Origin of the sequence: Agathobacter sp. LCP21S3_B2 (assembly GCF_052118705.1) — a bacterium.
GTDB lineage: Bacteria > Bacillota > Clostridia > Lachnospirales > Lachnospiraceae > Roseburia.
In genome coordinates, this window is record NZ_JBQKGQ010000006.1 from 1 (window position 1) to 115,343 (window position 115,343).

Annotated in this window: 113 protein-coding genes, 1 tRNA gene, 1 pseudogene and 1 riboswitch (1 of these 116 running past the window's edge); of the genes and pseudogenes, 90 read left to right on the forward strand and 25 right to left on the reverse strand. The window is 42.1% G+C overall.

The features are described 5' to 3' along the window. Positions 1 to 181: 181 nt before the first annotated feature. On the forward strand, positions 182 to 1,042 hold the full coding sequence (locus tag ACTQ1L_RS05595) for a hypothetical protein (protein WP_441365882.1): 861 nt from the start codon (positions 182 to 184) through the stop codon (positions 1,040 to 1,042). A 102-nt stretch (positions 1,043 to 1,144) separates the two neighbouring features. After that, positions 1,145 to 1,216: transfer RNA gene (locus tag ACTQ1L_RS05600), tRNA-Lys, on the forward strand. Between the two features lie 78 nt (positions 1,217 to 1,294). Here the strand turns inward: ACTQ1L_RS05600 and ACTQ1L_RS05605 are convergent. The 8 genes from ACTQ1L_RS05605 to ACTQ1L_RS05640 form a co-directional block, all read right to left on the reverse strand. After that, positions 1,295 to 2,494 (reverse strand): tyrosine-type recombinase/integrase, encoded by a 1,200-nt coding sequence (locus ACTQ1L_RS05605; RefSeq protein ID WP_441365884.1) that lies wholly within the window; start codon positions 2,492 to 2,494, stop codon positions 1,295 to 1,297. Between the two features lie 369 nt (positions 2,495 to 2,863). Further along, positions 2,864 to 3,646, reverse strand: a complete 783-nt coding sequence (locus tag ACTQ1L_RS05610; RefSeq protein ID WP_441365885.1) for a hypothetical protein — start codon at positions 3,644 to 3,646, stop codon at positions 2,864 to 2,866. A gap of 78 nt (positions 3,647 to 3,724) precedes the next feature. Beyond that, complete coding sequence (locus ACTQ1L_RS05615) at positions 3,725 to 4,801, reverse strand: hypothetical protein (RefSeq protein ID WP_441365886.1); 1,077 nt, start codon at positions 4,799 to 4,801, stop codon at positions 3,725 to 3,727. A gap of 119 nt (positions 4,802 to 4,920) precedes the next feature. Further along, positions 4,921 to 5,418: a hypothetical protein gene (locus tag ACTQ1L_RS05620; RefSeq protein ID WP_441365888.1), complete on the reverse strand. Its 498-nt coding sequence runs from the start codon at positions 5,416 to 5,418 to the stop codon at positions 4,921 to 4,923. After that, positions 5,415 to 5,771 (reverse strand): hypothetical protein, encoded by a 357-nt coding sequence (locus tag ACTQ1L_RS05625; protein ID WP_441365889.1) that lies wholly within the window; start codon positions 5,769 to 5,771, stop codon positions 5,415 to 5,417. The genes ACTQ1L_RS05620 and ACTQ1L_RS05625 overlap by 4 nt, the downstream gene beginning before the upstream one ends. A gap of 37 nt (positions 5,772 to 5,808) precedes the next feature. Next, complete coding sequence (locus ACTQ1L_RS05630; RefSeq protein WP_441365890.1) at positions 5,809 to 6,240, reverse strand: hypothetical protein; 432 nt, start codon at positions 6,238 to 6,240, stop codon at positions 5,809 to 5,811. A 59-nt stretch (positions 6,241 to 6,299) separates the two neighbouring features. Further along, a complete protein-coding gene (locus tag ACTQ1L_RS05635) occupies positions 6,300 to 6,713 on the reverse strand; it encodes a hypothetical protein (protein WP_441365891.1) in 414 nt (137 codons plus the stop codon). A gap of 128 nt (positions 6,714 to 6,841) precedes the next feature. Continuing rightward, on the reverse strand, positions 6,842 to 7,552 hold the full coding sequence (locus ACTQ1L_RS05640) for an RNA polymerase sigma factor (RefSeq protein ID WP_441365892.1): 711 nt from the start codon (positions 7,550 to 7,552) through the stop codon (positions 6,842 to 6,844). Between the two features lie 233 nt (positions 7,553 to 7,785). Here ACTQ1L_RS05640 and ACTQ1L_RS05645 point away from each other — a divergent pair, with 233 nt between their 5' ends. Further along, positions 7,786 to 8,529, forward strand: coding sequence for a hypothetical protein (locus ACTQ1L_RS05645; protein WP_441365894.1), 744 nt, complete (start codon positions 7,786 to 7,788; stop codon positions 8,527 to 8,529). Between the two features lie 229 nt (positions 8,530 to 8,758). On the opposite strand, the gene ACTQ1L_RS05650 is transcribed toward ACTQ1L_RS05645, so the two are convergent. Then, positions 8,759 to 9,415, reverse strand: coding sequence for a hypothetical protein (locus tag ACTQ1L_RS05650; protein ID WP_441365896.1), 657 nt, complete (start codon positions 9,413 to 9,415; stop codon positions 8,759 to 8,761). 319 nt (positions 9,416 to 9,734) lie between these two features. Here ACTQ1L_RS05650 and bioB point away from each other — a divergent pair, with 319 nt between their 5' ends. The 5 genes from bioB to ACTQ1L_RS05675 all read left to right on the forward strand — a co-directional run bounded on the left by bioB (position 9,735) and on the right by ACTQ1L_RS05675 (position 17,246). Further along, positions 9,735 to 10,712 (forward strand): biotin synthase BioB, encoded by a 978-nt coding sequence (gene bioB / locus ACTQ1L_RS05655; RefSeq protein ID WP_441366062.1) that lies wholly within the window; start codon positions 9,735 to 9,737, stop codon positions 10,710 to 10,712. Between the two features lie 348 nt (positions 10,713 to 11,060). After that, a complete protein-coding gene (locus ACTQ1L_RS05660; RefSeq protein WP_441365897.1) occupies positions 11,061 to 12,617 on the forward strand; it encodes a diguanylate cyclase domain-containing protein in 1,557 nt (518 codons plus the stop codon). 8 nt (positions 12,618 to 12,625) lie between these two features. After that, the gene (locus tag ACTQ1L_RS05665; RefSeq protein ID WP_441365898.1) at positions 12,626 to 14,221 is read left to right on the forward strand and encodes a tetratricopeptide repeat-containing diguanylate cyclase; all 1,596 of its coding nucleotides are present in this window, start codon (positions 12,626 to 12,628) and stop codon (positions 14,219 to 14,221) included. A 17-nt stretch (positions 14,222 to 14,238) separates the two neighbouring features. After that, the gene (locus ACTQ1L_RS05670) at positions 14,239 to 16,092 is read left to right on the forward strand and encodes a fructose-1,6-bisphosphatase (protein WP_117994767.1); all 1,854 of its coding nucleotides are present in this window, start codon (positions 14,239 to 14,241) and stop codon (positions 16,090 to 16,092) included. Between the two features lie 122 nt (positions 16,093 to 16,214). Next, entirely contained in the window at positions 16,215 to 17,246 is a 1,032-nt protein-coding gene (locus ACTQ1L_RS05675) for an ATP-binding protein (RefSeq protein ID WP_118342281.1), read from the forward strand. 103 nt (positions 17,247 to 17,349) lie between these two features. On the opposite strand, the gene ACTQ1L_RS05680 is transcribed toward ACTQ1L_RS05675, so the two are convergent. Next, the gene (locus ACTQ1L_RS05680; RefSeq protein ID WP_441365900.1) at positions 17,350 to 17,760 is read right to left on the reverse strand and encodes an ATP-binding protein; all 411 of its coding nucleotides are present in this window, start codon (positions 17,758 to 17,760) and stop codon (positions 17,350 to 17,352) included. Between the two features lie 28 nt (positions 17,761 to 17,788). Here ACTQ1L_RS05680 and ACTQ1L_RS05685 point away from each other — a divergent pair. After that, positions 17,789 to 18,298, forward strand: a pseudogene (locus ACTQ1L_RS05685) (group II intron maturase-specific domain-containing protein); the annotation flags it as partial. Between the two features lie 99 nt (positions 18,299 to 18,397). On the opposite strand, the gene ACTQ1L_RS05690 reads toward ACTQ1L_RS05685, so the two are convergent. Then, positions 18,398 to 20,092, reverse strand: coding sequence for an AAA family ATPase (locus tag ACTQ1L_RS05690; RefSeq protein WP_441365902.1), 1,695 nt, complete (start codon positions 20,090 to 20,092; stop codon positions 18,398 to 18,400). A 463-nt stretch (positions 20,093 to 20,555) separates the two neighbouring features. On the opposite strand from ACTQ1L_RS05690, the gene ACTQ1L_RS05695 reads away from it, so the two are divergent. Continuing rightward, positions 20,556 to 20,825: a hypothetical protein gene (locus tag ACTQ1L_RS05695; protein WP_441365903.1), complete on the forward strand. Its 270-nt coding sequence runs from the start codon at positions 20,556 to 20,558 to the stop codon at positions 20,823 to 20,825. A gap of 58 nt (positions 20,826 to 20,883) precedes the next feature. Further along, positions 20,884 to 21,078 (forward strand): hypothetical protein, encoded by a 195-nt coding sequence (locus ACTQ1L_RS05700; RefSeq protein ID WP_022292626.1) that lies wholly within the window; start codon positions 20,884 to 20,886, stop codon positions 21,076 to 21,078. Positions 21,079 to 21,624: 546 nt separating this feature from the next. On the opposite strand, the gene ACTQ1L_RS05705 is transcribed toward ACTQ1L_RS05700, so the two are convergent. The 3 genes from ACTQ1L_RS05705 to ACTQ1L_RS05715 form a co-directional block, all read right to left on the reverse strand. Continuing rightward, positions 21,625 to 23,298: an AAA family ATPase gene (locus tag ACTQ1L_RS05705; RefSeq protein ID WP_441365906.1), complete on the reverse strand. Its 1,674-nt coding sequence runs from the start codon at positions 23,296 to 23,298 to the stop codon at positions 21,625 to 21,627. A 275-nt stretch (positions 23,299 to 23,573) separates the two neighbouring features. After that, positions 23,574 to 23,879, reverse strand: a complete 306-nt coding sequence (locus ACTQ1L_RS05710; protein WP_441365907.1) for a type II toxin-antitoxin system RelE/ParE family toxin — start codon at positions 23,877 to 23,879, stop codon at positions 23,574 to 23,576. Then, on the reverse strand, positions 23,876 to 24,148 hold the full coding sequence (locus ACTQ1L_RS05715; protein WP_441365909.1) for a type II toxin-antitoxin system prevent-host-death family antitoxin: 273 nt from the start codon (positions 24,146 to 24,148) through the stop codon (positions 23,876 to 23,878). Before ACTQ1L_RS05715 ends, ACTQ1L_RS05710 begins: the two co-directional genes overlap by 4 nt. A gap of 239 nt (positions 24,149 to 24,387) precedes the next feature. Here ACTQ1L_RS05715 and ACTQ1L_RS05720 point away from each other — a divergent pair, with 239 nt between their 5' ends. From ACTQ1L_RS05720 to ACTQ1L_RS05780, 13 genes are all read left to right on the forward strand, one after another. Then, positions 24,388 to 24,555 carry a hypothetical protein gene (locus tag ACTQ1L_RS05720; protein ID WP_441365910.1) on the forward strand — a complete coding sequence of 56 codons (168 nt, stop codon included), beginning with the start codon at positions 24,388 to 24,390 and terminating at the stop codon, positions 24,553 to 24,555. A gap of 129 nt (positions 24,556 to 24,684) precedes the next feature. Beyond that, entirely contained in the window at positions 24,685 to 25,062 is a 378-nt protein-coding gene (locus tag ACTQ1L_RS05725; protein WP_441365911.1) for an LPXTG cell wall anchor domain-containing protein, read from the forward strand. Positions 25,063 to 25,319: 257 nt separating this feature from the next. Then, positions 25,320 to 26,648: a replication-associated recombination protein A gene (locus tag ACTQ1L_RS05730; RefSeq protein ID WP_441365913.1), complete on the forward strand. Its 1,329-nt coding sequence runs from the start codon at positions 25,320 to 25,322 to the stop codon at positions 26,646 to 26,648. An 83-nt stretch (positions 26,649 to 26,731) separates the two neighbouring features. After that, complete coding sequence (locus tag ACTQ1L_RS05735) at positions 26,732 to 28,015, forward strand: aminotransferase class I/II-fold pyridoxal phosphate-dependent enzyme (RefSeq protein WP_441365914.1); 1,284 nt, start codon at positions 26,732 to 26,734, stop codon at positions 28,013 to 28,015. Positions 28,016 to 28,384: 369 nt separating this feature from the next. Beyond that, positions 28,385 to 28,558: a hypothetical protein gene (locus ACTQ1L_RS05740; RefSeq protein ID WP_308657363.1), complete on the forward strand. Its 174-nt coding sequence runs from the start codon at positions 28,385 to 28,387 to the stop codon at positions 28,556 to 28,558. A gap of 10 nt (positions 28,559 to 28,568) precedes the next feature. Further along, the gene (locus tag ACTQ1L_RS05745) at positions 28,569 to 29,663 is read left to right on the forward strand and encodes an ATPase, T2SS/T4P/T4SS family (RefSeq protein ID WP_441365916.1); all 1,095 of its coding nucleotides are present in this window, start codon (positions 28,569 to 28,571) and stop codon (positions 29,661 to 29,663) included. Then, positions 29,660 to 31,045, forward strand: coding sequence for a hypothetical protein (locus ACTQ1L_RS05750; RefSeq protein ID WP_321111935.1), 1,386 nt, complete (start codon positions 29,660 to 29,662; stop codon positions 31,043 to 31,045). Before ACTQ1L_RS05745 ends, ACTQ1L_RS05750 begins: the two co-directional genes overlap by 4 nt. A 10-nt stretch (positions 31,046 to 31,055) precedes the next feature. Then, complete coding sequence (locus tag ACTQ1L_RS05755; RefSeq protein WP_321111934.1) at positions 31,056 to 31,430, forward strand: hypothetical protein; 375 nt, start codon at positions 31,056 to 31,058, stop codon at positions 31,428 to 31,430. Positions 31,431 to 31,683: 253 nt separating this feature from the next. Then, positions 31,684 to 31,830, forward strand: coding sequence for a hypothetical protein (locus ACTQ1L_RS05760; protein ID WP_321111933.1), 147 nt, complete (start codon positions 31,684 to 31,686; stop codon positions 31,828 to 31,830). Between the two features lie 28 nt (positions 31,831 to 31,858). Next, positions 31,859 to 32,305, forward strand: a complete 447-nt coding sequence (locus ACTQ1L_RS05765) for a hypothetical protein (RefSeq protein WP_441365917.1) — start codon at positions 31,859 to 31,861, stop codon at positions 32,303 to 32,305. Between the two features lie 16 nt (positions 32,306 to 32,321). Then, on the forward strand, positions 32,322 to 32,717 hold the full coding sequence (locus ACTQ1L_RS05770; RefSeq protein WP_321111931.1) for a hypothetical protein: 396 nt from the start codon (positions 32,322 to 32,324) through the stop codon (positions 32,715 to 32,717). A 3-nt stretch (positions 32,718 to 32,720) separates the two neighbouring features. Next, positions 32,721 to 33,623, forward strand: a complete 903-nt coding sequence (locus tag ACTQ1L_RS05775) for a hypothetical protein (protein ID WP_441365919.1) — start codon at positions 32,721 to 32,723, stop codon at positions 33,621 to 33,623. A 478-nt stretch (positions 33,624 to 34,101) separates the two neighbouring features. Further along, positions 34,102 to 35,388: an InlB B-repeat-containing protein gene (locus ACTQ1L_RS05780; protein ID WP_441365921.1), complete on the forward strand. Its 1,287-nt coding sequence runs from the start codon at positions 34,102 to 34,104 to the stop codon at positions 35,386 to 35,388. Here ACTQ1L_RS05780 and ACTQ1L_RS05785 read toward each other — a convergent pair. Beyond that, the gene (locus ACTQ1L_RS05785; RefSeq protein WP_441365923.1) at positions 35,354 to 36,631 is read right to left on the reverse strand and encodes an HlyC/CorC family transporter; all 1,278 of its coding nucleotides are present in this window, start codon (positions 36,629 to 36,631) and stop codon (positions 35,354 to 35,356) included. The two genes, ACTQ1L_RS05780 and ACTQ1L_RS05785, sit on opposite strands and share 35 nt — an antisense overlap. 35 nt (positions 36,632 to 36,666) lie before the next feature. Further along, the gene (guaB, locus tag ACTQ1L_RS05790) at positions 36,667 to 38,124 is read right to left on the reverse strand and encodes an IMP dehydrogenase (protein WP_441365925.1); all 1,458 of its coding nucleotides are present in this window, start codon (positions 38,122 to 38,124) and stop codon (positions 36,667 to 36,669) included. A 283-nt stretch (positions 38,125 to 38,407) separates the two neighbouring features. On the opposite strand from guaB, the gene hisA reads away from it, so the two are divergent. The 5 genes from hisA (at position 38,408) to ltrA (ending at position 44,339) form a co-directional block, all read left to right on the forward strand. After that, a complete protein-coding gene (gene hisA, locus ACTQ1L_RS05795; protein ID WP_441365926.1) occupies positions 38,408 to 39,193 on the forward strand; it encodes a phosphoribosylformimino-5-aminoimidazole carboxamide ribotide isomerase in 786 nt (261 codons plus the stop codon). 1 nt (position 39,194) lies between these two features. Next, the gene (glnA, locus tag ACTQ1L_RS05800; RefSeq protein WP_441365928.1) at positions 39,195 to 40,526 is read left to right on the forward strand and encodes a type I glutamate--ammonia ligase; all 1,332 of its coding nucleotides are present in this window, start codon (positions 39,195 to 39,197) and stop codon (positions 40,524 to 40,526) included. 15 nt (positions 40,527 to 40,541) lie between these two features. Beyond that, positions 40,542 to 41,093, forward strand: a complete 552-nt coding sequence (locus ACTQ1L_RS05805; RefSeq protein ID WP_055062059.1) for an ANTAR domain-containing response regulator — start codon at positions 40,542 to 40,544, stop codon at positions 41,091 to 41,093. A gap of 154 nt (positions 41,094 to 41,247) precedes the next feature. Next, entirely contained in the window at positions 41,248 to 42,462 is a 1,215-nt protein-coding gene (locus ACTQ1L_RS05810; protein ID WP_441365930.1) for an LL-diaminopimelate aminotransferase, read from the forward strand. A 503-nt stretch (positions 42,463 to 42,965) separates the two neighbouring features. Continuing rightward, a complete protein-coding gene (gene ltrA, locus ACTQ1L_RS05815) occupies positions 42,966 to 44,339 on the forward strand; it encodes a group II intron reverse transcriptase/maturase (protein WP_441365931.1) in 1,374 nt (457 codons plus the stop codon). A gap of 160 nt (positions 44,340 to 44,499) precedes the next feature. Here the strand turns inward: ltrA and typA are convergent, their stop codons facing one another. Continuing rightward, positions 44,500 to 46,332 carry a translational GTPase TypA gene (gene typA, locus ACTQ1L_RS05820; RefSeq protein WP_441365933.1) on the reverse strand — a complete coding sequence of 611 codons (1,833 nt, stop codon included), beginning with the start codon at positions 46,330 to 46,332 and terminating at the stop codon, positions 44,500 to 44,502. A 210-nt stretch (positions 46,333 to 46,542) separates the two neighbouring features. Here typA and ACTQ1L_RS05825 point away from each other — a divergent pair, with 210 nt between their 5' ends. The 38 genes from ACTQ1L_RS05825 (at position 46,543) to ACTQ1L_RS06010 (ending at position 82,791) form a co-directional block, all read left to right on the forward strand. Then, positions 46,543 to 47,163 (forward strand): single-stranded DNA-binding protein, encoded by a 621-nt coding sequence (locus ACTQ1L_RS05825; RefSeq protein ID WP_321112093.1) that lies wholly within the window; start codon positions 46,543 to 46,545, stop codon positions 47,161 to 47,163. A gap of 183 nt (positions 47,164 to 47,346) precedes the next feature. Beyond that, positions 47,347 to 47,826 (forward strand): cob(I)yrinic acid a,c-diamide adenosyltransferase, encoded by a 480-nt coding sequence (locus tag ACTQ1L_RS05830; RefSeq protein ID WP_321112095.1) that lies wholly within the window; start codon positions 47,347 to 47,349, stop codon positions 47,824 to 47,826. A gap of 101 nt (positions 47,827 to 47,927) precedes the next feature. Beyond that, a riboswitch (Lysine riboswitch) is annotated at positions 47,928 to 48,100 on the forward strand. 126 nt (positions 48,101 to 48,226) lie between these two features. Continuing rightward, positions 48,227 to 49,117, forward strand: coding sequence for a 4-hydroxy-tetrahydrodipicolinate synthase (gene dapA, locus ACTQ1L_RS05835; protein ID WP_441365935.1), 891 nt, complete (start codon positions 48,227 to 48,229; stop codon positions 49,115 to 49,117). Between the two features lie 59 nt (positions 49,118 to 49,176). Next, positions 49,177 to 49,938 (forward strand): 4-hydroxy-tetrahydrodipicolinate reductase, encoded by a 762-nt coding sequence (gene dapB, locus ACTQ1L_RS05840; RefSeq protein WP_441365937.1) that lies wholly within the window; start codon positions 49,177 to 49,179, stop codon positions 49,936 to 49,938. A gap of 463 nt (positions 49,939 to 50,401) precedes the next feature. Further along, positions 50,402 to 51,349 carry a hydroxyethylthiazole kinase gene (locus ACTQ1L_RS05845; RefSeq protein WP_441365939.1) on the forward strand — a complete coding sequence of 316 codons (948 nt, stop codon included), beginning with the start codon at positions 50,402 to 50,404 and terminating at the stop codon, positions 51,347 to 51,349. Positions 51,350 to 51,432: 83 nt separating this feature from the next. Then, positions 51,433 to 52,083 carry a thiamine phosphate synthase gene (gene thiE, locus ACTQ1L_RS05850; RefSeq protein WP_441365941.1) on the forward strand — a complete coding sequence of 217 codons (651 nt, stop codon included), beginning with the start codon at positions 51,433 to 51,435 and terminating at the stop codon, positions 52,081 to 52,083. Between the two features lie 102 nt (positions 52,084 to 52,185). Then, complete coding sequence (gene thiD, locus ACTQ1L_RS05855) at positions 52,186 to 52,977, forward strand: bifunctional hydroxymethylpyrimidine kinase/phosphomethylpyrimidine kinase (protein ID WP_441365942.1); 792 nt, start codon at positions 52,186 to 52,188, stop codon at positions 52,975 to 52,977. A 140-nt stretch (positions 52,978 to 53,117) separates the two neighbouring features. After that, positions 53,118 to 54,428: a phosphomethylpyrimidine synthase ThiC gene (gene thiC / locus ACTQ1L_RS05860; protein ID WP_441365944.1), complete on the forward strand. Its 1,311-nt coding sequence runs from the start codon at positions 53,118 to 53,120 to the stop codon at positions 54,426 to 54,428. A gap of 159 nt (positions 54,429 to 54,587) precedes the next feature. After that, a complete protein-coding gene (gene thiW / locus ACTQ1L_RS05865; protein WP_154268963.1) occupies positions 54,588 to 55,118 on the forward strand; it encodes an energy coupling factor transporter S component ThiW in 531 nt (176 codons plus the stop codon). Positions 55,119 to 55,462: 344 nt separating this feature from the next. Then, the gene (locus ACTQ1L_RS05870; RefSeq protein ID WP_441365946.1) at positions 55,463 to 56,314 is read left to right on the forward strand and encodes a Rossmann-like and DUF2520 domain-containing protein; all 852 of its coding nucleotides are present in this window, start codon (positions 55,463 to 55,465) and stop codon (positions 56,312 to 56,314) included. A gap of 56 nt (positions 56,315 to 56,370) precedes the next feature. Then, positions 56,371 to 57,198, forward strand: coding sequence for a 3-methyl-2-oxobutanoate hydroxymethyltransferase (gene panB, locus ACTQ1L_RS05875; protein WP_055062160.1), 828 nt, complete (start codon positions 56,371 to 56,373; stop codon positions 57,196 to 57,198). A gap of 48 nt (positions 57,199 to 57,246) precedes the next feature. After that, a complete protein-coding gene (panC, locus tag ACTQ1L_RS05880) occupies positions 57,247 to 58,086 on the forward strand; it encodes a pantoate--beta-alanine ligase (RefSeq protein WP_321110223.1) in 840 nt (279 codons plus the stop codon). 36 nt (positions 58,087 to 58,122) lie between these two features. After that, positions 58,123 to 58,518, forward strand: coding sequence for an aspartate 1-decarboxylase (gene panD / locus ACTQ1L_RS05885; RefSeq protein WP_012743323.1), 396 nt, complete (start codon positions 58,123 to 58,125; stop codon positions 58,516 to 58,518). A gap of 80 nt (positions 58,519 to 58,598) precedes the next feature. Continuing rightward, positions 58,599 to 59,588, forward strand: coding sequence for an aldo/keto reductase (locus ACTQ1L_RS05890; protein ID WP_441365949.1), 990 nt, complete (start codon positions 58,599 to 58,601; stop codon positions 59,586 to 59,588). Between the two features lie 20 nt (positions 59,589 to 59,608). Beyond that, a complete protein-coding gene (locus ACTQ1L_RS05895; RefSeq protein ID WP_441365950.1) occupies positions 59,609 to 60,127 on the forward strand; it encodes a CRISPR-associated endonuclease Cas3'' in 519 nt (172 codons plus the stop codon). 143 nt (positions 60,128 to 60,270) lie between these two features. Further along, a complete protein-coding gene (locus ACTQ1L_RS05900) occupies positions 60,271 to 60,642 on the forward strand; it encodes a GntR family transcriptional regulator (RefSeq protein ID WP_441365952.1) in 372 nt (123 codons plus the stop codon). Positions 60,643 to 60,644: 2 nt separating this feature from the next. Continuing rightward, positions 60,645 to 61,511, forward strand: a complete 867-nt coding sequence (locus ACTQ1L_RS05905) for an ATP-binding cassette domain-containing protein (protein WP_441365954.1) — start codon at positions 60,645 to 60,647, stop codon at positions 61,509 to 61,511. Continuing rightward, positions 61,508 to 62,158: an ABC-2 transporter permease gene (locus ACTQ1L_RS05910; protein ID WP_441365956.1), complete on the forward strand. Its 651-nt coding sequence runs from the start codon at positions 61,508 to 61,510 to the stop codon at positions 62,156 to 62,158. Before ACTQ1L_RS05905 ends, ACTQ1L_RS05910 begins: the two co-directional genes overlap by 4 nt. A 23-nt stretch (positions 62,159 to 62,181) precedes the next feature. Then, positions 62,182 to 62,313, forward strand: a complete 132-nt coding sequence (locus ACTQ1L_RS05915) for a hypothetical protein (RefSeq protein ID WP_441365958.1) — start codon at positions 62,182 to 62,184, stop codon at positions 62,311 to 62,313. A gap of 72 nt (positions 62,314 to 62,385) precedes the next feature. Then, positions 62,386 to 62,898, forward strand: coding sequence for a hypothetical protein (locus ACTQ1L_RS05920; RefSeq protein ID WP_441365959.1), 513 nt, complete (start codon positions 62,386 to 62,388; stop codon positions 62,896 to 62,898). Positions 62,899 to 63,067: 169 nt separating this feature from the next. Beyond that, positions 63,068 to 64,000 carry an orotidine-5'-phosphate decarboxylase gene (gene pyrF, locus ACTQ1L_RS05925; protein WP_441365960.1) on the forward strand — a complete coding sequence of 311 codons (933 nt, stop codon included), beginning with the start codon at positions 63,068 to 63,070 and terminating at the stop codon, positions 63,998 to 64,000. 52 nt (positions 64,001 to 64,052) lie between these two features. Then, positions 64,053 to 64,913, forward strand: a complete 861-nt coding sequence (locus ACTQ1L_RS05930; RefSeq protein WP_055161603.1) for a dihydroorotate dehydrogenase electron transfer subunit — start codon at positions 64,053 to 64,055, stop codon at positions 64,911 to 64,913. Beyond that, the gene (locus ACTQ1L_RS05935; RefSeq protein WP_012743303.1) at positions 64,913 to 65,821 is read left to right on the forward strand and encodes a dihydroorotate dehydrogenase; all 909 of its coding nucleotides are present in this window, start codon (positions 64,913 to 64,915) and stop codon (positions 65,819 to 65,821) included. Before ACTQ1L_RS05930 ends, ACTQ1L_RS05935 begins: the two co-directional genes overlap by 1 nt. 29 nt (positions 65,822 to 65,850) lie before the next feature. Further along, entirely contained in the window at positions 65,851 to 67,416 is a 1,566-nt protein-coding gene (locus ACTQ1L_RS05940; protein WP_441365961.1) for a Na+/H+ antiporter NhaC family protein, read from the forward strand. 301 nt (positions 67,417 to 67,717) lie between these two features. Then, positions 67,718 to 68,653 (forward strand): cysteine synthase A, encoded by a 936-nt coding sequence (gene cysK / locus ACTQ1L_RS05945; RefSeq protein WP_015517336.1) that lies wholly within the window; start codon positions 67,718 to 67,720, stop codon positions 68,651 to 68,653. Between the two features lie 67 nt (positions 68,654 to 68,720). Beyond that, a complete protein-coding gene (locus ACTQ1L_RS05950) occupies positions 68,721 to 69,740 on the forward strand; it encodes a sulfate ABC transporter substrate-binding protein (RefSeq protein WP_321111962.1) in 1,020 nt (339 codons plus the stop codon). Beyond that, on the forward strand, positions 69,721 to 70,599 hold the full coding sequence (gene cysT, locus ACTQ1L_RS05955) for a sulfate ABC transporter permease subunit CysT (RefSeq protein WP_015517338.1): 879 nt from the start codon (positions 69,721 to 69,723) through the stop codon (positions 70,597 to 70,599). The genes ACTQ1L_RS05950 and cysT overlap by 20 nt, the downstream gene beginning before the upstream one ends. A gap of 55 nt (positions 70,600 to 70,654) precedes the next feature. Then, positions 70,655 to 71,509 carry a sulfate ABC transporter permease gene (locus tag ACTQ1L_RS05960; RefSeq protein WP_015517339.1) on the forward strand — a complete coding sequence of 285 codons (855 nt, stop codon included), beginning with the start codon at positions 70,655 to 70,657 and terminating at the stop codon, positions 71,507 to 71,509. A gap of 72 nt (positions 71,510 to 71,581) precedes the next feature. After that, positions 71,582 to 72,643 carry an ABC transporter ATP-binding protein gene (locus ACTQ1L_RS05965; RefSeq protein WP_441365965.1) on the forward strand — a complete coding sequence of 354 codons (1,062 nt, stop codon included), beginning with the start codon at positions 71,582 to 71,584 and terminating at the stop codon, positions 72,641 to 72,643. Between the two features lie 52 nt (positions 72,644 to 72,695). Further along, positions 72,696 to 74,402 carry an adenylyl-sulfate reductase subunit alpha gene (locus tag ACTQ1L_RS05970; RefSeq protein WP_306772586.1) on the forward strand — a complete coding sequence of 569 codons (1,707 nt, stop codon included), beginning with the start codon at positions 72,696 to 72,698 and terminating at the stop codon, positions 74,400 to 74,402. Beyond that, positions 74,386 to 74,700 (forward strand): 4Fe-4S dicluster domain-containing protein, encoded by a 315-nt coding sequence (locus ACTQ1L_RS05975; protein WP_118369462.1) that lies wholly within the window; start codon positions 74,386 to 74,388, stop codon positions 74,698 to 74,700. The genes ACTQ1L_RS05970 and ACTQ1L_RS05975 overlap by 17 nt, the downstream gene beginning before the upstream one ends. 20 nt (positions 74,701 to 74,720) lie before the next feature. Beyond that, positions 74,721 to 75,620, forward strand: coding sequence for a sulfate adenylyltransferase subunit CysD (cysD, locus tag ACTQ1L_RS05980; RefSeq protein ID WP_022292454.1), 900 nt, complete (start codon positions 74,721 to 74,723; stop codon positions 75,618 to 75,620). Between the two features lies 1 nt (position 75,621). Next, positions 75,622 to 77,262 carry a sulfate adenylyltransferase subunit 1 gene (locus ACTQ1L_RS05985; protein ID WP_441365967.1) on the forward strand — a complete coding sequence of 547 codons (1,641 nt, stop codon included), beginning with the start codon at positions 75,622 to 75,624 and terminating at the stop codon, positions 77,260 to 77,262. A 265-nt stretch (positions 77,263 to 77,527) separates the two neighbouring features. Next, entirely contained in the window at positions 77,528 to 78,208 is a 681-nt protein-coding gene (gene pyrE / locus ACTQ1L_RS05990) for an orotate phosphoribosyltransferase (RefSeq protein WP_306782744.1), read from the forward strand. Between the two features lie 11 nt (positions 78,209 to 78,219). Continuing rightward, the gene (locus tag ACTQ1L_RS05995) at positions 78,220 to 78,549 is read left to right on the forward strand and encodes a hypothetical protein (protein WP_321111966.1); all 330 of its coding nucleotides are present in this window, start codon (positions 78,220 to 78,222) and stop codon (positions 78,547 to 78,549) included. Positions 78,550 to 78,765: 216 nt separating this feature from the next. Then, positions 78,766 to 80,769 carry an aminopeptidase gene (locus ACTQ1L_RS06000; protein ID WP_441365969.1) on the forward strand — a complete coding sequence of 668 codons (2,004 nt, stop codon included), beginning with the start codon at positions 78,766 to 78,768 and terminating at the stop codon, positions 80,767 to 80,769. Positions 80,770 to 80,794: 25 nt separating this feature from the next. Next, entirely contained in the window at positions 80,795 to 81,307 is a 513-nt protein-coding gene (gene purE, locus ACTQ1L_RS06005; protein WP_055062031.1) for a 5-(carboxyamino)imidazole ribonucleotide mutase, read from the forward strand. Between the two features lie 29 nt (positions 81,308 to 81,336). Beyond that, positions 81,337 to 82,791: a tetratricopeptide repeat-containing diguanylate cyclase gene (locus ACTQ1L_RS06010; RefSeq protein ID WP_441365970.1), complete on the forward strand. Its 1,455-nt coding sequence runs from the start codon at positions 81,337 to 81,339 to the stop codon at positions 82,789 to 82,791. A gap of 186 nt (positions 82,792 to 82,977) precedes the next feature. On the opposite strand, the gene ACTQ1L_RS06015 is transcribed toward ACTQ1L_RS06010, so the two are convergent. Beyond that, entirely contained in the window at positions 82,978 to 83,766 is a 789-nt protein-coding gene (locus ACTQ1L_RS06015; RefSeq protein ID WP_441365971.1) for a DeoR/GlpR family DNA-binding transcription regulator, read from the reverse strand. A gap of 263 nt (positions 83,767 to 84,029) precedes the next feature. Here ACTQ1L_RS06015 and fsa point away from each other — a divergent pair, with 263 nt between their 5' ends. The 6 genes from fsa (at position 84,030) to ACTQ1L_RS06045 (ending at position 89,647) form a co-directional block, all read left to right on the forward strand. Next, complete coding sequence (gene fsa / locus ACTQ1L_RS06020) at positions 84,030 to 84,683, forward strand: fructose-6-phosphate aldolase (RefSeq protein ID WP_012743285.1); 654 nt, start codon at positions 84,030 to 84,032, stop codon at positions 84,681 to 84,683. 65 nt (positions 84,684 to 84,748) lie between these two features. Beyond that, positions 84,749 to 85,588, forward strand: a complete 840-nt coding sequence (locus ACTQ1L_RS06025; protein WP_055062028.1) for a transketolase — start codon at positions 84,749 to 84,751, stop codon at positions 85,586 to 85,588. After that, positions 85,576 to 86,514: a transketolase family protein gene (locus ACTQ1L_RS06030; RefSeq protein ID WP_441365973.1), complete on the forward strand. Its 939-nt coding sequence runs from the start codon at positions 85,576 to 85,578 to the stop codon at positions 86,512 to 86,514. Before ACTQ1L_RS06025 ends, ACTQ1L_RS06030 begins: the two co-directional genes overlap by 13 nt. 297 nt (positions 86,515 to 86,811) lie before the next feature. Then, complete coding sequence (locus tag ACTQ1L_RS06035; protein WP_441365975.1) at positions 86,812 to 88,350, forward strand: glycoside hydrolase family 43 protein; 1,539 nt, start codon at positions 86,812 to 86,814, stop codon at positions 88,348 to 88,350. Between the two features lie 81 nt (positions 88,351 to 88,431). Then, entirely contained in the window at positions 88,432 to 89,379 is a 948-nt protein-coding gene (locus ACTQ1L_RS06040) for a glycoside hydrolase family 43 protein (RefSeq protein WP_117481280.1), read from the forward strand. A 25-nt stretch (positions 89,380 to 89,404) separates the two neighbouring features. Then, positions 89,405 to 89,647, forward strand: coding sequence for a DUF6171 family protein (locus ACTQ1L_RS06045; protein ID WP_012743281.1), 243 nt, complete (start codon positions 89,405 to 89,407; stop codon positions 89,645 to 89,647). Between the two features lie 57 nt (positions 89,648 to 89,704). Here ACTQ1L_RS06045 and ACTQ1L_RS06050 read toward each other — a convergent pair whose 3' ends face one another. Next, the gene (locus tag ACTQ1L_RS06050; protein WP_441365978.1) at positions 89,705 to 90,640 is read right to left on the reverse strand and encodes an ArsR/SmtB family transcription factor; all 936 of its coding nucleotides are present in this window, start codon (positions 90,638 to 90,640) and stop codon (positions 89,705 to 89,707) included. Positions 90,641 to 91,049: 409 nt separating this feature from the next. On the opposite strand from ACTQ1L_RS06050, the gene ACTQ1L_RS06055 reads away from it, so the two are divergent. From ACTQ1L_RS06055 to araA, 7 genes are all read left to right on the forward strand, one after another. Further along, on the forward strand, positions 91,050 to 92,468 hold the full coding sequence (locus ACTQ1L_RS06055) for an ABC transporter substrate-binding protein (RefSeq protein WP_441365979.1): 1,419 nt from the start codon (positions 91,050 to 91,052) through the stop codon (positions 92,466 to 92,468). A 78-nt stretch (positions 92,469 to 92,546) separates the two neighbouring features. Beyond that, the gene (locus ACTQ1L_RS06060; RefSeq protein ID WP_441365981.1) at positions 92,547 to 93,443 is read left to right on the forward strand and encodes a carbohydrate ABC transporter permease; all 897 of its coding nucleotides are present in this window, start codon (positions 92,547 to 92,549) and stop codon (positions 93,441 to 93,443) included. A gap of 3 nt (positions 93,444 to 93,446) precedes the next feature. Then, on the forward strand, positions 93,447 to 94,328 hold the full coding sequence (locus ACTQ1L_RS06065) for a carbohydrate ABC transporter permease (protein ID WP_081021632.1): 882 nt from the start codon (positions 93,447 to 93,449) through the stop codon (positions 94,326 to 94,328). A 35-nt stretch (positions 94,329 to 94,363) separates the two neighbouring features. Further along, positions 94,364 to 95,884 carry an alpha-N-arabinofuranosidase gene (locus tag ACTQ1L_RS06070; RefSeq protein ID WP_441365983.1) on the forward strand — a complete coding sequence of 507 codons (1,521 nt, stop codon included), beginning with the start codon at positions 94,364 to 94,366 and terminating at the stop codon, positions 95,882 to 95,884. Positions 95,885 to 96,002: 118 nt separating this feature from the next. Next, positions 96,003 to 96,656: a YesL family protein gene (locus ACTQ1L_RS06075; protein WP_441365985.1), complete on the forward strand. Its 654-nt coding sequence runs from the start codon at positions 96,003 to 96,005 to the stop codon at positions 96,654 to 96,656. A 67-nt stretch (positions 96,657 to 96,723) separates the two neighbouring features. Then, positions 96,724 to 98,649, forward strand: coding sequence for a glycoside hydrolase family 127 protein (locus tag ACTQ1L_RS06080; RefSeq protein WP_441365986.1), 1,926 nt, complete (start codon positions 96,724 to 96,726; stop codon positions 98,647 to 98,649). Positions 98,650 to 98,816: 167 nt separating this feature from the next. Then, a complete protein-coding gene (gene araA, locus ACTQ1L_RS06085) occupies positions 98,817 to 100,313 on the forward strand; it encodes an L-arabinose isomerase (protein ID WP_117718554.1) in 1,497 nt (498 codons plus the stop codon). Positions 100,314 to 100,462: 149 nt separating this feature from the next. Here the strand turns inward: araA and ACTQ1L_RS06090 are convergent, their stop codons facing one another. Then, complete coding sequence (locus ACTQ1L_RS06090) at positions 100,463 to 102,472, reverse strand: beta-galactosidase (protein WP_441365988.1); 2,010 nt, start codon at positions 102,470 to 102,472, stop codon at positions 100,463 to 100,465. Positions 102,473 to 102,636: 164 nt separating this feature from the next. On the opposite strand from ACTQ1L_RS06090, the gene ACTQ1L_RS06095 reads away from it, so the two are divergent. After that, the gene (locus ACTQ1L_RS06095; protein ID WP_321112483.1) at positions 102,637 to 103,503 is read left to right on the forward strand and encodes an AraC family transcriptional regulator; all 867 of its coding nucleotides are present in this window, start codon (positions 102,637 to 102,639) and stop codon (positions 103,501 to 103,503) included. On the opposite strand, the gene ACTQ1L_RS06100 is transcribed toward ACTQ1L_RS06095, so the two are convergent. Genes ACTQ1L_RS06100 through ACTQ1L_RS06110 form a run of 3 tightly spaced genes read right to left on the reverse strand, consistent with a single transcriptional unit; the run spans position 103,460 to position 105,531 of the window. Continuing rightward, the gene (locus ACTQ1L_RS06100) at positions 103,460 to 104,137 is read right to left on the reverse strand and encodes a methylated-DNA--[protein]-cysteine S-methyltransferase (RefSeq protein ID WP_441365989.1); all 678 of its coding nucleotides are present in this window, start codon (positions 104,135 to 104,137) and stop codon (positions 103,460 to 103,462) included. The genes ACTQ1L_RS06095 and ACTQ1L_RS06100 overlap by 44 nt on opposite strands. A gap of 59 nt (positions 104,138 to 104,196) precedes the next feature. Next, positions 104,197 to 105,132, reverse strand: coding sequence for a PH domain-containing protein (locus ACTQ1L_RS06105; RefSeq protein ID WP_441365991.1), 936 nt, complete (start codon positions 105,130 to 105,132; stop codon positions 104,197 to 104,199). Positions 105,133 to 105,147: 15 nt separating this feature from the next. Continuing rightward, positions 105,148 to 105,531: a GntR family transcriptional regulator gene (locus ACTQ1L_RS06110; protein ID WP_441365993.1), complete on the reverse strand. Its 384-nt coding sequence runs from the start codon at positions 105,529 to 105,531 to the stop codon at positions 105,148 to 105,150. Positions 105,532 to 105,783: 252 nt separating this feature from the next. Here ACTQ1L_RS06110 and ACTQ1L_RS06115 point away from each other — a divergent pair, with 252 nt between their 5' ends. From ACTQ1L_RS06115 to ACTQ1L_RS06150, 8 genes are all read left to right on the forward strand, one after another. After that, positions 105,784 to 107,028, forward strand: coding sequence for an MYG1 family protein (locus tag ACTQ1L_RS06115; RefSeq protein ID WP_441365994.1), 1,245 nt, complete (start codon positions 105,784 to 105,786; stop codon positions 107,026 to 107,028). A gap of 283 nt (positions 107,029 to 107,311) precedes the next feature. Continuing rightward, positions 107,312 to 107,536: a GGDEF domain-containing protein gene (locus ACTQ1L_RS06120; RefSeq protein ID WP_321111516.1), complete on the forward strand. Its 225-nt coding sequence runs from the start codon at positions 107,312 to 107,314 to the stop codon at positions 107,534 to 107,536. Between the two features lie 36 nt (positions 107,537 to 107,572). Next, on the forward strand, positions 107,573 to 108,631 hold the full coding sequence (locus ACTQ1L_RS06125) for an iron-containing alcohol dehydrogenase family protein (protein WP_441365995.1): 1,059 nt from the start codon (positions 107,573 to 107,575) through the stop codon (positions 108,629 to 108,631). A gap of 4 nt (positions 108,632 to 108,635) precedes the next feature. Beyond that, the gene (tsaA, locus tag ACTQ1L_RS06130) at positions 108,636 to 109,355 is read left to right on the forward strand and encodes a tRNA (N6-threonylcarbamoyladenosine(37)-N6)-methyltransferase TrmO (RefSeq protein ID WP_441365998.1); all 720 of its coding nucleotides are present in this window, start codon (positions 108,636 to 108,638) and stop codon (positions 109,353 to 109,355) included. Between the two features lie 117 nt (positions 109,356 to 109,472). Then, positions 109,473 to 109,997: an adenine phosphoribosyltransferase gene (locus ACTQ1L_RS06135; RefSeq protein ID WP_012743258.1), complete on the forward strand. Its 525-nt coding sequence runs from the start codon at positions 109,473 to 109,475 to the stop codon at positions 109,995 to 109,997. 96 nt (positions 109,998 to 110,093) lie between these two features. After that, the gene (locus ACTQ1L_RS06140) at positions 110,094 to 111,155 is read left to right on the forward strand and encodes a stage V sporulation protein AD (protein WP_321111501.1); all 1,062 of its coding nucleotides are present in this window, start codon (positions 110,094 to 110,096) and stop codon (positions 111,153 to 111,155) included. A 91-nt stretch (positions 111,156 to 111,246) separates the two neighbouring features. After that, the gene (locus ACTQ1L_RS06145) at positions 111,247 to 111,603 is read left to right on the forward strand and encodes a SpoVA/SpoVAEb family sporulation membrane protein (protein WP_441365999.1); all 357 of its coding nucleotides are present in this window, start codon (positions 111,247 to 111,249) and stop codon (positions 111,601 to 111,603) included. A 73-nt stretch (positions 111,604 to 111,676) separates the two neighbouring features. Continuing rightward, positions 111,677 to 112,051: a hypothetical protein gene (locus ACTQ1L_RS06150; protein ID WP_441366001.1), complete on the forward strand. Its 375-nt coding sequence runs from the start codon at positions 111,677 to 111,679 to the stop codon at positions 112,049 to 112,051. 7 nt (positions 112,052 to 112,058) lie between these two features. On the opposite strand, the gene ACTQ1L_RS06155 is transcribed toward ACTQ1L_RS06150, so the two are convergent. Together ACTQ1L_RS06155 and ACTQ1L_RS06160 are read right to left on the reverse strand one after the other, a co-directional pair. Further along, positions 112,059 to 112,574, reverse strand: a complete 516-nt coding sequence (locus ACTQ1L_RS06155; RefSeq protein ID WP_441366003.1) for a phosphatase PAP2 family protein — start codon at positions 112,572 to 112,574, stop codon at positions 112,059 to 112,061. A 217-nt stretch (positions 112,575 to 112,791) separates the two neighbouring features. Further along, positions 112,792 to 113,667, reverse strand: a complete 876-nt coding sequence (locus tag ACTQ1L_RS06160; RefSeq protein WP_441366004.1) for an AraC family transcriptional regulator — start codon at positions 113,665 to 113,667, stop codon at positions 112,792 to 112,794. A 219-nt stretch (positions 113,668 to 113,886) separates the two neighbouring features. Here ACTQ1L_RS06160 and ACTQ1L_RS06165 point away from each other — a divergent pair, with 219 nt between their 5' ends. Then, positions 113,887 to 115,343 carry the 5' portion of a glycogen/starch/alpha-glucan phosphorylase gene (locus tag ACTQ1L_RS06165; RefSeq protein ID WP_441366006.1) on the forward strand. 799 nt of this gene lie beyond the right edge of the window, so only the first 1,457 of its 2,256 coding nucleotides appear in the window; it begins with the start codon at positions 113,887 to 113,889; the stop codon falls past the right edge of the window.

Sequence of the window (115,343 nt, forward strand, 5' to 3'; positions counted from 1 at the left end):
TCGAGTTTCTGAATTTACTGATGTAAGATTTATTTTTTCCATACGTCCATTATATCAGAAACAATCACAAATTCATACTATAAGTTGTGTTATTTAATAGCCAAAGTAATAATAAGCGTAAACTTTCTGTTATTTCAAATGACACTATTGATAGATGGTTTAATGAATAAGGGGGAATATAATGGATATTACAAGACAATATTTAGACGAAGTTGGAGCAAAGCATATTGTTGATACAGTAAAAACACTTATTAAAAATATTCATCCAACTGTCGATCTGAGTGACTATGCTACGACAAAACAATTAACAGATGCTATAAAAGCGATAGATTTAAGTGGATATATTACAAAAAAGCAATTATCTGACGCATTAGAAGGTGTTACAAGTGGCACTGGTGAAAAAGGAGAAAAGGGTGATACAGGTGTTGGAATTTCTTCTATTGCATTAGTCAACTATGAGCTTATCATTACGCTGACTGACGGAACAGTTCATAATCTTGGCAATGTGCGTGGAGAAAAAGGCGCAAAGGGCGATAAAGGCGAAAAAGGCGCAGATGGTATAAATGGTACTAATGGTACTAATGGTACAGATGGTGTATCACCTACTATTTCTATTACTGAGACAACTAATGGACATACAGTAGCTATTACAGACGTTAATGGCACACAGAGTTTTGATGTCCTTAATGGCAAGGATGGTAAAGATGGTGCTAGTGGCGGTTCAACAGATACACCTAGTCCAGTAGAAAAAGGTAAATCTGCTATTTCTGGTGACAGTAGCTTACAAATTGGCTTAGCTAACGAATGGGTTGGTTCATTTAAAACTGCAAGCGGTGATGCTGTATCAGATGTCACAGGTGTTTGGACAATATCAGATTGCTCATTTGAATCAGATATTACTAAAACAGTTAATGGTAACAACATTGTACTCCAAGTCGATAATAATAATGATATAGATGAAACATTTACATTGAATTTTGCTGATGCTGATAATAAATATGAACCTTCATCAATTGTAATTACTATCGCAGAAGGTTATTAATTGTAGTTGACAATCTAAATCTGATGGTGTACTATAATGACATAGCGCAGATAGTTAAGCGTAATAGAATCGGAAAAGTTAAGTGAGACTATTGATTTTCTTGGATATTAGCTCAGGTGGTAGAGCACTTGACTTTTAATCAAGTTGTCCGGGGTTCGAATCCCCGATGTCTCATTAATTTTTTTATAGTGGAAACGCTGATAAATCAAGCGTTTCCATTTTTTTTATTTTTCTCAAAAGTATAGAAGTTGTTTACTTTTGTTTACTTTTTGCGAGTAAACATCTTTCATCAAGTACTGTGGTAGCTATGCTTAGATCTGTACCTGTAAAATAATTTTTCTTTGCGACCTCTGGGGTATTGCCGAAAAGCTCGGAAGCCATAACAATATTTCCATTGGTTTTGTTTACAACATCCGTAATAGCGTTTCTACGGAAAGAGTGCGGACCTCTTATATTATCTTTCTGGATCTCAATTCCAAGCTTGTGACATATTTTCCTATATACAAGATATACGGCTCTGTTTGTTATAGCTCCATTATCTGTATCAGCTGGAAACAAATATTTGCTGTCTGGATAATATTTGTCATGCATGATCTTAAGCCTTGATAAAAAGTCTTTAAGATCTTTGGTCAGCGGAAAGAATCTTGTTTTATAATTCTTAGTATGATTGACTATAACAAAATCATTACCTGTTGTGAGCTGTTCCTTTGAAATACATATACAAGTATCAGTTATATCATCCCATGTAAGAGCAGGAAGTTCGCCTCGTCTTGCACCCATTAATATCTGCATTTCAAGAGCCCATACAGAACTGTATTTGGGGCGTGATCGTTCTTTTCGATGAAGTTCGTTAATAATAGCAGATACTTCTTGATCGGAATGTATGCGCTCCTCAATTGGTGTTTCAGCGATATACAGGTTTTTAAAGATATTAAAATCCATACGCTGATATAAGTTGTCAGAAATCCAATACTCGGAATAAGCCATATCAAAGACCGATTTCAAGATGCCTCGTAAGGATGCAAAAGCTTTTTTCTTGAGATCATATCTAGTAAGATTGTAAAGACATATCTGCTCAACATCTTTTTTGGTAATTTCGTCAATTGGTGTAGTCGCAAAATCCGTATTTGCAAAATAGCGTTTATAATCAGATCGTGCTTTTATTTGTGTATTTTGAGCACTTAAAAGCTTTTCTGGATCTTTAATAAACTGTAGCTTGCGTTCCTGCACAAGGTCAAAGATTTCCTCGAAAGTCTTTTTAACTTCTGGAATACATGACTCATGTAAATTGTAATGTTCAAAAAGAAACTTCTCTAGGTCGCTTTTTTTCTTTCGTGCAATCGGTTTTCTGCCTCTTATATTGGTTTCGTCAGCGATTGTTGTGTGCCATCTGTTATCTGACTCTGAATAAAAGATAGAATATGGATGCACCTGTTTTAGTATTTTGTTCATTAGCTTGTCCTCCGAAAGGGACATAGCATCTTCAAAAGAGATTATACCACGATTAATATAATATGAAAGCTGTTGAATATAATTTTTTTGATTGTTCAGAATAGATACCATCATAAGGATATCTATTTGAGTAGGATAGATTGTAATGATTTAGACTCGTCATATCGTTATTTCCTTTCATTAAAATTTTGTGATTTATATAAAAAGCTGTTTTACGCAGTAAATAAAACAGTTTGAAAGAGGGTAGATACAGCCGTATCAGTCAGTCGCACATAAGAGGATAAAATACATCCTCTAAGTGCTTTGTGACAGCCTAGACGCTAGGCGTTTTGCGAACAGAGGAATGTCTGATATCGGCTGTATATAGTGTTATACAAGTTGTATAAACTTATTTAGCATATTTTTATAAACGTTATATGCAATATTTTCAAAACCCATCATACGTAACAGGCATAGACTAGACTTATCGACGCTCTTGTACATTTCAACAGCGGTATATGTTGCATTAAGAGATTTAAAATCTTTATAGTATGCAATTTTTCTAACTTTGAATTTGAAGAGATATAATTGTTCATTATGATGGAGCCATATTCCGTACATTTCTGGAGGTTCTGATAAGTTGAAGTTCAAAGTAAATTCAACACCAGTGTGTTCTTTAACGGATTGAGTAATTTCTTTTTCATTTCGTCCGCGCATATAACATCCACGTGGTTGAACTGCTAAACTGTATTTTGTAGGTGAGTCTATGTAGAACTCGTCTACAGATAATGATTTTAGTTGTCTATCAGTCCTTCTGCCGATGTGATTACATTGTAAAGTACTATTATTATCCATGTTTATAATATATCCTCCTTGATGTGCTTTTGCAGGAACTCTTACCGCGAGATTACAGCTATTTGATATTGTACCTGAAAACTGTAAGTCGATAAGTTTAAATCCCAGATCTTGCAGATATTCTTTCCACTCTTTTAATGCTTTAAGAGTGGTATTTGTTGTCCAACCATAATTCGAAAGTTCAAATGTGTGGTTACGAAGTCCTATCACACAAATGAGCGTAGAATACAAGTATATATCTATTTCTATTTTGATAGAACCATTATATTGAGCTATTGCAGTGTAATTGCCATAACTGCGAGTATCTTTTACTTTCATAAGATTTTCGAAGTGTATCATTTGATAATACCTCGCTTTCTTTATAGTGGTGGAGTATATGCCCTCCACCATGGCTTTTTAATTGAATGGTATTTCTGAATCATTGTCTATTGAAGTAAAACCATCTTTTCCTGTTGCTCTCTTGACAAGATCATCATATGAAATCCATTCTGATGCAGGAATTTCATAACTGTGATATAGTCCATCATCAGTTTTCCAATGATATACATAACAGGTTATTCTCCGTAACAATTGATATTCACTATCAATATCACGATTACTGATAGTAACCATTTCTTGATATAGTTCATGGACTGTATAAATGGATGTAAGATGAACTTCTTCCCAAAGGCTGTATACGTTGCTGTATCTGGCATGAATAGGAGTCCTGTAGCCTTGTAATAATTGCAGTAAATATCCATATTTGAAGCTGTCTGTTTTGACCTCATCAAGAAACAGGATTTTTTGGGCTTCGTATGTATCTAGCAATGCGGTACAGCTGTTTGCATAGTCACTGCCGTAGTATATGTTTTCTGCACCATATTGTTCACATAGTTGAACATAAGAATAGCTTTTTCCACTGCCACTTGAGCCTATATGCCATACTACTTTGATTTTTCTAAGTGGTGGAGTATCTGCAAATCGCTTTGCAAAAAACTGTTTACGTATAATAGCTTCATATTGTCGAAAGACAATACTTTGAGACATGATTGTTTCTGGACGCATTCCTTGTTCAAGCATATTTTCAATCTGCTGTAACATTTCCGTTTTATCTGCGGAAATAAAGAACTTTGGGAGCTTGCCTTCCTCATAGAAACTCCCTTCAATCTGTGTTTCTGCTTTGTCTTTGAATTTGTCACCTTCTTTCAGCAGATATGCACGGCATTGCTGGGGACTACCTTTTACATCTGATTCAAGATGAGCATGAGCAAACTGTTTCTGGACGGCTGACCATCTTTTTTTCTTGCCTAACAAGACATAGATATGAAAATGTCTGCAAGTGCCTTCTTCTTCAACCATGCACCAGTAAATAAGATCGTTTTTATGAAATGTCTTATGTACCAGATCTATAATTTTATCTCTATCCAATCCATAATCTGACGGATTATTTTGCGTCAGCATGAAAGCCTTGGATTGCTTATCATAATCTGCCATGATAATAACCTCCTTTCCTGTTTATATATTTATATCTCAAATCACGGATATGACGATTTCGGAGATAATGAAAAACCTATAGCGGAGTTATTCCGCCATAGGCTTAGAGTGAGTAACTGTTAAAAATTAAACAGAGCTTTATTAACAGAGCAGATAATGACTATATCAGCTTCAAAGTCTACAATGTGGTGTATTGTGATTCCAGCCATTAAGTATGGATATAGCATATTGGCTTGACATCCCATGTTACTAAAAAGCACATTGGATACTGTCCTAAAATCAGTATTCATATTATCACGAATACTGTCTAAGACTATGCGTGTAACTCGTGTAGGGGTTTCCTTGGCTAAGCTGTAGCGAAAGAAGACTTCTTTTCCTATAACTTTCCATCCAGCAGGGCGGATGTTCTGATACGCTCCGATCTTTTTTATGGTCGAATAATTACCATTACTTAGGACATAATACAGATCATTTATCATTTCAATCTGTGAATAATTGATAGAGTCACTTATATTAGCTCTAAGCTGTTTTTGATAGTTTTCGTTACTCTTTCTGAGTTTTTCCTTAACCTCGTTAGTTACACCTGTTAAGATTTGTTCTAATTTTTTGTTTTTCATATTAGATTTTCCTCCTCAAAATATGTTCTAGGATTATTAATAATCCAAAAGTTTGTTCCGAAACCATAAATGGTTTTGTCTTTGTAGATTTTCAATCCCTCGATGTGTACGGCAACGAATGGCTCGCCAGAATAAAAGTCATTTTTCATTTTATCTGTTTCACAATTAGGGAACATTCCGTTTGCGGGAATGAAAACAGGAATTTCTCCCTGTCCAGCAGTTTTATTAGAATCAACTGCTATGTTAAGAACCAAATAACGTGGTGTCCTTTGATCTTTTTCAGTTGTTATCGCAAAATTGCTAACGAACTGAATATATTTAGACGCCAAAGGCGCAATTGATATATATTCCATTCTCATCCTTTCACGGGAGGCTTGAGCCTCCCCATTTTTATATTCTGATTAGTGGCTCTGATGGAGCAGTGGGCGATTTCATCTTAAAATCATCTGCCGTAAAATATAGTCCATGACCTCCATTATTAATGGTAATGCTTGGAAAACTAATCTGTATCTGATGATTATTCATCCGATCAAGTAATGATCTATATCGTCTGTAGATAAGCTCGTCATAGCATATTATTGTTACGGTAAGTCCTCCTGTTTGAGTTAGCACTCGTAAGCGAATAACAGGTGTTTTATTTCTTATAACACCTTTACTTGCTTTGAGTACTGGAAGATACTCGCTACCAGTTGACGAAAAAGCAGAGGTAGGAAATGTTAAGCTGTTAACAAATACTGGTGAATTTATTTTAGACTTCATTACCAATGCTTTAGACTCAATTGTCATTTCTGCAAGAAATGATGTATTTAATGGTGTATTCATTAATTCTCCTTTCAAAAGAGAGAAGAGGGGCAGTTCTCTCAATGTACGTTGTTTATAAGTTACAGATCAACCTCATCATCAAGGTCATCGTCATATGCCTCAATCGTTATGACGGATAGTTCTGTTGCGGTTGCAGTTATTCCCTGCTTTATCCGTCCGTCATTCAGTAAGGAATAATATTTTCCTTTAAAGGTTCCATTGAATGATACTTTTACGAGCATATCCGAATCAAGCGCCGATTGAACCTGCTTGACTGTATCAGCTACATCTAATGGTAGTTTTACTGTCTGGACTTCGCCAGACTTTGGAGCGATTACATCAATATTGTAACCGTCCAGTTCATTTGTTACTTTTTTTGTATCATGGTCTCTTTTGTATCTTTTTGATACATTTGATACTGTGAGATCAGCCTTCTTTGATCGGAAGACAGTCGTTTGATTGAGGATTATTCCTCTGGGTGATATCGTAGGCATTTCAAAAGCCCTCCCTTCAATACTTTTTTATGCCCCTCTATCTATTACATCTGTTTTTGAAAAAATGACGAAAAAATTTTAAAAAAAATAAAAAAAGGACACCACATTTTCTGTGGTGCCCGTAACATTTAGTTTCCTAATTTTTCCGCCAGCAATTTTAAGGCTTTTTTTCTTCGACTTGCAATTGTGGTTCTTGGACATTCCAGCTTTTTAGAAATTTCATTTTCATTATAATTTTTATAATAATATAATTCTATAATTTCTCTTTGTGCTGGCTTTAAATCCTTAATACACTCTTTAAGTTTAATCTTAAGTTCCTGTTCTTCCTGCATAGTTTCTTTCATAGTTATTATATCAAGAACATCTGGACTGGGTTCTGTTGGTGTGTTACATCTCATTTTAACAGGTTTCTTTTTTTCTTTTTTCTCAGATTTTCCATTGGTCTTGAAAACCTCATCACTATGCGCTGATGGAACGGTATATTTGAATGAAACCGATTCATCATTGGAAATTAATCTTTCTGTTGCATAAACTGTTATCGCGATAATTGCATCATAAGGTGATAAATCATGTATATCTTGTTTCTTATATGGATTTGTATACATTTTGGCTTTTCTTATGTCAAAGACCATGCGATGCTCTTTTTGTCCGTTGCCGTGAGAATGATACATGATGCTTCCATCTTCATATACAATAATATCAACCTCGGAATCTGAATGCTGGTCTATGATATTTAATCCGCTTTTCTGTAACTGTTGTGGTGTTAAAACCCTCCCTGTCTTCTTATTTCTTGTAATAGTACTTGTTAATTGGTTTACTAAAATTTCATATGTTAGCATATTGTTCTGCCTTAGCAGAACGGTACCGCTATTTATCTAGAATTACTGCATATCCTTTCTTTTTTATTTGGTGAGCTCATGTCCTTTGGACAATATTAATAATACTAGATATATAAGCTGACTTGATTTATGTTTAGCACGTATGCTAAACTTGAGTTATAAAGTCGACTGTTTTGTATGATAAATAGACTGATTTGTTATTGGTTTAAAGTAATAAAGGGAGGATATGTGCCATGCCAGATGTAATGAAAGCAAGAACATTTTCAATATCAGAAGATACATTCAATAATATAAATGAGATATGCAATGTATTTGACTTGACAAAGAGCACATTGTATAGAATTTCCATTTATAATGGAATCAAGAGAATAGGAAATGGTTATCAGCCAACAAGAGACCATCGGAATAAAAAGAAACTGAAAGTAAAAATGAATTTATCACAAGATACATGGGAATTACTTGATTGTATTATAAATAAGGTTAGATATACATGGATAGAATTTATTCCGATAGGAGAGCTTGTTAATATATTTATTGACATAGAGATTAAAGAATTTAAACAATACCAAAAATTAAGTGATGAATATAATCGAATACATGATAGCAACACTGTATATCTAAAACTTAATGTTCCATATAAATTGCATAGTCATATAAGTACAATAGAAAATATGATAGGTAGCGATGCTACTCAATTATGGAGATATTTCGCTTATAGAGGATTTCTGGATGAATACCTGTTTAAAGATATTGATTCAATATATACGGATGTAGATGTATTATATGAAATTAAAAAATTAGGATTATCAAGACAGAAAACTATGACTTTACTTAGATACTTAATTAAAAGCGGTAGAATAACATGGAATAATAAAAAAGGGATGCAAAATGGGAAATGGGATTTTGATAAATCCCGAAAATGGTTAGTGTTTATAAAGGGTTTGCTATATTTGGGCAAAAGGGAACCGCGAGGGTAATAGTACCCCTCGCGGAAAATGCGCCAGTGTGCTCGGACGCTACGCCATCCTGTGCTCGACAGCTCCACCTCCGTTACGCCTGTCTGCGTCAAGGATGCCTGCGTCTGTCCGCACTATGGGCGATATCCTGGAGCTATTATGCCTTTTATCATTTTGTTTTCACCTCCTAATATGTTGAATGGGAACCACGAGGGTTCCCATTATAATGAACGTAATTTAGTGTTATTGATTAGTCTATATGAATTACATAAGAGTCATCTTTCTCTTCTACATCGTATCCTTGCTTTTGAGCTTCTTTTATAATCTCATTTCCCATGTTGGCTGCGTACTCTTCCATTGTTCCGCAGAACTGAGTACCGTCAGGCAAGTAATCGCCTACGTGAAAGACCTTGCCGTAATCCGGGTCTCCCTCCTTCATATAAACTGCATATGATGGCTGGTCTCCTGCAGCTTTGCCATGATCATATGTCCAGCACCATCCTGCTGCTCCGTCTGCACCCTGCGACTGTGCATATAAACTCCATTGATGAACTGCATCCCATTTTCCATTGATGTCTGCCCACTTTGAATTTTCTATCTCGTACTCTTCTTTTAAGACTGTATTGCCATCTTCATCTGTTACCAGGTAGGCTCCAGTCTCTGCTCTTGGTGCATCTGCTTCGCTAGTGCTGCTGTCTTTGCTGTCTGTTGTTGCGGTAACAGGGGCGATGTAATCACTTGTTTCGGTGTTTGTGCTCTCTGTTGCAACTTCTGCAACAACCTCTGTATTAGACTCTGTTGCTGTAGCTTTTTCAGTTGATGGGGTAGTAGAGGCTTTATTGCCACAAGCTACGATAGATAAACCCATTGTTAAACATAAAAATGTAATTATTATTTTTCTTTTCATATGATAGTCTCCTTTATATAGATAAATTGTACCATACTCATATTAGTAATACAATTATTATAGTTACCAAAAAGATGTTTACTTTTGTTTACTTTTGAGATTTGAAGACGCTATATCCCTTGATTTTACGTGTATTCTTAGGGTTCGAATCCCCGATGTCTCATTAAGAAATCGAAAAATCTCTTGACGTTTTCCATTTTTTATCTTATCATTGTTAACCGAAGATGTGATAAAAGTTGACAATAATGCTATCTTAATTATACTTATTATAATGAGATATTACATGAGAGAAGAAACACAGGACACAAAGGAGATTAAAATGGATCCAATAACACTGGCACAGGAGATAATAGACGGAAGAAGAATAACAAGGGATGATGACCTATCATTTTTCCTTACATGTGATTTAGACGATCTGTGTAAGGGCGCGGATATGATCAGGGAAAAGTTCATTGGGGACAAGGTAGACCTGTGCTCCATCATAAACGGACGAAGCGGAAAATGTCCGGAGGACTGCAAGTATTGTGCGCAGTCAGCACATAATCATACAAATTGTGAGGTTTATGATTTTTTACCTGAGGAGAAAATACTTGAGGCCTGCAGGATGAATGAGAGAGAAGGTGTAGACCGCTTTTCTATAGTTACAGCGGGAAAAGCACTGACAGGTGAGGAGTTTGACAAGGCAATACATGCATATGAGACAATGAACAGAGAGTGTAAGATTGATTTATGTGCGTCAATGGGCTTTCTTTCAGCGGAGCAGCTTCACAGACTGCACGAGGCAGGTGTCAGCAGCTATCACCACAATATAGAGACCTCAAAGCGTAATTTCCCCAATATATGCACCACACACACCTATGATATGAAGATTGAGACGCTTAAAAAGGTGAAGGCAGAGGGAATGTATGCGTGCTCAGGCGGCATCATCGGAATGGGTGAAACCTGGGAGGACAGGCTGGATATGGCAGTAAGCCTTGCAGAGGTAGGAGTGGATTCCATTCCGCTTAATGCGCTTATGCCGATTGCTGGTACGCCGTTTGAGGGTCTTGAGCATATCAGTGAGCCTGATATACTGCGTACAGTGTCATTTTTCAGATATATAAATCCAGAGGCTGACATACGTCTCGGAGCCGGCAGGGCGCTGCTTACAAATGATGGGGAGCTTGCATTCAAGTCGGGAGCATCAGCTACAATCACAGGAAATATGCTTACGACAGTAGCTTGTGCCACAATCAGGAGTGACAAGGAAATGCTTGAGAGCATGGGCAGGGATGTGACACCTGAATACATGAAATAAAGGTAATTATTCAGAATATAAAATATGTCAAAGATGCGTAAATTAGTACAGCGAAAATTAAGTTGTTGATACATTGAGCGAGGATGCGGTTTCGAGAGTGCATGTCAAAAAACGCAGGCGTAGCGGGCTACGTCAAGGCTTTTTGGCATGTGCTATCGGAATCGCAGACCGGTCAATGTATCAATTACTTATTATTCGCTGTACTAGTATTAGTGTTGCGCATCTTTTTTAGTACAAACGACAGGATTGGTTGCGGGGTGAAAATTTTTATTATATAATGAAAACAAGTAATTTAAGTAATTTGTCCGGTACAGCATGGAACATGAATAGGCAATGCGGGGAAATAACATGGCTATAAGAACAGAGCAGATGAAAGAAATTCTGGACATCAGATTTGATGATCCGCAAAAAGAAAAGGAATTGTGTATGCAGATGCTTTCAGAAAGCAAGGACAGGTATACGGAAGCCTTTGGCAGGACATATCTGGGAGATGCATATCATACACTTGGACGGATTGATGAAGCCCTGTTCGAGCTTAGAAGAGGACTTGAGCTGTCAGAGGCAGAAGGATATGAGGATCTTTTGTTTATTTTGTACAATCTGATAGGAATCATATACATGTACCGTGATGATGAACAGAGTGCATTGGATTATTTCTTTAACGGTATTGAGCTGTCAGAGAAAATGAATGACAAGATGATGCAGGCAACGCTGTTGTCGAATATAGCTTATACATACAGGATAGCAGGAGCATACGATAAAGCGGAGAGGATGACAGACAGATTTTATCAGATGATATGTGAGACCGATGAAAATAAGTCAAATGTAGAGCTTGACAGAATAAGCTATGAGACAGATAAGATAGGACTTTATCTGTGCAGGAATGAACCGGATAAGGCGTGGGAGCTGATGCAGCTTAGCGAAATACAGGCTGATACAGGCGTAGAAAAATATATTAATTTTGCATTCTATTATGGAATAAAGGGTGATCATAAACAGTGTGCCATGTATATAGATACCGCGATGAGCATACTGAGTGAGGATGTTAACAGATATGAGAGCTTATTATATCAGTTTGAAATAATAAGGATAGCCATAGATGCAGGGCTTTATGAAAAGGCATTGCAGATATCAGAAATCTCTGAGGAGCTGATGGAAGAGAACATAAATATCGGAAAATGGGTAAAGCTCATGGGATACCGCATAGAGATATATGAAGCGCTTGGCTGTACGGATGAGCTTAGTGAAGCCTACAAAAGGTATTTTGAATATGATACCATATACGAGGAAGAGAAAAAACAGGCGGCAGTGACCAGAATCAGGCGAAAGATAGAGCTGATTTATGAAATTGACAGGAAAAAGCAGATAGAGCAAAGGCAGGCTGCACTTTTCGATAAGCGCAGCAATGATGAGCTGACAGGTCTGTACAACAGATGGGGCTTAAAGAACCGGATTAAACAGCTTTATAGCGAAAATGACAGTATGAATACCACACTTATGGTTGCCACTGCAGATGTCGATTTTTTCAAGGAGTATAATGATACATATGGACACATTGCCGGAGACCTGTGCTTAAAATGTGTGGCAGATATTTTGAGACAAAATATAGGCGATGAGGGTATTATTTGCAGATATGGCGGGGATGAATTCCTTTGTGTGATGAGCAATATATCGCAGGCACAGGCCGAGCAGCTTTTTTCTAAGATAAGTGCCGGGCTTGCCGATAAATATATAGAGAATAGCCAGTCAGGGGTTTCTGACAGGGTGACGATAAGCATTGGTGCGGTCATAGCGAAGCAGTCTGCAGCGATGGATTTTGAGACACTTATTCATGAGGCGGATATGGCACTTTATGAGGTAAAAAACAACTCAAAAAATGGATACCGGGTTAAGAGATTAGGTTAGGATATAGGATGGATAAGCGAAAAGAGATAAATAAATACAGGTTTGCAGATCCACAGAGGACCTATAATATATGCTGTGAGCTGCTTGAGCAGGGAAAACAGTCAGGAAATGACTATGATATTGCATATGCATATCTTTATATGGGAGATGCGGTTTTTGCCATGGGCAATGCAGATGAGGCATTAAAATACCTTATGATGGCGGAAAAGGTACAGAAGCAAAATGGCTTTGATGAGCAGAGGATGACTACGTACAATATAATAGGGGGTATTTACTCAAATATGGGCGATTTACAGCTTTCACTGGACTACTATCATGCTGCTATGGAGCTGGCAAGGAAATACAGCAATATTGAGCTTCAAGCCATGATTTACAATAATGTGGGAGTAGTGTTCACATATGCAGGTGATTATGTAAATGCCTCGGAATACTTTAAAAAGTCATATGAATTCTTAAATCAGGAAAATGATGGGGATAATGAATTATCATGCAGTAGGCTGAGTCTTTATCTGAATATATGTGAGGGACTGCAGAATAAAAAATGTTATGCTGAGGAAAAGGCTTATCTGGATGAAGTGATGAAAACCATAGATAAGGACACCCTCATACCATTTGAGAGGATTAGGGTGTCACACGTATATGGCATGCTGTATTATGAAACCGGTGAATATGAAAAAGCATTTGATATGTGTATGAAGGTAGTGGCTCTGTGTGAAAACAATATGAATGATATTGATTTATTTGACGATTATTGGGACATAGTAAAGCTGCTTATAAATATGGATAAAATCGAATATACATATGGAATACTTGAAGGCTTAAGCAATATGGCCGAAAAATCAGATATTGACAGAAAAAGAATTCAGGTCTGCAGGCTTCGCATACAGATATACGAAAAAACCGGTGAAAAGGAAAAATATGCGCAACAGCTTCGCAGATACTATCAGCTTAGGGAGCGAATTAATACTGAGAGAAACAACATAATAATCTCAGCCATAGACAATCGCTGCCGTTTAGAGGATGAACGCAAGAATAACAGACGACTGAACGAGGACAATCTGAAGCTCATGAGAGAGAGCGAGGTTGATGAGCTGACAGGTGTCTACAACAGGCTGGCATTCAGGCGTCGCTATGACAGAATGTATAGATATGCTTTGCGAAATGCTCATACGTATTGTATGGGAATATTCGATATAGACTTTTTTAAAGTATATAATGATTCATATGGGCATATCAGAGGTGACAAATGTCTAAAGCAGATTGCTGCGATATTAATGCATACATCTGACGGCGATTTCTGTGTGGCCAGATATGGCGGTGATGAGTTTGTATTTATGGCATATGATGTATCTGAAGAAAAGGTCAGGGATTTCTTGCACAGACTGATAGAAAATGTAAAAAATGCAGCCATTGAATTTGACTCAAAGCCGGATGGTACGGATAAGGTGACGATTTCCGCAGGTGCAGTTATACAGCAGCATGCAACAGAAGGCACCCGGCTTACAGATCTTTTAAAGCAGGCTGATAAAATGCTCTATGAGGTAAAACAGGCCGGCAAGGATGATTATAAAATAAGCGAATTAGTATATTTCACTGAAAAATAAGAGGTTACGGGGGAAATATGTACAACGATAAAGGCAATACAAAGTATCTGAAGCTGTTAAAGCAAAACTATTCATCAAGTCAGGATGTAATCAGGGAGATAGTCAATCTTTCTGCGATTATAAACCTGCCAAAGGGCACGGAGTTTTTCCTGAGTGATATACATGGCGAGTATGAGGCCTTTTTACATATCATGAACAATTGCTCAGGTGTGATAAAGGAAAAGGTGGATTTGATTTTCAAGGATACGATTTCTGATTATGACAGACAGGAGCTTTGCACGCTCATATACTATCCAAGAGAGAAAATGGCCCTGCTTGATGAACAGGGAAAGATAGACAGTGACTGGTATGCTATGACGTTAAATCAGCTTATACTTGTCGCGAAGCTGCTCTCATCAAAGTACACCAGGTCGAAGGTCAGAAAGGCTCTGCCTGAGGAATATGCGTACATCATCGATGAGCTTTTGCATGCGCAGGAGGATGAGGATGCAAACCAGGTCAGATATCACAAGCAGATATTAAAGACTATAATTGATTTGGAGGATGCGGATGAGTTTATAATCGCTTTGTCTGCACTGATTAAGAGGCTTGCTGTTGACCATCTGCACATTGTGGGAGATGTATTTGACAGAGGAGGAAGCGCGGATAAGATTCTCGATCTGCTTTATGATTATCACTCGCTTGATATCGAGTGGGGCAATCACGACATCCTCTGGATGGGTGCGGCATGTGGAAATGATGCATGTATATGTAATGTCATCCGCAACAATCTGAAATACAACAATGTGGAAATTCTTGAGAATGCCTACGGAATAAGCTTACGACAGCTAATGCTGTTTGGCATGAAAACATATGGTATAGAGGATGGAATTGAGGCTGCAAGGGCGGCCATCACAGTAATGCTTTTTAAGCTTGAGGGGCAGCTTATACTTGCACATCCCGAGTATGAGATGGGAAACAGGCTGATGCTTGACAAGCTGGACGAGCTGCAGGATGTAGGAGTGGACAGAAAGCGCTTTCCAACCGTTGATGATGAGAGACCCTACGCACTAAGTGACGAGGAGACTGTCATCATGAGAAAGCTGCACAGACAGTTTGTGACAGGACAGCGCCTGCACAAGCATGTCAGATTTTTGTATGATAAGGGCGGCATGTACAATGTATACAATGGCAACCTGCTCTATCATGGCTGTGTTCCGGTTGATAGCAACGGAGCCTTTGACAAGCTGTATATTGATGGTGAATTTTATCATGGAAGGGCGCTGCTTGACAAATGTGATGAGAAGGCAAGGGCTGCGTATGTGGACAATCCTTATAAGGATGATGTGGACTTTATGTGGTTTTTGTGGGGAGGAGAAAAATCACCGCTGTGCGGCAGAAGGCTTAAGACCTTTGAGATGGAATATGTTACAGACAAGAGCATGTGGGAAGAGCCTTCTAACCCATACTACAGCAGGTATTATGATAAGAGCTTCTGCTGTCAGATACTGCACGAGTTCGGGCTGTATGATGATGATGCGCATATCATAAATGGACATACACCGGTTCACGCAATAGAGGGAGAGAACCCTGTCAGGGCCAATGGCAAGCTGTTTGTGATAGATGGAGGCTTCTGCCGTGCGATGAACAAGAAAACCGGTATCGCCGGCTATACACTGATTTACAATTCACATGGTCTAAGGCTCAAGGCACACACGCCTTTTACATCGGTGGAGGATGCTCTGATAAATAATACTGACATAGAGACGTCATCAGAGGTCGAGGAAAATGATAAGAGACGTATGCTTGTGAAGGATACCGATATAGGAAAGAGGCTTATTGGAGAGATTGATGATCTGCACAAGCTTCTTGAGAACTACAGGAGGCTGTAGGAAACATGACCTTGACAAATAAGTTATAAAGAGTTATAAAAAGATTACGAAGTTATAAAGAACTATAAAGAGTTATAAAAATTAGCAAAAGTTATAAAGAATTATAAATCAGGAGCGCAGAAATGAAAAAAAATCCTTTTTCATTATCATTTGGCAAGGAACCGGTCAGTTTAATTAACCGTAATGTACAGTCATACGAGATAATTGATACCTTTGAAGATGAAAACCCTGCTTATCAGGTGTGTATGATTACAGGAGTCAGAGGCTCAGGGAAGACTGTAATGCTCACAGAAATCAATAAAACTTTTAGGGCAGAGGAAGACTGGATTGTTATCGATCTGAGCCCTGAACGAGATTTATTACAATCATTTGCTGCAAATCTGAGCAATTATCCGAGTTTGTCAGAGGTTTTTCGTGAAGCTAAAATAAATCTGTCATTCTTAGGGCTGGGCGTTGAAATAGAAGGTGTTTCTCCGATTACCGATTTAAATGTGGCAGTGACGAGGATGCTTGAAAAAATTAAAAAGAAGCATAAGAGAGTTCTTGTGACAATAGACGAGGCTGTATGTAATGATACAATGAAAGAGTTTGTCAGCCTGTTTCAGATATATATGAGACAGGATCTTCCGGTATTTTTGCTTATGACAGGTCTTTATGAGAATATTTATGAGCTTCAGAATGAAAAAACGCTCACATTTTTGTACAGGGCACCTAAAATTGAGCTTCGTCCGTTGAATATAGGCATGATAGCTGAAAAATACAAGTCTATTTTTGAATTGACGGATGAGGAAGCTACAGAGATGGCTAAAGAGACGAGGGGATATCCGTTTGCCTTCCAGGTACTGGGGTATCTTTGTTTTAAGCATAATACCGGATGGCATAATGTATTACCTGAATTCAGTCAGTATCTGGAGGAATATGTATACGAAAAGATATGGAGTGAGCTGTCAAAAGGTGATAAGGAATTGTTGGTTGCTATGGCAAAAACCAATGACACCAAAGTGGAAGCAATACGAAAGACTATAAAAAAGGCATCAAACAGTTTCAGTGTATACAGGAACAGGCTTATAAAAAAAGGCTTGATTATTTCACCGGAGTATGGACATTTGGAGTTTACACTCCCAAGGTTCAAAGAATTTGTGTTGTGTAGATAATTATTGCACTGTCGGGATGCTTGAGGCAGCGGGGATAGAGTCTAATAAGGTCAGGGTTGATGTGCAGGATGGAAGGCTTGTGATATCGCGGATTTAAGACATATTAAACGTTTAGTGTTATAGAGACACAAAATATATCATTTTCGGTTTTAACAGAGATAAAACCACTATTTCTATTTACACATTCTTTGACATTTTCAAGCCCATATCCGTGGATATCTCCGGCTTTTTTTACCGAAACCTGTGGAATAGGATTGGATATTTCATAAAGCAGCACATGATTTTTCTGGCGCAGCGTACATGAGATGGATGGTTTGTGACCTGCCGGAAAAGCATCGCAGGCTTCTATTGCGTTATCCATAGTGTTTCCAATGATTATGTACAGGTCAACAGGCGAAATGTTAAGGTCAGTATCCAGCCATAGATTAAAGTTTATGGAGATTCCCAGACTGCCTGCTTTATTAGAGCCATAGTTTAGGATACCGTCAACAATGGAATTACCGGTATCAATCATTTGGTCAAGGCTTGAAAACTTTTTCTTTAACATGACCAAGAGCAAAGTAGACAGACCGAGTGGATTAAAATATCTTGGCTTTGGATTCTATTTTGACTCAAGAGCACATCAATACAAGGCGAAGCCACATGCAAAATCAGTAGCAAAGTTCAAGAAGAGAATGAAAGAACTCACCTGTCGTAGTTGGGGCGTAAGCAACAGCTACAAAATAGAGAAATTGAATCAGCTTATCAGAGGATGGATTAACTACTTCAAGATAGGTAGTATGAAAACACTCTGCAAAGAACTTGATAGCAACATAAGATATAGACTGCGTATGTGCATTTGGAAACATTGGAAAACTCCACAGAATAGAGCGAAGAATTTAATGAAACTGGGTCTACCAAAGTGGGCAGCACGCCGCACAGCATATATCAATGGGTATGCTCGAGTTTGCCGTACGTGGGACATACATCAGGCAATAAGCAATGAGAGACTAACCTCATTTGGATTAGTCTCAATGTTAGATTACTACACCGAAAGGTGTGTTACTTGTTAAGTTGATTGAACCGCCGTGTACCGAACGGTACGCACGGTGGTGTGAGAGGTCGGAATTTCTCTATTAAGAGAAATTCCTCCTACTCGATTAATGAGTGCCTTATTCACTTACCACAACTTTACAATCCTTCTTAAAGCATGCAATTCCATATTTTATGAAATTGCGCATGCCATCCTGCTTCAGCTTATCCACATATGATTTTTCTTCAATCTGCTTCAGTGCCTCATCGCAGGCTGCATTCATATCGCCGTTTTCGGCATATTTAAGCTCTATCACGATGCCGGTTCTGTTGTTTGGAACTTCAACGAGGATATCGCTGTAGCCTGTGCCCGATTCGGTGTTTGACTTGATGAGCCAGCTTGCTTTGTAGCCCAGCAGACCGAGCAGGATTCCGTGGTAGAAATTTTCTTTTTTGTCTTTGGCAACTGCGGTATCCCTTATACTTATTGTATTCCAGAGATAATCGCCAAAAAGCTCTTCTATTTTTTCAGTATCCTTCTCCACAAATGCATTGCAGAATTGTTCAAGTGTCTTTCCGTCATTTGCAGTTGTATCGCTGAACCATTCGCGGATTTTTTTGATAAAAAGGTTTTTTATCTCACGGTTTGGTATTGATAAACGCACCTTGCCATCGTCAGTCACGCCCTGCTTGGTCAGGTAACCGGTGGTGAAGAGCACACTCCACAGGTTTGCGATGCTTTTGTCGATTTCATCATAGGTCAGCTCCTGGGATATTTCTTTCTCAATGTATTCGCCTGATATCAGACGCTCAATCTCATCCTTGGTCTGGACATCGGCCTTGTCAATGAAGCTTCTGACCAGAGCATTTCCGCTGGAATTTGACCAGAAGTCCTGTGGCTTTGCAGTAGGCTCAAATCTGAGCAGATCCACGTAATTTATCACGTCCCACGGACAGTATACATCGGCATTTCCAAAGTGGTATCCGTCGTACCATTCCTTGATTTCTGTGAAATGCGAATCCAGATTGTAGGCGGCTAGAAGCTCCTCAACCTCGCTGTCCGTGAATCCAAACTGCTCATCAAATCGTGCATCCATGATGGAGAGAACTTTAAAATTGTTTAATCCTGTAAATATGCTTTCCTTTGATATGCGAAGACAGCCTGTCAAAATAGCAAACTGTAAGTAATCGTTGGTCTTTAGCACCTGTCCGAACAAGCCTCGTATGAGAGAGACCATCTCATGGTAGTAGCCGTTCTGGTATGCCTTGTCGAGGGGCACATCGTACTCATCTATCAGGATGACCACCTTTTTGCCGTAATGCTTATATAAAAGCTGGGAAAGAAGCTTTAATGAAGCGGTAAAGGTATCCTTGTCAAAAATAAACTTTCCCTTTTCTATATGAAGTAATCCTTTGAACTGTTCTTTTTCCAAAACTGTTAATTTATCACTTTCTGCCAAAAAGGAGAATTTGCTGATTTCATTTCCTATAATTCTGGAGAATACCTGAAATGCCTCATCATATGATAAACCCTCGACATCCTTAAGTGAAATAAATATCACAGGATATTTGCCCATATACTCATCACAAAGAGATTTATTTTGTGAAATATATAATCCGTCAAACAGTGATTTGTCAGTGCCAATCTCGAAAAATGAGCGCAGCATGCTCATGCCAAGAGTCTTTCCAAAGCGCCTTGGACGGGTGAACAGCGTTACTTTACTCCAATTGTTTAAAGTCTGCTCGATAAGCATAGTTTTGTCTATATAATAAAATCCAGACCTTCGTATATCTTCAAAATTTTCAATTCCAACAGGCAGTTTTAATATTTCCATGCAAGCCTCCCCCAGTTAAAATATGTTCAATACATTCACATATAGTATAACTGATTTTTAGAGGAATTACAATTTCTATTGATTATCTAAAGTTTAGGGCATTTATGGTTATAATTATTTTGTTTGAAAAATACTGTGAGTTTGTCTATAATTGAGCTATAGATAATTTCAAGAGGTATAATACAATATGATAAAAATAGGTATTGAGGAGTTAAGTACAACGTTCACGGGGTTATTATTGAAATATGGTATTTGTCATGTTATTTTTATCTTAGAAATAAGTCTGCTAAATATGTTTCTACCATTCGTTTAAAAAAAAGTACCGCTCATTCTTAAGGGGTTGAAAACAATTTTTATCGGATAAGCAGTTTTCGGCTTGCCCAAATGGCTTGGACTTGTGATAGCCGGTCTTATGTTTTATTTGGTATTTTTTATAATACAGATTAAAGGCGCTGTGAGCAGCATGAAAGATGAAGTGTCAAGTGATGGCATAGCCGGAGCAAGAATATGCGGAGTCTTTATTTCTGCGATACTACTTGCATTTATTATTTGTGGTGTCTTTTCTGTATTTGCGTGTCTGGATATTGCACCATGCACGGAGCTTTGTGGTGTTTACAGGGCTATCGGTATCATAGTGTGGATTTTGGTGATTTTATGGACACTTCCGCCTGATACATGGTTAGCCAGATTTGCCACAAATAACTATAAGAGATATGAAGATAATTATGATTAAGAAAGAAAAACAGAGATTATTTTCTAATGAAAATTATCGGACAAAATAAGGAGGATAAATGAAAAAAATAGTTTCTAATTTGTCAGTAATGATTTTTGTCATAGGATGTGCAATAATGGAAATAACAACATGGTTTATTGATTCATACGTTATGTTTTATATAGGAATAATTATTGTTATAGTGGGAATTATTGGAATGATTATTCAAGGAAAGTTTAAGAAAGTAATTGAGTTTATTATAGAGTATTTTTAGAAAGTTTTGCTTTCAACATTCTGATAAGTGCATTGATATCACTTTTGGGAGTGTTTTGTGAATTTCTTCAAAAAAGGCTGATATAAATATATGTATGCATGGTTTTGAAATTATATTATTCCTGATTGGAGTAGATACATTTGTTTTTTTCAAAGAGGCAATGTACGATTACAAATCTTGGCTATATCAGTATATTGTTGCACTTTATTTTTAATTAGAACAAAAGAAATAATAAACAAAGAAACATTGAATCTGGAGAGGAATTTATAGATGGATAGAATGAAATTGTTAAAGCTACAGATAGTTATAGGAATAATTACTTCGTGCATAGGAATAGTAACGATAATGTATGGAGTGAATTTTTACAATCATCCGAGCAGAGGGAATATTGTGACATGTATTGCATTGCTGTTCTGCTGTATGTTATCAATAATAAGCTGCGTGTTAATTTTGATTAAGAATTATAAAAATAATAAATAACAATCCATTATTAAAAGCAGTTGAACAGGCGTAGAGTTAGTCTCTACGCCTGTTTTAATGAGTGTCTTATTCACTTACCACAACCTTACAATCCTTCTTAAAGCATGCAATTCCATATTTTATGAAATTGCGCATGCCATCCTGCTTCAGCTTATCCACATATGACTTTTCTTCAATCTGCTTCAGAGCTTCACTGCAGGCTGCGTCCATATCGCCGTTTTCGGCATATTTAAGCTCTATCACGATGCCGGTTCGGTTGTTTGGAACTTCAACGAGGATATCGCTGTAGCCTGTGCCCGATTCGGTGTTTGATTTGATGAGCCAGCTTGCTTTGTAGCCCAGCAGACCGAGCAGGATACCGTGGTAGAAATTTTCTTTTTTATCTTTAGCAACTGCGGTATCCCTTATGCTTATTGTATTCCAGAGATAATCGCCGAAAAGCTGCTCTATTTTTTCAGTATCCTTCTCCACAAATGCATTGCAGAATTGTTCAAGTGTCTTTCCGTCATTTGCAGTTGTATCGCTGAACCATTCGCGGATTTTTTTGATAAAAAGGTTTTTTATCTCACGGTTTGGTATTGATAAACGCACCTTGCCATCGTCAGTCACACCCTGCTTGGTCAGGTAACCGGTGGTGAAGAGCACACTCCACAGGTTTGCGATGCTTTTGTCGATTTCATCATAGGTCAGCTCCTGGGATATTTCTTTCTCAATGTATTCGCCTGCTATCAGACGCTCAATCTCATCCTTGGTCTGGACATCGGCCTTGTCAATGAAGCTTCTGACCAGAGCATTTCCGCTGGAATTTGACCAGAAGTCCTGTGGCTTTGCAGTAGGCTCAAATCTGAGCAGATCCACGTAATTTATCACGTCCCACGGACAGTATACATCGGCATTTCCAAAGTGGTATCCGTCGTACCATTCCTTGATTTCTGTGAAATGCGAATCCAGATTGTAGGCGGCTAGAAGCTCCTCAACCTCGCTGTCCGTGAATCCAAACTGCTCATCAAATCGTGCATCCATGATGGAGAGCACCTTAAAGTTATTTAATCCTGTAAATATGCTTTCCTTTGATATGCGAAGACAGCCTGTCAAAATAGCAAACTGTAAGTAATCGTTGGTCTTTAGTGCCTGTCCGAACAAGCCTCGTATGAGAGAGACCATCTCATGGTAGTAGCCGTTCTGGTATGCCTTGTCGAGGGGCACATCGTACTCATCTATCAGGATGACCACCTTTTTGCCGTAATGCTTATATAAAAGTCGGGAAAGAGTTTTCAGACTGTTTTCAATATTTTCTTCATTACCGGTAAGGATTTTCATGAAAGCTTCCCTGTCAACAGAGGTAAGAGCTTCACTTGAATTGAGAACATAATGTCGGTCTGCCTCATCTTTTATTATTTCGCTCAACATGGATTTTGCCTTTGCAAAGGTCAGACCTTCAACACCCTTTAGAGTAAGAAATATCACAGGATATTTGCCCATATGCTCATCACAAAGGGATTTATTTTGTGAAATATATAATCCGTCAAACAGTGATTTGTCCGTGCCAATCTCGAAAAATGAGCGCAGCATGCTCATGCCAAGAGTCTTTCCAAAGCGCCTTGGACGGGTGAACAGCGTTACTTCACTCCAATTATGTAAAGCCTGTTCGACAAGCTTTGTTTTGTCAATATAATAAAAATTATTACGGCGTATTTTTTCAAAATTATCAATTCCAACAGGCAGTTTTAATATTTCCATGCAAGCCTCCCAAGTTAAAATATGTTCGATGCATTCACATATAGTATAACTGATTTTTAGAGGAATTACAATTTCCAGTGGCTATATGTTTGTGTCAAGTAATTCGATAGTTAGTGTTCAGACGCAAGCTTGACACCGCGCTGTCAAGCTATGCGCCATTGTGTTAATTATTGAGTGATTACAGCCCCTGCCTCGTAGAGGCATTTTAAATGGGCTGTAATCGTTGCTGGCCACACTGTTAGGTGTGAACAGTAACATCCGATATTATGATATTTTCAATGAACAAATCGTCCATAATTTTGACGATCATCTATCACATAATCAATTTTGACACAATGTTCATCCTCATATATTTGAAAAATCATCCAGTAGTGTTTCCAGAGATGTATAACCTTGTATTTTGCAGGGATATATTTTAATTTATCAAAACCGGCATTTGGAGTAGTTTCCAAAATACAGATCCATTCATCAAAAGCATCTAATATTTTGCTCACAGTTTCGGAGCCGAATTCCATTGCACCTGAAATATAATTATTGAGTTCCTTTTTGGCATCCGGTGATATATCTACGTTATATTTCATTTGGTGTAAATCTCCCTTAATTCAGATAAAAAATCGCGGGCGGGAGTATCTTTTATTCCAGCCTGGCGTCTTTCTTCAATTTCAACAAGTTTTTCGCGTAATTCTAACTGTTTTTCCCTTTGGTCATACGTTTCAATATCCATTACAACCAGATCTCCTTCTCCGTTTTTGGTGAGAAAAATCGGTGAATGGGTTTCTTTTGCCAGATTAGATATATCGTTATAGTTCTGCCTTATAGCGGCAGACGGTTTTATAATTGTTGAAGACATAGCATATCCCCCTAGTAATATTTTGACGTTATTATATACATATATTACAATATAATGTGATGGATTTCAAATACTTAATTACAAATCGATATATGTGAAAAAACTTCTAAACTTTATTATAATATGTACAAGGCCACAGGCGTAGGATTAAATTTCTGCGCCTGTTTTTTTGCAGTTAAACTTTGCGCATAGCAAGCGCATGAATATCCTTTTTCACCTTGGTGTATGAGGGCACCGGAATGATAGTTGACGCAACAGCCCCGACAGTAAACGGACTTGAAAATAATAAGACTTACTGCGGTGATGTGAAATTTACAGTAACAGATGAGCAACTTGACAAAGTAACGGACACCATAGGTGAAGAGACAAAGACACTGGAAGCCGTTGACGGAGAATATACGTTATAGGCAGGAACACATAAGATTACAGCAACAGATAAAGCCGGTAATAAAACAGAAGTACCGTTCGGTGGTGCTTCGCTGGATACCAACAAGGAAGATCTTATCGCAGCAAAAGGTATATTTACACCGAAGCTTATGTGGTCTGATATTTCGAATCTTACATATTTTGATGCAGAATTTGATAAAGAAACAAACACACTCAAATTTGTTACTGACAGATTTTCAACATATGCTATTGCGTATACTGATAATGCGCTTGTCTCATGTGTTACACTTACACCGGACAGCAAGACACTTACGGGAAAAGGGGAAACAGTACAGCTTATAGCATCTGTAACACCGGACAATGCAGTTAATAAAAAGCATGATAATCAGAAGGTTATATCATCAAAGACCGGAGATACATCAGATGTGACACTTTGGACAACTGTTTTTGCGGCAGCACTTGCCGGAATAATTGGAATTTTTGCCGGAAGAAAAAAGAACAACAATAAAAGTGTCAATATCTTATGATGATATATATAGTAAAACTAAGGAGTTTAAGCAAGAATTTAGTCATTTTGTAGAAAAATAAATTTAGTGTTGTAAAGTGGTGCAAATTCATGTATCTTATTATAGGGAAATGAATTTTGCACCACTTTTTTATGCATAATTAGCACTTATAAAACACATAATTGCCGATTATATCAATGTAAAATGAATTTTTTGCTAAAAGAAATTGCAAAATGATATAACAGATATATCAAATATGCATTTCAGGCGGGGATGATATGGATTTATTTGATTACATGAGAGAACAGAATAAGGAAACAAGCGGTCCCTTAGCCTCAAGGATGCGTCCGACAACGCTTGATGAGGTGGTCGGGCAGCAGCACATAGTGGGAAAGGACAAGCTTTTGTATCGTGCGATTAAAGCAGATAAGCTCAGCTCCATCATCTTTTACGGGCCGCCAGGCACCGGAAAGACCACTCTGGCAAAGGTCATAGCCCACACTACCAGTGCTGAGTTTATGCAGATTAATGCAACATCTGCAGGCAAGAAGGACATGGAAGAGGTCGTGGAGCAGGCAAAGAATAATCAGGGCATGTATCAGAAGAAGACGATACTTTTTATCGACGAGATACACCGCTTCAACAAGGGGCAGCAGGATTATCTGCTTCCGTATGTGGAGGATGGCACCATTATTCTGATAGGAGCGACCACTGAGAATCCTTACTTTGAGGTAAACGGTGCTTTACTTTCGCGCTCAGTTATTTTTGAGCTTAAAAAGCTGTCAACGGATGATATAAAGGTACTTCTTAAGAGAGCACTGACTGACACAGAAAAGGGCATGGGTGCATACAATGCACAGATAGATGATGATGCGCTTGATTTTCTTGCAGACGTGTCAAACGGAGATGCGAGAGCAGCGCTCACAGCGATTGAGCTTGGTGTACTGACCACGGAAAGGTCAGACGACGGCATCATTCATATCACTATTGATGTGGCGAGCGAATGCATACAAAAAAGAGTTATCTCCTATGATAAGAAGGGCGATAACCATTACGATACCATCTCTGCTTTTATAAAGAGCATGCGTGGCTCAGACCCGGATGCAGCGGTCTATTATCTGGCGAGGATGCTGTATGCCGGTGAGGATGTGAAATTTATCGCAAGACGAATTATGATACTCGCATCGGAGGATATAGGCAATGCAGATCCGATGTCTATGGTTGTAGCGGCATCGGCGGCGGCAGAGGTCGAGCGCGTGGGAATGCCTGAGGCGCAGATTATTCTGTCGCAGGCTGTCACATACATGGCATGCGCGCCAAAGAGCAATGCATCATATAATGCGATATCGGCAGCGATGAGCTGCGTGAAGCAGACTAAGACACCGGCTGTTCCGGCACATCTGCAGGATGCCCATTACGGTGCGGCAGAAAAGCTCGGGCACGGAGTCGGGTACAAATATGCGCATGACTATCCAAACCATTATGTGAAGCAGCAGTATCTGCCGGATGGCCTTACAGACAGAGTGTTTTACAAGCCTACGGATATAGGCTATGAGGCAAAGATAAAAGCACACATGGATGAGCTTCACAGAGACTGTGATACATGAAAGTGCATAGATGAAGCTTGAATAATTGCAAATAGTTGATAATAACACAAATATTTAGAAAATCAGACCAGGAGGATCTTTAAATGAAAAAGTATACAGAAATGACAAAGGAAGAGTTAATGCAGGAAAAGACAGCACTTGAGGCTGAGTACGAGAAGATTAAGAATCTTGACTTAAGCCTTGACATGTCGCGTGGAAAGCCGGGAGCAGACCAGCTTGACCTCTCACTTCCTATGCTCGATGTCTTGAAATCAGACAGTGATATGAAGAGTGAATCAGGGCTTGATGTGAGAAACTATGCATGCCTTGACGGAATCCCGGAGGCAAAGGCACTTATCGCAGGCATGGTAGGAGCAAAGCCGGAGCAGGCTATTGTATATGGCAACTCAAGCCTTAATATCATGTATGATCAGGTTGCCCGTGCATTTATCTTTGGCCTTTGCGGCAACACACCATGGTGCAAGCTTGACAAGGTGAAGTTCCTCTGTCCTGTACCGGGCTATGACAGACATTTTGCAATCACTGAGGAGTTTGGAGTAGAGATGATCAACATTCCTATGACGGAGGATGGCCCTGACATGGATATGGTCGAGAAATATGTCAACAACGATGCTTCTGTAAAGGGAATCTGGTGTGTTCCGAAATACTCCAACCCACAGGGTGTTGTATACTCAGATGAGACTGTCGAGCGCTTTGCAAAATTAAAGCCGGCAGCAGATGATTTCAGAATCTTCTGGGACAATGCATACACAGTTCATCATCTCTATGACGATAATCAGGCAGAGATTCCAAATATCCTTGAGCTCTGCGAGAAAGAGGGCAATCCTGATATGGTATTTGAGTTCTGCTCTACAAGCAAAGTGACATTCCCGGGTGCCGGTGTGGCAGGTATCTGCACGTCTGAGAAAAACCGCGAGGATATCAAGAAGCGCCTTACTATACAGACAATCGGACACGACAAGATTAATCAGCTTCGTCATGCAAGATTCTTTAAGGATGCAGATAGTATCAAGGCTCATATGGCAAAGCATGCAGCTCTTATCAGACCTAAGTTCGAGCTGGTTGAGAATATCCTCACAGATGAAATTGCTTCAAGAGGCATCGGAACATGGATTAAGCCACTCGGTGGATATTTCTTCGGATTTGAGGCTCTTTCAGGCTGTGCGAAGGAAATCGTTGCAAAGTGCAAGGAGGCAGGTGTCACAATGACAGGTGCAGGCTCTCCTTTCCCTTACAAGAAGGATCCTGATGACTGCGTGATAAGAATTGCTCCGACATATCCATCACTTGATGAGCTGAAAAAGGCTGCTGAGGTGTTTGTTGTTGTCACACGTCTTGTCAGTGTAAACAAGCTGCTTGAGGCATAAAATCTCTGTTATGTCCTAACAGATAGGCGTATAATCAGCATATTTGTCCAAAATGAATATGTGATATATGTATAAAAAACAAATAAATATTTGTGCACATTTTTCGGGATTTGGTATTTACAAATCCCGATTTTTGTGTATGATATAAATATCTTTTTAAATTATGTCTTGCATATGTTTTATGCAGGTTTCTTTTTGTGGCATTTTCGGCCACTATTTTTTTCCCATTATTTATAAGTTAAATGTAATTGCAAGTTACACGTATTTATATTTTACATGTATTTATATGTTTAATATATTTATTTAAACATATTTGAGTTTGATTTTAAGAGATATTATATATTTTTTTGAAGAAAGGATTTGAATATTATGAAGGAAATTTTTCAGGAATATGGTGGAATACTCATCACAGTTGTCGCTATTTTAGCAATCATTGTTGTTATTACGGCGGTTATCGGAACTGACGCAAACAGTGTCATGGGAAAGGCCTTTAAGGACCTTATAACAAGCTTTTTTAAACAGGCACAGACACATATTAAGTAGGGGTGTGCTTATGGAGCTTGGAAAAGAATATTTTGGGCCACTGTGGAGCTTTGTGGCCAGCGATGAGATAACGGATATAGATTACAACGGCAAAGAAATATGGCTTACCAATATCTTTAATGAGCGATTCAGAGCCAATCAGCAGTTTGTTACACAGTATATGACGCCTGCATTTGTGGAGCAGTTTACACAGCGCATTGCCAATGTTGTGAGCAGACAGTTCAACAAGCGAAATCCGGAGCTTGAGGCCGAGACAAGCGAGCTTAGGGTAACGATACTTCATGAGTCGGTTGCAAAATCCGGCAGAAGCATAAGTATCAGAAAGACACCGCCGCTTATCAGACTTACAGCAGAATCTGCGATTGCGGAGAAGTTCTGTTCGGAGGAGCTTTTAGCTGTTTTGATTAACTGTGTCAGGACCAAGATGAATATCACCTTTTGTGGCATGCCGGGCATTGGAAAGACGGAGTGTGTGAAGTTTTTTTCTCAGTTTATTCCGGCAAATGAGCGTGTTATTACGATTGAGGATACGCTCGAGATACGCTATGCTGAGACAAATCCGGGCAAGGACTGCATAGAGATGAAGGTGAGTGAGGATGTATTTGGCTATTCTGAGGCTATCAAGTCATGTCTTAGAATGAATCCGAAGTGGATTATGCTATCGGAGGCTCGCTCAAAGGAGGTAAAATATCTGCTGCAGAGCTGGAGTACCGGTGTGCGTGGCATGACGACACTTCACACAGATGATGTGCGCAATATCCCGGACAGGATTCTCAATATGCTTGAAAGCCGTGTGGATGCTGAGAGAATGGAAAACGATATTTATCAGGCGCTTGATGTTGGGATATTGATACGTAAGAGGAGAAACGATGAGGGCGTTGTGTACAGATATATAGATCAGGTGTGTTTTTTCTACAGGGAAAATTGTATGAATCATGTTTTTATGCTTGTGTCGGATGGCAAGATAGTGGATCATGATATTCCAAAGGTCATACTGCGCAGATTCCTTAGAGAAGGTGTGGATAATCCGTTCAGTGAGGTTTTTGTCAATGAGATAAGGATGAATGAGGCTCTGTCAAAGGAAGCAAAGGAGGAGGCAGGATGAATTATATATTGATTGTGTTTCTCACATATGTTTTGCATCTGCTGCTTAAGCTGAACTGGATAAGTACGGCGGTAGTGCTTGTTTTTCTGATGATTACACAGTATTTTCATCGTAGGAAAAACACCGGCTTTAAAGCAGAGAGACAACGGTTTTTAGATGTTTCCCTGTATATTGACACACTGTTATATTCATTTCTGAAAGAGAAAAAGATTATACGTGCTTTTGAGGATGTTAAGAGTACTCTTGAGCCCGGAACGATGAGAGATGTTGTGAGTAAGGCAATTGAACACATGATGCTTACCTTTGACGAGACGCAGGTGTTTGTTGATGCAATGAAGATAATAGAGGATGAATACAAATGCAATCGTATAGTTAGTGTTCATGAGTTTATGGCGCATGCTGAATATTATGGAGGGGATATAGAAGAGTCAGCAAAGATTCTGCTTGAGGATAAGAGTGCGTGGGAGCGCAGAGTACTGCGCAATATTGAGGAACGTCAGAGGATGTTTAAGCAGATTATTTTGTCGGTTGTAATGTCCGTTATTATAAGTGGAATTATATTGTATCTGCCGATTTTAAACATGGATATCAGCAGCAATATCATTGTACAGATTCTTGCTGTTGTGCTTGTGATAATGGATGACATGATTATACTTTGGGGGCAGAAATTCCTGGAAACAGATTATCTGAGCATAGATTTGTTGCCGGATGATGAAAAGCATGCAAAGAAGCTTGAGGAGTATAGGAAATATAATCCGGCTAAGGAATTTAAGACATCTCTTTTAATGGCTGTTATTCCCGCAATAATTACAGGATATCTGTTATATAAAGGCAGGAGCTGGCCGGCTGTGGTGGCAATGGGCATAACACTTGTCATGTTAAATCAGCACCGTATAGGACACAGGCTCATGAAGAAAAATCTTATAGCGGAGGTAAAGAGTGCATTTCCCAAATGGCTTATGGACCTTGCATTGCTGATTCAGAGTGAAAATGTGCAGGTGGCAATTCAAAAGTCCAGAGAGCACGTTCCTGTTATTTTAAAGGATGAGGTGGAGCTGCTTGTGAACAGACTTGAGGTTGAGCCGGAAAGCTCAAGTCCATACCACCGTTTTCTTGACTGCCTCAAGCTTCCTGAGATAAATGCAGCGATGGGCATGCTGTATGCAGTTTCTATAGGAAACAGCGGAAGCTGTGGCAGTCAGATAGACGAGCTTATTACAAAAAATCTCGAGCTGCTTGATGTTTCAGATACTGCCAGATTAAAGGATAAGACTGCAGGAATGTACCTTTTGTTTCTTGCTCCGGTAATTACGGCGTCATTTAAGCTTATAGTGGATATGGCGGTTTTTCTGCTCAGCTTTCTGGCATACAAGGTGGGTTAGGAGGAGATTTATGAGTCAGATAATGAAAGCCTTTTTTGGGATTTTTTTGATAATGTTTATGACGGTTACATCATCTGGTATCTTGTCGGGGTTTATGACTGTTGTGGAGGCACAAAATCTTCATGCACAGATTATAAATGAACTGGAGGACAGTGATTTTAACAGAGAAGTTGCAAAGGGGTGTTTTAAGAATGCGTCAGATGTGGATGATACATTGGAGCTTACATTTTATATGCTTGACAATACCACAAAAACTGTGGCCGATGCTTCGCAGATACCTGATTCAAATCAGATAACAAAGGCGAGGGTTGAGCTGAAATTTGACTATATTGTCGCATTTTTCGGGATCAGGCAGAAGCATGTACTGAGTGGATATGCACTGTAGGAGTATTAGGAGTGTATCAAAACGGCTTTTGACAAAATACAGATGAATGGAGGAGGAAAAACCGATGGAACTGATAGTAGAAGAGTTCGGAGGAAGCATTATCATGCTTCTTGTTGGTGGAGGTGTTATAAGTACGCTTACATATATTGCGACACTGGTATAGGGAGATTAAGTATTATTTATCAGGTAGTTTAGTGTACATTTAAGCTGCATTAGATAAAAAAAGATAAAAAGATTTAAGGAGTGATATGAAATGAAGGAATTGTTCAGACAGTATGGCGGCATGCTGATTGCAGCAGCGGCGACAAGTACATTTATTGTGTTGATCGGAAGTATTCTTCTGGCGCAGGGAGGTATGCTTTCAAAGGTGATAGAGCTTTGGGGGAACAGTCCAATATAAGAGACATTTTATTATAGGGAGATTTTGAATGAAAGAAATAATGCAGACATATGGAGCTATGATAATTGCTGCTTTGATTGGAATAATTCTTTTATCCTCTTTTTCTATGGTGAAGAGGCATATTGGAGAGGCATTTGCTGTACAGGAGGTTTTGGCTGATGATATGGCAAACAGCAGCTATGATAAGTACAAAAATGTTGCTCTTCCGAAGCTCAGTTTACGTGATGATTTTTTTAATGCTTTAACTTCGTACAAAATAAGTGACCTATTGTATCCGACTTCAAATGCACAGAATCTGGCAGATATGCAGGCATTTGAAGTGTTTGACATGAACGGAGAGGTCAGTAACGCATGTATGTCAGAGGATGGAAGGGTATTAAAGTTTACTGAAAGTGGAATCTATACATTATACGTTAAGGTGACCTGCACAAACAAGATGACAGACTATTTAAAAGTCAGTATACCTGTCAATTAGGAGTGGAGGTGATAGATTGAAAAATACTGTGCTTGGCATAATAGGGTGTCTTATAGCAGTGTATACTGCAATGCTTTCGCTTAGTGTATACAACGTCTGCGTCAGGAGAAATCAGATGGAAAAAACGCTGTCATCTGTGCTTCAATGTGCTATGGAGAGCTATTATGAGCCCAATATGTATATTGTGGATAAGGAAACTGTTGACAATTATGAGGTAAAAAAAGCAATTATATCCGATTTGGAGGAACGTTTTACTGCAGATGGAGAGGTGGATGCTATGGTATATGTTTGTGATATGCAAAAGGGCATTATCTCAGCGGGGGTTGAGGAGGAATTTAATCTTCCGATAGGTATTACAAAGAAAATAAGCTGTAAAAAAATAATTCTGGCTGATCAGCCGATGGAGGAATAAAGCATGAAAATATTTAAGAATAAGAAAGTCGTAATAATCACAGCCACTGTACTTGTGGTTTTAGCTGTAGGAATTACAACGGCAATCTCTGTTGACAAAGGAACAACACGCTCAGGCAAGAAGGTAAAAACAGCAAAGATATCTTCGGAAATGAATGATGCTTCATCTGAAAGCGTATATGTGACAGAGCAGACAGAAGCAGGTGAACCGGTTGCTGCTGAAATGACTGATAGCAGTGAAAATGGAACTGAAGAGCCTCAAAATGTCTCAAGTGACCCTGCTGTCGCAGATGGACAGAATATTTCGGCAGACCAGGCTGCTACAGGAGGACAGAGCGCATCAGCTGCCGGGAATGCTGCAGGCAGTAAGAGTAATTCTGACAGCAAAACCGGAAAAACGCAATCTGCAGGTGGTAAGTCAAATTCAACAGACCAGTCACAGAAGCAGCCATCGCAGCAACCGGCACAGCAGCCCGCACAACAACCGGCACAGCAACCGGCGCAACAGCCTGCATCTCAGGTGCAGGAGCAGCCTAAACCACAAAAGGAACAGGTGCAGGCAGGGTGGCTGTACTATGGCAGCAAGGCAGGAAATGGAATGACAGGTGAGCAGAAGGCATATCTGGATTCGGTGATGAAGCAGTGGACAAATGGGGAATTATCTGACTCGGATGTTGAAGATATATTGCTACAGAAGATTGCTAATGAATGGGGACTGCCAGCTATGTCAGCAGGAGTTGATGGTAACCATAGATATATTTCCAAGTCTTTGAGTGAAGTGCCTAATGGTAATTGGATACTAGAGCAATTTAGCGGTATCTATGATTTTGAGGCAATATATACAAAGGGGGAATATGATGAATATGGGAATCTTATATATTATAGCTGGAGTGCAGGAATACTTTAGAAGGAAAATTTGGTTTAAAGAACAATATTTAATCATAGTTAAAATACTATTAGCTATAATAGTTTTCATGATTTGTTTATTTGGAAGCATGAATGGTGAGAGGGTGTATGTAAATGCAGATGAATGGAATAATCCGGTAGAGTATTATAATAAATATGGGAATAATGCGGTATTTAAAGCTGATGGTAAAACAAAAGGGGAAATTTATTTTTGCTCAGTTGGGAATACGTCTAATTCTGGCACAAAATATAAAACTTTAGGATACAAAATGAGTGTAAAGGATGAGAATGGAAATATTCTTCAAAATGTAAATTACAAATTTGGAGGATGCCAACTGAGATTTGTCAGTATGAAAAAGACTGTTGGACAAGAGTACAGGCTTTATTCAATAAGTTTATATAATATGAAAAAAAGCCTAAACTCTCAGACCTTTAAAAAATTTGATTCCGGCAAATGCACAATAACCTTAGATGCCTGTATGACACTCAAAGTAAATGGTGTTGACAAAGGTGGCATGAATGATAATGGTCAAACGTGGGGTAAGGTCTATGACACATATACCGGTATAGCGAATGCAGCAGGCTGGAGCAACAGTGCACTGAGCTCGTTGCATTCCTATTACGGTAAAACCGTAAGCGGATTGTTTCACCGTATAGAGGTCGAAAAATCAACAGGAATATCCGGTGTGTCGGGCGGTGGAAATTATTGTTATGGCACATTGGCCAAAATATCGGCAACTATTCAGAATGGATACTCGTTTCAAAATTGGAATAATGATGGCAATATGAACACCTCCACGTATTCATTCTGGGTAAATTCATCGGGGAAATATACTGCGTATGCACAGGCTCAGAGTGTTGAGGTGAAATTCTGGAAAAATGCCGGAGAGGATGGCAATGATTGTAAGACAATGACATATGTGTATGGAGGGGTAAATCAGTCATTTCCGACAGTGGATTGGAAACGAAAGGGCTATCATATGACTGGCTGGGCAAATATTCCTGATGCAGTTAATGCAGGGTATGAACAGGGATATGGCATTTCTGATAGCTGGATAATGGCAAGCATGCCTTCAAAGGATATATACGCTGTTTGGAATGAGAATCAGTACACAATTGAGTATGACACGGGTATCTCGGTAAAGGTGAAGTATTCGGATACTGTCAGACTTCCGGAACAGCATATGTGTATAGGCTGGCTGCCGGGCGAAAAATATCCTGATGTGAGATATTTGCCGGGAGAAGAGATAAAGGTTGCACAGCTTTGTGAATTGATGGGAATCGATTATGCTGACAATGCCGTGATACCGTTATACGCACTTTGGGAGCATGAACCTACGATACAGGCGAAGGATATGTTCTTTTCTGTTAAACAGGCGCATGATGGAATGATAACTGAAAATTTAATAGGCAGCATGATATCTGCCACAGATGTGGAGGATAGTGATATTGCATTTGGAAATAATCAGACAAACTATCTGATACTCAGAAATTTTGATGATAAACGTATCAAAGAGGTTGTTGATAAAGCTGTGATGGATATATTAATTGAGGCAAAGGATAGTTATGGTAATGTGACTCAAAAGACAATAACACTTACATTTAAAGATACGACAATTAAAGACAGCACAGAAAGCTTTGGCAAGATTCGCTTCATAAGCGAAAAGTATTATGGCAAGAATAAAGCAGGAGGTCTCATGGAGAACTCCCGCTGGTTAAACGATCCTGAATTTAATTCTCTTCTTCGGCAGGCTTTGGCAATTTGATATAGACCTTTTCGATTCGGTTTTTATCAACAGCCTCTATGCGGAGAAGGATATTGTCATCAGTGATGATTATTTCATTTTTTTCAGGCAGGTGGTCAAGCTTTTCAAGGCAGTAGCCACCGATTGTGTCATAGTCGTCTGATTCGAGGTGCAGACCAAGCTCATCGCTTACATCCTCGAGATTTGCAGAGCCAAGAACTATGTATTCGTAGTCATTTATTCTTGTGATATCATCCTGTTCGTCAGAGTCGTATTCATCACGAATCTCACCGACTATCTCCTCTAAGAGATCCTCAAGTGTGATGAGTCCGGCTGTGACACCATATTCATCTAAGACAATGGCAAGCGATATAGATGATTCGCGCATCTCGAGAAACAGATTCGCTGTATTCTTGTGCTCATATGTAAAGTAAGGCTCACGCATGATATTTCTGATGGAAAAATGCTCTTTATCCTCATCCTTAAGGAGCAGCAGATCCTTCATATTTACGATACCGATTACGTTGTCCGTGCTTTCGTCATACACAGGGAGTCTGGTGAATTTATCCTCTCTGAATAAGGAAATCAAATCATCATAAGTAGAATCAACATGGACAAACGTCATATCAATACGCGGAACCATGACCTCCTTGGCCTCGGCATCTCCAAAATCGAATACATTGTGAATCATATCACGCTCTTCATCCTCGATGATACCGTCCTCCTGTCCTACATCAACGATTGTACGAAGCTCCTCCTCGGTCATGACGCGCTTGGCATCGCTTTGTCTTATTCCAAAGAGGAAAATGACTCCGAGTGAAAGCTTGTTGATGATAAATATTACAGGTGTCAGCACTACCATGAGCACTGATATAAAGCCTGCGATTGAGAGTGAAATCTTGTCAGCATTTATGGTCGCAAGTGTCTTCGGAGAGACCTCTCCGAAGATCAGTATGAGGAATGTAAGTATTCCGGTTGCGACACCTGCTCCGACGCTGCCAAACAGCTTGATGGCAAGCGAGGTGGTGAGCGATGATGCTGAAAGATTTACGATGTTGTTGCCGATAAGGATGGCGGAGAGCATCTTTGGAGAGTTCTCAGTCACCTTGAGCACCTTTTTGGCTTTTGTGTTGCCAGCCTCAGCCAGGGTTCTCATACGTATTTTGTTTACGGTAGTAAGAGCGGTCTCCGAAGATGAAAAAAATGCGGAGAGTGCTAATAGTATTAATAAGAATATAATCTGCGATATGTCGTCAGCGTCCAAATATTTTACCTCGTGTTATGAATTAATAAATGTGTTTATTTATCGTCTGTGCTGTAGTTAGGAGCCTCTTTTGTGATATGGATATCATGAGGGTGGCTCTCCTTGAGAGAAGCAGCAGTAATCTTGACAAACTGTCCGTTCTCCTTAAGTTCTTCGATTGTCTTGCAACCGCAGTAGCCCATTCCTGAGCGGATACCACCAACAAGCTGGAATACTGTATCCTCAAGAGTTCCCTTGTAAGCTACACGACCCTCAACTCCTTCAGGAACGAGCTTCTTAGCGCCCTCCTGGAAGTAACGGTCCTTGCTTCCGTTTTCCATGGCAGCGATAGAACCCATGCCACGATATACCTTGTATTTTCTTCCCTGATAAAGCTCGAAAGTTCCCGGAGCCTCATCACAGCCTGCGAACATTGAGCCCATCATACATACGTTGGCACCGGCTGCGAGAGCCTTTGTCATATCACCTGAGTACTTGATACCACCATCTGCGATAACAGGAACTCCATACTCCTTAGCAACCTTGTAACAGTCCATGATAGCTGTAATCTGTGGGACACCGATACCGGCAACGACACGTGTGGTACAGATAGAACCAGGTCCGATACCAACCTTTACAGCATCTGCACCGGCCTCGATAAGAGCCTTGGCAGCAGCACCGGTTGCGATATTTCCGGCGATTATCTGAAGATCCGGATAAGCAGCCTTAATCTTCTTAACAGCCTCAAGTATATTCTTTGAATGTCCGTGAGCTGAGTCAACAACGATGACATCAACATGAGACTTAACAAGAGCATCAACACGCTCCATCATGTTGCCTGTGATACCTACTCCGGCACCGCAGAGGAGACGACCCTGATCATCCTTTGCTGAAAGAGGATACTTAATCTGCTTCTCGATATCCTTTATAGTGATAAGTCCCTTGAGGTTGTAGTCCTTGTCTACGATAGGGAGCTTTTCCTTTCTTGCCTTTGCAAGAATCTTCTTTGCTTCATCGAGGGTGATGCCCTCAGGAGCTGTAATGAGATTCTCAGAAGTCATAGACTCTGAAATCTTCTTTGTGAAATCTGTTTCAAACTTCAGATCACGGTTTGTGATGATGCCTACGAGCTTGCCGTCCTTTGTGATTGGCACACCTGATATCTTGAACTTGGCCATCAGGTTGTCTGCATCCTGCAATGTATGGTCTGGAGAAAGATAGAACGGATCGGTAATAACGCCGTTTTCAGAACGCTTTACCTTATCGACTTCGTCTGCCTGTGCCTCAATAGACATATTTTTGTGGATGATTCCGATACCACCCTGTCTGGCCATTGCGATAGCCATTTTTGATTCTGTGACTGTATCCATTGCAGCACTCATCATAGGAATATTAAGGACAATCTTCTTAGTAAGATGTGTCTGAAGCTCAATCATATTTGGTGTTACTTCAGAATATTGTGGAACTAAGAGAACGTCATCAAATGTAATTCCTTCGCCGATAATAGTACCCATTTTTAAATTCCTCTCTTTCTTATGTTATTATACTGGTATACTTTATATACTAATGTAATTTGTATGATGATAGCAAATTAAAGAGTGGGTGTCAAGCAGTTATAAGCCCGATATGAAATTATTATATTATTTATTAGTAAAACTAATGTAAGTCTTTTGCAAATAAAGTGAAAATTATGTTATATTTTATATTAAGTGGCTTTAAGGCAATGTTTGCATGTCACACTAAGGTGTGGACAGTAACGATTTTTGGGCCACAATAAACTAAACCAGGGAGAAAAATATGGAATTTCGACCATGCATCGACATTCACAATGGAAAAGTAAAGCAGATTGTCGGTGGTTCATTAAAAGACAGGGGCGATTTTGCCAATGAGAACTTCGTCTCAGAGCAGGACAGCCGGTTTTATGCAGATATGTATAGGAAATCCGGCATAAAAGGCGGTCATATCATTCTGCTCAATTCTGTGGACAGCGAGTATTATGAGGCTACAAAGGAACAGGCTGTTATGGCGCTTAAAGCGTATCCGCAGGGCTTACAGGTAGGCGGCGGCATCACCGCAGACAATGCGATGGAGTTTATAGATGCCGGTGCCGCAGCAGTTATAGTGACATCCTACGTATTTAAAGACGGCAGGATAAACTATAAAAATCTAAACAGGCTTAAAGACACTGTGGGCAGTGACAGGCTGGTGCTTGATTTGTCATGCCGAAAAAAGGACGGACAGTATTATATAGTAACTGACCGCTGGCAGAAATTCACGGATGAGGCCGTGACCACTGAGCTTTTGGATAAGCTATCTTCATACTGCTACGAGTTTCTGGTACATGCAGTGGATGTTGAGGGCAGGGTAAACGGCATTGAAAAGGAGCTTGTCGCCATGCTTGGCAGCTGGGGAAGGATACCAGTCACATATGCAGGCGGTGTGTCATCCTTTGACGATTTAAAATGCATCAGGCAGCTTGGACAGAACCATCTGAATGTGACAATAGGCAGTGCTCTTGATTTGTTTGGCGGTGCGATGGAGTACGATAAGGTTATAGCTTTTTGCAATAATAAGGAGATTTAAAATGGCAAAATACAGTAAGAATGATATTATCCGCATAGTGGATGAGGAGGATATTGAGTTTATCCGTTTACAGTTTACGGATATCTTTGGAACATTAAAAAATGTAGCAATTACAGCCAGCCAGCTTGAGAAAGCACTCGACAACAGGTGCATGTTCGACGGCTCGTCAATAGAGGGCTTTGTGAGGATAGAGGAGTCAGATATGTATCTGCACCCGGATCTTGACACTTTTATGATTTTTCCATGGAGACCACAGCAGGGCAAGGTCGCACGAATCATCTGTGATGTCTATATGGCAGATGGTACACCGTTTGAGGGAGATCCGCGCTATATATTAAAGAAACAGATTGAAAAGGCAAAGCAGATGGGATATATATTTAATGTAGGTCCGGAGTGTGAGTTTTTCCTTTTCCACCTGGACGAGAATGGACAGCCTACCACCATCTCGCATGAGAGAGCAGGGTACTTTGATTTAGGTCCAAATGACTTGGGAGAAAATGCCAGAAGAGACATGGTTCTAACTCTTGAGGATATGGATTTTGAGATAGAAGCATCACACCATGAGGTGGCACCTGCACAGCATGAGATTGATTTCAAGTATGAGGAGGCACTTCATACAGCCGACAATATCATGACCTTCAAGCTTGCTATAAAGACAATCGCAAAGCGGCACGGACTTTTTGCCAGCTTCATGCCAAAGCCAAAGCATGGTGTGAGCGGCTCGGGAATGCACATCAACATGTCACTCTCAAAGGACGGTGTCAATATATTTGACAATGAGGAGGATAAGCTTGGACTCAGCGAGGAGGCATACTACTTCATAGGCGGTATCATGAAGCATATGAAGGGCATGACGGTCATCACCAATCCGATTGTCAATTCATATAAGCGCTTTGTGCCGGGATATGAGGCACCGATTTACATTACCTGGTCAGCTACAAACAGAAGTCCGCTTATCAGAATCCCTGCAGCAAGAGGCGAGGGAAGGAGAGTGGAGCTTAGAAATCCTGACCCTTCAGCAAATCCATATCTGGTGCTGGCGCTGTGTTTGGCAGCAGGACTTGACGGCATAAAGAATAAGATACAGCCGGATGCAGAGCTTCGTGAGAATGTATTTGAGCTCACAGAACAGGATAAAAAGAGACTCGGAATTGAATCACTTCCTGCTGATTTACACGAGGCGGTTGAGTGCCTTAAGTCAGATGACTTTATCCGCGAGATACTCGGAGAGCACATCTACAACAAGTATATAGAGGCAAAAGAGGCAGAGTGGAACGATTACAGAACTGCGGTTACCAAATGGGAAATAGATGAATATCTGTACAAATTTTAAAGGATGTAACGAACCGTGAATAATATTGTTATAGCATTTCCTAAAAAGGAAGTAGCCAATTCAATCAAAAAAATATTAGCGCAGAGCGGTTATACAGTCACGGCGGTTGCAAATACAGGAGCTTCAGCACTTTCGAGCATGAACGGACTGAATATGGGAATCATCATATGCGGCTACAGATTTTCAGACATGATGTACAGTGAGATATACGAGTATATGCCTAAGGAGTTTCAGATGCTTCTCATAGCGTCGGCAGCGGGTATCATGGAAAAGAATGTGGATAATCTGATGTCATTATCCATGCCACTCAAAGTGCATGAGCTTTTGCAGACTGTCGAGATGATGGATTACACGATAACGCGCCGCAGGAAAAAGCTCAGGCAAAGGCCTAAGGTACGTTCAAAGGAGGATCAGGAGATGCTAAGCAGTGCAAAGGCTGTACTGATGGAACGAAATGGATTTTCAGAGGAGGAAGCACACCGGTATATCCAGAAGCGAAGCATGGATAACGGCACCGGTCTTGTGGAAACAGCACAGATGATACTAAGCCTTATGACTGATGTGTAGGGCTGTTGATGTCAAAGGTTTGAACAGCTATGAAAAAATATAATTGCAGGCAGCATAATATTTTATGAAAGAAATAATGATAAAAAATATATTTACACTTGCATGGTAAAGTGATAAATTAGACTTATTGTAAAGTAACAAAGGAGAGATAAACATGTTTCAGATTAATGATAACTTTCAGAAATTACCGGGAAGCTACCTTTTCAGCACAATAGCTAAAAAGGTTGCAGCTTATCAGGAGGCAAATCCGGATAAAGAGATAATAAGGCTTGGAATCGGCGATGTAACACAGCCGCTTGCACCTGCTATCATCGATGCACTGCACAAGGCAGTTGATGAGATGGGAAATGCAGCTACATTCCACGGATACGCACCTGACCTCGGATATGAGTTCCTCAGAAAAGCAATTTCAGACAACGACTACAAGGCAAGAGGATGCGATATCTCAGCAGATGAGATTTTTGTTTCAGACGGAGCAAAGAGTGATTCAGCCAACATCCAGGAGCTTTTCTCAGCAAACAGCCGCATAGCTGTTACAGATCCTGTTTACCCTGTATATGTTGATTCCAATGTCATGGCAGGAAGAACAGGCACATATGATGCTCAGACAGAGACCTGGAGCAATGTAATCTATATGCCTTCAACAGCAGATAACGGCTTCGTTCCGGAGCTTCCAAAGGAAGTACCGAATATGATTTATCTGTGTCTGCCAAACAACCCAACAGGAACAACTCTCAAAAAGGAGCAGTTACAGGTATGGGTTGATTATGCAAACAAGAATGGTTCAGTCATCATCTTTGATGCAGCCTACGAGGCATATATCAGCGAAGCAGATGTGCCACATTCAATCTATGAGTGTAACGGTGCAAAGACATGTGCCATCGAGCTTAGAAGCTTCTCAAAGAACGCCGGCTTTACAGGCGTGCGTCTTGGCTTCACAGTAGTACCTAAGGAGCTTAAGTGTGGTGATGTATCACTTCATGCTATGTGGGCACGCCGTCACGGAACCAAGTTCAACGGTGCACCATACATCGTGCAGAGAGCAGGCGAGGCAGTTTACTCAGATGCCGGAAAAGCACAGCTTAAGGATCAGGTAGCATACTACATGAACAATGCAAAGACAATAAAGACAGGTCTTGCAGAGGCAGGCTTTACAGTATACGGCGGAGTAAATGCACCATACATCTGGCTCAAGACACCGGATCAGATGACATCATGGGAGTTCTTCGATTACCTGCTTGAGAATGCCAACGTGGTAGGTACACCTGGCTCAGGCTTTGGACCAAGCGGAGAGGGCTACTTCAGACTGACTGCTTTCGGAAACTATGAGAACACAGTAAAGGCACTTGAGAGAATCAAGGCACTGTAAAAATAAATCGCGTCAAATAAAAATACCGTCAGGGAGATGTTCCCTGACGGTATTTTTTGTCTTGTGCGCCTAGCGGTGCACGTTTCTAACGGGTTAAAGTCCCGAATCCGCCCGGTAGTGGGAAGGATATAGCCGAAAGCAATGGTGTCCATCGTGAGATGGAATCTGAAGGAAGCTGGATGTGAGGAATATACTAACTCACGGGCAAATCTCTGGTCTGACGAACAGAAATCTCATATGAGGTCATGCATGTGGGTAAGGCAGCAAGCCATGTTGAAGCCCGATAACTACACGGAATCATGCATGATAAATGAGGCAGATGGATGGAGAGGAAGAAACGTGTGGTACCTAGGGAGGTCTGTGCGGTATGCCTTGAAAGAGGTAACCATTGCATAAAGCAATGCTGAACGCACAGAAGTCAGCAGAGGTCATAGTAGCCGAGAGGTGAAGGACCGAATCAGTAGGAGTCTTGAGTATGACCGAGAAAGGAGGAATGACCGTCTATGGCAGAAAACATTGAAAACAATGGCTGTTCGCAAAGAGATAATGCGGAACATGAAGGGTATGTGAAAGCGTCTAGGTCATTCAATCGGATATGGAAAGAAAGAGACAGTGCACAGCCGAGACTTTTGGAAACGATACTGTATAAAGACAACTTTAACAGAGCGTATAAGAGAGTTAAGGCAAACAAAGGAGCGCCGGGAATTGATGGCATGACCATTGAAGAGGCTCTTCCATATCTAAAGGAACATCAACAAGAGATAACTGACCGCATTTATCGTGGAAAGTATACTCCGTCTCCAGTAAGACGAGTTGAAATTCCCAAACCAGATGGTGGTGTGCGAAAGCTTGGCATACCAACAGTGATAGACCGTACACTTCAACAGGCAATAACCCAACAGTTAGTGCCAATCTATGAACCGCTGTTTGCAGATGGTAGCTATGGCTATCGTCCGAACAGAAGTGCAAAAGATGCAATACTTAAGGTTAAGGAGTATGCAGAACAAGGCTATACATTCGCTGTAGTCCTTGACTTGTCAAAGTACTTCGATACTCTTAATCACGAAATTCTCATCAATCTTCTCCGAAAGAATGTAAAAGATGAACGTGTAGTACAGTTGATAAAGCGCTATCTGAAAAGCGGTGTAATGGAAAACGGAGTGGTAATTGACACAGAGGAAGGCTCACCACAAGGTGGAAATCTATCACCATTGCTGGCAAACATCTACCTCAATGAGTTCGACCAGGAATACCTGAAAAGAGGTGTTCCATGCATAAGATATGCAGATGACATCGTGCTTCTTGCAAAGAGCAAGCGAGCATCAGAGAGACTCTTGGAAAGCAGTACAAAATATCTTGAGGAGAGGCTGAAACTTACAGTCAACCGAGAAAAGAGCCGTACAGTCAGCGTGTTTGCAATCCGAAATTTTAAATTCCTTGGCTTTGCATTGGGAAGGAACGGAAAAGGCATATATGTCCGAGTTCATCCGAAGTCATGGAAGAAGTTTAAGTCCAGACTGAAGGAGTTATCTTCCCGTAAGCGATGTCAGTCAATCAAGCCAAGCCTTGGGAAAATCAAAGTATATGCAAGAGGATGGCTTAACTACTACGGAATTGCAAGCATGAATAACAACATAGATGACATCAACGGATGGCTCTATCACAGAATACGCATGTGCATATGGAAACAGTGGAAGAAACCAAGGACGAGGGTACGTAACCTTATCAAGATGGGAGTACCCAAAGACTTGGCAATGCAAGCGGGTAATACCCGACGGGGACATTGGTTCGCAACGCATACAGTTGCAGTAAACATGGCAATGACAAAAGAAAGACTGATAAACAGCGGCTTTTATGATTTAGCCACAGCCTATTAGTCAGTGCACGTCAACTATTGAAAGCGCCGTATACCGAACGGTACGTACGGTGCTGTGAGAGGACGGCGGTTAGCCACCGCCTCCTACTCGATTGAAATTTACTTAAAGTGTAATTACTGTATACTTTTCAGCAACAAAAACTTTATGTGAAAAGCATGATTTAGTTCTTCTTGAAACCGGCTCTCTTACGAAGAGTAGGGTCAAGAATCTTCTTTCTGATTCGAAGGCTCTCAGGTGTTACCTCAAGAAGCTCATCTGTATCAATAAAGTCGATAGCCTGCTCAAGGCTTAATACTCTAGGTGGTACGAGTGTGAGTGCCTCATCTGCTGATGAAGAACGTGTATTTGTAAGATGCTTCTTCTTACATACGTTGAGCTCGATGTCCTCGGCCTTTGAACACTGTCCGATAACCATTCCTGAGTAAACCTTAGCGCCCGGTCCGATAAAGAGTGTTCCTCTCTCCTGTGCAGAGAAGAGTCCGTATGTTACAGCCTCACCTGACTCAAAGGCAATGAGTGAACCTGTTGCACGGTATGCAATCTCACCCTTGTATGGCTCGTAGCCGTCAAACATGGTGTTTAAGATTCCGTTACCCTTTGTATCGGTCATGAACTCACCACGGTATCCGATAAGTCCACGTGCAGGGATATGGAATTCAAGTCTGGTGTAGCCTCCGGCGATAGAACCCATATTTCTAAGCTCACCCTTGCGCTGCTGAAGCTTTGAGATGACAGCTCCTGTAAACTCGTCAGGCACATCGATGTAAGCAAGCTCCATTGGCTCAAGCTTCTTGCCATTCTCATCATACTTGTAGAGCACCTCTGCCTTACTTACAGCAAACTCATAGCCCTCACGGCGCATGTTCTCGATAAGTACTGAAAGGTGAAGCTCTCCACGTCCGGAAACCTTGAAGGAATCAGGTGAGTCAGTATCCTCGACACGCAGTGAAACATCTGTGTTGAGCTCGCGAAGGAGTCTGTCACGGATGTGACGGCTAGTGACAAATTTACCTTCCTGTCCTGCAAGAGGGCTGTTGTTTACGATGAAGTTCATAGAGATTGTAGGCTCTGAAATCTTCTGGAAAGGAATAGCCTCCGGTGCTTCCGGTGAGCAGATTGTATCTCCTATGTGGATATCTGCGATACCTGAGATTGCTACAATCGAACCGATGTTAGCCTCGACTACATCTACCTTGTTGAGTCCGTCAAACTCGTAAAGTTTGCTGATACGGACCTTCTCAAGCTTGTCAGGGTCGTGGTGGTTTACAACGACAGCCTCCTGATTTACCTTGATTTTACCGTTATCCACTTTACCGATTCCGATACGTCCTACATACTCGTTGTAGTCGATTGTACTGATAAGAATCTGTGTGTTGGCATCCGGATCACCTGTTGGAGCAGGGATGTAGTTTACGATAGTCTCGAAGAGAGGAGTCATATCCTTTCTCTCGTCGTTTAAGTCCTTCATGGCATAGCCGTCTCTGGCTGATGCAAAAACGAATGGGCAGTCAAGCTGCTCCTCAGAAGCATCGAGATCCATGAAGAGCTCTAATACTTCATCGATGACCTCATTAGGACGTGCCTCCGGACGGTCAATCTTGTTGACGCAGACAATGATAGGCAGCTTGAGTGCAAGAGCCTTCATAACTACGAACTTGGTCTGTGGCATAACACCCTCGAAGGCATCAACCACGAGGATAACTCCGTTTACCATCTTAAGAACACGCTCTACCTCACCGCCGAAGTCAGCATGACCCGGAGTGTCGATGATGTTGATTTTGATGTCCTTATACTGAATAGCTGTGTTTTTGGAGAGGATTGTGATACCTCTTTCACGCTCGATGTCGTTTGAATCCATTACTCGATCCTGAACTTCCTGATTGTCACGGAACACACCGCTTTGCTTGAGAAGCTCATCTACAAGTGTTGTTTTACCATGATCAACGTGGGCAATAATTGCTATATTACGAATATCGTCTCTTGTTGTTTTCATATTTTCCTTCTTTCTTTAATAAATAAAGCTAAGTTTGCAACTAACTTATTCTATCATAATTTTTCCAATGTGCAAGTTTTCATTGAAAGATTTTAAAAAATTAAGTGAAATGTTATTGGATTTGTCGACATTATTTGAGAAAATATACTTTGTGGAAATGTTAAAAATAGCTGGAAAAACATTTTACAAAAGGAAGGGAGACAAAAATTCATGGCAGATAAAATGTTTGAAAACAACCAGGTATCAATAATTGGAGAAATCGTTTCGGATTTTCAGTTTAGTCACGAGGTGTATGGTGAGGGCTTCTATATGATGGAAGTTTCGGTCAGGAGACTTTCTGACTTCGTGGACTATATTCCGGTAATGGTGTCAGAGAGACTTATCAATGTGGAGGGTGACTACATAGGCAAAAGCGTTTACATAGGAGGTCAGTTCCGTTCATTCAACAGGCATGAGGAAAAGAAGAACAGGCTGGTACTTTCTGTCTTTGCAAGAGAGCTTGAGATATTGGACAGTGATTATGATGAGGATGCAGCCAATCAGATTTTCCTTGACGGCTATATCTGCAAGGAGGCCATATACAGGAAAACACCGCTTGGACGAGAAATTGCAGACCTGCTTGTGGCAGTGAACCGCTCATATGGCAAGTCAGACTATATTCCATGTATCTGCTGGGGAAGGAATGCCAGATTTGCGTCGACCTTTGAGGTGGGCACACATGTGCAGATATGGGGCAGAATCCAGAGCAGAGACTATGTGAAAAAGATCAGTGAGACACAGGTGGAGCAGCGCACAGCGTATGAGGTTTCCGTGAGCAAGATTGATGCATAGTATTTTTAATGGACAGTAACTACTGATTTGTGATTTTACCGAAAATTTGCAATAAATGTCAGATTGTGGTATTTTACTAGATATTATTGGTTAATGCTTGTAATTGTTGACGTTTACATCAGGTGTAAACTGTAATGGTTATATATCAGGCAGAAAAGCTATGTGTATGGAGGCATGATTATTATGGAAAACGGTGCAGTACAGATTTATTATGGTGAGGGACATGGCAAGACAAATGTCGCTATCGGAAGTGCAATATGTGCTGCCTGCGAGGGTAAAGAGGCTGTCATAATTCAGTTTTTAAAAGGAAAAAATGAACAGGAGTTTTTGAGCAGACTGGAGCCGGAGGTTAAATTTTTTAATTTTTCAAGAGCCGGGATACTGTTTGAACAGCTCGACGAAGAAAGTAAACAGGAAGAAATCATGAATATCAAGAATGGTTTTAATTTTGCAAAAAAAGTTATTTCTACCGGGGCTGGCATGGTTGTTGTGCTGGATGAGATACTGGGGCTTTTGGATTTGCACCTGATCTCAAAGACTGAGATTTCAGATATGCTTGCTGCAAAGCCGTCAGATGTGACGGTGATTATGACAGGCAGAGTGCTTGATGACGGAATCCGGGGAATGGCTGATGAGATTTATAATATAACGCCGGAAAAATAGTAAGGAAATATTGACCGGCAAGTTGACAATGCCATAGCTTGGTGATATGATTAGTGCATATGTGAGGCAGTTATATCATCTGCTGTATATGAATAATTTAATTAACAGATAGAGGTCGCGCGACTTATGAGTAGCTTTCCGGATGCCGCAGGGGCAGTTGATGGGAGATGAAAGGAATAGCGCCGAAGGGATTTATCATCTGCGGATATATCTCTGGGCATATGGCGAACAGCCCTATGACTGTCATCAGATTTGATGGGGGGCTATCGTGATTCATGAAGAATTGGGACCGGCTCTAAGGAGCCGGTTTTTTAGCGCTTAGAGGCAGACAGCGACATACCTATACGTTAAGAGAATCAAATATCGAATAATAAAGAAAAAACAAAAAGGAGATAAAATCATGGCAATTTTCAAAGGAGCAGGAGTAGCAATTGTTACACCTATGTACGATAACGAGGAGATTAATTACGACAAGCTCGAGGAGCTTATCAATATGCAGATTGACAATGGTACAGATGCTATTATCATTGCAGGCACCACAGGCGAGAGCCCATGTCTGTCAATGGAGGAGCATGCAAAGGTTATAAAGGCAGCCGTAGAGTTTACAAAGCACCGTGTACCTGTAGTAGCAGGAACAGGTTCTAACTGCACAAAGACAGCTATACAGCTTTCAAAGGAGGCTGAGGAGTTTGGCGCAGACGGACTGCTTGTTGTCACACCATACTACAACAAGGCTACACAGGCCGGTCTTGTGAGCCACTACTCACAGATTGCAGACAGCACAAAGTGTCCTATCATCGTATACAACGTACCTGGACGTACAGGCTGCAACGTGCTTCCGGAGACTATGGCAGAGCTCTTTAAGACAAAGGAAAATATCGTGGGACTCAAGGAGGCTACAGGAAACCTGGCACAGGCTTCAAAGACAATGTACCTGACAGACGGAAAGCTTGATATGTACTCAGGCGAGGATGGTCTCGTAGTACCTCTTATGTCTATCGGAGCAATCGGAGTAATCTCAGTATGGAGCAATGTAGCCCCTGCAAAGGTACACAATATGTGCGACAGCTTCTTCAAGGGCGATTTACAGACAGCCTTAGAGCTTCAGAGAGAGGCTCTTCCACTTGTGGATGCACTCTTCTCAGAGGTAAATCCTATCCCTGTAAAGAAGGCTATGAACCTGATGGGTATGAATGTTGGACCTCTCAGAAGCCCTATGTGCGAGATGGGTGAGGATAATGCAAGGAAGCTTGCTGAAGTCATGAAGGCTTATGGCTTAAAGCTTGCCTAGTACAGCACTTAAAAACTGTACAGGCAGATAAAGGATACAACGAGAAAGGATACGATAAAATGACAAAGGTAATTATGAATGGCTGCAACGGCAAAATGGGACAGACTATCACAGAAATCTGTAAGGCTGATGCGGATATCGAGATTGTAGCCGGTATTGATTTATATGATGGAATAGACAATGACTATCCTGTTTTTTCGAGCATAGACAAATGTGATGTGGACGCTGATGTGGTCATAGATTTTTCCAATGCCAAGGCTGTTGATGGAGTGCTGGACTATTGTGTGGGCAAGCAGATTCCGGTTGTTTTATGCACAACAGGTCTTAGTGATGAGCAGCTTGCAAAGGTTGAGGAGTGCTACAAGAAGGTGGCAGTGCTCAAGTCTGCAAACATGTCACTTGGCATAAATACTCTTATGGCTCTTCTTAAAAAGGCTGCACAGGTTTTTGCACCGGCAGGATTCGACATGGAGATTGTCGAGAAGCATCACAATTTAAAGCTTGATGCACCTTCAGGTACTGCGCTTGCGCTTGCTGATTCCATCAACGAGGCTATGGACAACGAGTATCACTATGTTTACGACCGCAGCCAGCGCAGAGAGAAGCGTGATCCTAAGGAAATTGGTATTTCTGCTGTCAGAGGAGGAAGCATCGTCGGTGAGCACGAGGTACTTTTCTGTGGACAGGATGAGGTGATTGAGTTTAAGCATACTGCTTACTCTAAGGCTGTTTTTGCGAAGGGTGCTGTTGAGGCTGCCAAGTTCCTTAATGGAAAGGGTGCCGGTCACTACGATATGGCGGATGTTATTGCAGCTAAGTAGATTTAGGCTGTTTATCATTGTGGCGATAGGTCGGGCGTAAGCCCCGGGCACCGGGGTGCACACGCACTCTCCCGGGGCGCTACGCTACGTGGCTAAGATTCTGTACGAATATGAGTACACTTGCGGATTTTTCTTGATTTATTGGGGAGTGCGTATTATATTAAATATAATGACTATTCAGAACCACTGAGAACAAAAAAAGCTGATGCGTCATGCTTGCATGTAAGCAGCAGATTTTCTTGTTTTGGATAGTTACATTGTTATTGGATTTAATTTTAAAACACAACAGGGGAGCTGGTATTTAGCCGGCTGAGAGTAGACTGGTAGTGTCTTGACCCATAACCTGATTTGGATAATGCCAACGTAGGATAATATCGCACGATTTTTAGGCGGATATACTCATTGGTGGTATATCCGCTTTTTGAATGTGTGGGTGATTATGAATAGCCGTAAAGAGATACAGATGAATAATTTTATAGAAAAGCTTAAGTTACGCAGTCCTTTGATTCACAACATCACAAATATGGTTACTATCAATGATGTGGCCAATATTGAGCTGGCATGTGGGGCTAGGCCTATTATGGCTATGGCACCGCAGGAGATGGATGAGGTCACGGGTATCTGCGATGGGCTGAACCTGAATATAGGCACTCCTTCTGAGGAGCGCTTTGAGGCGATGCGCATTGCTGCGAGGATGGCAGTGAAAAAGAACATTCCTATTGTGCTTGATATGGTTGGTGTGGGCGTGAGCCGCTTCAGGATGGATTTTGTGATGAGCCTGCTTGACGAGGTGCATGTGGATGTGATTAAGGGTAATTTGTCTGAGGTCAAGGCTGTTATGGAGCATGGAAGGTGTGATGGCGGCGTGGAAGTGACCGATACGGCAGATGAGTCTGATGCAAAGGCGCTTGCGTGCAGAGCGGCCCTGCGATATAGCTGCATCTGTGTGATTACAGGTGAGACCGATTATGTGGCAGAATTATGTGATGAAGTCGATTGCTATGACAATAATGAAAGAAGTCTGATGAGTACTGATGCGATGGGTACCGGTGTGATGGATAATTGTGTAGTGAATGTTGTTGCGTCGGATGCTGACGGACACACGTATAATTACAGAGTAGGAAGCATCACAGGAGGTCATCCGATGATGAAGCGCGTAACAGGCACCGGATGTATGCTTTCAGGGCTCATTTGTGCGTTTGCTGCGGCTGCTTGCGATGATAAATACGGTGCAGTCATGGCAGCACTTAGCTGCATGAAGAGTGCAGGCGGGCTTGCTGCCTCTGATATGGCAGAGTGCGGCAGAGGGACAAACAGCTGTCATTTTATTAAGCCAGGAAATGCTTCATACAGGGACAGGCTGATTGATGCAGTATATCATATATGCGATGGTGATTATGAACTGATGTGAATATCGCTGTATGACAGACAATTGGTATGCAGGTCATGAGTCTTATATTTGGAAAACAACAGGATAAGAGGTGAAAGGTATATATGAACAAAACTGATTTAAAGCTCTACGCTATAACAGACAGGCAGTGGCTGCACGGAGCTAGGCTTTCTGAACATGTGAAGCTTGCGATAGAGGGCGGAGCCACGATGATTCAGATCCGCGACAAGGATATTCTGAGTACGGATTCTGATGCAGGGCTTAAGGATGAGTATAATGAGGCTCTTGAGATAAAGAGAATCTGTCATGAGCACAATGTGCCACTCATCATCAACGATAACGTGCAGTTTGCAATTGATATAGATGCCGATGGAGTACATCTGGGACAGGATGATATGAATCCGGCGGAGGCCAGGAAGCTTCTTGGAACTGACAAGATAATAGGAGTCACGGCAAAGACCGTGGAGCAGGCAAAGAGGGCAGAAGCTGATGGCGCGGACTATCTGGGAAGTGGAGCTGTGTTTGGCTCTACCACAAAGCTCAATGCAAAGCCTATGACAAAGGAGCTTCTGCGTGAAATCACGGCGGCTGTCGATATACCGGTTGTTGCAATCGGAGGCATAAATGCAGACAATGCGGTCACGCTAAAGGGCACTGGGATTGCAGGAATTGCAGTGGTAGGAGCGATATTTGCAAGCGAGGATATAAAGGCTGCAGCCAAGGAACTCGCAGAAATATGCGACAAAATTCTGTAATCACAGTATGACAAACTGCTATAACTACAGTAATTAAACAATATTTTGAAGATACTGAACAGTCACGAGAAATCACAACATTCAGTAGAAAGGAGCGTAAATATGCATACAGCACTTACAATTGCGGGAAGCGATTCAAGCGGTGGCGCAGGTGTGCAGGCTGATTTAAAGACCATGCTTGCAAACGATGTGTTTGGCGAGAGTGTCATCACAGCACTCACGGCACAAAACACCATGGGAGTTGATGCGGTGATGAATGTACCGGCTGATTTTATCGAGGCACAGATGAAGGCTGTTTTTACGGATATTTTTCCGGATGCGGTGAAAATCGGTATGACATCATCGGTAGATACAATTGAGGCGATTGCCGTAGGACTTGTAAAATATAAGGCAAAAAACATAGTTCTGGACCCGGTGATGGTCGCTACAAGCGGAAGCAGGCTGCTTGAAGAAAATGCAGCAAACACTCTGATGGAGAAGCTTTTTCCACTGGCTGACATCATCACGCCAAATATCCCTGAGCTTGAGGTGATATCAGGCAGACAGATTGAAAGCACAGATGACATCATAGAGGCATCAAAGGCTATTTATGATAAATACGGCTGTCCGGTTTTGAGCAAGGGAGGCCATTTTACGGACACAGCATGTGTGTGCGACTATTTATGGGATGGTAAGCGAGTCATTACATTTGAGACAAAAAGAGTGGACAATCCCAACTCACACGGCACAGGCTGCACGCTTTCATCAGCGATAGCCAGCGGTCTGGCAAAGGGACAGTCGCTTGAGCAGGCTGTGGATAACGGCAAGAAATATGTTACAGCATGTTTAAAAGCCATGCTTGATCTGGGGCACGGCAGCGGTCCTATGAATCATGGAGCATTAATTTTGCAATAAATAATAGCAACTATTCAGATTCACTTAGAACAAAAAGCTGATGCGTCGTGCTTGCATATAAGTGGCAGATTTTTGTTCACAAGGAGGTCCGAATAATTACTAATTAATAAGACTAATAACAATAAGAACAGGAGAGTACAATGAGTAATTACACAACACAGATGGATGCCGCAAGAAAGGGCATCGTAACACCTGAAATTGAAAAGGTAGCAAAGAAAGAGAAGATGGATGTAGACAAGCTGATGGAGCTTGTTGCAAGCGGAAAGGTAGCTATTCCTGCAAACAAGCATCACAAGTCACTTGATGCAGAGGGTGTTGGAAGCATGCTTCGCACAAAAATCAATGTAAACCTCGGAGTCTCAAGAGACTGCAAGGACTATGATGTGGAGATGCAGAAGGTCATGAGCGCTGTAAAGCTTGGAGCGGAGGCTATCATGGATCTTTCAAGCCATGGTAACACACAGCCATTCAGACAGAAGCTCACAAGCGAATGTCCTGCAATGATAGGAACAGTGCCTGTTTATGACAGCGTAATCCATTATCAGCGTGATCTTGCGACACTTACAGCACAGGATTTTGTCGATGTAGTCAGACTCCATGCTGAGGATGGAGTAGACTTCGTCACACTTCACTGCGGAATCACAAGAAAAACCATAGACCAGATTAAAAAGCATAAGCGTAAGATGAATATTGTAAGCCGTGGAGGAAGCCTTGTCTTTGCATGGATGTGCATGACAGGAGAGGAAAATCCATTCTACGAGCACTATGATGAGATACTTGAAATCTGTGAGGAGCACGATGTGACAATCTCACTCGGAGATGCCTGCAGACCGGGATGCCTGGCAGATGCAACAGATGTATGCCAGATAGAGGAGCTTGTAAGACTTGGAGAGCTCACAAAGCGTGCATGGGATCACAACGTACAGGTCATGGTAGAGGGACCGGGACATGTGCCGCTTGATCAGGTAGCAGCAAACATGAAGGTACAGCAGTCAATCTGTATGGGAGCACCATTCTATGTACTTGGACCTCTCGTAACAGATATCGCACCGGGCTATGACCACATCACAGCAGCAATCGGTGGAGCTGTGGCAGCGATGAACGGCGCAGCCTTCCTGTGCTACGTGACACCTGCTGAGCATCTTGCTCTTCCAAATGTGGAGGATACAAAGCAGGGCATCATCGCCTCAAAGATTGCAGCTCATGCAGCCGACATCGCAAAGGGAATACCGGGAGCCAGAGATATAGATGATAAGATGGCAGATGCCAGACGTGCGCTCGACTGGGATGCACAGTTTGCATGTGCGCTTGATCCTGATACAGCTAAGGCTATCAGGGATGACCGTCTTCCGGAGGATGACCACAGCGAGGCATGCAGTATGTGCGGTAAGTTCTGTGCAGTGCGAAGCATGAACAAGGCACTTGCAGGAGAGTATATTGATATATTATAACTATTCAGTACAGAAAATGCGGTATTGCATATTTCGTAAGAAAACGTATATTATGTAGGAGCAAGCACCCATCAGCGCAGCTGATTCTAATGCGCTTGTGACTCGCAACTGTGAAGGTACAAAACAGTTACGATATACTTTAAGGTGAGGCAGTAAGTAATGGAAAGTAAAAAGAATATTAAAAAATCAACTATTTCAATCAGAAAGCTTGCCATGGCAGGAGTGCTTGTGGCAGTTGCCGTAGCAGGAAGCTTAATAAGCTTTCCTGTTGCCGGCAGCAAATGTGCACCCATACAGCACATGGTAAATATATGCGCAGCAGTATTTTTAGGACCAGTATGGGGTGTCGGTGTGGCATTTTGTGCGAGTGTCATCAGAAACCTGACAGGGCTTGGAAGCCTCATGGCATTCCCGGGAAGCATGGTAGGTGCACTGTGCTGTGGACTGATGTACAGATTCAGCAAAAAAATCATACCGACATGTGTCGCAGAGGCGCTAGGTACAGGCATACTAGGAGGTCTTGCAGCGTATCCGCTTGCAAAATATGTGATGCTCATTCAGCCGGAAGGCATGTTTATATACATAGTGCCATTCCTTATCTCTACAGTGGCCGGAAGCATAGTTGCAGCAATTGTCATGCTGATTCTTAAGAAAAATGGCGCACTGGCAGCATTTAAGGGGAATCTGTAGAGATAGTTTAAGACTAATTCAGAAACGTTATATTATAAAAGCCTTAATTGTTACTAAAAGTTAATCAATTTTGGATTGTTAAATAATAGTCAATGTGGTATAGTTTTCTTCGAACGGTATTCGAAGGAAACTGTATCATGGAGGATGTGTTGTCACCTTATGACAGAGCATATCCGGCAGACACAAGGAGCCTAAAGGCACATTGCTGCATCAGAATATGAAGCAGACAGCAAAGTGACAGGCGCGCACAGGATAAATCGACCGCTGCCATACGGCATATGGCGGAGATTATATCGGCTGCGATATAAGGAATGGTCTGACCGGCTTGGAAAGAAGGTGGTAGCATGAAAATAGGCATAATCGGCGCAGGCAGAGTGGGCTGTTCTATAGGTAAATACCTAAGGACAAAGGACATAGAGCTTGCAGGCTATTATGACGTGGATTCTGTGGCAGCTAAGGAGGCTGCGGAGTTTACAAGGACAGAGAGCTTTGATTCGCTAAAGCAACTGGCGGATCAATCACAGATTATATTTATCACCACACCGGATTCATTTATTATACCGGTTTGGGAACAATTAAAAGAGCTGTCTCTAAGGAATCAGATTATATGTCATTGCAGTGGCGCATTATCATCCGATTCATTTTCCGGAAGGGAGAGCATGAGTGTATCATGCTGTTCAATTCATCCAATGTTACCGTTCAGTAACAGATTTTCATCATATGAGCAATTAAATAAAGCATTTTTCACAGTGGAAGGGCAGGATGCTGCGGTTGAAGCAATATCCGGGCTGTTTTGTTCTATTGGAAATGAGGTATGTCGCATCGATGGTGCTAAAAAGGCAAAATACCATGCAGCGGCGAGCATTCTGAGCAATCAGGTGATTGCTGTTCTTGACATGGGTTACACTCTTTTGGAGGACTGCGGCTTTACAAGGGCTGAGGCGGTAAGAGCCACAGGTCAGCTTGTGATGCGCAATATCGAAAATGTACTTGAAGCAGGCTGTGACGGCGCACTGACCGGGCCAATCGAGAGAAACGATATTGAAACAGTGAAAAAACATATCGCATGTATGCAAAATGACGATAGTGACGATGTCAGCTTGTACAAAATGCTTGGTACAAAACTGGCAAATATTGCTGAAAAAAAGAATCATGATAAGGATTACACTCAGATGATGGAATTGCTAAGAGGCTGACAATACCGTGAATATTAAAAAAACGGATTGCTGCAGAAAGACAGAGGGATTGGACAATGAAAAATACAGTAGTAACTTTTAAACAGGCAAAGGAAAAGGGTGAGAAGCTCACGATGCTCACAGCATATGATTATTCTACAGCAAAGCTCATAGACGAGGCCGGAATCAATGCGATTTTAGTAGGAGATTCTCTCGGCATGGTGGTGCTTGGCTATGAGGATACACTTTCAGTGACTATGGAGGATATGATTCATCACAGCGCGGCTGTTTCAAGAGGAATAAAGGACACACTGCTTATTACAGATATGCCTTTTATGTCATATCAGACATCGGTTTATGATGCAGTGGTCAATGCAGGACGACTCGTGAAGGAAGGCCATGCGCAGGCTGTAAAGCTTGAGGGTGGCAGGGAGGTATGTCCACAGATAAAGGCTATCGTGGATGCGTCAATTCCGGTATGTGCACATTTAGGGCTTACACCACAGTCAGTAAACGCATTTGGCGGCTTCAAGGTGCAGGGCAAGGGTGAAGAGGCAGCACAGAAGCTCCTTGACGAGGCTCGCGCAGTCGAGGAGGCAGGAGCTTTTGCAGTGGTGCTCGAGTGTGTGCCAAAGGCACTTGCCAAAAAAATCACAGAGAGCATAAGCATACCGACAATCGGTATCGGAGCGGGAGCAGACTGTGACGGACAGGTGCTCGTATATCAGGATATGCTTGCCATGTATGCAAACATGAAACCGAAATTTGTAAAGCAGTTTGCACAGGTTGGAAAAGAGATGAATGAGGCATTCACAGCTTACAAAAAGGCTGTTGAGGAGGGAAGCTTCCCGGGTGAGGAGCATACCTTTAAGATGGATGAGACAATAATTGACAAACTGTATTAGTATAGAAAATTGTATCGAAAATAGTAACGAAGAATAAGGAGACATAAAATGTTAATATACGAACAAATTAAACAGGTAAGAGAAGCGGTAAAGGAATGGAAGAAGGAGGGGAAAAGTGTAGGCTTTGTACCTACAATGGGCTACCTCCACGAGGGACACAAGAGCTTAATTGATGCGGCAAGACGCGAAAATGACAAGGTTGTAGTGAGCATTTTTGTAAATCCAATGCAGTTTGGCCCTACAGAGGATTTAGACAGCTATCCACGCGATTTAAACAGGGATGCAAAGCTTTGCGAGGATGCAGGAGTTGACATTATTTTCCATCCTGAGGCTGAGGAGATGTATGCAGACGGCTTCTGCTCATATGTGGATATGAATGGCCTCACAACTGAGCTTTGTGGAAAAACAAGACCTATACATTTCAGAGGTGTGCAGACAGTTGTCCTGAAGCTGTTTCACATTGTGACACCTGACCGCGCATACTTTGGACAAAAGGATGCACAGCAGCTTGCAGTCATAAAGCGCATGGTAAAGGATTTAAATGTTGACACCGAAATCATCGGCTGCCCAATCATCCGTGAGGAGGATGGACTGGCAAAGAGCTCAAGAAACACATATCTGAGCGCAGATGAAAGACAGGCAGCGCTTGTACTTAGCAGAAGCTTAAAAATCGGAAAGCAGCTCGTAGAGGATGGCGAGAAGAGTGCAAAGGTGGTAAAAGATGCAATCACAGCAGAGATAAACAAGGAGCCGCTTGCAAGAATTGATTATGTAGATGTGGTTGATTTTGACACAATCACACCGGTTGACGAGATCAAGGGAACAACACTCGTGGCAATCGCTGTATATATCGGAAAGACAAGGCTGATTGATAATTTTATCGCGTAACCGGACAGAAACGATTATTGAAAAGAGGTACAAACAATGAATTATACAATGCTTAAAGGCAAAATACACAGAGCAGTGGTCAAGCAGGCTGACCTAAACTACGTGGGAAGCATCACTGTAGATACAAAGCTGCTTGAGGCAGCAGGCATCTTGGAGTATGAGATGGTCCAGATTGTCGATGTGGAAAACGGAAACAGATTCGAGACCTACACTATCGCAGGAGAGCCGGGATCAGGCATGATATGCTTAAACGGCGCAGCAGCCAGACAGGTTGCAGTCGGTGACCATGTCATACTCATGTGCTATGCGCAGATGACACCTGAGGAAGCAAAGGAGCATCATCCGAAGGTTGTGTTTGTGGATGATGAAAACAAGATAGCGCGTGTGACAAATTATGAGAAGCACGGAAAGCTGACGGAAGATTTTATTTAACAATAGAAAAATCAAGCCTGCTGTAGTATAATAATTTATTGGGTAAAACAAAATATCATGTATTTATGCGGGAGGTAAATATGTACACAGCAGACGAAAAGAGATATGACACAATGAGATATAACAGATGCGGCAGGAGCGGACTGAAGCTTCCTGTTGTATCGCTTGGCTTATGGCACAATTTCGGTGATTTTTCATCATATGACAACATGAAGCAGATGTGCTTCACAGCCTTTGACCACGGCATCACCCACTTTGACCTGGCAAACAACTATGGCCCTGAATACGGCAGCGCAGAGAAGCATTTCGGGCTTATCCTTAAGGAGCATCTGTCTGCATACCGCGACGAGCTCATCATCAGCTCAAAGGCAGGCTATGATATGTGGAAGGGTCCATACGGCAACTGGGGCAGCCGCAAGTATCTGATTGCAAGCCTTGATCAGAGTCTTAAGAGAATGGGACTCGACTATGTGGATATCTTCTATCATCACAGAATGGACCCTGAGACACCGCTTGAGGAGACAATGGGAGCACTCGACCAGATAGTAAGAAGCGGAAAAGCACTCTATGTCGGACTGTCAAATTATGATGGCGAGACAATGAAGAGAGCCTGCGAGATTCTTACTGATTTGAAATGTCCGTTTATCATCAACCAGAACTCATACAATATCTTCAACCGTACAATAGAGCAAAACGGCTTGAAGCAGGCAGCAAGAGAGTGCCAAAAGGGTATCATTTCCTTCAGTCCGCTCGCACAGGGCATGCTCACAGACCGTTATATAAACGGTATACCGGAGGATAGCCGTATAAAGACAGACGGCCGCTTTTTAAATCAGGAAAAGCTAGCTCCACACATCGAGCAGATTAAGAAGCTAAACGATATAGCTACAAAACGTGGTGAGACACTTGCACAGATGGCTCTTAAGTGGGTGGTAAAGGATAATGACGTGACAAGCGTGCTTGTCGGCGCTTCAAAGCCACAGCAGATTCTTGAAAACTTAAAGGTTATGGAGGGCACAGGCTTCTCTGAGGAAGAGCTTAGGATGATTGATGAGGTTGTGGGAGTGTAGAATTGAATCTGGTGATATAAATGGAATATATTGCGCATATAGAAGAAGAAAGAAAGCAAAGGCTTATTGATCATTTGGATGGAACTGCCAAATTAGCTGGAAAATTTGCAGAATCATTTGGAAAATATGAGTGGGGATATTGCATAGGTATGTTACATGATCTAGGTAAGTATTCCAAAGAATTTCAACATAGAATACAGTTTAATACGAATGACAGAGTAGACCATTCTACTGCTGGAATGAGATTATGTAATGAAAAAGGTGGATATTATTCTATATTACAATATGCTATTGCAGGACATCATTCTGGACTAATGGATTACTATAAGCTTGAAGAACGATATAGAAAATCAATATGTGATTATCAGGCATATAGGCATGAGGTAGAAATTCCGAAAATAAAAAGTGATCCTTTTGAGAGCTGTAAAACACAAAATCCTCATTTTTCAATGGGGAATTTACGGATTCGATCTTTTATAGTATGTTTACAGACAATCAATCAGAATAGGGAAATAGAAATGATACGCGCTTTCGGTTAGTCCGGGCGCGTATTTTTGTATGGTATAAAACACGTGTTGCACGTGAGTCGTAATAAATATGTAATTTAAAAACAATAAACAGTGTATAACAGTTGACAACAGTATAATGGTGTTATATACTGTTATATATGGAGGAACATAATATGCATATTATAATTAACAATTCATCCATGATCCCTTTGTATGAACAGATTATGGATCAGATTAAAGCTGCAATTGTAAGCGGAGAACTGGTTGAGAATACCGCTCTTCCATCGGTTAGAGTGCTGTCACGGGAACTTAAAATCAGTGCACTTACAGTGAAGAAAGCCTATGATTTTCTGGAAGAGGAAGGTTTTACCATTACGGTACATGGAAAGGGAACCTACGTGGCAGCTACCAATCAAGAACTGCTGAAAGAGGAACATCGTAAGGAGCTTGAGGCAAATCTGGAGCAGGCGGTGGAAAAGGGAAGAAGAAGTGGAATCAGTGATGAGGAAATCAGGGAATTATTTGAGATTATTATGGAGGAATAACTATGCTGAAAATTGATCATCTAGTCAAAAGATATGGAGCGTTCACTCTGGAATGTGACATGGAAATAAAGTCTGGATGTGTAACGGGACTGATTGGAAAAAACGGAGCCGGAAAGAGCACTGCTTTTAAGGCTGCACTTGGTTTGATCCGTACGGATGGTGGAAGCGTAAAAATTTTAGGAAAGCCAATTGAGCAGCTTACGGCAGCTGATCGCCAGGGAATTGGAGTAGTTATGGCCGATTCAGGCTTTAGCTCGTTTCTTTCGGTAAAAGATATCGCGATTATATTAGATAATATGTATGATAAGTTTGATAAGAGCGTATTTTTAGATGAATGTAGTCGTTCGGAACTGCCGTTTGATAAGAAAATCAAAGATTTTTCCACAGGAATGAAGGCAAAACTCAAGGTTCTGATTGCAATGAGCCATGAGGCATCCCTGTTGATTCTGGATGAGCCGACGGTGGGGCTGGATGTGGTGGCAAGAGATGAAATTCTTGATCTGCTGCGCAGATATATGGAGGAAGGGAACCGTTCTATTCTGATCAGCTCCCATATTTCATCTGATCTGGAGTCGCTGTGTGATGATCTCTATATGATCGATCATGGGAAGATTCTTCTGCACGAGGAGACGGATGTTCTTCTTAGCAGTTATGCGATGCTGAAGCTCAGCAAAGAACAGTACGAGAAGATAGATCGGCAATATCTGCTTCGGAGTAAGGAGGAGGCATATGGATATTCCTGTCTTACCAATGAGAAACAGTATTATGCAGAGAATTATCCGGATATTGTGATAGAAAAGGGCGGAATTGACGATTTGATCGTAATGATGGCAAATGGTGCGGAAATCAGGAAAGGAGCAATGAGATGAGAGGATTATTAGTAAAAGATTTACGGCAGATACTACAGCAAAAGAAATTTTTGGTGATTATGCTTTTGCTGGCATTCTTTCTGAATATGAACACGGACGGAAGCTTTGTGTTTGGGTATCTGACATTCGTAGGTGCCTTCCTGGTGCTGAACACTTTAAGTTACGATGAGTACGATAATACGTTGCCGTTTATATTTACACTTCCAGTGGAGCGTAAAACATATGCGATTGAAAAGTATGTGTTTGGGTTGCTGGTCTGCGGGACAGGCTGGTTGGTGGGACTTGTGGTTATGCTTGTTCAAAGTCTTTTTACAACGGGGGTGTCAGTGAGGGAAATTCTGATTGTCTGTCCGATTTTTATTCCACTCTTTATGCTGATGTTGTCCGTTATGATACCATTTCCGTTGATCTTTGGACGGGAAAAGGGAACTATTGTAATGATGGTTGTTATGAGTGCGTGTATCGCCATTGTATATTTATGTGATCGTTTTTTGGGTACACGTGGAATGTCTTTGGGTCAGTTGCTGGATTCCTTGTCGGGCATGAAGCTTGGAATGCTTGAACTTCTGGCCTTTGGTGTGGCACTGCTTGTGCTTGGCATATCCTGCAGTGCCAGCGTGGCCGCAATGAAAAATAAGGAATTGTAGCACGATTAACTTTTGAAAAAGTAATGTATAGCAATTATAATAAAAACGTAACTGATATGGAGTATGATGCCATCATCAAAACTGCATATGAGGAAAATCCACTTCCTGAAACTCCTGCTAAAAAGCGAGGTCGCAAGAAAAAAGCAAAGTATTAAATTTGAGCTGCAGACTGGACAATTACAAGGAATCAGACTGAAACTTACGAGGCTCTCAAGGTTTATATTCAAATGAATATGGATGGTCTAAAAGATGCCGTGATTAAAATGCTTGCCGGTGAAAGTGAGAAAATAAATACAGGCACATTTGAAAATGACATGACATCATTTGCCACAAAGGATGATGTGCTTACACTTTTAGTACATCTTGGCTACCTGACATATGATAGTGAGACGGAAGAGGTTTCAATTCCAAATCGAGAGGTGTCAAAGGAATATCTTAATGCAATTAGTACAATGGATTGGGATGAAGTATCAAAATCAATAAAAGCATCACAAAAATTGCTTGAGAGTTTGTGGAATATGAATGGTGCTGCGGTTGCTGACGGAATTGATAAGGCACATAATGAGATATCTATTTTACGGTATAATGATAAGAATGTTGATGGTGCCATTTCACAGTTAAAGTCGAGACAGTATGTGGAAGCCTTGAAGGATTATAAGGGTAATTTGCTTCTTGTTGGAATAAATTACGATAAAAAGACAAAAGAACATCTGTGTGAGATAGAAAAATGGAAGCTGTAAAGGTGAAATTAGCAGGGAGTATAGCAACAATTAATGCTATACTCCCTGCTATTATATTTTTGGTTGCAAGAATTTAGTTTATACTATAAAATATTTATAACTGTATGCAGATATTTAATAATCACAATAACTGTCTGTATAATAAAATACGCATAAAGAGGACGAAAGAATGATCAACAAATTAGTAGACAAAATCAAGAAAACAAACGCACCTATCGTAGTAGGGCTCGACCCGATGCTTTCATATGTGCCTGAGCACATTACAAAGAAGGCATTTGATGAGCTTGGAGAGACACCGGCCGGTGCAGCGGAGGCTATTTGGCAGTACAACAAGGCTATTGTGGATGCCACATATGACCTGATTCCGGCTGTAAAGCCACAGATTGCCATGTATGAGCAGTTTGGAGTGGAGGGCCTTAAGGCATTCCAGAAGACAGTGGATTACTGTCACAAGAAGGATCTCGTGGTTATCGGAGATGTAAAACGTGGAGATATCGGCTCAACATCGGCTGCATACGCCACAGGACATCTCGGAAAGGTACAGATCGGCAGCAAGATCTATTCTACCTTTGATGAGGATTTTGCCACTGTCAATCCATACCTTGGAACAGACGGTATCAAGCCATTCGTAGATGTATGCAAGGAGGAGAAGAAGGGTATCTTCATTCTTGTAAAGACATCTAATCCATCAAGTGGAGAGTTTCAGGACCGTATGATTGACGGACGCCCATTATATGAGTGGGTAGGTGAGAAGGTTGCAGAGTGGGGAGCTGACTGCATGGGTGATTCATACAGCTATGTAGGTGCGGTTGTCGGTGCAACATACCCTGAGCAGGGTAAGATTCTTCGTAAGGTAATGCCAAAGAGCTTCATCCTCGTACCGGGCTACGGCGCACAGGGAGGCAAGGGTGCAGACCTTGTTCATTTCTTCAATGAGGACGGACTTGGTGCAATTGTCAATTCATCACGTGGAATCATCTGCGCATACAAGCAGGATAAGTATAAGGATATGGGCATCACAGCAGAGAATTTTGCAGATGCATCACGCAAGGCTGTTGAGGATATGATTGAGGATATCTCAGGAGCACTTGCAAATCGTTAATAAGTTATTCAGAAAGCTTAAATATATTAACAAACGAAACCAGGGAGATAAAATGGCAGAGAAATTTGAGGAGATTGCAGTTGTAGTTGACCAGAGCTCACTCGGCAATGGCATCTACGACCTCACACTTAAGACAGACAAAATTGCAAAGGCAGCAAAGGCGGGACAGTTTGTATCGGTTTACTCAAACGACAAGAGTAAGCTGCTTCCGCGTCCGATAAGCCTTTGCGGCATAAACAGAGATGATGACACAATTCGTCTCGTGTACCGTGTGACAGGTGAAGGCACGGGAACAGAGGAGTTTTCAAAGCTTGTAAGGGGCGATAAGGTAAGGATTTTAGGACCTCTTGGAAACGGCTTTACAGTACAGCCGGGAAAGAAGGCATTTCTTATCGGAGGAGGAATCGGAGTGCCGCCTATGCTGCAGCTTGCCAAGGATATAAATGCAGGCATTGTGCAGACATCAGGTGAAGAAAAAAATTCGGGACAGGCAGCAATGGAAGGTGCAGAAATTAAAACAGCAGTATGCGATATGAACATCGTCATGGGCTATCGCGATGAGAATACCTTCCTGCTCGATGAGTTTAAGGAACAGGCAGCTTCCTTTGTAGCTACAGAGGACGGCAGTGTCGGCACAAAGGGCAATGTCATTGATGCAATAAAGGAGAATGCTCTTGAGGCAGACGTGATTTATGCATGTGGACCTATGCCTATGCTTCGTGCACTCAAGGCTTACGCTGCAGAGCATGATATGGACTGCTTTATATCAATGGAGGAGCGCATGGCATGTGGAATCGGTGCATGCCTTGCGTGCGTATGCAAAACAAAGGACAAGGATGCCCACAGCAATGTAAACAACAAGCGTATATGCAAAGAGGGACCTGTTTTTGATGCGAAGGAGGTGGAGCTGTAATGAGTAATATGTCAGTAAATGTGGCCGGTGTTGAGTGGAAAAATCCTGTTACAGTTGCATCCGGCACATTCGGCTCCGGTGCAGAGTACAGCGAGTTTGTTGATTTAAACAGACTTGGTGCAGTCACTACAAAGGGTGTTGCGAATAAGCCGTGGGAGGGTAATCCTACACCGAGAGTAGCAGAGGTGTACGGCGGCATGCTCAATGCAGTCGGACTTCAAAATCCCGGCATCGAGCTTTTCTGCAAGAGGGATATTCCTTTTTTAAAGCAGTTTGATACAAGGATTGTGGTAAATGTCTGCGGTCATTCGCTTGACGAGTATCTTGATGTGGTAAAGCGTCTTGCGGATGAGCCTATTGATATGATGGAAATAAATATCTCATGCCCTAATGTTAAGGAGGGCGGAATTGCCTTCGGAACAGATCCAAAGGGTGTTGAGACAATCACAAGCGAGATTAAAAAATATGCAAAGCAGCCTGTTATCATGAAGCTTTCTCCAAATGTCACAAGTATTGCAGAGATAGCAAGGGCGGCAGAGGCCGGTGGAGCTGATGCGGTTTCGCTCATCAATACAATTACAGGTATGAAGATTGATATAAACAGAAGAAGCTTTGTGTTAGCAAACAAGACAGGCGGCATGAGCGGTCCGGCGGTTCATCCGGTTGCAGTGCGCATGGTTTACGAGACAGCACATGCAGTCAATATTCCGATTATCGGAATGGGCGGTATCACAAATGCTGCCGATGCTATAGAGATGATACTTGCCGGAGCTACGGCTGTTTCAGTCGGCACAGCAAACTTTGTAAATCCAAAGACCACAGAGCAGATAGTGGATGGCATCGCAGAGTATATGGACAGGTATGGAGTAAAGGATATTTCAGAGCTTGTCGGCGCGGTTGACAGATAGAGCATAAGGGATAGACGGAGGAGAAAATAATGATTCTGGCAGCAGAATACGTGCCTTCTATGTATGCCACAGTCTGGGCACTTGTTCCACCTGTTGTGGCTATAGTTCTGGCACTTATCACAAAAGAGGTCTACAGCTCATTATTCGTTGGAATAGTGATTGGCGGACTGTTTTATGGAAATGCATTTCAGCCGGGTTTTTCGGCTGAGAGAACAGTGCTTCACATATTCGAGGACGGACTTGTTGGAGTGCTATCGGATTCGTACAATGTGGGAATATTGATATTTTTAGTCGTGCTTGGTGTTATGGTGAGCATGATGAACAAGGCAGGCGGCTCGGCGGCCTTTGGAGAGTGGGCGAGTGAGCACATAAAGACAAGGATTGGTGCCCAGCTTTCAGCTATAATGCTTGGAGTACTCATATTTATAGATGATTACTTCAACTGTCTGACAGTAGGAAGTGTGATGCGCCCTGTCACCGACAAGCATCAGGTTTCAAGAGCAAAGCTTGCATATCTGATAGATGCCACAGCAGCGCCTGTATGCATCATTGCACCTATATCATCGTGGGCAGCCGCGGTTACCGGCTTTGTAAAGGGAGAGGATGGCTTTTCTGTTTTCATAAAGGCCATTCCATACAATTACTATGCACTCTTTACTATTATCGCTATGGTGACACTTGTTGTTTTACAGGTAGATTTCGGTCCGATGGCAAAGCATGAAGCCAATGCCCAAAAGGGTGATTTGTTTACCACAGGAGACAGGCCGTATGCGGAGGCAAAGCAGGATGTTATAAAGGGCAAGGGGAAGGTTATAGACCTTGTATTTCCTGTTCTTGTGCTCATAATAAGCTGCATCATCGGAATGATATACACAGGAGGCTTTTTTGACGGAACAGGCTTCGTTGATGCGTTTGCAGGCAGCGATGCTTCAATCGGTCTTATGCTTGGAAGCTTTTTTGCGTTGATAATCACCATATGCTTTTACTCAATCAGAAGGGTACTAAGCTTTACGGATTGCTGTAATTCAATCCCTGAGGGCTTTAAGGCGATGGTACCTGCAATACTTATACTGACCTTTGCATGGACACTAAAGACCATGACAGAGAGCCTTGGCGCCAAGGAATTTGTCGCAGGCTTAGTGGGAGGAGTATCGGGACCACTGCTTGGACTGTTCCCGGCAATCATATTCCTGGTGGGAGCCTTCCTTGCCTTTGCAACAGGAACCTCATGGGGCACCTTCGGTATACTCATACCGATAGTAGTAAATATCTTCTCGGGAACAAACCATACGATGATGATTATCTCAATCTCAGCGTGCATGGCAGGTGCAGTATGCGGAGACCACTGCTCACCGATATCTGATACCACCATCATGGCATCGGCAGGAGCTCAGTGCAACCACATGAATCATGTATCCACACAGCTTCCGTACGCTGTGCTTGTGGCAGCCATATCATGCCTGACCTACATCATAGCAGGCTTTGTCAGAAATCCGGTAGTACCGTTTATAATAGGAGTGTTTATCCTGATTGGAACATTTGTCGGAATCAAGTATATCACTAGAACCGATAAAGCAAATGAACAGGCAGAGTAGCCAAAATGAGTTCTATTTTTCACAGACCTTGTGTCTGCGAATGATAGAACTCTTTTTTAATAGTAAATTCTATATCGGCGTGTCTTCTCATGCTGCGCAGTCGTCTATCTGCTATCAATAAAATTTATAGCCCGCTAACAAATATTAATAACCCTAATTACATTTACAAAAATATCAATTAGTGGTAACATATCAATAACTTAGAAATCATATTTGATTGGTAGGAAATCCTGACCATACAAACTAAGCTCAAACTCATAACATACTCAAAACAAACATTAACAAAAAAGAGGTAATATCAATGGCAAAAATTGCAAAGCAGCTCACTGAGCTGATAGGTCACACTCCGCTTCTGGAGCTGACCAATTATGAAAAAGCCCTTGGGCTTGAAGCAAAAATCATAGCAAAGCTGGAGTATTTCAATCCACTTGGAAGTGTAAAGGACAGGGTGGCGGCAGCTATGATAGAACAGGGCATAAAGGATGGAAAGATAAATCAGGACACAATAATCATAGAGCCGACAAGTGGCAATACCGGAATCGGACTTGCATTTGTGGCAGCCTCAAAGGGACTTCACCTGATACTTATCATGCCTGATACCATGAGCGTTGAGAGAAGAAAAATCGTCACAGCGCTTGGTGCAGAGATAAAGCTCACACCGGGGCGTGAGGGCATGAAGGGTGCAATTGATGAGGCGCAGAGACTTAAAGAGCATTATGGCAATGCCTTTATTCCACAGCAGTTTGAGAATCAGGCCAATCCGGATATCCACAGAGCTACAACCGCTCAGGAAATCTGGGAGGATACAGATGGAAAGGTAGATATCTTTGTATCATCTGTCGGAACAGGCGGCACCTGTACAGGCACCGGGCTTGGATTAAGAGACCATAATCCTGATGTAAGGATAGTAGCTGTTGAACCAAAGAGCTCACCGGTACTCTCAGGCGGAAGACCGGGGCCTCACAAGATACAGGGAATCGGTGCAGGCTTTATTCCAAAGGTCATGCGCATGGATATAGTGGATGAGGTGATTCCGGTGGAGAATGAGGCCGCTTTTGACAAGGCAAGAGAGGTTGCAAAGAGCGACGGACTTCTCGTTGGCATATCCTCAGGAGCAGCAATATATGCGGCAACAGAGCTTGCGAAAAGACCTGAGAACAAGGGAAAGAATATCGTGGTGCTGCTTCCGGATACAGGAGAAAGATACCTGTCCACACCGCTTTTTACAGTAAACTAATGGCATATAAACTGACGGCATAAGCTTGCTTTGCCGGAAACTGTAACATGAAAAATGAGAAACATACATGAGAAACATACATAAATATACGGCAGCCCTGCTGTCGACAGTGATGATTCTGTCGCTTCTTCTGACAGGCTGCTCAGGCAGGAAGGATGACGGCACAGTCACCATAACCAATGTGTCGTATGATCCGACACGAGAGTTTTACGAGAAATACAACAAAATATTCGAGTCTTACTATGAGAGCGAGCACGGCAAAAAGATAAATGTGATTCAGTCACATGGCGGCTCGGGAGCACAGGCGCGCTCGGTTGTGGAGGGCTGTAATGCAGATGTTGTCACACTGGCACTTGAGCATGACATAGACCTGATACAAAATACCGGCTTAATTGATAAGGGCTGGATTGATGAGTTTTCTGACAGCTCGGCACCATACACATCAACAATCGTTTTACTTGTAAGAAAGAGCAATCCAAAGCATATAAGTGACTGGGATGACCTGGTGAAAAAGAATGTGGATGTGATTACGCCTGATCCAAAGAGTAGTGGCGGAGCCTGCTGGAATTTTCTTGCGGCGCTAAGCTATGCGAAGACAAATTATGACAGCCTGAAGGAACAGAAATCGTTTATGAAGAAGCTGTATGAAAATGTCACAATTATGGATTCGGGTGCGAGAGGCTCAACAACCACATTTGTGGAAAACGGTCAGGGAGATGTGCTCATAGCGTGGGAAAACGAGGCACTTACGACCATGGATTCATATCCGGGCAAGTATGAGATAGTGAATCCGTCAGTCAGCATCTTAGCGCAGCCCTCTGTTGCTATTGTGGATGACAATGCAAAGAGCAACGGAACACAAGAGGTAAGCAAAGAATACCTACAGTATCTATACAGTGATGAGGCACAGCAGCTGATTGGCGAAAGCGGCTACAGACCAACCAATCAGGATATATTAAACCGGTTTTCCGACAAGTTTGATTTAAATATCAGGCTTTGGAGCATAGAGGATTACGGCGGATGGAATGAAGCCTACAAGACATATTTTGATGATGGAGCAATGTTCGATGAAATATACGGCAACTGATAAAACAGCAAAAGAGAAAACTAAATCAAAGAACATAAAGACCAGAGTCATACCGGGCTACCATCTTTCGCTTGGAATAGTGGTCACGATGCTTTCAGTCATCGTTCTCATTCCGTTAGCATCAGTGCTTGTGTATTCGCTAAAGATATCGCCGGGCGATTTTGTGGCACTTATCATGAAGGAGAATGTGAGGAATGCCTTTATCACAAGCATCACCTCATCATTTATCGCAGCAATCGTAAATGTGGTATTTGGACTCATCGTGGCATGGACGCTTGTAAAGTACGATTTTCCCGGGAAATGGCTGCTTGACGGACTTATAGAGCTTCCGTTTGCACTGCCGACAGCGGTTGCGGGCATCACGCTCTCAAAGCTGTACTCAGGCACAGGCTTTTTTGGTAAGGGTCTTGGCAAGCTTGGAATAGATGTAGCTTACACACAGGCAGGAATAGTTGTGGCACTTGTTTTTGTAGGCATTCCCTTCGTAATAAGAGCTGTACAGCCGGTGCTTGAAAAGATGGATAATACATATGAGGAGGCCGCTTATATGCTTGGCGCCACACCCTCTAAGACATTTTTTAAGGTAATACTTCCGGAGCTTCGCCCGGCACTCTTAACAGGCTTTGGTCTTGCCTTTGCCAGAGGCATAGGAGAGTATGGAAGCGTCATCTACATATCAGGCAACAGCGCCAGACATAGGACTCAGGTGGTATCATACGTCATCATGCAGAAGCTTAGCTATATAGATTATGCTAGCGCGACTGCCATAGCACTTGTGATGCTTGTCATATCATTTTTACTGCTGCTATTTGTAAACATAGTGCAGGTTAAACAGTCACAGCGCACTAATTTGTTGTAGAAGGCTGCATATAAATTAAATGCGATGCACACAAACAGGAAAGGAGCACAATGCGATGACCGAACAGGTAAAGCTTGAAAGAAGAAAAAAGATTACAAAGATAATACTCGTCACTGTCACGGTGCTCTTCATATTTGTCATGCTTGTAGTTCCGCTTTTTTCTGTGATGGCAAGTGCCTTAAAGGAGGGGCTTGGATTCTATCTGAAAGCTATCTCCACAAGCTACGTGCTTTCAGCACTCAAGGTGACTTTGATAGCAACAGTTTTTGCGGTAGTTATAAACACCTTCTTTGGAATATGGACAGCGTGGCTGTTGACCAGGTTTTCGTTTAAAGGAAAGCAAGTGCTTGCAACACTTATTGATATACCGTTTTCTATTTCTCCGGTCATCGTAGGACTTGCGTATCTTATGACCTTCGGACGGCTTGGGTGGTTTTATCCGGTTATCAGATGGTTCAATGAGATATTCGGCACGAATGTGAGAATCACCTTTGCAATACCGGGAGTTGTGCTTGCTACGATATTTGTCACGTTTCCGTATGTGTCAAGGGAAATCATACCGGTGCTCAATGCAGAGGGAAAGGATGAGGAAGAAGCCGCAGCGCTGATGGGAGCATCCGGCTTTACGATATTTCGGAAAATAACACTTCCGCAGATGAAGTGGAGCCTGATTTATGGAATCATACTCTGTACGGCGAGAGCCCTCGGTGAGTTCGGTGCGGTAAATGCGCTCTCGAAGACAAGAGGCGAGACATTTACACTGCCGCTTGAGATTGATGCCTTGTATATGTCTGGCACAGACAGCTCGATAACATCGGCATTTGCTGTATCGTCGATACTGTTAATTATTGCATTAATCATTCTTTTTGCAAGAAATATAGTTGAGCATAAATTTAAGAAATTACACTGAGATATATTTGGAAAATATGATTTACACTAATAAAATCTGCTGCATGGGAAAAGCAGGAAGGAGATAACGTATATGTACGTTGAGATGAAAAATATATACAAAAAATACGGGGACTTCCTGGCATCCGATAATGTGAGCTTTGGAGTGGAAAAGGGAAAGCTTGTGGCGCTGCTTGGTCCGTCCGGCAGTGGCAAGACAACACTTCTTCGTATGATAGCAGGTCTTGAGACGCCAAATTCAGGTGACATATATATAGATGGAAAGCGAGTGAATGATATTCCGGCCTCGAAGAGAGGCATAGGCTTTGTGTTTCAGAACTATGCGCTGTTTAGATACATGACAATATACGACAATGTGGCATTTGGGCTGGAGCTTCAGAAGATGCCGAAAAAGCTCATAAAGGAGCGTGTTACAAAGCTTCTTGAGATGACAGGCTTGTCAGGGCTTGAAAAGAGATATCCGAATCAGCTTTCCGGAGGACAGCGTCAGAGAGTGGCATTTGCAAGGGCGCTGGCGCCGAATCCACAGGTGCTTTTACTGGATGAGCCATTTGCCGCGATAGATGCAAAGGTGCGAGGTGAGCTTCGTACCTGGCTGAAGGAGCTGGTCGAAAAGCTTGGAATCACAAGCATTTTCGTCACACATGACCAGGATGAGGCTGTTGAGGTGGCAGATGAAATCATTATCACAAACCACGGCACGATAGAGCAGATGGGTACACCTCTTGAGATATACAAGTCGCCTGATACACCTTTTGTGGCGCAGTTTATAGGACACACCACAGTCGTTGAAAACTATGACAGGCTAAAGGGTTTTGACAGGATAGAAAATGCCGAAAAGGCGGTAATCAGACCTGAGTTTATCAAGATATCAAAGAGTGGCAACTTAGACCGCTATCAGTCAGCGGCAGAGGAGGGCATCGTTACAGATGTGGTATTCAGAGGAAACAGGATGGATATCACAGTCAGCATAAACGGCATCGAGGTGGTCGGCGAGCGCTCACTTGAAAAGGACCTGATAGCAGTCGGCGAGAAAGTACATGTGCTGATTTACAGGCTGTATATATTTGATGAAGAGAAAACATACCTGATGGAAAACAGCGAGATGCAGGAGCAGGATGTATTCTACATTTAGATACAAGAATAGTCTAAAGCCTGTGATTGAAAGAGGAAGCAGAGGGAGATATATGAAGATAGAAAACAAAAAAATCCTACACACGGACATCCTCATAATAGGAGGTGGCACGGCGGGCTGTTATGCAGCGCTCACCATCCGTGAGAAATCGGATTATTCGATTATAATTGCAGAGAAAGCGAACATAAAGCGAAGCGGATGCCTTGCAGCAGGTGTCAATGCGATAAATGCATACATAGTAAAGGGCAGAAAGCCTGAGGACTATGTAGACTACGCAAAAAAGGATGCTGACGGCATAGTAAGGGAAGACTTACTCATGACTATGTCAGAGGGCTTAAACCGTGTGACGGACAAGATGGAAAAGCTTGGACTTGTCATATTAAAGGATGAAAACGGTGAGTATGTAGCCAGAGGAAACCGTAATATCAAGATAAACGGCGAGAACATGAAGCCGCTTTTGGCAGAAGCTGTATCAAAGCTTACGGACTGTACAGTGATAAACAGAATCAATATCACGGACTATATAGTTGAGAACAACACCATAAAGGGTGCATACGGATTTTCAATCGAGGATGCGACAGCCTATGAAATCAGGGCTAAAAAGGTACTCTGTGCTACAGGCGGAGCGGCCGGTTTATACAGACCAAATAATCCGGGCTTTTCAAGGCACAAGATGTGGTATCCGCCGTTTAATACAGGCGCAGGATATGCGATGGGCATAAGAAGCGGAGCTGAGATGACCACCTTTGAGATGAGATTTATCGCACTCAGATGCAAGGACACAATCGCACCGACAGGAACAATTGCACAGGGAGTCGGGGCAAAGCAGGTCAATTCACTTGGAGAGGTTTACGAGACAAAATACGGCCTCACCACATCAGAGCGTGTATACGGAACGGTCATGGAAAATCTCGAGGGAAGAGGTCCTTGCTACTTAAGGACAGAGGGCATCTCTCCACAGCAGGATGAGTCATTAAGAAAGGCATATCTCAACATGGCACCAAGCCAGACACTCAAGTGGGTGGAGGCAGGTAAGAATCCAAGTGAGCAGAATGTGGAGATAGAGGGCACCGAGCCGTATATCGTAGGTGGGCACACAGCGAGCGGCTACTGGGTAAATACCGAGCGTGAGACTACAATCCACGGACTTTATGCCGCTGGAGATGTGGCAGGAGGATGTCCACAGAAATACGTTACAGGAGCCATGGTAGAGGGGGAAATCGCTGCGATAGATATGGTTTCAAAGCTAGATGCAGATACCTCCGATGGAAGTCCTGACACATCGGCATTTGATGAGAAAAAGGCGCTTGACGCAAAAGCTTCAGAGTACGACCATTTCCTCACTGAAAGGTCTCAGATGTTTACAACAGAGGCTATCGAGGAAGCCATGCAGAAGGTCATGGACAACTACGCAGGCGGTATTTCCACACATTATCAGTTCAACGGCAAGCAGCTTGCCCTGGCAAAGGAAAAGATAAATCATCTGATAGAGCTGACCGGTGATTTATATGCATCGGATATGCATGAGCTTATGTTCATATATGAGCTTAAGGAGAGGCTTACGGTATGTCTTTCGGTCATAGCACATCTTGGTGCGAGAAAGGAGACCAGATGGCACAGCTTTGCCGAGAATCTGGATTATCCCGACAAGAGTGATGACTGGATGAAATACGTCAATTCCAGATACGAAAACGGGCAGCTTCATATGATTTACAGAGAGCTTGTCGGAAGGGAGGCGCGTTATGAGCATAATGATTGATAAAGCAAAGTGTAAGGGCTGTGGCATGTGTACAAGTGTATGCCCCGGAAGCCTGATATATCAGGACTCAGAGCAAAAAGCCTTTATCAAATATCCTAAGGACTGCTGGGGCTGTGCCTCATGCATCAAGGAATGCCATTTTGGCGCTATTGCTCTTTATCTTGGAGCAGACATAGGAGGCATGGGAAGTCTCATGACAGTAAAAAGCACACCGGACACGCTGACCTGGGATATCAAAAAGCGCGACGGAAGCAAGGAAGAGATTCTTATCAACAAGAAGGAATCCAATAAATATTAAAGAAAAGGATGGTAACAGACATGGGTGAATTATCACATCTTGACGAACTCGAAGCAGAGGCAATATACATAATACGTGAAGTAGCCGCAGAGTGCGAGAAGCCGGTTATGTTGTACTCAATTGGAAAGGACAGCTCGGTAATGCTTCATCTTGCAATGAAGGCATTTTATCCGGAGAAGCCGCCATTTCCGTTTTTACATGTAAATACAACTTGGAAATTCCATGAGATGATAGAATTCAGAGATCGCATTGCTAAGGAAAAGGGCATCGAGATGCTTGAATATATAAATCAGGATGGCGTAAAGCAGGGCATCAATCCATTTGACCACGGCTCAGCATACACAGATATCATGAAGACACAGGCGCTCAAGCAGGCGCTCGACAAATACGGCTTTACGGCGGCGTTTGGCGGCGGCCGAAGAGACGAGGAGAAATCAAGAGCCAAGGAGCGAATCTTCTCCTTCAGAAATGAAAACCATGCATGGGATCCAAAGAACCAGCGCCCGGAGATGTGGAAGCTCTACAACTCCAGAATCAAAAAGGGCCAGGAGGTGCGAGTTTTCCCACTGTCAAACTGGACAGAGAAGGATATCTGGCAGTATATAAAGAGAGAGAATATCGAGATTCCTTCACTTTACTTTGCAAAGGAAAGACCTGTTGTATACAGAGACGGCAACATCATCATGGTAGATGACGACAGAATGAAGCTTCGTCCGGGTGAGAAAATCCAGATGAAGAGTGTACGTTTCAGAACTCTCGGCTGCTATCCACTGACAGGTGGTGTGGAGTCGACAGCGGATACACTTGATGAGATTATTGATGAGACACTCAGTGCTGTTTCCTCAGAGAGAACCACCCGTGTCATAGACAACGAGGCGGCAGGCAGCATGGAAAGAAGAAAGAGGGAGGGATATTTCTAAAATGAGCGGATTACTTAAATTTATTACATGCGGAAGCGTGGACGACGGAAAATCAACTCTGATCGGACATATATTATACGATTCAAAGCTGCTCTATGCAGATCAGGAAAAGGCATTGGAGCTTGACAGTAAGGTCGGAAGCCGTGGCGGCGCCATCGACTATTCACTCCTCCTCGACGGACTGATGGCAGAGAGAGAGCAGGGAATCACAATCGATGTGGCTTATCGTTACTTCACAACAGATAAGAGAAGCTTTATCGTGGCAGATACACCGGGCCATGAGGAGTACACAAGAAACATGGCTGTAGGTGCATCTTTTGCAGACCTTGCGGTAATTTTAATAGATGCAAAGCAGGGCGTATTGGTTCAGACAAGAAGACACGCAAGAATCTGCGCGCTCATGGGAATCAACTACTTTGTATTTGCTGTAAACAAGATGGATCTTGTAGGCTACGACGAGAAGCGCTTCGATGAAATCACAAAGCAGATTGTTGAGCTTACAAAGGAGCTTGAACTCAAAAATGTAGTAATCATTCCTGTTTCTGCAACAGAGGGTGACAATGTCACAACAAAGTCTGAGAATATCCCATGGTACAAGGGACCGGCTCTTTTATCATACCTTGAGGATGTTGACATAAAGGATGAGAACGAGGAAGAGGGCTTTTACATGCCTGTACAGAGAGTCTGCCGTCCTGACCACACCTTCCGTGGCTTCCAGGGCCAGATAGAGGCCGGAGAGGTAAAGGTGGGCGATGAAATTACCACACTGCCAAGCAATGAGACAGCCCATGTAAAGAGCATCCATGTGGGTGATAAGCTAAGCGATAGTGCATTTACAGGCCAGCCGGTTACAATCCAGCTCGACAGAGAGGTGGACGTATCAAGAGGCTGCGTGCTCACAATCGGTTCAGGAGCAAAGGTTGCTTCATCTATCACAGCTACAATACTCTGGATGGATGACGATGAGCTCTTTAAGGGAAAGAATTTCTTCTTCAAGCTTGGTACCAAGTCAATACCGGGCATCGTAACAGAGATAGAGCATACCATCGATGTGAACACGGGTGAGGAAAAGCCTGCCGATAAGCTCAAAAAGAACGAGATAGCAGTTGTAAAGATTGCATTCTCGGACAAGATAGTCTGCGATAAGTTCAAAAATCACAAGACACTCGGTGAGTTTATCTTAATCGACCGTGTGACCGATATGACATCTGCCTGTGGTGTGGTTGAAGAGGTACACACAGAGGAAAGCGGCCTCTATGAGGGCAGAGTAGACAGAAACGTAAGAGCTGCAATCAAGGGTCAGAAGGCAATCACCGCCGTATTCGTAGACGGAGTGGATGGTGTAAACCGTGGCTTTGTGGAGGATGTCGAGAAAGCCTTAAATATAGACGGACGCCATACTTATCTCTATGCACCAAAGGAGGGTGAGGACTTCGTAAATGTAGTCAAGCACCTAAGCCATGCAGGAATACTTGTACTTCTGCTCATCAGCCAAAAGCAGGAGAAGGAGCTTGAAGCTGACAAAGTTGAGTTCACAAAGGACTGGAACAAAAACGGCAGAGATGTGGACAAGGCTGCGGAGTTTATCAAAAAGCAGTCAGTATATGACGGTGTGATCGTAAACACAAGTGAGTATATCTAATAAAAAGGGTACTTGATTTCTCAAGTACCCTCATGTATAATCTACTTAGAAAGTGAATCGGATATGACTCCGATTTGCCCTCAGTTAAGGCTGTGAAATAGCATTCACTTTAGGCGGTGGGATGCTATTTTTTTTGTCTTTATGGTTATCTATGTAAGATAGAGCCGCAAAAACAACTAATATTTCCACGTTGAAAAGCACGCCCCAATGTGGTAAAATTGACAAAGATAATTTAAAGAAAAACACACAGGAGGATTAACATACAATGGAAAGCTATAAGAGCGAATTTATAGACTTTATGGTGGAGAGTGACGTGCTGAAATTTGGTGATTTCACATTAAAGAGCGGCCGTAAATCACCATTTTTCATGAATGCGGGAGCATATGTGACAGGCTCACAGCTTAAGAGACTCGGAGAGTACTACGCAAAGGCAATCCATGCAAACTACGGTGATGACTTTGATGTATTATTCGGACCTGCATACAAGGGAATTCCGCTTGCAGTGGTAACAGCCATCGCATACCATGAGCTCTATGGCAAAGAGGTGCGCTACTGCTCAGACAGAAAAGAGGCAAAGGATCACGGTGCAGACAAGGGAGGTTTCCTTGGAAGCAAGCTTAAGGATGGCGACAGAGTAGTCATGATAGAGGATGTCACCACATCAGGCAAATCAATGGAGGAGACAGTACCAAAGGTAAGAGAGGCTGCTGATGTCACAATCGTAGGCCTTATGGTGAGCCTTAACAGAATGGAAGTCGGACAGGGCGGCAAAGTGAGTGCGCTTGACGAAATCCATGAGAAGTACGGCTTTGAGGGCAAGGCAATCGTCACAATGGCAGAGGTCACAGAGTATCTCTACAACAGAGAGCATGATGGCAGAGTAGTCATTGATGACACAATCAAAGCAGCAATAGACGAGTACTATAAGCAGTACGGCTGCAAATAGGAGAATATAAATTGCATAGCAGAAGAAAACGTAACAGGTATAAGTTTACGGAAAAGAAGCAATCTAAGAAGGGGATAGCTGCACTTGTTGTGGCTATCCTCATAGAGATTATATATATAGTTTTTTTGAATACAGCAATCAGAACAAATGGCGGATTATCCATGTATTTTGGAAGCGTCGGAATACTGATGTTAGGCGCATCAATAGCCGATTTTGTATTTGCTGTCAGCAGCCTTTTTGATGAAAAAGCATTCATGACATTTCCGAGGTTAGCAGTGTTTTTTGCGCTTATCACAGTGATTAGCTGGGGTGGAACGTATGTTGTCGGCTTTATAATTTAGCGCATTTGTAACTATTCAGTACAGAAATATGCGGTACCGCATATTTCGTAAGAAAACGTATATTATGTAGGAGCAAGCGCCCATCAGCGCAGCTGATTCTAATGTGCTTGCGGCTCGCAACTGTGAAGGTACTGAACAGTTACGTGCATTATATCAATAGTGCGATAAAACTGTCATGAACATTTGAATTATAAAATAGAAAGATTATAGGGATATATGAGTTATAAAGAGATTTATGAGCTCTCCAATGAGCTTTACGCAGAGCGATTAGAGCTTGTGGAGGAGCGTATAGAGCAGATCGTCAGAGAACCTGCGACAGAGCCGGCTTTTGCAGATTATTTCAGAAGTGCGGCAAAGTGCATCAACACTATTAAGAACCATAGTGCAGATAAGGAATTTAACGATTTATTCTATTCACAGTTTGATAAAGAAAATTACGAGAAAAGCTATGCCAACCCGGCATATGCCGTAAAGGTGCTCGGAGATGAGTATGGTCAGCTTTTATCGGCTGTATATGCAAAAATTGCCGGAAGCATCACGCATATCTTTCAGGGAGATATAAAATATCTCTGCATTTATGCAGAGCTTATTGTAGAGCTTTACAATTATTTTGAGAATGCCAATGAGCTGAGTCCTGATGAGATAAGGGGATGTATATATTCGTTCATGCATGATTATGAGGAGATTTTTGCAGAGGATGACAACGGAGCACTTCTTGACCCGGCATATGATTACTATACAGAGCTTGTAAATGAGGCAGATTTGTCAAATGATGATTATCTGTATTCCTACGGACTGTATGTCGGAGAGAATGAGCGCGCCGGCAGAGCACATCTGGCTTCATTTTCAGATGAAGAGATACAGGCCATGGCAGATACCTATACGGAAGGATACCGCATTGGCTTTATTATCTGCAACAAGGATATCTCAAAGAAGTCGGTGGTTCAGGTGATTTATCCGCTTGGCTTTGAGCGTATGATAAGAGCAGCATTAAAGAATTTTGAGAAAATGGGCATGAAGCCTGCCATGAGACCATTTTCCACATCGGTCAATAAGCAGTTTGACTATGACCACAAGGAGGATATGGCACTGTGGCTTGACAAGGCATATGTGGAGTATCGTCTTGAGTGCATGCACAATGCACTTGAGAGAATGAAGGATGTAGCATGCAAATGTGGAGGACCGGCTGTCATAGAGATATTTGGAGAGGAGCCGTTTGCTCCGGTTTCAAAGAAGGAGGCTGCGCACTTTAATGATGAGCAGCAGAAGCTTGTAGTCCATATGACAGGTGTGCGCTCACAGTATATGAACAGCTATATCCACAGCGAGGACAGAAGCTTTACGATTATTGCCTATCCGTGTGCTGCAATCGGACCTGATTATAAGGAGATTTTTACGGAGACTGTAAAGATTAATACTCTTGATTATGCACTCTACAGGGATATGCAGCAGAAAATCATAGATGTGCTTGATACGGCAGACAGGGTGCATATCGTCGGTACAAACGGCAACAGGACAGATTTGTATGTCAAGATTCATGAGCTTAAGGAGCCTTCAAAGGAGACAGCCTTTGAAAACTGTGTGGCTGATGTAAATATCCCTGTCGGAGAGGTGTTTACTTCACCGGTGTTAGAGGGCACAAACGGCAAGCTGCATGTCAGTCAGGTATATCTCAATGAGCTTAATTTCCTTAATCTGGAAATCGACTTTAAGGATGGCATGATTGATAAATATACATGCACCAATTTTGAGGAGGAGGAAGAAAACAGAAAGTATATATCAGACAATGTGCTTTTCCATCACGACACACTGCCTATGGGTGAGTTTGCCATAGGCACCAATACTACAGCCTACCGTATGGCGAGAGTATACGATATCGCGGCAAAGATGCCTATTCTCATCGCAGAGAAGACAGGACCGCACTTTGCAGTGGGTGATACCTGCTACACATATGATGAGGACAATATGACATATAACCCTGACGGAAAGGCAATCATTGCCAGGGACAATTCAGTTTCCATCCGCAGAAAAGAGGATATATCAAAGGCATATTTCAACTGTCACACGGATATCACAATACCGTATGATGAGCTTGGAGCCATCACAGTTATTCGACACGATGGCTCAACATGTGATATAATAAGAGATGGCAGATTTGTGCTTGAGGGCGTAGAAGAGTTGAACAAACCGCTCGATACGCTTGATGCAGAAAGCAAATAATTATTAGACATATAAGGAGGATAAAATGGCAAAAGTTGGAATAGTTATGGGCAGTGACTCAGATTTAAAGGTGATGAGTAAGGCAGCAGATATGCTTGAGGAGCTCGGCATAGAGTATGAGCTTACCATTATCTCGGCGCACCGTGAGCCGGATGAGCTTATTGAGTGGACAAGAGGCGCTTGTGATAGAGATGTAAAGGTAATAATAGCAGGAGCGGGAATGGCGGCAGCCCTTCCGGGCATGTGTGCAGCGCTTTTTGCCCTTCCTGTTATCGGAGTACCGCTTTCAGGAAAGAATCTGGATGGAATGGATGCAGTGTTCTCAATCATGCAGATGCCACCTGGAGTGCCTGTTGCCACAGTTGCAATTGACGGTGCGAAAAATGCAGCAATCCTTGCAGCAAAGATACTTGCAGCAGGTGATGATGCTATTCTTGAGAAAATCAAAAAGTATACAGCAGATATGAAGGCTCAGGTTGTAGCAAAGGATGCGAAACTGAAACAGGTTGGATATAAGCAGTATCTTGCTGAGAAATAGATTGTATTGTCATCTATAGGAGGGTTTTTATGGGTATATTGCAAAAGGCAGACAGATGTATGGATGAGGCAGTAGCCTTATTTGGCGAGAATAAGCTTTTTTTGGCAGAGAAGAAGGCACAGGAGACAGCCAATCTTTATAAGAGCTGTGGCGCATATGAGCAGATGGCAAAGACTGTCAATTTTATGGGAGTAATATATGCATCCATTGGAGATGTAAGCATGTCGATTGACTGCTACTTAGAGGCTATGGATGTAGCTGTGGAGCAGGGCTCAACTGAGATAATCATGCTTGTAAACAATAATATCGGCTCACTTTATATGGAGCTTGGATTGTATGAGAAGGCTGTCAGATATTTTAACGAAGCACTGGAGCTGTGCAAGCCACCGCTGCATGGAGAGAGGGATAACTATTATCAGGAGCTTCTCATGCTTCATCTGAATCTGTGCATATCATACACAGGAATTAATGAGTTTGAAAAGGCAGAAAAGCATCTTTCTGACGCGATACTCTTTAATGAGATAGCTGGCAGCGCTAAAAACAGATTTCTGATAGACATGTCACAGGCACATTTGCTATGGAAAATGGGAAATGAGGATGAGGTCAGAGATCATGTGGAAGAGCTGGTTGAGGGTGCGATAAACAATATCAATTCTGCCGATTATGTGCTTGAGATACTAAGCCTTTGCAATTTGTTTATGAATATGGGGGAGTTCGATGCATGGAAAAAGGTTATTGTGGAGTATGAAAGATTTGCCAATGATACGCAAAATCTGTTTTTCCAGAAGACCTGTGTCAAGATGTGGATGAAATATGAGAGCGCCATGGGTGATACAGAGGCGTACAACAAGCTGTGCGTATATTACGCAAATCTCCACTCTATGCAGGTGAAGGAGCAGATAAAGCGTCTTGGTGATATAATCGACCTTAAGCTTCAGATTCAGGAGACTGAGTATGAGCGCCGTAAGGCAGTCAGACTCAACTACACAGATATGATTACAGGCATGGGCAATAAGTTCAAGATGCGAAACGATTTTGAAAAGCTTGTGAGCAAAAATCAGGATTCAGATGGTGCAGGAATCACGTTTGGAGTAGTAGATATAGATTTCTTCAAGTCATTTAACAGAAACAGTGTCAGAGTCACCGGTGAAGCAGTGCTAAAAGAAGTGTCATCCATAATAAATGAGAGCATCAAAGATAAGGGAATGGGGTATCATTTCTATGGTGATGAATTCTACATAATCCTGCAGGAAACGGATGAGGATATCATTAAAAATATAGCCGAGCATATAAGACTTGAGCTTGCCAAAAAACAGATACTTCATGAGAGCTCTAAGGTGGATGAGTATCTGACTGTATCACAGGCATATGTTATCGCCCCGGATGTAAAGGTGCCGGATGAGTTTTCTAGGCTGTTTAAGATGGTGGATGAAGTGCTCAATGATGTGAAGGAAAAGGGCAGAAATGCATATAAGATAGTCTGATGCATTAAGCGTATAAGACAACTATAAAATGACACGCAGCCGTAAAACGTTGCGTGTCATTTTTGATGGATCTATATATACAGTTATAGTTATATTTGTACTTATGCTTATATTTATATTTATATTTGTACTTGTACTTAATAGTTATATTTGTACTTATACTTTTATATGGCTATATTGTCTCATTTATATTCCGGATATAACAATATCAGTGCCTGCCTTCTCATATATATCTGCTGTCTCAGGTGAGATACCGGAGTCGGTGATTACCATATTGATGTCATCAAGCGATGCATAGCTTGATATGGATGTGGTATCAAACTTGGTGTGGTCTACAAGAGCCACAGTTTTAGCGGAGGCCTTGATACACATGCGCTTCAAATCAGCCTCGTATATACTGAAATCAGTCAGTCCGTCTTCTACAGAGAAGCCTCTTGCTGACACGAACGCGATATCTGTGTGTATCTTTTTGAGTAAATCAGCGCCAAGCAGTCCTTCTATGGAAGCGGATGCACTGGTTACGATACCGCCTGTCAGGATGACTGTGACACCGGGGATATCCTTTAGCTCTAAAGCCAGATTGATGCCATTGGTGATGACGGTCAGCTCTGTAAAGCCTGAAAGCTTCATGCCGAGAGTGTAGGCTGTGGAGCTGGCATCAAGGAAGATACACATATGGTCGCCCACGAGCTTTATCGCCTCGTTTGCAATCTCCTCCTTGGCCTCCTTGTTTTCCAGAGCGCGGTCATGGAACAGATAGGCCCTCGAGGTTAAATCAGTCATGTCATGGGTTTTATCCTTGTAGATAGCACCGCCGTGAGTCTTTGTCAGAAGCTTTTCCTTATCCATCTGGTTTAAATCTGTTCTTATAGTAGTGGTCGATACACCAAGCAGTTCGCTGAGCTCATTGGTGGTGGCCTTGCGATTTTCTTTTAAATAATCGAGAATCTTTTGTTGTCTTTCTAATTGCAGCATAGATTTTCCTCTTTCTTTTGATTTCTGTTGTATTTTTACGTACATATTTCTATCACAAAGCATTGCATAAATATATAATAACTCAAATAAGTAAATAAAGCCAGTATTTTCAATTATTTATGTTTGCTTTTGTTTGGCGATATTTAATTACACTTATTTTTACTTTTATTTGCTTTTACTATTGCATTTATGCTTTTGAAGTGTTATATTTATATCATCAAATAAAAGCAAACGCAAATCATATAAGATGGAGGTATTATTAAATGAAGTTTTTCGTAGATACAGCAAATGTCGAGGACATTAAGAAAGCAAACGATATGGGAGTCATCTGTGGAGTTACAACAAACCCTTCACTCATCGCAAAAGAGGGCAGAGACTTCAATGAGGTAATTAAAGAAATCACATCTATCGTTGACGGACCGATAAGCGGAGAGGTAAAAGCCACAACAGTTGATGCAGAGGGCATGATAAAAGAAGGACGTGAAATCGCAGCTATCCATCCAAACATGGTAGTTAAGATTCCTATGACAGTTGAGGGACTTAAGGCTGTCAAGGTGCTTTCATCAGAGGGCATCAAGACAAACGTTACTCTTATTTTTTCAGCAAATCAGGCAATTCTTGCTGCAAATGCAGGTGCTACATATGTTTCACCTTTCCTTGGCAGACTTGATGATATCAGCCAGCCGGGCATTGAGCTGATCAGACAGATTTCAGAGATTTTTGATATCTATGGATATGATACAGAGATTATTGCAGCTTCAATCAGAAACCCGATTCATGTCACAGACTGTGCACTTGCAGGAGCTGATATCGCAACAATTCCTTACAAGGTTATCGAGCAGATGACAAAGCACCCACTTACAGATCAGGGAATCGAGAAGTTCCAGGCTGATTACAGAGCCGTATTTGGGGATTAGATATTATAAACCAAAGACAGGTATAAATATTTTATTTTATGTCATAGATTTAACAGGAGAACAAAATGAACAAATTAGAGCTTCAGATTACAGCAAATGAAGTCAGGAAGGGTATCGTCACGGCTGTGCATTCTGCAAAGGCGGGACATCCGGGCGGCTCACTTTCTGCAGCAGATATATTTACATATCTGTATTTTGAGGAGATGAACATTGATCCAAAGAATCCTAAAAAGCCGGATAGAGACCGTTTTGTGCTTTCAAAGGGACACACTGCTCCGGGACTTTACTCTACACTTGCGCAGAGAGGCTATTTTCCGGTTGAGGATTTAAAGACACTCAGACATCTGGGATCATATTTACAGGGACATCCTGACATGAAGCATATCCCGGGTGTGGATATGTCGAGCGGTTCGCTCGGACAGGGCATTTCTGCGGCAGTGGGCATGGCACTTTCTGCAAAGCTTACAAATGATGATTACAGAGTATATACACTTCTCGGCGATGGCGAGATTCAGGAGGGACAGGTCTGGGAGGCTGCCATGTTTGCGGGCTTCAGAAAGCTTGATAACCTTGTTGTTATAGTTGATAACAACGGACTTCAGATTGATGGACCAGTGGATCAGGTGTGCTCACCATATCCTATTGGTGAGAAATTCAAGGCATTTAATTTCCATGTGATTGATCTGAAGGATGGAAATGACATGGATCAGATTGCTGACGCATTTAAAGAGGCAAGAAATACAAAGGGTATGCCGACGGCAATTATAGCACATACCGTAAAGGGCAAGGGTGTTTCATTTATGGAAAATCAGGTCGGCTGGCATGGCAAGGCTCCTAATGATGAGGAGTATGCAGTTGCCATGGAGGATCTGAGAAAGGAAGGTGAAGCATTATGTCAGAAGTAAAGAAAATCGCCACACGTGTCAGCTACGGAAATGCACTTGTAGAGCTTGCAAAGGAGCACGATGACGTATATGTTCTTGATGCTGACCTTGCGGCTGCCACACAGACAGCCATTTTCAAAAAGGAATTTCCGGATCGTCACATAGACTGTGGTATCGCAGAGTGCAATATGATGGGTATCGCTGCAGGAATCGCAGCAACGGGAAAGGTGCCTTTTGCCAGTTCATTTGCCATGTTTGCGGCAGGTCGTGCGTTTGAGCAGGTGAGAAACTCTATTGGATATCCTCATCTCAATGTGAAAATCGGTGCGACACACGCAGGTATTTCGGTAGGAGAGGATGGAGCTACCCACCAGTGCAACGAGGATATTGCACTCATGAGAGCAATTCCAGGCATGGTTGTAATAAACCCAAGTGATGATATAGAGGCAAAAGCCGCCGTAAAGGCAGCTTATGAGCATGAGGGCCCTGTATACATGAGGTTTGGCCGTCTTGCAACACCGATAATAAATGACAATGCAGAGTATAAATTTGAAATCGGAAAGGGTGTTACACTCCGTGAGGGAACGGATGTAGCTATCATAGCTACCGGTTTGTGCGTGGCAGAGTCACTTGCGGCGGCAGAAAAGCTTGCAGCAGATGGCGTAAATGCAAAGGTAATAAATATACATACCATCAAGCCTCTGGATGAGGAGCTTATTGTAGCCGCAGCAAAGGAATGCGGCAGGGTGGTTACTGTGGAGGAGCACTCTGTAATAGGAGGACTTGGAGCCGCGGTATGTGAGACACTTTCGCGCAAGGCTCCAACACCGGTAAAGACAATAGGCATACAGGACTGCTTTGGTGAGTCAGGTCCTGCTGTATCTTTGCTTAAGAAATACGGATTGGATGCAGAGGGCATTTATGCATCAGTGAAGGATTTTTTATAAGTATTTAAAATAGTTTGGTTTTATGATTTTTCATATTTTCCCTAATATAATAATAAACTAATAAAAGAAAGGACAACCGTATCCCGGCTGTCCTTTCTTCTACTTTGTATACATATAAAAACTTTAATGTTTTAATTAGTGTAAAATAATTTAATAAAATTTAAAATATATATTGTGTTATAGGTTTTTATCTGATATATTAAAGCTATAAATGCTGGGCGAGCGTAACTATTAATTTGATACATATATATGTATCAGCTTAAATGAAACATGTGATTTATTCACAGGGAGGAAATCATGATAAGGAATGGAAAGAAGAAGGCCATTTCGTGTGCACTCGTCGCAGCTATGTCGGTAGGGCTTGTGGCGTGTGGAACAACAAGCTATGACTTTAAGGTCAGCTACGATGGAATAAAAACAGGGGATGTTTCATCGAAAGTATCGGTTCATGATCCGTCAATACTTAAGGCGGATGGTGAATACTATATCTTTGGTTCCCATATGTCTGCAGCAAAAAGCAGTGACCTGTTAAACTGGGAAAAGGTTGCTGATGGATACTCAAAGAAAAATCCTGTATACGGACAGATATATGATGTGGCAGATGAAGCCTTTGCGTATTCTGGAAGCAAGAACTCATTGATAAAGACGGATGATAAACAGGTGCATGTGTGGGCACCGGATGTAATCTACAATGAGACAACAGGACTTTACTACATGTATTATTGTACGACATCCACATGGAATGCATCAAATCTGTGCTATGGCACATCAACAACACCTGAGGGACCGTATGAATGGCAGGGGGCTTTGATATACTCAGGCTTCAACAGAAAGACGATTTCAGGTACAGATGTGCTTGACTATGTGGATGAGGACTATGCTTACAAGAACTATATCAAGGGGGCGCAGTACAATTATGAGGACTATCCGAATGCGATAGATCCGACTGTGTTTTATGATGCGGATGGCAGAATGTGGATGGTATATGGTTCATGGAGCGGCGGAATATTTTTGTTGGAAATTGACAAGACAACAGGACTTGTTATCCATCCTGAAGCAGATAAAGCAAACAATGTGGATCCGTATTATGGAAAGCGTCTTTTGGGAGGCGGCCATATTTCGATTGAGGGACCGTATATCATGTATGATGAGGCAAGCGGTTATTATTATCTGTTTGTGTCGTATGGCGCTCTGACAAGCAATGGAGGCTATCAGGTCAGAGTGTTCCGCTCAAAGACAGTCGATGGTGAATATGTGGATATGAATGGCAAATATCCTGAAAAAAGTGCACAACACCAGAATTTCGGACTGAAGCTCACAGGCAACTATAAGCTTCCGAGTCTTGAAAAAGCATATATGGCAACGGGGCATAATTCGGCCTTTGTGGATGATGACGGCAGGATGTATCTGGTTTATCATACCAGATTTAACGACAATGGAGAGGGTCATTCACCGAGAGTACATCAGATGCTTGTGAATGAGGATGGCTGGCCATGTGAGCTGCCTTATCAGACACAGGGGGAGACTGTTAATAAGGACGGCTACGACACAGATGATATTATCGGACGATACTATGTTATAAACCAGGGAACGGCAATAGATTCAAAAATTGCAAATCCGGTGATTCTTTATCTTGAAAAAAACGGAAAGGTAAAGGGAGAAAAGTCAGAGGGTACCTGGGAATGCAAGGATGGCTCATACTATATGAATATCACTATAGACGGTAAAAAATACTCCGGTGTGTTCTGTCAAATGAAGGATGAGGCCGGAAGTGATGTGATGACTTTTTCAGCCGTTGGTGAAAATAAGAGTGTCTGGGGCGTGAAATATTTATAGTTACGTTTCAAATTAGGCAGATATGTAAATAGTTAGATAGTTAGACAGATAATAACAATATTAGAATAGACGGAGAAAAATATGGATAATACATTAAAATATAATAAACCATGGATACTGCAGAGAGCAGATCCATATGTATACAGACATACAGACGGAGCATATTACTTTACAGCGTCAGTGCCAGAGTACGACAGGATTGTACTTAGAAAATCAGATACGCTTGCTGGACTTGAGACAGCGGATGAGACTGAAATCTGGCACAAGCATGAGAGTGGACCGCAGAGCATACATATATGGGCACCGGAGCTTCATTATCTGTTTGGAAAATGGTATATCTACTATGCAGGCGGTGATAAGGATGATATCTGGGCAATAAGGCCGTATGTATTGGAATGTCAGGGGGATGACCCGGTTAATGATAACTGGATTGAGAAAGGCAAGATGCAAAGAGCAGACGGGGATGAGTTTTCGTTTGAAGCATTTTCACTTGATGCAACAGTTTTTGAAGTAAATAATGTGTGGTACTATATCTGGGCAGAAAAGGTCGGAGTGGGAAAGCAGATTTCAAATCTGTATATAGCACGCATGAAAAACGGATACACACTTGATACTGTACAGGTGCTTTTGACCACACCTGATTATGATTGGGAAAGGTACGGCTTCTGGGTGAATGAGGGCCCGGCAGTTTTAAAACGAAATGGCAAGGTATTTGTTACATTTTCAGCCAGTGATACGGGAATACATTATTGTGTTGGACTTTTGACTGCAGATGAAAGCTCAGACCTGCTTGACCCGCGTTCGTGGGAAAAGGATCGTTATCCGGTGCTTCGCTCTGATGAGGCAGCAGGAGTTTACGGACCCGGACACAATTCGTTTACCGTAGATGAAAACGGTGATGACATAATGGTATACCATGCAAGAACGGAGACTGAAATTGTGGGAAATCCACTGTATAATCCAAATCGTCATGCAATGCTCATGCGGTTTGGATGGAAGGATGGACGTCCTGTGTTTTCGTATAACTGATAAGGCAAAAGAAAGGGGACATCACATGGAACTGATATGTAAGAAGTGTCTGCTTAGAGAAATGGCAGAGGCCGACGCAGCAATGATAAAAAAATATGTTGATGCGATAAAGGGCGAAGACAGAGTGCCGGAAAAAGAGTATGAGGCAAGGCTTGCAGTGTGCAAGGCGTGTGACAGGCTTAATGCCGGAACTTGTAATGCATGCGGCTGTTATGTGGAGCTTAGGGCACTTACAGGTGTTTCGCACTGTCCTCATAAAAAGTGGTAGTACAAATAAAATAATAACAAAATGACTGCGGTTTTGATTTCCGCAGTCATTTTATTATTATTTAGTGGTTTTTTCAGCGTCAAGAGGGGCATAATTGATGGATACAACAATGTCCTGATCGTAGTTACCGAAGCTTTTTCCGAATATTGTGAGTCCACCGATATGGGCAGAATCCTCCTCGACAGCTATGCGGAAGCGGATGGTGCTTGTGTAGTCAAGATTTAGCTCAGAGGTTGTGACATCTGATATCTTAAGACCATCTATGAAGGTGCCTTTATGATTTATGACCAAAAGCTTGAGGAGACCGTATTGATTCCAGTTTTGAGGCCACCATTCAGGGGTGAACATTCCACGTACATCTCCATAGTCACCGGGAGAGGTCCAGGTGCCAACCAGGGTGTCATTGATATAAAAGCTTATATCACTTGGCCAGTTGTTATCAATACCGGGAGCTTCGGAGCTTATCTCGGCAGAGAGTGAAAGCTGGGTGATCTTCTGATTACGTGGAATGAGGTTTGGAATCACGTACTCCACATATCCCTTTGTGAACCACATAATGTCAGCATTGAAGCGGTCAGGGTGGTCAAAGTAACGCACGTCATCGAGCTCTCCTATCACAAATAAGGATGTAGCCATGCCACAGGTTGGACAGACGTTGTGAGATGAGAACTGCCCTACCTTTATGGAGGTGTTGTATACGTTGCTTAAGTCTATTGGCTTTTCGATTTCTACTAATATACGATCCTGAATCAGTGAACACAGCTTCTGGTTGCCGTGACCGGATGAATCGTTTGAGGTGGAGATAAGTCCGCACTCCTCAAGCTTTTTTATATGTCCGGTTAAAGCTCCATTGCTGATGTTTAGCTCGTTTGCAAGCTGATTCATGCTCATCTGGTTATTCTCGAGCAGAATTTTTAAAATCTGGATACGAATATCAGAGCCGAGAGCTTTAAACAGTTCGAGACCGTCATCTAATGATGTGATATGTATCATATATAGATTCTCCTAAAATATTTTATAAAATTAAAAATGAAATTCTTGTGTGTAAAACATATAATAATTATAAAAATATGCTACTATGTTGTCAATAAATTATTGTATATAGTTTTGGAATTTATTTACATTAACTTTAAATTAAATGTATTGTGCAATATGTATAGCTTAGATACGTTTAGAGAAGAAAAAAACATAAAAATTTAGACATTATTAAACAATGTTTAAAATAGTTTAAAATAATCTAAAATAAATATTGACATTGCAGCTACTCTCATGTATATTATGTACATAAACAAAACACATTAACGACCTGTTTTAGTCAAATAGCAATAAGCCCAGCATGAGATTAGGGCAGGAAGTTAATACAACTTATCAATTCAATTTCATTTTAACAGGAGGAAGGAAAATGAAAAAGAAATTAGTTAGTGCACTGATGTGTGCAACAATGGCAGTAACAATGCTTGCCGGCTGTGGAAGCGGCAGCAAAAACGGAACAGAAGCAGCAGATGGGGGAACAGAAGCTGCTGAGTCAGAGGTAGTGACAAACACTTACGGAGATTCAAAGGGAACACACCTTGAGATGTGGACATTCGTTGAACTCCATGCACAGCACTACGGCACAATGGTAGAGCAGTGGAATAAGGATCATCCGGACAAGACAATCGAGATTACATGTACTACATATCCATATGGCGATATGCATACAAAGCTTCTTACATCACTTGAGGCCGGTACAGGAGCTCCTGATATCTGTGATGTTGAGGTTGGACAGTTCCCTAACGTAGTTGCAGGTCAGGATAAATGGTTAGTACCACTTGATGATTATACAAAGGATTACATGAGCACAATGGTTCCTGCCAGAATGGAGACATATCAGGGTTCTGATGGACATTACTACGGAGCACCTTATCATGTAGGCGCCACAGTTATGTACTACAACGTAAAGGCTATGGGAGATGCAATGGGTCTTTCACAGGCTGATGTCATCGCAAAGATTGATGGAGTAAAGACCTGGGATGATTACGAGGCACTTGGAACAGAGTATGTTGAGGCAGCAGGTGAGAAGGGTACAAAATACTGGACATCTGTTGATACAGCCGGAACAGACTGGTTATGGCTTGCAATGGCTGAGTACGGAGAGGACTGGACAGGAGGATTTGACGGAAAGGCAAATGTACAGCTTGATTCAGTTAAGAAAATGCTCACAATGCAGCAGAAATGGTTAAAGAGTGATCTTGCAGAGGTATCACCTGACGGACATGTTGACCTTGAGGCTGGTTTCCAGAACATCATGGATCACAACATCGTTTCATTCCCTAAGGCAATGTGGTATATGAGCCGTTTCACAAACTATATGCCTGATGAGAAGGGTAACTGGTACATCGCAAAATGTCCTACATTCGAGGAAGGACAGAAGTGCTCAGTAGGTATCGGTGGAACAGGTACAGTTGTTACACAGCAGTCTAAGGCAAAAGAACTTGCAGCAGAATTCCTTTGCTGGGCTAAGATGTCTGAGGTTGGTGAGCAGAATATCTGGGATACACTTGGATTTGATGTATGTAACACAGCTTGCTGGACAAATGATACATTTGCTCACAATGATGAAAACCAGTACAATCAGTTCTTCATCAATTATCCATACGATGTGCTCAATTCTATCGGAATGGACAATATTGGCAAGATTTCTGTAGTTAAAATTAGTCCTACAATTAATGAGAATGTATGTAATACAACTCTCAATGAGGTACTTGAGGATCCTGATTACAGCGTGGATGACGCATTACAGGAGCTGCAGGAGGCAGTAGATATGGAGCAGGAAGAGTAATTTTATAGCTCTTAAAAGGGGAGGTACTGGAGGTTTGGTCTCCGGCCTCCCTTTATTAATAAGAAAGAGGTGCGTAAATTGAAGATTAAAAAATTCTTGTATTCACAAAAGGTTGCGCCATATGTATTTGTTATACCATTTATATTAAGCTTTGCAATATTCTGGATTTACCCTCTCTGCTCATCTGTATTTATGAGCTTTGAGAAGATTACACCACTTGAAACAGGCTTTGTGGGTATAGATAATTATAAGAAGCTGTTGTCGGATACAGTGTTCCATACAGCGATAAAAAACAGTGCAACATATATGTTCTGGACACTTGTATTACTGATTCCGTTCCCAATGCTTTTTGCAGTGCTTATGGACAGTAATCTTGTAAAGGCAAAGGGTGTATGGAAAGCAGTGCTTTATATGCCGGCTCTTACATCTGTAGTTATTTCAGGTACTCTGTTTCGTCTGATGTTCACAGAGTACAGCACAGGACAGATGAACAAAATTGTAATGGCACTCGGCATGGAGCCTTTTAAATGGTTGAAGGTCGGCTGGACAGGAATGGCAGCACTTTTGGTTTTGGCCTGCTGGAGATGGACCGGTGTAAATATGCTCTATTTCCTTTCAGGACTAAAGTCAATTGATACTTCATTGTATGAAGCGGCTGAGATTGATGGAGCAAACGGCTGGCAGAAATTCCGTTACGTGACATTACCTTTACTCAGACCGACAACAATCTATGTTTTGACAATATCAATCTATGCAGGACTTGCGATGTTCCTTGAGTCATATATGCTGTGGGCGGGCAACAATTCGCCAAAGAACATAGGACTCACCATTGTAGGATATCTGTATAAGCGTGGTATTGAGAAAAATGACATGGGATATGCATGTGCGGTTGGTATGGTGCTTTTGGTTATAGCACTTGCAATTAATATAATACAGCTTGTATGTAACGGAACATTTAAACGCGAGGAGGACTAAAAAATGGCAGATAAAAAGAAAAAAGTGCGTTCTGTCAAAGACACACCAAGACATAAGGTTGGCGTTGTTTTAGGCACAGGATTCTTCGTAATACTTTGTGCGATAATAGTATTTCCGGTCTTTGCAGGTCTTTTAGCATCGTTTAGACCGGGCAAGGAGCTTATCAGAAGAGGTCTTTCAATTGATCTTGATTTCTCAACGATGAGCCTTGATAATTATACTTATCTGTTTTCAGGCAATGCAGACAGCCAGAAGTATTTTATGTGGTATAAGAACTCTCTTATTATTACAATTGTATCGGTGGTGCTTACACTTCTCATCTGCTACTTTGTAGCTTATGGACTGACAATGTACAATTACAGGCTGAAGAACTTCCTGTTCTTTTTGGTAATTGCAACAATGATGGTACCGTTTGAGATACTTATGCTTCCTCTTTACAAAGAGATTATTGCAATCGGACTTATTGATTCATATGTTGGTGTTATTATAACGGGACTCTGCTCGGCATCGACCATATTTTTCTTCAAGCAGTATCTGTCAGGTCTGCCTAAGGATCTTTTGGATGCGGCAAGAATTGACGGTGCTACAGAGTACGGTATTGCAACAAAAATAATACTCCCACTCACAAAGCCGGCATTTGCTTCTATGGGTATATTGTCAGCGATGGGTGTATGGAATGCAATCCTTTGGCCATTGCTTGTGCTTAAAGGCGCAGAGAAGTTTACACTTCCTATCGGACTTAACACTCTTCTCACACCATACGGAAACAACTATGATGTACTTATTGCAGGCTCAATGTTTGGTATTTTACCGATATTTATTATCTTTTTGATTTTCCAGAAATATATCATCGATGGTATGACCGCAGGAGCTGTTAAGGGATAACTTAAAAATAATGCATAAGAGATAAAGGAGAAAATATGGCAAAAATTATTGTTAATAATGAGAAAAAAAAGAGCACAATTGCTCCGGAGATTTATGGACATTTTTCTGAGCATCTCGGAAGATGTATCTACGAGGGATTATTTGTAGGGGAGAATTCAGATATACCAAACGTAAACGGCATGCGTACTGATGTTGTAGATGCATTAAAGGAAATGAAGATACCTGTGCTCCGCTGGCCGGGCGGCTGCTTTGCAGATGAGTATCACTGGATGGATGGTATCGGTCCTAAAGAGAAGAGAAAAAAGATGATCAACACCCACTGGGGTGGTGTAGTTGAGGACAACAGCTTCGGAACACATGAGTTTTTTGAGCTTTGCAGACAATTGGGCTGTAAGACATATGTGAACGGAAATTTAGGAAGCGGAACAGTACGCGAGATGAGTGAGTGGGTAGAGTACATCACATTTAACGGAGTATCACCTATGGCTGACTTGCGTAAGGAAAACGGACACGAAGAACCATGGACTATCGACTACTTCGGAGTCGGAAATGAGAACTGGGGATGTGGCGGAAACATGCGTCCTGAGCATTATGCAGATGAATACCGCAGATACCAGACTTATGTCAGAAATTATGCAGGCAATCAGCCAATCAATAAAATCTGCTGTGGTCCAAATGTGGATGACTATGAGTGGACAAAGAAGGTGATGGCTACATGCTTTGACCATTGCGAGCCGAGATTCCATGGTCAGATGGATGGATTATCACTTCATTATTACACACTTCCGGAGACAGAGGATGACTGGAATATCAAGGGAAGTGCGACAGATTTTACAGAGGATATTTTTTATCAGACTCTTAAGAGAGGATATTTTATGGAGGAGCTCATCAATCGTCATGGAGCTATAATGGATGAGTATGATCCTGATAAGAATATAGGTCTTATTGTTGATGAGTGGGGCATCTGGTCAGATGTGGAGCCTGGTACCAATCCGGGATTCTTATATCAGCAGAACACAATGCGTGATGCGCTTGTTGCAGGTATGACATTAAACATTTTCAACAAGCATTCCGACCGTGTGAAGATGGCATGTATTGCACAGCTTATAAATGTGCTTCAGTCTGTAATGCTCACAGACGGCGATAAGATGATAAAGACACCTACATATTATGTATTCCATATGATGAGACATCATCAGGGCGCAGCTCTTTTGGACAGCTCTCTTGTAGGAGGAACTACAGTTGGTACAGGAAAGAATGAGCTTCCGAAGGTTTTTGAGTCTGTATCAGAGGATAAGGATGGAGTGATTACAGTCACACTTACAAACAATTCTCTTGAGTCGTCAGAGGATGTTGATATTATGCTCACAAATGAGGGTGACAAATACAGTGTAAGTGAGGCCAGATACATCGAAGGTGCCATGGATGCACACAATACCTTTGAAGCACCTGAGGTAGTGGATGAGAAGGATTTCACAGCATATGAAAATACACAGACCGGTGTGAAGGTTACTCTTCCGGCATGCAGTGTTGTTACACTTAGATTATCGAAATAATATTAAAACAGCTATTCAGAATCACGGGGAATAAAAAGCAGGTTTTCCTGTTCCTCAAGTGGTTCTGAATAGTTATGTATTAAAACAAAATTGTTCAGATTAAGAAAGGACAGATAATATGCCACGGGGATTAAATTACGACAACAAAATTTTATCTATAGTAAATACTGCAGTTGACATGCTTATTCTTGGGATTTTCTGGTTTGTCACCAGCATCCCTCTTGTTACCATAGGTGCATCAACTACGGCAGTTTATTATACTGTAAATAAGTGTATAAGAAACAAAAAGAGCTATGCTTATGTTGAATACTGGAAAGCTTTTAAAAGTAATTTAAAAAAATCAACACTTGCTTTTATTGTATGGCTTATACCGGCAGCTTTTCTTGTGGCAGACTGTATGCTCATGAAACAGCAGCTTAAGGCCGGAACATATCTTGGAATGATGTACTATTTCTTTCTGGTATTATCGGGTGCTGTACTTGCATGGGCATTTTATCTGTTTTCATACATGGCCAGATTTGAGTGTACGGTAAAGGAGGCTCTTAAAAAATCACTTTTCATGATGCTTGCAAATCTTGGCTGGTCCATTTTGCTGGTTGCAGTATTTTTATTCATACTGTTCTGGTGCAGGGACATACTATGGCTGGTTGTGCTGTTTCCGGGAGGTTTTGGATGTATAAAAAATTATTGTCTGGAGCGTGTGTTCAAGAAATACATGACACCGGAGGATATCGCACGGGAGCTTGAGGTAAACCGTACATATGCAAGCTGACCTTTTATAATAAGGCACACAGCAAAAAAGTTATAAAAACGGCTATATAATATGGAGAGAGTAGAATATGGATTTAAAGAATATAAAAATAGAGGATCCGTTTTGGGGACATATGCAGGAGCTTGTGACAGATGTTGTCATTCCGTTTCAGGAAGACGTGCTTAATGACAGACAGCCCGGAGTGGAAAAAAGTCATGCAATAGAGAATTTTAAGATTGCAGCAGGCCTTTCACAGGGCGAGTTTTACGGTATGGTCTTTCAGGACAGTGACGTGGCAAAATGGCTTGAGGGAGTGGCATATTCTCTGATAATAAAGCCTGATGCTGCGCTTGAAAAGAGAGCTGATGACATTATAGATATTATCGCTGCAGCACAGCAGCCGGATGGATATCTGAATACATATTTCACAATAAAAGAGCCTGAGCACAGATGGCAGAATCTGCTTGAGTGTCACGAGCTGTACTGTGCAGGTCATATGATGGAGGCTGCTGTCGCATATTATGAGGCTACCGGCAAGGATAAGCTGCTTAAGGTTATGGAAGGCATGGCGGGACACATCATAGACAGATTCGGGCCTGACAAGCTGCCCGGAATACCGGGGCATCAGGAGGTTGAAATAGGTCTGATGCGCATGTATCATGCAACAGGAAATGAGGCCTACAAAAAGCAGGCGAGATATTTTCTTGAGGAGAGGGGGAAAAATCCCGCTTTTTTTGCCGAGGAAGCCGCAAAGCGTGATTGGAATCATTTTGGAATGGTTCCTAATGATATAAAGTATAACCAGAGCCATGCTACCATTTATGAACAGGAAGAAGCGGTAGGACACAGTGTGCGTGCTGTCTATATGTATACAGCCATGGCAGATCTGGCAGCAACGGAGCACGATGAAAAGCTTTTTGCCGCCTGTGAGAGACTGTGGAATAACATGACAGAAAAGAAGATGTATATAACAGGAGGTATAGGCTCAACAGTGGAGGGAGAGGCCTTTACGAAGGAGTATGAGCTGCCGAATGATATGGCATACGCTGAGACCTGTGCATCGATAGGGCTTGTTTTCTTTGCAAAGCAGATGCTTAAAATGAGCAAAAACGGCAAATACGCAGATGTCATGGAGAGGGAATTATACAACGGAATTATAAGTGGAATGCAGCTTGATGGAAAGAGATTTTTTTATGTGAATCCGCTTGAGGTAAATCCCGGAGTATCGGGAGAAATATTTGGCTATAAGCATGTCATTCCTGAAAGACCGGGCTGGTATGCATGTGCATGCTGTCCTCCGAATCTTGTGCGTATGGTTACATCTCTGGGCAGATATGCGTGGGATGAGGATGATGATGTAATCTATTCACATCTTTTCATCGGTCAGGAGGCTCGGCTTAAAAAAGCAGATATAAAGGTTGTCAGTGAATATCCTTGGAAGGGACATGTTTCATACAGCATTACACCGAAGACAGGCGATGAATTTGCTGTTGCAATACATATTCCGGGATATCTGAAGAGCTTTGAGGTGACACTCAATGGCATGAGGTTAAAAGAGAATAGTGAGGCAAAAGCAGATGTGTTCTATTCTTATAGGGATGGCTATATCTATATAAAAAATAAATGGCATGATAACGATGTTATAGAAATCAGCTTCAATATGGATATCCGTGTAATATATGCCAATACAAAGGTAAGAGAGGATATAGGATGTGCAGCTTTGCAAAGAGGTCCGGTAGTGTACGCTTTTGAAGGAGTGGACAATGATGATGATGTGCAGAGTCTGATGATAGATGTGTCAAGGCTTAATGAAGCACAGATTGAAACAGAAGCTGAGGGAATATTAAAGGGCGCGGTTCTTTTAGATATTCCTGCAGTGAGACTTGAAGGCTCAGATGCGCTGTATTCTGAGAAGCCACCGAGACAAAAGTCTGTAATAGCAAGGGCTATACCATATTATATGTGGGGAAATCGCGGACTTAATCAGATGAGGGTATGGATGCATACGTTATGAAGAAAAACGGACACATAAGATAACCGTAAATAACCATAAAATGAGCACAAAAACTTATTTTGATTTTAATGATTAGTATTATTATGTATTTGAAATAAAAACCACGAGAGAAATATAAATAAACACAAATAAAAATAAAAAATAAAATAAAATAAAGGAGAGGAACTATGTTAGCAGTAAAAAATTACAAATTCTGGTTCTGCACCGGCTCGCAGGACCTGTACGGAGATGAGTGCCTTGCAAATGTTGCAGCACATTCAAAGGAGATTGTAGCCAAATTAAATGAGTCAGGAAAGCTTCCGTTTGAGGTAGTCTGGAAGCCGACACTCATCACAAATGAGCTCATCAGAAAGACCTTCAACGAGGCCAATACAGATGATGAGTGCGCCGGTGTTATCGTATGGTGTCATACATTTTCACCTGCAAAGTCATGGATTTTAGGACTCAAGGAGCTCAGAAAGCCGTTACTTCATTTACATACACAGTACAATGAGGAGATTCCATACGATTCAATTGATATGGACTTCATGAATGAGAATCAGGCAGCTCACGGTGACAGAGAGTGGGGACACATTGTTACACGTATGGGTATAGAGAGAAAGGTCGTTGTGGGACACTGGTCAGATCCTGTAGTACAGGAAAAGATTGCATCATGGCAGCGCGTAGCAGTCGGTGTGGTAGAGAGCAGTCACATCCGTGTAATGCGTGTAGCTGACAATATGAGAAATGTTGCTGTTACAGAGGGTGACAAGGTAGAGGCTCAGATTAAGTTTGGCTGGGAAGTGGATGCTTACCCTGTAAATGAAATTGCAGAGTCTGTTGCAGCAGTTTCACAGTCAGATACAAACGCGCTCGTAGATGAGTACTATGACAAATACGATATCCTGCTTGAGGGCAGAGATCCTGAGGAGTTCAAGAAGCATGTAGCGGTACAGGCACAGATTGAGCTTGGATTTGAGAGATTCCTTGAGGAGAAGAATTATCAGGCAATCGTAACACACTTTGGTGATCTTGGAGCATTAAAGCAGCTTCCGGGACTTGCAATCCAGCGTCTCATGGAAAAGGGATATGGCTTTGGAGCTGAGGGAGACTGGAAGGTTGCAGCAATGGTTCGTCTCATGAAGATCATGACAGCAGGAAAGAAGGATGCCAAGGGTACATCAATGCTCGAGGACTACACCTACAATCTCATGAAGGGCAAAGAGGGAATACTCGAGGCGCATATGCTTGAGATTTGTCCATCAATCGCAGACGGTCCTATAAGCATCAAGTGCCAGCCACTTACAATGGGTGACAGAGAGGATCCGGCAAGACTTGTATTTACATCAAAGGAGGGCACCGGTATCGCCACATCACTTGTTGATTTGGGTGACCGTTTCCGTCTCATTATCAATACAGTTGACTGCAAGAAGACAGAGAAGCCTATGCCAAAGCTTCCTGTAGCAACAAACTTCTGGACACCACAGCCTGACCTTTACACAGGTGCAGAGGCATGGATACTTGCAGGAGGAGCACATCATACAGCGTTCACATATGACCTTACCGCTGAGCAGATGGGCGAGTGGGCAGCCATGATGGGCATTGAGGCTGTATTTATCGACAATGATACAACAATCAGAAACTTCAAGAAGGATCTTATGCTTGGAAATATTTTTTACAAATAAAATATAGCTATGCTTAATAATTAAAATCCCGGGTTGTCTGTCACACTAAGGTGTGTACGGACAACCCGGGATTTTGTCGGTTGTGAATGATACAAAAATGCAGCGGCTTTTTGTGTAGCTTACTATATGTTTTAATGCATAAGACTCTCTTATAGTGCCTCCTGAAGTATCTTCACATCCCACTTATTCATCACATCGCCCTCTTTAGCTGCTTCTCCGGTGATCAGGTCAACCATTCCTGCAAGGCTTGAAGGGAGAGTCTGCTTTTCATCAGTGAAATTCATCACAAAGTAGAAGCGTGTATTTTCGCTCTCGCGGCATGTGATTTCAAGGCCTGTCTCTTCAGCAATGACACCTGATACAGACACTTCATTTGTGGCTTCATCAAGCACTCTTGCAAGTCCGGCTGCCTCAAGCTGTGTGGCAACATAGTATACATGGCCTTTTCCGTAGATGTTCTTTGTGACAGCAGGCATTCCTGCATAGAAATCGCTTTCATATGTGGCGAGTATTTCTGCACCTTCCGGGTGCATCAGGTCGCACAGCAGATTGCATTTATATTCTTTTCCATCCGAAAAGCTTACAGTGTTTGACTGCTCCGGTGCGAGCGCGTCAATTTCCTCAACCCAGACACCTGCCATCTCGCGAAGCGGTCCCGGATATCCGCCCAGATACACGTTGTCAGACTGGTCCACAATACCACTCATAAATGTTGTGATTAGAGTACCGCCGTTTTTCACAAACTTCTCAAGCTTTTCCTTCATCCCTTCCTTTACCATGTACAGAACAGGTGCGGCAATCACCTTATACTTTGAAAAATCACCGTCAACCGGAATCATATCGACTGAGATATTTTTGTTGTAAAAATACTCATAATAGTGGTGAATCTGGTCAACATATTTAAGGTCCTGTGTAGGTCCGCTTGTGTACTCAAGTGCCCAGTAATTGTCCCAGTCAAAGATGATTCCCACATCTGATTTATTACGTGTGCCAAGTGTCCTTGTGCCGAAGCTTTCAAGCTCCCCTCCAAGCTGTGCAGTCTCCTTAAATACCCTTGTGTCGTTTGTTCCGACATGTGCTATTACAGCACCGTGGAATTTCTCGCAGCCACCCTTGCTTCGTCTGAGCTGGAAGAACTGGATAGTGTCTGCACCATGGGCTATGGTCTGATAGCTCTGTGCACGCATCTGTCCCGGACGCTTCAATGAATTGTAGTGCTGCCAGTTCTGCTGGCTTGGAGTCTGCTCCATGAGCATGAATGGCTCATCCTTAAGACCTCGCATCAGGTCGTGAGTCATCGCAACCATGCTCCATGGTGTGTCGTATGCAGGGTAATTATCCCACGACACGATATCCATCTCCTTAGCCCACTTGAAATAGTCAAGACCCTTGAAGGTACCCATCAGGTTTGTTGTGACAAGTGCATCAGGAATGATAGCTTTTACTGCATCGCGCTCCAGCTTATAGCAGTTCAGCATGCTGTCAGAGTAAAAACGCCTGTAGTCTGTTGATATTCCGGCAAAGCTTGTCATGCCACCCCAGGCCTCCTCGCTGAGCTCGTTAGGTACGACTATCTCATCCCAGTCATAGAAGGTGTGTCCCCAGAACTCTGTGTTCCAGGCATCGTTTACGGCATCAAGAGTCTTGTACTTATCCTTGAGCCATACACGAAACTGCTTCTGACAGTTGTCACAGTAACAGTATCCGCCGTACTCGTTATTGATGTGCCATACAGAAATATTTTTATTGCCGCTATAGCGTTTTGCAATCTCTGTCGCAAGAGCCTCTGCGTACTTCTGATATACCAGGGAGTTCGGACAGAAATTGTGTCTGGCACCAAATTTATGCTGGCGTCCCTCGTAGTCGGTGCTCATTGTCTCAGGATATTTCTTGACCATCCATGCAGGCAGTGCCGCTGTGGATGTTGCCATGACGATGTCGTAGTTTTCATTTGTGAGCATATCAACTATTTCGTCAAGCTCTGTGAAATTATACTCATTCTCAGACGGCTGTATTTTAGCCCATGAAAAAACGTTGATTGTGGCACTGTTGATATGGGCATCCTTAAAGTATGCCATGTCCTGCTTCCAGACCTCCTTAGGCCACTGATTTGGATTGTAATCTCCTCCAAAAAGGATTCTTTTGAATTTTGACTGCATTTTTTACCTCCGTTATGGTATTAACCCCAATATTATGATATTCTTAAACTATAAATGTGTTTCCTTATGCACTAATCATATAATAGATTTACGGAAAATAGTATAACATCATAAACCAAATTATATAACATTCTGAAACTAAACCGTTTTTGAAAGGAGAAAGCATGCCTATTTATTTTGGAAGCAATTTCGCAAGAGAACCGTTTCAATTCGACTCTGTCGGTAATGAATGGGAGCAGGAAAGCGTGACGCGCCCGGAGGGGTATCCGCTGTACCATTATTTACAGACGAAGGAGGGCGTGGGCGAGGTAACTGTATACAGCAGAAATCAGGCTGTTTCAGACAATATTTTGTCAAACAGTCATACGATTGAGCTGCAAAAGGGGCAGGGGATTCTCATTGCTCCAAACGTGCCACACTCCTATCACAATAAAAACATCTCATCCGGCAATAGCCTGCCCTGGAAAACAGAGTTTGCCACTTTTACAGGGACAATGGCGGCAGCCTTCAGGGAAATGTTTGATGAAAAGGAATACCGGCTGATTGATGAGAATAAGGGGATGGAGGTGTCGGAAGCGATTAACAAGGCTGTAGAAGACTTTAAGGAATGCTCCAGTGATACGCAAATGCTCTCACTTGACTGTTATGGCATTATGCTTTTGCTCTCAGACCAGTCTAATCACACACACGATAATGATGACCAAAGCTATGTACGTTTTATAAAGCCTGTTATAGATGCTATAGAAGAAAGCTACATGGACGATATCAGTGCCAAGGAGCTTGCTGATGGTGTATTTGTATCGCAGCAATATCTATCGCGTGTTTTTACGGAGTTTATGAACTGCTCAGTGTATGAGTACCTGACCAACTACCGCATAAATAAAGCCAAGGAGTTACTGCTTATAAACAGCAGGCGTAAGGTGCAGGATATAGCATCTGATGTGGGGTACTCAGATGCCAGCCATTTTATCGTCATGTTCAAGAAACTTACAGGGATGACACCGGCGCAGTTTCGGAAGCTGCATATATAACATCATCTACAATCCGTATTCCATATTTATCAAGGTCAACCCTGCCGTCTATGACCTCAATGCCATCTGATCTTAGACGTTTAGCCTGTTCATCGGCTCCGCCGAAGGCAAATGCCCCTGACAGCTCACCTTTTGCATTTACCACTCTGTAGCATGGAATTTCATTAGGATTGGGATTCTTGTGCAGGGCATTGCCGACAGCCCGGCACATTTTTTTATTGCCCGCAAGCTCAGCAACCTGTGCATATGTGGCAACACAGCCCTTTGGGATTTTTTTTACAGCCTCATATATGAGCCGGGTTGGATTATAGGTGACAAGGTCATAGCTGTCTGCAATCATGTTTTTTATAGCGTCATCAGGTATGCTGCCATCGAGAATGATGGTATTCCAGTTGTCCTTGTTCTGGTGCCAGCCGGGGATGACCGATGGGAAGGCATCCCTCCAGAAGTCTCGCCAGGCAGGAGATACCTTGACATTTAAGTTGATAAAACCATTGCGCTCGTAGGTCCATAGGAAAACCTTTTTGCTGTCCTTTACGCGGACTAGCTGCCAGTTTGGGTCGTGGAATGGGGCTTCCTGATATGTATTTGGAAAAGATAAACCGTAGTTTAATGCTTCTTGTCGTGTTTTCATAGATTTTGTCTGCTTTCATTTTAGGTATACGATTACAGTATAACATAAAAAGAACAAATTTATTGACTTAATTCTTCATACAACCTCTCTATCTCCCCATCTTCCTTAGAATTAACAAACACCAGTGTATCATCCGATTTTATCATGAGAATAGGAGAGTATCCGTCGAATACATACAGGCTGCACTTTCCGAGGGTGCGTCCTTCATACCTGCCGATATCATAGCTGTCTGTAGAGGCTCCGTTTGTACGCAGGAAACTGTCCTCCGGCAGCTCGTTCAGAAGCTTAAGCTCTGTGATGTCATTTACATCAATCTCGCTTGTATAGCCACCGGCAGAAATAGTAAGGTTATTGTTTGTCAGAGTGATTTTTTCCTGTATATTAATCAAAGGAAGCATGCAGACAAACACCAGAATGATACAGCCGGCTATTATTGCACAGGTGATTCCTGTGAAAATCCACGCGCCTTTTTTAGCATAATTAAACGTGTAGTTGCCGGACTGCATGCGGTTTTCAATGAGAATATGTTTGTCGTCGGGATTATAGTAGTAGCCGGTTTTCCAGTATTCATCATCGTCCACATCTATTGGTGAGGTGTCGATATAAACCTTTTTGCGTTGGGCTTCTATTATCCATCCGTTTTGTATTTTCAGAGCATACATTTTCCGGTGGGAGCTGTTTGGAATATGAATAATTCCAAAGATATATGCAAACATCCAGATAATATATACCAGAACAAAAACGGCAATGTTAAAAAAAACAATAAAGCATATCGCAATGGAGATAATCACATTGGCAATCTGAAAGTGTTTCATTTTGCATTTTCCGGTGGTGACGATTTCGGTTACTTCGGCATCTTCTTTGTGAGATGATGGAATATGTACATTGAGATACATGCCATTTTCATATTTATAGGCGTGTGTGTAAGCAAATTGCATACATAGTATGAGAAAAAGGTTTGTAACTATAAAGATAATAAACATGATAATTTCCATAGTCTGCCTCCTCTGCTAAGCGGTACATGGTTTCATTTGTGAATACATTTTATCACACATTGATAAAAATTCCTCACGGCTCATTCCGGTGAGACAGGCCTCAGCACTTAAAAGCTCAAGCTCTGATTCCAGCTTTTCAGTGAAATCTGTATCATCTGCGATGGATTCTGACACAAAAGCGCCGAGCCGTCTGTCTGTACGGATAAATCCCTCATTTTTCAAAATCTGATAGGCTTTATTGACCGTCATTGTGTTTACACCGGCATCGCTTGCAAGCTGACGCACGGTTGGAAGCTTTTCACCGGTCTTTAGCTCACCTTTGCCTATTCCATTTACAATCTGGTTTCTAAGCTGTACATATATCGGTGTGCTGCTTGACATGTCGAGTTCTATTATCATGTGAACCTCCTGTATCTTACTGTTTATATGTCATAGCCTGTTTGAAATGCATCAATATTTATGAGCAGGCTGTAATATGACAAAATTTGTAAGTGATATAAATGTATTATTTGTATTATATATAGTAATACAGACAACCCTTTATGTCAACTGATGTTTTAGCATCAACTATATTGACATTTTGAATATTACAATTATGATTAAAGAGTTATAAGGTATCACAACGTAAAAGAATACATATGAGGTTAAAAAATGAGCAGATTAATAGAGCAGATAAAACAAAAGGATGCCTGTGCCTTCACACATGGTGGCAAATTTCATGCAGATGATGTGTTCTCATCAGCCCTGCTTTTGTATATAAACCCTGAGATCAGCATAACAAGGGGCAACAGTGTGCCTGATGATTTCACAGGAATAGTTTTTGATATAGGGCGTGGTGAGTTTGACCATCATCAGAAGGACAGCAGAATCAGGGAAAACGGTGTGCCGTATGCGGCATTTGGCCTTCTGTGGGAGGCTGTTGGAGCGGATATTCTAGGCGAGGAGCTGGCGGTAAAATTCGATGAGTCATTTGTCCAGCCTCTCGACAACAATGACAATACAGGAGAGAAAAATGAGCTTGCAACGCTTATAGGCAATTTCAACCCGTCATGGGATTATGAGGGCGGCAGCGATGAGGCTTTCTTTCAGGCGGTAAGCGTAGCAGGCATGATACTGGAAAACAAATTTGAGAGATACCGTGGCAATGAGAGAGCCGATAAGAGAGTGGAGGAGGTGCTTGCAAAGCACGATCCGGCAAGCAGAATACTGGTGCTTCCTGAGTTTATACCGTGTCAGAAGGCTCTGAGTGAGACGGATATTGCGTTTGTTATTTTTCCGTCAAACAGAGGCGGCTTTTGTATACAGCCACAGAAAAGAGAGTATTCGATGAATTACAAGTGTTCTTTTCCGGCAGAGTGGCTGGGGCTTGAAGGTGAGGAGCTGGTAAATGCTACAGGAATTTCCGGTGCGATATTCTGTCATAAGGGAGGCTTTATCATGACTGTTAAGGAGCAGGATGAAGCTGTAAAGGCGTGCGAAAAGGCGCTTTCTCTTCATAAAGACAGCTCTGTGATAGTATGGTATGGCAGTAAAGGAGATACTGCAGCCATGGCATGTGACAGTCAGACAGACGAGCTGCTTATAAATGTTGCAAAAGGACGAGGAATAAAGGGTGTGCATATCTGTCATGTTGATGCAATGCCTGTTCCGCAGCTTGAATTAACAGAGATTGACAGTGAGACAGCATATGCAGAGGTACTGATGGAGAAGCTACAGTGGAAGGCATATGTAAAGGAGCAGGTGAAGCAGATTGTAAAGTACAGACCGGAGGCTGTGTATGTGGAAGGAAACGCATTTGAAACATATCCGGTTATACGTGCACTCAGAAAGAAGCACATTCCTGTGCTTACGATGATTGAAAATAAAGAGAAAAAAATAATGGTAAGAATACCATGATTTATGTGCATTTTTGAAAAAATTTGGTATAATGTTGGTAAGCGCGGACCACAACGGAGTGTAGAGCTGCGCAATTCCTTCACAAAGTCGAATAATGTAGCGAAGTTTAGCAGCTATTCATCACTTTCAAGTATCTATATATCCATGGCACTGGTAAATGTGCAGACACACAGATACCAGATAGTAAAGACTTTGGATGAGATTGTACACTTCCTGGGTGTAAAACTGTTATACCTTTGCGTGATGAAGTAACCCGCTTTTAGACTGTGACAAGTTTAAGTCAATAAACGATACCTATGGACATGCGGTAGGTGACAAGGTGATAATAGCAATTGCTGATACTCTGCGCAAATCATGTCGTGATGATGATGTCGTGCTTCGCCTGGGCGGTGATGAGTTTGCGGTATTTATACCGGGGATGCTTGATAAAGAGCGGGCAGAAACTTTTTTTGACAGGCTTTTTTCAAACATAGAGCACAGTGCGACAATTTTTGATGCAAAGCAATGATAGTCGGGCATATTAAATAAAAAGAGGAGAATGAAAATGCAGACAGGAAAAGCAATATCTATCCCATCGGTTCTCAAGGTGGGAAAGGGAACATTAAACAAAATCGGAGAGTATTTAAAGAGTGAGGAGCTGACGAGCGTAGTCATTTTTATGGGAAACGGTCTCATAGATATGTTTGGAGATGCTATAATGAAGTCACTTACTGATGCCGGTATCACCGTGCTTGAGTACAGCGAGCTTGATACGGTTGAGATAGACGATATCATCACCCTTGCCTTTGACATACCAAACAAGGCAAAGGCAGTCGTATCAGTGGGCGGAGGAAAGGTGATAGATGCAGGAAAATATGCAGCTTTTCTAAGAAATCTGCCATTTATCAGTGTGCCGACATCAAGCTCAAGCGATGGTTTTTCTAGCGCCAGTGCATCACTTTTGGTGCACGGCAAGCGTACGTCGGTTCCTGCAAAGCTTGCGCATGGTATCATAGTTGACACACAGGTCATCCGCACAGCACCGGAGAAGTTTATATATTCAGGCATCGGGGATATGGTGTCAAAGATTACAGCACTCTATGACTGGATTTTTGAGGAAGCACATGGTGCAGGCGTGGTCAATGACTTCGCCGTGATGGTCGCTAAAAAGGCGGTCAACAGCTTTGTGCGTACACCTTATGAGAGCATAAAGGATGAGCTTTTCCTAAAGGAGCTTGTGGATTCGCTTGCCATGAGCGGTATAGCAAACGAGATAGCGGGAAGCAGTGCGCCGACCAGCGGCAGTGAGCATCTTATTTCACATGCGCTTGACAAAATTCTTGAGCATCCACAGCTTCATGGCATACAGGTCGGCATAGCAACCTATATCATGAGTGTAGTGCAGAACCACAGATATGTAAGGGTGTGCACTGTGCTCAAAAGGACAGGCTTTTTCGACTATGCGGCCACTCTTGGCATGAGAAAACAGGATTTTCTGGATGCGATAGATATGGCGCCATCCATGAAGCCGTTCAGGCACACATATCTACATGAGAAGGAGTACCGCGACGCGGCAAAGAAGCTTGTGCTGGAGGATGATATACTGAATAAAATACTGGTATAGAGATATGTATGAGAAGACTATAGAGCCGGTTGCGGTTATGCACACCGGATTTGGAGAGAAATTTGGCATTCCAAGGCAGAGCGGCCTTGTGCCTGAGGCGGCAGGGCAGATAGTATTTGAACCCAAATACAGAAATCCCGATGCGCTTCGTGGAATAGAGGAGTTCACACATTTGTGGATTATATGGGGCTTTTCTGAAAACAGGGTGGAGAAATTTACACCGCTCGTCACACCACCCAGGCTTGGAGGCCGGGAAAAGAGAGGTGTTTTTGCCACACGTTCACCGTTTCGCCCAAACGGCATGGGACTATCCTCTGTAAGGCTTGATAAGGTTGAGTACAAAAGCAGCAAGGGCCCCATAATTCATGTGTCAGGTGTAGATATGCTTGATGGCACACCAATCTATGATATAAAGCCGTATCTGGCATATTCAGACTCATATCCTAAGGCATCAGATGGCTTTGCCGCAGAGCACAGATGGGATACGGTGCATGTTATATGGAGGGATGAGGCACTCAAAAGCTGTATGGATGAAGATACCCGCATTACTGTGGAGCATATTCTGGAACAGGATCCAAGAGCTGCATACAACAAGGCCAAGGATTATATCTATGGCATGAGATACGGCAAATTTGATATACGCTTTGTGGCTGATTCACATGCCGGCACGATGGAGATAGTGGATGTCGTGGAGTGCATAGATGGGTATCATAAGGTGAAGTGATTTTGATTTGCATATGGCGCCACAAGAGAGTAAAATGGTAATGCATACAAAAAGGACAAATGCGTCACGAATATATTTGTAAATACATATTAAATACATATAAGGAAGGTACATACAATGAAAACAGTAAAGGACTATATCAGAACTATCCCGGATTTCCCGGAGAAGGGCATCATGTTCCGCGATGTGACAAGTGTTATCCAGGATGCAGATGGATTAAAGCTTGCAATTGATGAGATGATAAAGAGGCTTGACGGACTTGATTTTGATGTGATAGCAGGAGCAGAATCAAGGGGATTTGTTTTTGGCATGCCGATAGCATATGCGCTTCATAAACCGTTTGTCATGGTGAGAAAAGCAGGCAAGCTGCCATGTGAGACTGTATCAAAGACATATGACCTTGAGTATGGCACAGCAACAATTGAGATGCACAAGGACTCTGTAAAGCCCGGTCAGAAGGTGGTTCTCGTGGATGATCTTATCGCTACAGGAGGCACAATGCAGGCAGCAGCAGAGCTTGTTGAGGAGCTTGGAGGAGAGGTTGTGAAGATGCTTTTCCTTATTGAGCTTGCAGGTCTTAATGGCAGAAAGCTGCTTAGCAAGTATGATGTGGACGCAGTTGTGTCATATGATGGCAAGTAGAGCTGTTATATCTGAATGAATATATTTTATATGTTTGTGCATACTGACATTAATTAAATCAATGATTTGATGAGATTAAGAGTAAGGAGAGTCAGTATGCAGCAAAAATTGGGAAAGTGGAGTCTCCGTTTTGCGGAGGCTCCTTTTATATTGGAAAGCAGTTCGGTTGTAGGCACAAAGGAGGCGGACGGACCGCTTGGTGGTCTGTTTGATATTGTAGGCAAAGATGACAGGTTTGGGCAGAATACGTGGGAAAAGGCAGAAAGCTCCATGCAGCGCGATGCACTCACAATGGCCCTTGGAAAAGCACATCTGGATGCATCCGACATGGACTATGTATTTGCAGGAGATCTGCTCGGACAGTCTATGGCCACAACCTTTGGTGTGGAAAACTTCCGTATTCCGTGGTTTGGAGTGTATGGAGCATGCTCCACATGCGGGGAGTCGCTCTCACTTGCCGCGGCATTTGTGGCAGCAGGGTATGCAAGGCATACGGTGGCAGTGACATCGAGCCACTTTGGCAGTGCCGAAAAGCAGTTTCGCTTCCCTAACCAGTATGCGAATCAAAGACCTGTGTCAGCGACGTGGACTGTCACAGGAAGTGCTGCATTTATTGTGGGCAGTGGAGCAGGTGGTAATGAGATACAGACCGGGTGTGAAAATGCAGATAGTATATCAAAGAAGGTGCAGATTGAGGGAATCACGACAGGAGTTGTGGTGGATTATGGCATAAAGGACGCCATGAACATGGGCGCTGCAATGGCCCCTGCGGCCTGTGAGCTGATAGTAAATCACCTGAGTGATTTTGGAAGAGAGGCATCCTATTACGACAGGATAGTGACAGGAGACCTTGGAAGCGTCGGACAGAAGATACTGATTGACCTGTGCAGGCAAAAAGGCGTGGACATAAGCAAAAATCATGAGGACTGTGGCATGAAGATGTTTGATGCAACGAATCAGAATACAGGCTCAGGTGGTTCGGGCTGTGCATGCTCGGCAACTGTTTTGTCAGCATATTACCTGCCAAAGCTAAGAAGTGGTGAATTGAAGCGTATACTATTTGTGCCGACAGGAGCACTTCTTTCGCCTGTCAGCTTCAACGAGGGCGAGTCAGTACCGGGAATTGCACACGGTGTGGTGCTTGAAGCTGTAATTTGAAGCTGATGGCTTCACATATATAATAGGGTGAACGAGCCGTTTTTGTGGATGGCTGTACGTTCAAAAAATAGAAGAAAGGTGTAAGGATATAATGGATTATGTAAAAGCATTTGTCGTGGGCGGTATCATCTGCGCCATAGTACAGATTTTGATGGAAAAAACAAAGCTCATGCCGGGCAGAATTATGGTAATGCTCGTGTGCACAGGAGCGCTGCTTGGCGCTGTCGGCATATACGGGCCATTTTCAAAGTGGGCAGGTGCCGGTGCCAACGTACCGCTTTTGGGCTTTGGCAATGTACTGTGGAAGGGTGTGAAGGAGGCAGTGGACAGCGAGGGTTTTATTGGCTTGTTTAAGGGCGGCTTTAAGGCTTGTGCCGTCGGATTATCGGCAGCACTAATCTTTTCGTATATCGCGGCACTCATCACGAAACCAAAGTTAAAGAGATGATTAATTTCAGAATAATGCATAATTAACAGTAAAATGCCCATACTATTTCTAAAACGAAAAGGAGACTGATACAATGAAGAAAATGAAATATTTATTGGCACTTTGCCTGACACTCGCTGCTGTAGGAAGCTTTGCAGCCTGTGGAAACAATAGTAATGTGGCTGACACCTCAATGGTTGAAAATACACAAAGAGGTGGCTCTGCCGCCGACGATGCCGGTAAAGCCGGCAAGGATATCATAGATGGCGCCGGAAATGCCGGCAAGGATGTGATAGACGGAGCAGGCGATGCCGGAAAAGATGTGATAGACGGAGCGGGCAATGCCGGAAAAGATGTGATAGACGGAGCAGGCGATGCCGGCAAGGATGTAATAGACGGCGCAAAGGATGCCGTAGATGATGCCGGAAACGCTGTAAAAAAGAGTGTTGATGGTGAAAATAACAACTAACAGCTATTTATAGAAAGAAAACAGTCGCTATATATGCTTCAGTGGCTGCAAAAACAAAAGCACCGACAACATCGCTGATAAAGTGCACACCTGATATCACACGGACACAGGCAATGATAGCTGCAAGGACTGCAAGCAAAATGCCGGTGAACCATAAAGGCGAAGCCGCAGGTGAGCAGATTAAGACAGTAAATGCAATTATAAATGCAGAAAAAACGTGCCTGCTTGGAAACGACCTGCCGTGTGTATCTTTTGGAATGACAGGCGGCATATCAAATTTTTCGTATGGGCGTGGCCTGTTTACGATATATCTGAAAACAGATACTGTAATAAAGCCGACAAGCGGAGCAATGATTGAGAGTGCAAGCATATGACTGGCTGTAAAGCATAGATACAGCACGTATACAGGGTATGTGATAAAAACTAAATAAGTGCATATTTTATTGATTAATTCAAGCTTTCGGGCTGCCCTGTTATTTTCACGGAATGGGGCAGTCATTTTTATGTATGTATTTTTTTTCATGATTATTTTCCATCGTTTATTTAAGAAATATTTTATTGTAACTATCTAGTACAGCGAATAATAAGTAATTGATATATTGACCGGTCTGCGATTCCGATAGCACATGCCAAAAAGCCTTGACGTAGCCCGCTACGCCTGCGTTTTTTGACATGCACTCTCGAAACCGCATCCTCGCTCAATGTATCAACAACTTAATTTTCGCTGTACTAGAGTGGTGTCAACTGCCCTTGCGGTACTGCAGAGGTGTCATGCCATAGTGCTTTTTGAATGCTCTGTTAAAATATGACAGGCTTTCAAACCCCACTTCACCGGAAATAGAAAGCACCGAGCTGTCTGAGCTTTGCAAAAGTCTCGCAGCCATGGTCAGGCGGTAGTCCTTTAAATAGTCAACAAATGATGTACCCATGGTCTCTTTAAAATACCTCATAAAATGAGACTCTGAAAAACCGGCTACATCAGCGATATCGGCAATGGAGATTTTGTCGGCATAATTATTTTCCACATATTTGAGTACAACCTTCATCTTATCGAGCGTCTTTCTGCTTTTTAAGGGCTTTGTCAGATTACGGCATCGGTTATCAAGCACAAAAAAGAATTCGTAGAGCTTGCTTTTTATATAAAGCTGGTAGCCCTGCGGCATTGTCTTGCAAATCTCATCGCATGCATCTATTGGAGCCACGACATCCTCGTAGTATGGATATACCGGGGTAAAAACCGTCGGGACTGTGAATCTGCCGGCTAAGAGAGGTTTAAGAAAATTCTCCTTGGTGTAATCGTACTTTCCGGGAAGCAGCATCGACAGGGAAAATATGATATTTTCGTATTCCATCGATTCATCCATATATTGGTCTATAGAGTGAAGCTGTCCCGGCAGAATCAGCACAAGGCTTGGCGCAGTGACCTGGTACTCCTTAAAATCTACAGATATATGACCGCGGCCCTTCTTTATATAGATAAGCTCCATGTCGTCGTGCCAGTGCAGCGGAACCCCGGAAAAATCAAGAGGAATAGAGCACAGGTAGGTATTGTATGGGAACGTAAGCTCCACATGTGTTTTGTCTTCGTGATAATTTTCATATTCTAATATATTCATGATGATATTTTAGCATATTATTTCTTGAAAAACCACTAAAAATATCGAAAAATGATAGGATTGTGTAAGTTTTTGACTGTATATTGCAAGAATTGTGCAGTGTAATGGATTATACTTGATTCATCAAATGACACAAAGAAGTTAAGCACGCTAAATGAAAATTAGTTAATTTGACACATTGGCGTGTACACATGATAACAGATTTGGGAGGAAATCAAAATGGCAATCATGCAGGAAATCGAAACAAAGCTTCAGAAGGGCATCAGCGTTAGTACAGATGAGGAAGTATACTACGCATTACTTGAGCTTGTAAAAGACAAGGCAGAGAAAAAGGTTTCAAACAAAGGAAAGAAAAAGCTCTACTACATCTCAGCAGAGTTCCTTATCGGAAAGCTTTTATCAAACAACCTTATCAACTTAGGTATCTACGATGAAGTCAAAGAGACTCTTGAGAGGAACGGAAAGTCACTTGCTGAAATCGAGGAAATCGAGCTTGAGCCTTCACTTGGAAATGGTGGACTTGGACGTCTTGCAGCATGCTTCATAGATTCAATCGCAACACTCGGACTCAACGGAGACGGTGTAGGTCTCAACTACCACTACGGATTATTCAAGCAGGTATTTGAGAACAATCTCCAGAAGGAGACTCCAAACCCATGGATTACAAAGGAGAGCTGGCTTACAAAGACAGATATCACATATCCTGTAAGCTTTGGCGGATTCACAGTACAGTCAAGACTTTACGATATCGACGTAGTTGGATACAACAACCGTACAACAAAGCTTCACTTATTCGACATCGAGTCAGTTGATGAGTCAATCGTAGGCGACACAATTGATTTCGACAAGGATGATATCAAGAAGAACCTTACATTATTCTTATATCCTGATGATTCGGATGATAAAGGACGTCTCCTTCGTGTATACCAGCAGTATTTCATGGTATCAAACGCAGCAAGACTTATCCTTGCAGAGGCAGAGGCAAAGGGCTCTAATTTACATGACCTTGCTGATTATGCAGCAGTTCAGATTAACGATACACATCCATCAATGGTTATTCCTGAGCTTATTCGTCTCCTTCAGGAGAAGGGTATCCTGATGGATGAGGCTATTGAGATTGTATCAAAGGTTTGTGCATACACTAACCACACAATCCTTGCAGAGGCTCTTGAGAAATGGCCAATCAGCTTCTTAGAGAAGGCAGTTCCACAGCTTATGCCAATCATCCGTGAGCTTGACAACAAGGTTCGCGCAAAGGTAGCTGATGAGAGCACATACATCATCAAGGACGGTCTTGTACACATGGCACACATGGATATTCATTTCGGATATTCTGTAAACGGTGTTGCATACCTCCACACAGAGATTTTAAAGAATACAGAGCTCAACAACTTCTACAAGTTATATCCTGAGAAGTTCAACAACAAGACAAACGGTATCACATTCCGTCGTTGGTTAATGTCTTGTAACCCGGAGCTTTCAGCACACATCACAGAGCTTATCGGTGAAGGCTGGAAGAAGGATGCAAACGAGTTAGAGAAGCTTGGCAACTTCATCAATGATGATGCCGTTCTTACAAAGCTTGTTGACATCAAGAACGCAAAGAAGACAGAGCTTGCTTCTTACTTAAAGAAGACTCAGAATCTCGACGTACCTGACAATTCAATCTTTGATAT

Excerpts from the sequence above, each read along its gene's own strand:
- ACTQ1L_RS05595 (WP_441365882.1), top strand. The coding sequence starts at position 182 with ATGGATATTACAAGACAATATTTAGACGAAGTTGGAGCAAAGCATATT.
- ACTQ1L_RS05605 (WP_441365884.1), bottom strand. The coding sequence starts at position 2,494 with ATGAACAAAATACTAAAACAGGTGCATCCATATTCTATCTTTTATTCA.
- ACTQ1L_RS05610 (WP_441365885.1), bottom strand. The coding sequence starts at position 3,646 with ATGAAAGTAAAAGATACTCGCAGTTATGGCAATTACACTGCAATAGCT.
- ACTQ1L_RS05615 (WP_441365886.1), bottom strand. The coding sequence starts at position 4,801 with ATGGCAGATTATGATAAGCAATCCAAGGCTTTCATGCTGACGCAAAAT.
- ACTQ1L_RS05620 (WP_441365888.1), bottom strand. The coding sequence starts at position 5,418 with ATGAAAAACAAAAAATTAGAACAAATCTTAACAGGTGTAACTAACGAG.
- ACTQ1L_RS05625 (WP_441365889.1), bottom strand. The coding sequence starts at position 5,771 with ATGGAATATATATCAATTGCGCCTTTGGCGTCTAAATATATTCAGTTC.
- ACTQ1L_RS05630 (WP_441365890.1), bottom strand. The coding sequence starts at position 6,240 with ATGAATACACCATTAAATACATCATTTCTTGCAGAAATGACAATTGAG.
- ACTQ1L_RS05635 (WP_441365891.1), bottom strand. The coding sequence starts at position 6,713 with ATGCCTACGATATCACCCAGAGGAATAATCCTCAATCAAACGACTGTC.
- ACTQ1L_RS05640 (WP_441365892.1), bottom strand. The coding sequence starts at position 7,552 with ATGCTAACATATGAAATTTTAGTAAACCAATTAACAAGTACTATTACA.
- ACTQ1L_RS05645 (WP_441365894.1), top strand. The coding sequence starts at position 7,786 with ATGCCAGATGTAATGAAAGCAAGAACATTTTCAATATCAGAAGATACA.
- ACTQ1L_RS05650 (WP_441365896.1), bottom strand. The coding sequence starts at position 9,415 with ATGAAAAGAAAAATAATAATTACATTTTTATGTTTAACAATGGGTTTA.
- bioB (WP_441366062.1), top strand. The coding sequence starts at position 9,735 with ATGGATCCAATAACACTGGCACAGGAGATAATAGACGGAAGAAGAATA.
- ACTQ1L_RS05660 (WP_441365897.1), top strand. The coding sequence starts at position 11,061 with ATGGCTATAAGAACAGAGCAGATGAAAGAAATTCTGGACATCAGATTT.
- ACTQ1L_RS05665 (WP_441365898.1), top strand. The coding sequence starts at position 12,626 with ATGGATAAGCGAAAAGAGATAAATAAATACAGGTTTGCAGATCCACAG.
- ACTQ1L_RS05670 (WP_117994767.1), top strand. The coding sequence starts at position 14,239 with ATGTACAACGATAAAGGCAATACAAAGTATCTGAAGCTGTTAAAGCAA.
- ACTQ1L_RS05675 (WP_118342281.1), top strand. The coding sequence starts at position 16,215 with ATGAAAAAAAATCCTTTTTCATTATCATTTGGCAAGGAACCGGTCAGT.
- ACTQ1L_RS05680 (WP_441365900.1), bottom strand. The coding sequence starts at position 17,760 with ATGATTGATACCGGTAATTCCATTGTTGACGGTATCCTAAACTATGGC.
- ACTQ1L_RS05690 (WP_441365902.1), bottom strand. The coding sequence starts at position 20,092 with ATGGAAATATTAAAACTGCCTGTTGGAATTGAAAATTTTGAAGATATA.
- ACTQ1L_RS05695 (WP_441365903.1), top strand. The coding sequence starts at position 20,556 with ATGAAAGATGAAGTGTCAAGTGATGGCATAGCCGGAGCAAGAATATGC.
- ACTQ1L_RS05700 (WP_022292626.1), top strand. The coding sequence starts at position 20,884 with ATGAAAAAAATAGTTTCTAATTTGTCAGTAATGATTTTTGTCATAGGA.
- ACTQ1L_RS05705 (WP_441365906.1), bottom strand. The coding sequence starts at position 23,298 with ATGGAAATATTAAAACTGCCTGTTGGAATTGATAATTTTGAAAAAATA.
- ACTQ1L_RS05710 (WP_441365907.1), bottom strand. The coding sequence starts at position 23,879 with ATGAAATATAACGTAGATATATCACCGGATGCCAAAAAGGAACTCAAT.
- ACTQ1L_RS05715 (WP_441365909.1), bottom strand. The coding sequence starts at position 24,148 with ATGTCTTCAACAATTATAAAACCGTCTGCCGCTATAAGGCAGAACTAT.
- ACTQ1L_RS05720 (WP_441365910.1), top strand. The coding sequence starts at position 24,388 with ATGATAGTTGACGCAACAGCCCCGACAGTAAACGGACTTGAAAATAAT.
- ACTQ1L_RS05725 (WP_441365911.1), top strand. The coding sequence starts at position 24,685 with ATGTGGTCTGATATTTCGAATCTTACATATTTTGATGCAGAATTTGAT.
- ACTQ1L_RS05730 (WP_441365913.1), top strand. The coding sequence starts at position 25,320 with ATGGATTTATTTGATTACATGAGAGAACAGAATAAGGAAACAAGCGGT.
- ACTQ1L_RS05735 (WP_441365914.1), top strand. The coding sequence starts at position 26,732 with ATGAAAAAGTATACAGAAATGACAAAGGAAGAGTTAATGCAGGAAAAG.
- ACTQ1L_RS05740 (WP_308657363.1), top strand. The coding sequence starts at position 28,385 with ATGAAGGAAATTTTTCAGGAATATGGTGGAATACTCATCACAGTTGTC.
- ACTQ1L_RS05745 (WP_441365916.1), top strand. The coding sequence starts at position 28,569 with ATGGAGCTTGGAAAAGAATATTTTGGGCCACTGTGGAGCTTTGTGGCC.
- ACTQ1L_RS05750 (WP_321111935.1), top strand. The coding sequence starts at position 29,660 with ATGAATTATATATTGATTGTGTTTCTCACATATGTTTTGCATCTGCTG.
- ACTQ1L_RS05755 (WP_321111934.1), top strand. The coding sequence starts at position 31,056 with ATGAGTCAGATAATGAAAGCCTTTTTTGGGATTTTTTTGATAATGTTT.
- ACTQ1L_RS05760 (WP_321111933.1), top strand. The coding sequence starts at position 31,684 with ATGAAGGAATTGTTCAGACAGTATGGCGGCATGCTGATTGCAGCAGCG.
- ACTQ1L_RS05765 (WP_441365917.1), top strand. The coding sequence starts at position 31,859 with ATGAAAGAAATAATGCAGACATATGGAGCTATGATAATTGCTGCTTTG.
- ACTQ1L_RS05775 (WP_441365919.1), top strand. The coding sequence starts at position 32,721 with ATGAAAATATTTAAGAATAAGAAAGTCGTAATAATCACAGCCACTGTA.
- ACTQ1L_RS05780 (WP_441365921.1), top strand. The coding sequence starts at position 34,102 with ATGACACTCAAAGTAAATGGTGTTGACAAAGGTGGCATGAATGATAAT.
- guaB (WP_441365925.1), bottom strand. The coding sequence starts at position 38,124 with ATGGGTACTATTATCGGCGAAGGAATTACATTTGATGACGTTCTCTTA.
- hisA (WP_441365926.1), top strand. The coding sequence starts at position 38,408 with ATGGAATTTCGACCATGCATCGACATTCACAATGGAAAAGTAAAGCAG.
- glnA (WP_441365928.1), top strand. The coding sequence starts at position 39,195 with ATGGCAAAATACAGTAAGAATGATATTATCCGCATAGTGGATGAGGAG.
- ACTQ1L_RS05810 (WP_441365930.1), top strand. The coding sequence starts at position 41,248 with ATGTTTCAGATTAATGATAACTTTCAGAAATTACCGGGAAGCTACCTT.
- ltrA (WP_441365931.1), top strand. The coding sequence starts at position 42,966 with ATGGCAGAAAACATTGAAAACAATGGCTGTTCGCAAAGAGATAATGCG.
- typA (WP_441365933.1), bottom strand. The coding sequence starts at position 46,332 with ATGAAAACAACAAGAGACGATATTCGTAATATAGCAATTATTGCCCAC.
- ACTQ1L_RS05825 (WP_321112093.1), top strand. The coding sequence starts at position 46,543 with ATGGCAGATAAAATGTTTGAAAACAACCAGGTATCAATAATTGGAGAA.
- ACTQ1L_RS05830 (WP_321112095.1), top strand. The coding sequence starts at position 47,347 with ATGGAAAACGGTGCAGTACAGATTTATTATGGTGAGGGACATGGCAAG.
- dapA (WP_441365935.1), top strand. The coding sequence starts at position 48,227 with ATGGCAATTTTCAAAGGAGCAGGAGTAGCAATTGTTACACCTATGTAC.
- dapB (WP_441365937.1), top strand. The coding sequence starts at position 49,177 with ATGACAAAGGTAATTATGAATGGCTGCAACGGCAAAATGGGACAGACT.
- ACTQ1L_RS05845 (WP_441365939.1), top strand. The coding sequence starts at position 50,402 with ATGAATAATTTTATAGAAAAGCTTAAGTTACGCAGTCCTTTGATTCAC.
- thiE (WP_441365941.1), top strand. The coding sequence starts at position 51,433 with ATGAACAAAACTGATTTAAAGCTCTACGCTATAACAGACAGGCAGTGG.
- thiD (WP_441365942.1), top strand. The coding sequence starts at position 52,186 with ATGCATACAGCACTTACAATTGCGGGAAGCGATTCAAGCGGTGGCGCA.
- thiC (WP_441365944.1), top strand. The coding sequence starts at position 53,118 with ATGAGTAATTACACAACACAGATGGATGCCGCAAGAAAGGGCATCGTA.
- thiW (WP_154268963.1), top strand. The coding sequence starts at position 54,588 with ATGGAAAGTAAAAAGAATATTAAAAAATCAACTATTTCAATCAGAAAG.
- ACTQ1L_RS05870 (WP_441365946.1), top strand. The coding sequence starts at position 55,463 with ATGAAAATAGGCATAATCGGCGCAGGCAGAGTGGGCTGTTCTATAGGT.
- panB (WP_055062160.1), top strand. The coding sequence starts at position 56,371 with ATGAAAAATACAGTAGTAACTTTTAAACAGGCAAAGGAAAAGGGTGAG.
- panC (WP_321110223.1), top strand. The coding sequence starts at position 57,247 with ATGTTAATATACGAACAAATTAAACAGGTAAGAGAAGCGGTAAAGGAA.
- panD (WP_012743323.1), top strand. The coding sequence starts at position 58,123 with ATGAATTATACAATGCTTAAAGGCAAAATACACAGAGCAGTGGTCAAG.
- ACTQ1L_RS05890 (WP_441365949.1), top strand. The coding sequence starts at position 58,599 with ATGTACACAGCAGACGAAAAGAGATATGACACAATGAGATATAACAGA.
- ACTQ1L_RS05895 (WP_441365950.1), top strand. The coding sequence starts at position 59,609 with ATGGAATATATTGCGCATATAGAAGAAGAAAGAAAGCAAAGGCTTATT.
- ACTQ1L_RS05900 (WP_441365952.1), top strand. The coding sequence starts at position 60,271 with ATGCATATTATAATTAACAATTCATCCATGATCCCTTTGTATGAACAG.
- ACTQ1L_RS05905 (WP_441365954.1), top strand. The coding sequence starts at position 60,645 with ATGCTGAAAATTGATCATCTAGTCAAAAGATATGGAGCGTTCACTCTG.
- ACTQ1L_RS05910 (WP_441365956.1), top strand. The coding sequence starts at position 61,508 with ATGAGAGGATTATTAGTAAAAGATTTACGGCAGATACTACAGCAAAAG.
- ACTQ1L_RS05915 (WP_441365958.1), top strand. The coding sequence starts at position 62,182 with ATGTATAGCAATTATAATAAAAACGTAACTGATATGGAGTATGATGCC.
- ACTQ1L_RS05920 (WP_441365959.1), top strand. The coding sequence starts at position 62,386 with ATGAATATGGATGGTCTAAAAGATGCCGTGATTAAAATGCTTGCCGGT.
- pyrF (WP_441365960.1), top strand. The coding sequence starts at position 63,068 with ATGATCAACAAATTAGTAGACAAAATCAAGAAAACAAACGCACCTATC.
- ACTQ1L_RS05930 (WP_055161603.1), top strand. The coding sequence starts at position 64,053 with ATGGCAGAGAAATTTGAGGAGATTGCAGTTGTAGTTGACCAGAGCTCA.
- ACTQ1L_RS05935 (WP_012743303.1), top strand. The coding sequence starts at position 64,913 with ATGAGTAATATGTCAGTAAATGTGGCCGGTGTTGAGTGGAAAAATCCT.
- ACTQ1L_RS05940 (WP_441365961.1), top strand. The coding sequence starts at position 65,851 with ATGATTCTGGCAGCAGAATACGTGCCTTCTATGTATGCCACAGTCTGG.
- cysK (WP_015517336.1), top strand. The coding sequence starts at position 67,718 with ATGGCAAAAATTGCAAAGCAGCTCACTGAGCTGATAGGTCACACTCCG.
- ACTQ1L_RS05950 (WP_321111962.1), top strand. The coding sequence starts at position 68,721 with ATGAGAAACATACATAAATATACGGCAGCCCTGCTGTCGACAGTGATG.
- cysT (WP_015517338.1), top strand. The coding sequence starts at position 69,721 with ATGAAATATACGGCAACTGATAAAACAGCAAAAGAGAAAACTAAATCA.
- ACTQ1L_RS05960 (WP_015517339.1), top strand. The coding sequence starts at position 70,655 with ATGACCGAACAGGTAAAGCTTGAAAGAAGAAAAAAGATTACAAAGATA.
- ACTQ1L_RS05965 (WP_441365965.1), top strand. The coding sequence starts at position 71,582 with ATGTACGTTGAGATGAAAAATATATACAAAAAATACGGGGACTTCCTG.
- ACTQ1L_RS05970 (WP_306772586.1), top strand. The coding sequence starts at position 72,696 with ATGAAGATAGAAAACAAAAAAATCCTACACACGGACATCCTCATAATA.
- ACTQ1L_RS05975 (WP_118369462.1), top strand. The coding sequence starts at position 74,386 with ATGAGCATAATGATTGATAAAGCAAAGTGTAAGGGCTGTGGCATGTGT.
- cysD (WP_022292454.1), top strand. The coding sequence starts at position 74,721 with ATGGGTGAATTATCACATCTTGACGAACTCGAAGCAGAGGCAATATAC.
- ACTQ1L_RS05985 (WP_441365967.1), top strand. The coding sequence starts at position 75,622 with ATGAGCGGATTACTTAAATTTATTACATGCGGAAGCGTGGACGACGGA.
- pyrE (WP_306782744.1), top strand. The coding sequence starts at position 77,528 with ATGGAAAGCTATAAGAGCGAATTTATAGACTTTATGGTGGAGAGTGAC.
- ACTQ1L_RS06000 (WP_441365969.1), top strand. The coding sequence starts at position 78,766 with ATGAGTTATAAAGAGATTTATGAGCTCTCCAATGAGCTTTACGCAGAG.
- purE (WP_055062031.1), top strand. The coding sequence starts at position 80,795 with ATGGCAAAAGTTGGAATAGTTATGGGCAGTGACTCAGATTTAAAGGTG.
- ACTQ1L_RS06010 (WP_441365970.1), top strand. The coding sequence starts at position 81,337 with ATGGGTATATTGCAAAAGGCAGACAGATGTATGGATGAGGCAGTAGCC.
- ACTQ1L_RS06015 (WP_441365971.1), bottom strand. The coding sequence starts at position 83,766 with ATGCTGCAATTAGAAAGACAACAAAAGATTCTCGATTATTTAAAAGAA.
- fsa (WP_012743285.1), top strand. The coding sequence starts at position 84,030 with ATGAAGTTTTTCGTAGATACAGCAAATGTCGAGGACATTAAGAAAGCA.
- ACTQ1L_RS06025 (WP_055062028.1), top strand. The coding sequence starts at position 84,749 with ATGAACAAATTAGAGCTTCAGATTACAGCAAATGAAGTCAGGAAGGGT.
- ACTQ1L_RS06030 (WP_441365973.1), top strand. The coding sequence starts at position 85,576 with ATGTCAGAAGTAAAGAAAATCGCCACACGTGTCAGCTACGGAAATGCA.
- ACTQ1L_RS06035 (WP_441365975.1), top strand. The coding sequence starts at position 86,812 with ATGATAAGGAATGGAAAGAAGAAGGCCATTTCGTGTGCACTCGTCGCA.
- ACTQ1L_RS06040 (WP_117481280.1), top strand. The coding sequence starts at position 88,432 with ATGGATAATACATTAAAATATAATAAACCATGGATACTGCAGAGAGCA.
- ACTQ1L_RS06045 (WP_012743281.1), top strand. The coding sequence starts at position 89,405 with ATGGAACTGATATGTAAGAAGTGTCTGCTTAGAGAAATGGCAGAGGCC.
- ACTQ1L_RS06050 (WP_441365978.1), bottom strand. The coding sequence starts at position 90,640 with ATGATACATATCACATCATTAGATGACGGTCTCGAACTGTTTAAAGCT.
- ACTQ1L_RS06055 (WP_441365979.1), top strand. The coding sequence starts at position 91,050 with ATGAAAAAGAAATTAGTTAGTGCACTGATGTGTGCAACAATGGCAGTA.
- ACTQ1L_RS06065 (WP_081021632.1), top strand. The coding sequence starts at position 93,447 with ATGGCAGATAAAAAGAAAAAAGTGCGTTCTGTCAAAGACACACCAAGA.
- ACTQ1L_RS06070 (WP_441365983.1), top strand. The coding sequence starts at position 94,364 with ATGGCAAAAATTATTGTTAATAATGAGAAAAAAAAGAGCACAATTGCT.
- ACTQ1L_RS06075 (WP_441365985.1), top strand. The coding sequence starts at position 96,003 with ATGCCACGGGGATTAAATTACGACAACAAAATTTTATCTATAGTAAAT.
- ACTQ1L_RS06080 (WP_441365986.1), top strand. The coding sequence starts at position 96,724 with ATGGATTTAAAGAATATAAAAATAGAGGATCCGTTTTGGGGACATATG.
- araA (WP_117718554.1), top strand. The coding sequence starts at position 98,817 with ATGTTAGCAGTAAAAAATTACAAATTCTGGTTCTGCACCGGCTCGCAG.
- ACTQ1L_RS06090 (WP_441365988.1), bottom strand. The coding sequence starts at position 102,472 with ATGCAGTCAAAATTCAAAAGAATCCTTTTTGGAGGAGATTACAATCCA.
- ACTQ1L_RS06095 (WP_321112483.1), top strand. The coding sequence starts at position 102,637 with ATGCCTATTTATTTTGGAAGCAATTTCGCAAGAGAACCGTTTCAATTC.
- ACTQ1L_RS06100 (WP_441365989.1), bottom strand. The coding sequence starts at position 104,137 with ATGAAAACACGACAAGAAGCATTAAACTACGGTTTATCTTTTCCAAAT.
- ACTQ1L_RS06105 (WP_441365991.1), bottom strand. The coding sequence starts at position 105,132 with ATGGAAATTATCATGTTTATTATCTTTATAGTTACAAACCTTTTTCTC.
- ACTQ1L_RS06110 (WP_441365993.1), bottom strand. The coding sequence starts at position 105,531 with ATGATAATAGAACTCGACATGTCAAGCAGCACACCGATATATGTACAG.
- ACTQ1L_RS06115 (WP_441365994.1), top strand. The coding sequence starts at position 105,784 with ATGAGCAGATTAATAGAGCAGATAAAACAAAAGGATGCCTGTGCCTTC.
- ACTQ1L_RS06125 (WP_441365995.1), top strand. The coding sequence starts at position 107,573 with ATGCAGACAGGAAAAGCAATATCTATCCCATCGGTTCTCAAGGTGGGA.
- tsaA (WP_441365998.1), top strand. The coding sequence starts at position 108,636 with ATGTATGAGAAGACTATAGAGCCGGTTGCGGTTATGCACACCGGATTT.
- ACTQ1L_RS06135 (WP_012743258.1), top strand. The coding sequence starts at position 109,473 with ATGAAAACAGTAAAGGACTATATCAGAACTATCCCGGATTTCCCGGAG.
- ACTQ1L_RS06140 (WP_321111501.1), top strand. The coding sequence starts at position 110,094 with ATGCAGCAAAAATTGGGAAAGTGGAGTCTCCGTTTTGCGGAGGCTCCT.
- ACTQ1L_RS06145 (WP_441365999.1), top strand. The coding sequence starts at position 111,247 with ATGGATTATGTAAAAGCATTTGTCGTGGGCGGTATCATCTGCGCCATA.
- ACTQ1L_RS06150 (WP_441366001.1), top strand. The coding sequence starts at position 111,677 with ATGAAGAAAATGAAATATTTATTGGCACTTTGCCTGACACTCGCTGCT.
- ACTQ1L_RS06155 (WP_441366003.1), bottom strand. The coding sequence starts at position 112,574 with ATGAAAAAAAATACATACATAAAAATGACTGCCCCATTCCGTGAAAAT.
- ACTQ1L_RS06160 (WP_441366004.1), bottom strand. The coding sequence starts at position 113,667 with ATGAATATATTAGAATATGAAAATTATCACGAAGACAAAACACATGTG.